The organism is Aquimarina sp. AD10, assembly GCF_003443715.1.
In the GTDB taxonomy this organism is placed as follows: Bacteria; Bacteroidota; Bacteroidia; order Flavobacteriales; family Flavobacteriaceae; genus Aquimarina; species Aquimarina aggregata.
Genome location: NZ_CP031965.1, coordinates 5,016,044 through 5,131,386 on the forward strand (window position 1 = coordinate 5,016,044; position 115,343 = coordinate 5,131,386).

The following is a 115,343-nucleotide window of genomic DNA, read 5'->3' on the forward strand; positions in this document are numbered from 1 at the left end:
GTTTTCAAGGATTTTTGTATTTTCTCTAAGTCTAAATACTCTTGTCCATTCACCATCCAATGCAGATGGTTCGGCAATATCGGTATAAACATCTGTCATTGCTTCATATCGCATTACATCATCTGTATTACGAGCAACAATGACCATGGCATCTTCAAACAAATCTTGAATGCCATTTAATAATAAATTTGGATCAACCAGATCTGGAGAAAGACTGTTGGGATTTTCTTGTAAATCAAAATTTGCAACCTCACATGCTGTAAAAAACAAACTTGATAAAATACTTATAATTATACTTATTTTTTTCATCGGGAGTATATATTTTTTAATTATTAAAAAGAAATTGCTACACCAAAAGCATATCTTTTGGTTGTTGGTACAGTAACGTTTCCTCCGCTAGTATCTAACTCTGGATCTATATTGGTATATTTTGGATAATTCGGAGCAAAATAGAATAGATTTCTTCCACTTAGGGTTAGTCTCATACTCTGAAAAGGCAATTTACTTTTTCCTTTATTTAACGTATAGGAGAATGCAATTTCTCTTATTCTAAACACTGAATTATCAAAAACTAGTAGGTCTCGGGCATCAGCATAATTGGGTACAGTTGCAAAGGCATTTTGTTGTATTGTATTTGGTATCGTTCGCCCATTAGCATCTAATAAGGGTAATCCTGTACCTGGATCTCCTAATACACCTGGTATTACAAAAGAGCCTTCTCGGTTTTCGGTATCTCTAGTTACTCCTCTTTCTAAAAGATCTTTCACGAATTCGGAATAATTTTCTCCTCCGTGGGAATATTCAAGTTGTGCAGAAAGTGCAAAATCTTTATAACGAAAGGTATTAATCGTACTCATTCTCCAATCTGGTGTGGGGTCTGCTATAATACGATCTTCAAGTCCTACTTCATCACTAACAATTAACTCCCCATCATTAGGATTCACTAAAAGATTACCTTCGGCATCTCTTAATGCATAATTCTCTACAATAACCCCTAAAGGTTGTCCCTCTATTGCAAATGAATTATCATTAATCCTAATTCTATTAGAAGGGATATCTACCACTGTGGTTTCAAATGCAGTAAAAACATTTCTGAGATTCCATCTGAAATTTTTGTTTCTAAATAGATTAATTCCTAAGTCTATTTCTATTCCTTCTGTATCAATCCTACCTGCATTTATAAGGGTTTGGTCAAATCCAGTAGAGGGATCTAAATCGGCTTCTAAGATTTGATCTTCTGATATTCGTCTGAAAGCAGAAACCTCGAAACTCACGTTATTATTAAAAAAACTACCTTCCATTCCTACTTCAATTTCTTTATGCAATTCTGGTCGTAAATCTGGATTAGCTAATTCATTATCAACACCAATAACTGCAACATTACCATTCGTATCACTAACAAATTCTAGAGGATCAAGATTTAAAATCGTTCTGGTTCTGAGTGCAGATGGAAAACCAGAAGATGTTGCGTACGCTGCTCTTAATTTTAGATAATTAATACTTCTTGAGTTAAAATCAAATGCTGATGTTGGTATAAAAGAAATTGAAGCTCCGGGATAAAATATAGACCTATTTTCAGGTTCTACAGTAGACCCCCAATCATTTCTACCAGATAGAGTGACATATAAAAATTGATCATAATTAAACTCGAACTGACCAAATACACCTGCGAGATTTTCTTTGATTTCATCAAAATCTGCAACTGTGGTTCTAAAATTATCAGGTCGTAAAAAACCAAATACTATTTGGCTATCAGAATCAGATTCTTGTACTTTAAATGTGTTATAGTTTGAGTTGATTCCTACTTGTCCTTCAAATCCGATTTTTTTAGATAGTTTATAATTTGCATTTAAAATAAGACTTTGATCGACTTCAAACTCTTTATCTGCAGATAGATTTAAAAAACCATTCTGTAAGCTACTACTAAGAGTTCCTCCTTTATTAGAAAAGTCAAATTCGAATTCAGATTCATGATCTAATCCAACACGATAGCTTAGCTTTAAATTATCAGTAAATTTATACGTTGTATTTAAGGTGCCCGAAAATCGTATAATGTCATCAAATCTACCTGTATTGTTTAATACCCATAATGGGTTTTGATCATCACTTCTGTAATATACATTTGCTCCAGTTACGGGATCTTGAAAAGGTAAATTATGGATATCTAAACTTCTGGGAATATAATGTAATCGTTCAAAAATGTTGCTCCCGATTTGAGAGTTTCTTTGCCTTGAACTATAATTAAGAGATGTAGAAACTTTCAATTTATCTGTAACTCGTAATTTACCACCTAAACCTATATTGAATCTTTTAAGATCATTATTGCCTATGATTCCTTCTTCTGATGTGTACCCCACAGAAAGATTGACTGCAGTTGTCTTATTGGTAGATCTTATTCTTAATGATGTTATAGAGCCTCTTCCTGTTCTAAAAAAATCTTTTACATTATTAGGAGCTGCTTTATAGGGTACGGTTGCGTTAGCAAATTCTGGAAAAGAAGGATTACCTGAAAGAGGGTGAGGCACCTCGTCAAAATCAGCAAATGGTGCACCAAAACTTCCTGTGTTTCCTATAGAAATTTGTTGATTGTTTCCAACGCCATAGGTGTTTTGATATTCAGGAAGGTTTGCTACCTCATTGGTATACGTAGTTTGAGAAACAGAAGCTTTAAAGCTTTTTTTTCCAAGTTTGCCACTACCGCTTATAGTTTCTATCAAAATAACACCATTTCGTCCTTCGCTTCCATACAATACAGATGCATTTAAACCTTTAAGAATGTTAACACTTTTAATATCATTTGGGTCGATATCAATAAGGCTGGCATTAGAAGGAACATTATTAATAACAATCAAAGGACCATTACTTTGCGTAAGCGATAAAGAGGATCGTATCCTAATTAATGGCGCATTACCTGTACTTCCGCTACTTGCGGTAATTTGAACTCCTGCTATCTTTCCTTGCAAAGTTCTAGAAACATCAGCTTCAGGGCGCTGTTCTATTTCTTCAGAAGCCACTTTAGAAATTGCGTACCCTAATGATTTCTTAGATTTTGATATACCTTGCGCAGTTACAATAACTTCATCAAGTGTGTTTTCATCCTCAACTAAAGTGATAGTAAGAGGCGAACTACTAGCGCTAGCCTCCTGATCTTTAAACCCTAAATAAGAAATTACTAGAATAGCACCTCGTTTAGTATTTATTGTAAAGTTCCCATCAAAGTCTGTTTGTGTGCCTGTCGAAGTATCTTTTACAACAATAGTAGCTCCTGGTAATGGAAGACCATCTTCTGAAGATACTGTACCGCTGACCTCAATTTCTTGAGCAAAGGATATTGTATTTAGAAAAAGAAACATAAAAAAATAGTAGTAATTGATTTTCATAATTTAAATACTAATTATATAGTTAGACTTTAGGCTCTTAATAGAAAAAGAATTGTTGGGTTATCGTTTTTCTATCTTTAAAGTAGTGGGTTAATAAATACTAGTTTCAAACTTAAAGGGATTTGTGCTATTTGTATTATTTTAACATACTATTAAGATACAATAGATTGTGAAATACATCACATAAAGCTACTACAAGGCATGTTTTTTACTATTTTTATTACACAAATCACACACATATCATCTTAAAAGGATATTTTTATTGTTAACAACATGCCAAAAAACTTTTAATTTGAAAAAAACGTTAATTTATCTAATAGGTCTTGTTTTTGGTTTGAATCTAAGTTTAGCACAAACAAAGATTATTTCCGAAGGTGATGAATGGTATTATTATGATGACAAAAGTGCACCTCCCAAAGAATGGATTAATAATAATTATATTTATACTGATTGGAAAAAAGGAATATCCCCTCTTGGATATGGTGATGATAGAATAAAGACGGTAATAAGTTATGGAAACAACAAGTCCAAAAAACACATCACAAAGTATTTTAAAAAAACCTTTAGAATCGATGATCCATACGAATATTTAGTATATGAATTAAAGCTACAAAGAGATGATGGTATAGTTCTTTATTTAAATGGAAGAGAACTCCTAAGAGATAATATGCCAGAAAATGATACGATTACACATAAAACAAAAGCAAATAGTCTTGTTAGGTCTGATCGAGAAGAAGTAATTTATACCGAATTAATATTTCCGGATAATTTAATTGTAGGAAATAATACGATAAGTGCTTCGGTACATCAATCAAGAGTAACATCTTCTGATTGTTTGTTTAATTTAGAACTTATTGGGGATAATAATCCTAATAAGATTCCTATAGTTTTAAAAGAAAGAACAATACAAAATCTTAGTCTAGATTTAAAATTAAAAGAACTCAATCATAAGCTTGAGTTAGAAAAAAAGGACCTCCAATTTGGTTTTTTGCAGAAATCCAATACGAGTCTAAAAATCACAATTTACATTATAATAGCACTATTAGTACTATCAATAATTGGTATAAGTCTTTTATGGAAAAAACATACAACTAAGGAAAAAAAGTTGTCTGAAAATATATTTGGGTTAGAAGAAATTAATCGAAGAAAAGATCAAGAAATGATGAGTAACTCGATAAAACTTCTTGACAATCAACAGTACTTAAAGGAAATTAAAAAGGAGTTAGAAGATACTATTAAGGAAGATACAACTAGTATAAAAAAAGAACTTAAAAAAATTGTTAACCAAATAGAATACAATTTGGAAAATGAAGAAGATTGGGAAAATTTAAAAAAACATTTTAATGTTATTCATACAGGTTTTTTTGATAAATTAATTAAGCAACATCCGTCTTTGTCTGAAATCGAGTTAAGACATTGTATTTTTATTAAGTTATATATGCAGACAAAAGAAATTGCAAGAATTATGCATATAGATCCAAGATCGGTACAAGCATCAAGATATCGAATTAAAAAGAAAATGAATTTAGACGAAAACACAGACTTAAGAGAATATCTACTAAATCTTTAAACTTTTGTAGAGGTCATAATAATGGATGAAAAATTAGATATATAGTTTTTTTAATCGATAATTGTAAGAGATAATTGTTGCCTTATCAAACGATAAATTGAAGTCAAGGTAAAATCTGTTATTTTTTGAGCAGGTGTTCATTAAATTTCAAGAATGTAGCTTACTAAACTTTGTTTATGTTCCAAAGAAAGTTTTTTTCTTAGTCTATATCGTTTAATCTCGACACTGCGGACAGAGATGTTTAGTAAAGGAGCAATTTCTTTAGAAGATAAGTTAAGCCTTAAATAAGCACAAAACCGCAGATCATGTGGAGTTAATTTTGAATGTTTGGATTTTAGCTTTTTCAAGAAATTTTTATCCACATTATTAAAGGCTTCTTCAAAATATTTCCAATCATCTTTATTGTTGAGGTGTTTGTCAATGATTTTTTCTACATTTTTAAAATTTCCATCTTCAAGTGTAAACTTTTTGAGTTCTTTTTTTATAGTATTTAAAATTTCATTTTTCTTAATAATACTCATTGTAGATGTTGCAAGTTCACGATTTTTACTTTCTAAATCTTGGATCAATTTTTCATTATTCAGTTTCATGATCTCTCTTTCATTTTCTAGTTCTTTAAGTGCAAATTGTTTTTTATTTTCGGTAACCAATTTTAACTTTTGTTTTGTATAATATCGTTTGTATAAATCATGAACTAATAGCAACAAAATAAGAAATGATAAAATATAGATAGCAATAGCTAACTTCGTAAAATACCATGGTCTATCGATCCTAAACTTATATTCTAAGATATTTTTGCTTAAGGTATTACCTGTTTTAGATCTAACCATAAAGTTATATTCTCCAAAAGGTAGGTTTTCAAAAATAACTTTTGAATCAGTGGTCCAGTTGCTCCAATTATTGTAGAATCCATCTAGCTTATATTGAAATTTAGAGATAACATATTTATTATACTCAGGAATTGTATATGAGAAAGCGATTGTATTTAGCTTATACTTAAACTGAGGTGATTTTTGTGACAATGATATGGCCTTAAAAGAAGTGTCTTTGCTTTTTATAGTTATTTTATCCAGTAAAATGGTATATGCTTTAGTGTTGATCTCAGATAGATTCAATGTCATGTATCCATTAGTTCGTCCTAGTAAGTACTTGGTGTCATAAATGTGTGCTACATTTTCAAAACCAACAGTTTCTTTTCTTAAAAATCTAGGAATAGGTATTTTAATGATTTTTAATTCACCAGAAAATTGACTTTGTCTGATATGACTTATATTTTCTTTAGAAAAACCCCATAACCCATCGGTATTGTCTTTTATTAGTTTACCAATCTTATAGTTTTTACCATCCAGAACTTTATTTATAGGGTTTTCTTCTACAAAGGTTTTATTTTTTTTATCATAAAATGTTAATTGTTGTTGGTTAGAATAGATGATATTTTCTTTGTACTTGGTGATGCTAGAATTTAGTCCTCTTTCTATCAAAAAATCATTAGTTACTTCTTGTAGTTCGGTGAATTGTTCGTTAATATTGGCTTTAAAGAGACCTTTATGTTCGTGATTAATCCAAACAGTATTTTTAGAAATTTCTAAATATCTTGAGGAGTAATCAATTCCTTTAATTTTCTGTTTCAGTTTCCATGTTTTGTTTTTCTTTTCCAACAGATAAAGTCCAGTATATGTACCTTGCATTAAATATTGAGGAAACTCTTGGATAGTTTTGAAATTCCATCCTCCCGAAACTGGAGAAATCAATTCTGAAGTATTGTTATGGATAAGAAAAGTACCTGAATCATGACCACAAAATAATTTGTCATCATACACAAAAAGAGACCAAACTTGACCATTTGTACCTTCTACAAACTTAAATTGCTCTTCTTTGTCTATTTTTTTGTAAAAAACACCTTGATTAGTTCCTAAGTAAAGAAAATTTTTAAAAACACTCGAAACATACACTGTTCCAATAGTACCTTTATCATTATTAAAAAGACGAATTGGGGAATTAATATTTATACAATTAATACCATTATCAAGACCTAGCCAAATGTTATTTTCAACATCTTCAAAAATTGATAATATTGTATTGTTATTTAGACCTTTACTTTGATCAATTTGGTATATTAAATCTCCTTTTTCAGAAATATGAATAATTCCTTTGGCTATTGTACCAATAATAAAACTTTTATCTTTTAACTGTATACTGCTATATATTTTACTTTTTTTTAGTAAACTGTCTACAGGAGTTTTCCATTTTTTGATGACCTTATCTGAATACTTGTAAAATCCATGAAGACTAGTAAGTATAAGAACTCCATCATTAGTATTAGCGATATGGATTACTTTATCATTTTTAATTGGCGAAAATTTTGTTAAGAGTTTAGCCTTTCCTTTTTCTATTTTAAAGATTCCCTGATTTTTATCTTGATAATAGATTGCACCACTAACATTAAAAATACCTAGAATACCAGTTTCAGAAGAGATGATGTTAGTTTTTTTAGTATCGATATTATATATATAGATGCTATGAAGGGATTGAAATAGAACCCAATTTTCCTTATGAACTATATGCCAAAACTCTTCATCTTCAATTAACTTTTCTTTTATAGGATCACTTAAAGAGGTGTATTCTAATGTTCCTAAATCGTTTTTTTTCCAAAAACCAAAATTCATATAACAACCTGTATATATACGATCATTAACTGCATTTACAGATCTCATTGCGGTTTTATTTGGCGTAGGGTATACATTCCAATGAAATCCATTAAATTCTAATAATCCAATAGTATTGGCAACATAGATAAATTTATTACTTGTTTGAGAGATAGACCAGTTTTGGGCTTCTGCACCATAATTTTCTGGTAAATAATGTGCTATTGGCGGCAATTCTTGAGATGACGCAATTGTTGAAAGTAGTAGTAAATAGAATAGGTGTATCTTTTTTTGGTAGCTCAAGGTTTTAAAATACATATGAGTAGATATTAGGGTTAAGTATAACAACCAAAAGAATTAGTTTAGTATATCGAGTAAAAATCGATATACTATCGTGATGGCTTTAATATCAGAATTACAAAACAATATAGATTATAAAATTAGCTGAACAACTTAATATTGATGATAAAAGCCAAAATTTAGAAATAAATTAAGTTGGAAAATTTTATGATACAGCAAGTAAATTATAAAATGCAAAAATTACTACAACATTACCTATACAAATGTAATGTCAACCAATACAGTCTATTATCTTAAGAATGGATTAATTGTTTGATTATCATTTTTTTAATGCTTGTTTTTGAAAACGATTTAGATATACATTTTTCTTTTCTTGTTTTGTATATTTTTTGTTGTGGTAGGTTTTAATGTAGGCATATTCTTCTTCCCTAAATTTGTTAAAACCCTTAATTAAGAGATTTAAATGCTGAATAATTTGAGAAAAAGATCAACATCTCAAGAAAGAATTATTCAACATCTTTTTTTGATATAAAGAGAGAATCAAAACGATCTTAATTCATTTTTTTTAAGAACTCTGGATGCAAAAGTACAATTTGACACCAGACAATAATACCCTTAACGTAACTAACTTAATCACACAATTTATATGAAAGCAATTAAAATTTTATTCTTTATTAGTTTTTTTTTAACACTACATTCTAATGTTAGATCTCAAAATTGGGATCTGGTTTGGCAAGATGAATTTACTAATGGAATCAGTCAAGATTGGGTCTTTGAGACCGGAAATGGTTCATCCGGATGGGGTAATAATGAATTACAATATTATCGAAGAGAAAATGCAACTGTAGAGAATGGTAATCTTATCATTACCGCTAAAAAAGAAAATTTTGGTGGATATAAATATACTTCTGCCAGAATGAAAACGCAGGGTAAAAAAAGGTTTAGATATGGTAAAATAGAAGCAAGAATAGCTTTGCCATCAGGACAAGGCTTATGGCCCGCGTTTTGGATGCTTGGTAGTAATATTTCATCTGTAGGTTGGCCAGCTTGTGGAGAAATAGATGTAATGGAACACATAAATAACTCACCCGATGTTCATGGTACAATACATTGGCAGGATAATAATGGTAATTATGCTAATTATGGAGGACATACTGCTGTGAACGTAAATAATTATCATGTATATGCTATAGAGTGGAACGAAAATGAGATTAAATGGTTTATTGATGGAAATCAATATCATGAAGTTAATATCAGTAATGGTATTAATGGGACAAGTGAATTTCAGAATGAATATTTTTTATTACTCAATTTAGCAGTTGGTGGTAACTGGCCTGGATTTTCGATTGATGATGGCAAATTACCTGCTCGCATGGCAGTAGATTATGTACGCGTTTATCAAGTTAAAGATAACCCTCCTTCAACAGGAGCAGCTACTATTTACCAACATTGCTCGTATGGAGGATATGCTGTAAGTTTAGAAAAAGGCAACTATACAAGAGATCAATTAATTGGGTTAGGAGCAATAGATAATGATATTTCTTCAGTAAAAGTGAAATCGGGATATCAAGCTACGTTATACTTTGATGATAATTTTTCGGGAAAGTCAATTATAAAAACAGGTAATACTAATTGTCTTGTGAACGACGGGTTTAATGATCAAGTTACTTCTATTATTGTTTCTAAATTGGGAGATAATGGGTCTAGCCAAGTAATCGAAGCAGAAAATTATACCTCTATGTCCGGTGTTCAAAACGAAAATTGCTCAGAGGGCGGTCAAAATGTTGGGTATATTGATACTGGAGATTGGATGGCATATAACGACATTAATTTCCCTACTTCTGGAAGTTATAATATTGAGTATCGCGTGGCAAGTGCTATCAATGGAGGGAGATTATCAACTGATATTAATGCAGGAACAACTGTTTTGGGACAACTCAATATTCCAAATACGGGAGGATGGCAAAATTGGATAACGATTTCTCATTCAGTTATGATAAATGCTGGTACCTATCCTTTGGGGATATATGCAGTTTCTGGAGGGTTTAATGTGAATTGGATAAAAATAACAAAAGAAACCAATAAGAAAACTTTTGATTCAATTTCAATCCACAATCAAAAATTAACTCAAGAAGAAAAGAAACTAAGTACTACTTCGGTATACCCAAATCCTTTTACAGATGTGATTCAATTAGACTTTAATGCAAATACGGCAAATATTGTTATTCATGATAACTTGGGCCATACTATGATTCCTTCAAAAAATATTGCATCTGGAAAAACAATTAACCTTTCTAGTCTTAAAAAAGGAGTGTATCTAATTACGATAGAAATAGATGGACTTAAAGAAATAAAGAGAATAGTTAAGAAATAATTTCTATTTGTAATAAAAATCTCTCATTTATTCTATTAATAAGTGCAGACACTTAGATCTTAAAACCAATCAACATAAATTTAAAATGCAAGAAAATGAAAACCAATTATAATACCATTAACAAGAATACTATTATTATAGTATTAATCGGATTACTGATTTCATTTGGGACCGTACTTCAGGCACAAACTTTACCTTATGAAATTATTAATAATTCAGAATACTCAGATGACGAACTGTATGTCGCTATTGTGGGAATAACAGACGGTCACGTGTGGGTTGATGCCGCTACTGGGCAAGTAAATCGAATGGATAGATCTGATAATACTGTTCAGGGACCTGTAATTGATGGTAATCAAGGTCCAGGAGAGAATGGAAAATATGCCAATTGTTTTCGTCGATTAAGTGATATTCCAAATAAAACAGTCCAGATTCCTAAGATTGCAGGGTGTCGAATTATGATTTCATTTAAAGACCAATTATATCTTTACTTTTTTGGACATTCAGGCGCTCCTAGTGGATATTCTGCTCCTAATCTTGCAAATCCAACAGATCCGAATCAAGGAATCAAATTCGAATTAATCGAGCTTACGTATAATGATATAGGTCTTTGGTGTAATACATCTAGAGTAGATTCTTATCAATATCCTATGGGGCTTGAAGTTTGGGGAGATAATTTTTATAAAAAAGTAGGAGAGTTAAAGAAACACAATGACATTTTAAATCAGTGGCAAGAATCTGCCCCTAGTGATTTTAAAAGCCTATTAAATCCGTCAGAAAGCATAATTCATTTTCCAACAAAAGTAGAAACGTTTCCTAAAAACTTTATGGATGGTTATATTAATGATATTTGGTCTAAGTATTCAAATCAAGAACTTGCTTTTACATCAGATGCTGGTATTTGGAGAGGAAAAGTAGAAGGAGGCAATCGATTTGTGTTTAGACGGGATAGTGATGGTCAGATCGGTACTATTTCAGGAAAACCAACGACAATAGAGGCAATGGAAGGAAGCGGGGTAATGGCCTCAGGACAACGATGGGATTTGGTAGTACAATCACAAATGGTAGCGGCGATCACGCGACATGCAGTTGATCTTAATGTACCATCTGGAGTATTGCAAGATTTTGGGGATACGTCCAAATATTATCAAACATGGCCATACAATTGGTATTCTAAATTTTTTCATCAAACCGATATTAGTTTTGAAAGTCAAACATATACATTTGCCTATGATGATGTGTATAATCAATCAGCAACGATACATACGCCAAAGCCTGAGAATATAAAAATAACTATAGGTGGTCTTATTGGAAGTACAGATCCTAACCCCCCGACAGGAGTAGCTACGATATATCAAGATTGCTCGTATGGTGGATATGCTGTAGGATTAGGTGAGGGTAGGTATACAAGAAGTCAGTTACTAGCATTAGGGGTGAGAGATGATGATATATCTTCAGTAAAAGTACAAGTCGGGTATCAAGCTATACTATGTTTCGATGATAACTTTACAGGCACTTCAATTGTAAAAACAGGTGATACAAATTGTCTTGTTGCCGATGGCTTTAATGATCAAGTAACTTCTATTATCATTTCTAAAACCAGCACGGGAGGATATAGTCAGGTAATTGAAGCAGAAAACTATCTTTATATGTCTGGTGTCCAGAATGAAAATTGTTCAGAAGGAGGACAAAACGTTGGATATATTGATAAAGACGATTGGTTAGTTTGGGATATCAATATTCCTGTACGTGGATCATATACTGTTGAATATCGGGTTGCAAGTCCAAATAGTACTGGAATGATCCAATTAGAACAAGCGGGGGGAGCTTCAGTTTTTGGAACACGTACAGTGCCTAATACCGGAGGGTGGCAGAACTGGACTACAGTTGTACATGTGGTTACATTAGATGCAGGACAGCAAGAGATCGCAATCAAGGCATTAACTGGAGGTTGGAATATTAATTGGCTCAAAGTTAGTAGCAGTGCTAAGATGTTGAATGAGATTGATGCCAATAAGGCTAAAAAACAAGAATGGGTAATTTACCCTAACCCTTTTACAAATGAGATTAGCTTAGATTTTGTAGGTAAAGATGCAAGTATTACCATTTTTGACACTTTGGGACATGAGATAGTACCTGCTACTATAATTAATAGAAATAAGCCTGTAATACTTTCTAATCTTAGTAAAGGAGTATATATTGTTAGAATCAATATTGATGGCAAAGTTTCAACAAAGCAGTTAATTAAGACAAATTAAAAACATACTAAAAATACAAGGTTCTCAAGAAATAGAGAACCTTGTATGATTTTTAACTCAACATTATTATTTACATGGTTTGCCATAGGCACGATATTTCCATAGTAAAAAGTCTGTACCATCGGTATAAAAGTAATAGCCTTTATCTTTAGCTTTAGACCATTTTCTATACTTCCACCCATATTTTTGCCGTGCTTTCTTTGACCAAGACATTCTAGCTCTGGATCTACCAAGTGCCTTAATTCTTGAATGCGTTAATCGGCTTACGACATTAGATTTACAGTTGCTTCCTGCTTTTGCATAATCATCTTCGAAATTTGTTTTTGGGTCAATACCTCTTAAGCCTTCTTTTATTTCTTCTTCAAGTAAAGCTCTCTCTCTATCATTAGTATTTCTAAGACTTTTTTCAAATTCTGAGTAACTCATGATATCAGGATCTTCAATATCTCTTAAAACCGTAACAAAATTAGCATACAAAGCAGATACAGAAGCTTTGTTTTGATCAGTTAACTCTTGGGTTACTGGTGATTGCTCCTCTAAGGTAGCATCATGTTCGCAGGCATAAAAGATGAATGAAGCTAGAAATACAAAGAAGTATTTTTTTAAGTTGATTGGTGTTCTCATGTTTTTATTTTTTTAGAATTGGCTCAAAAGTATATGCAGGTACATTTTAAAAGTCCGAAATCTTTGAGTTTCAAAGATTTCGGACTTTATATCAGGTTTTTACCCCTAATAAAAATGAACAAATAGAGATTTGTTCTTAATTGTTTTTAAAAAAAGATGATTTATAATTTTTAGTATAAGAAACTCCTAAATTCATTTCTACGTCATTTTTTATCCTAGATACGTCATCATTTTATTTTTATAAGGTTCTATTTTCGCAAAGCTTATTTAGATCAAATAAAAATAAAAATATGCTCCTAGAAACTCAAACTGACTTAATATCCAATGTTGACATTGATCACTTTTTCGATGCGCATTCCAAATACACCTATGAAGAATATGCTCAGAAGGCAATTCAGTATGTATCTTCTTTTTTGAATACTGATAAATTCTTTAGTGGTGAATCACCAAGTAATTTAAGGTCTAAAGTAGATTTAATTAAGGCAGATGCTAACATTAAGTTATCAATAGATGAAGCACTTTTAGAAATTAAAGAACTGTATCTTGATCATACAATCGCTTTTCATCATCCAAATTATGTTGCACACCTAAATTGTCCAGTTCTTCTTCCTGCGTTAATAGGAGATTTTATAGCATCTTCGGTTAACACAGCTGTTGAAACGTGGGATCAAAGTACCTCGGCCACATTAATTGAACAGGAAATGATTAGGTGGATTACTTCTAAAATGGGATTACCTTCTTCATCAGATGGAGTATTTACCAGTGGCGGAACCCAATCGAACTTTATGGCATTGCTCATGGCAAGAGATCACTACGCTTTTAAGCATTATGGACTAAACCTTAAAGAAAACGGATGGTCAGATGTTGTCGGTAAATTTCGATTCTTTTGCTCAGAAAAATCACATTTTAGTATTAAAAAAAATGCAGCCCTTATGGGGATGGGGTATGATGCTGTAATTCCTATTGCAACCGATGAACGAATGAAAATGAAGCCCAATGCTTTAGTACAGGCAATAGAAAAAGAAAAACAATTAGGTAATATTCCAATTGCAATTATAGGTACAGCAGGAACAACAGATTTTGGAAGCTTTGACCCCTTATCTACTATTTCGAAAATTGCAAAAGAATACGACATCTGGTTTCATGTAGATGGTGCTTATGGTGGCTGTTATGTACTTACCGATACTCATAAGCATCTATTTAATGGAATTGAATTGGCAGACTCCATTACGATTGATTTTCATAAAACAATGTTTCAACCCGTTTGTTCTAGTGCTTTTTTAACAAGAGATACTAAACACTTTAAGTACATATCCTATTATGCCGATTATCTAAATCCTTTAGAACATAGAGATGAAGAGTGCCCAAACCTAATCGAAAAATCAATTCAGACTACCCGTAGATTTGATGCACTAAAATTATGGTTTACGTTAAAGATGACGACCGAAAAAACTATTGGTTCTTTTCTTGAAAAAGTACATTGGCTCGCATTAGATCTATACCATAGTATTAAAGATGACGATAACTTTGAAATCGCTCATAAACCAGAACTAAGCACACTAGTTTTTCGATATAAAGCAAATGGAGTAGACGAAGATACAATTCATAATACGATAAATCTATACATCAAAAATACATTGTTTAAATCAGGTCAAGCCTCTATTGCAAGTACAAAATTAAATGATAAAACTTACTTGAAATTTACATTACTCAACCCTAAGAGTACTATAAATGACTTATTAAGCATCATTGCAATGATTAAGGAAACCGGGAATAATTATAAATCAAGTAACTAATTGGATTATGAAACTGAAAAAAGAAACAATATTAGACTTTATAGCTATTGGAGTAGGACCTTTTAATTTAGGTTTAGCATGTTTAACAGATACAATTACCGATGTAAACGGGATTTTTCTAGATAAAAAAGAAAAATTTGATTGGCATCCTGGCATGTTACTAGAAGATACCACCTTGCAAATCCCATTTATGGCAGATTTAGTTACTCTCGCCGATCCAACAAATCCATATAGTTTTCTAAATTATAGTAAAGAACAAGGACGAATTTACTCCTTTTACATACGAGAAAACTTCTTATTACTTCGAAATGAATATAATCATTACTGTCAATGGGCAATCCAGAAATTATCTAATGTTTATTTTCAGACAGAAGTCACAGAAATAGTATATAATGAAGAAGAAGAGTATTACGTGGTGTTTTCAAGATGTACAAAAACTAATGAACAAAAAGTATATAAAACACGTAAGTTAGTATTAGGGACAGGAACGCAGCCCATAGTGCCAAGTTGTTGTAGGGATTTAAAAGGAAAAGCAATTCATTCTTCATCTTACCTTAATCATAAAGCAAGCCTACAGTCTAAAAAATCAATTACTGTTATGGGCAGCGGCCAAAGTGCTGCTGAGATATTTTATGACTTGCTTCAAGATATTGATAATAAAGGGTACGAATTAAATTGGATCACACGATCTCCTCGGTTTTTTCCTTTAGAATATGCAAAACTGACTTTAGAGATGACATCTCCTGAGTATGTGGATTACTTCTATAGTTTACCTGCTGAAAAACGTGATGGCCTTATAAAAAATCAAAAACATTTGTATAAAGGCATAAATCAGGATTTAATTGCTAATATTTTTGATTTGATATACACCAAGCAGCTTATGACTAAGGTAAACATTAACCTTAGAACGAATTCTGAATTGCAAAAAGCTACATATGATGATACTTCAGAGAATTTTCATTTAGAAATACATCAACATGAAGAAGACAAATATTACCGTCATGAAACCGAAAGTCTCGTATTAGCCACAGGATATCAATATCAAGAACCTCAGTTTACTCAAGGAATAACAAATCGTATTGCCAGGGATAAAAAAGGAAGATTTGATGTACATCGTAACTATGCGATTGATCATAAGGGTACGGATATTTTTGTGCAAAACGTAGAACTACACACCCACGGATTTGTTACTCCTGATTTAGGAATGGCTTGTTATCGTAATTCATATATCATTAAAGAACTTACAGGAAAAGAATATTATCCAATCGAAAAACGAATTGCTTTTCAACAATTTGAAGTTACAAAAGAGGAAGAAATAAAGGTAGAACACGCTGTTGTATGAAACGATTTCTAATCATTATGACATTAGTAGCAGTAGTAAGTGATTATTTACTTCATCCTTTCTATCCAGAATTTTTTGAAACTCGTTTTGGTGTTTCAAACCCTAAGTATGTGGGGTATTATTTTGCAGCCATTTGTTTTATGGTAATGATTGCATTTCCGATTTGGGCCTACATTTCTAAAAGGATAGAAGAACTAAGGATCTTAGTATATACGCAATGCATTGCAGGAATGTTAGCACTCTGTTGTTATTGGACAACTTCATACATCAACTTTTGGATCATATCCTTAGTTATGATTTTATTTAAAGGCAGCTATTTGTTAGTGTATCCATATATCTTAAAAATTATCACCAAAAAAGAACATCCAGATACAATTGGATTATTGTCTGTTGTGGTGCATTTAGGGGGTATTTTGGGTGCAGTTATTGGGGGGTTAACGGTGGATTTAGTAAATGCTAGTTATATTTTTTTAATTATGGCAGCGGGTGACTTTATCCAAATGGGGATGAGTTATTATATGTTAACTAGTAAAGAGTATCATACTGCAAAACCTATTCCTGTACATGAAGATCATGCTCCGCATAAGACAAGAAAAATACCAAAAGGATTCATACTTAAAATAGGTGTTATAACCATGATTCTCTATTTCAGTGATTTTCTAATTCGTCCTTTTTTTGCAAGCTATTGGGAGCATATTTCAGGATACGATTCAAAATTTCTTTCAGGAACAATGTATGCAATTCCAGGATTTGTAGCACTTATAGCCCTGTGGGTAAATTCGAAAAAAAAATCAGGAGATAATGGATTTCAAGGTGTTATTTCCATATTACTACTAGGTGTTTTGGGATTGTTATTGCAGGGTACACCTGTTTTAAGTGTTGTAATTATAGGTAGGATTATATATGGCTGGGCCATTTTTCAAGGGGTAGTAAAATTTGATGTTTTGCTATTTAAATTTAGTACCCCAGAATCATACGCAATTGACTATAGTAAAGTTCATTTTTTCCAAAACTTTGGAGTCCTAGTATCATCCTTTTTTGTTGGAATAGTAGTCGAAAACCAAGGATTAAAGATTCCATTTTTTATTGCTTTAGCTGGTTTTGTTGTCACTTTGGTACTTTACTATTTGCTCTTCAATTTAGAAATGAAACTAGCCGTAAAAAGATTGGTAAAAACATGAGATTCATGACAGACTTTAACCACAAAAATATAACTACTAACAAACAGTATTTGTTTTCTAAATCTATTGAAGGTTTAGGAGAAATAAAAATAAGACGGTTTAGGATAACTGATGATAGTAGTTTATTACACCAATGGGTTAATATGGATTATGCCATTTTTTGGGGAATGCAAGGTTTTTCATTACAAGAAGTAGAACTTGAGTATGCCAAGTTAATGCAACCTGACCATTATGATGTATTTATAGGAGTTTATAAAGATCAACCCGTTTTTTTATTAGAACGATACGATCCACAACAAGATGATATCAAAAACTTCTATAAACCTCAAAATGATGATTGTGGAGTTCATATTATAGTAGCCCCTCCAGTAGTTCAAATACCAAATTTTACTTGGTATTTATTTAATACAATAATGGATTTTGTGTTTAAAGATTTAAATATAAATAGAATATTAATTGAGCCCGATATAAGAAACAAAAAGATGTTTGCCTTATGCCAACGAATAGGATTTCGGTTAGATAAAATAGTCGAGTTACCACATAAAACTGCACAATTGGCTTTTTTGTCAAGAGAGCAATATAAAAAACACATAGTAGTACCACAAATCAATAAAAGAAGTGCAATGAATACCTTAGATAATTCAGTTTCTCCTCAACAATCTATTGCCCATTTGCAACCAGAAGTATGGGTAAAAGTAAATACATTATTTATCACTAAAGCAATTTGTGAATTCAATCATGAATTGCTTATCAAACCTGAGATTTTAGATACACTAGAAGGAGGTTGGAATAGTTATGTTTTAAAATCTGATGTTCCTACAATACACTATCAATTTCTTGGAAAACCATTGGCATTAAATCACCTATGGATAGATCAATCATCAATTAAAAAATATGAACAAAGTGAATCTGTAAAGCTAGATGGAGTTTTATTTATAAAAGAATTCAGGAAACAACTTGGTATTAAGAATGATCAAATGCCGGTGTATTTAGAGGAGGTTATAAGTACATTATATGGTAGTGCTTTTAAGTATTTAAAAGGAAACCCAAAAGTAAACGAATTAGTTAATGCAGATTTTCAAACTATTGAACAATCTATGACCGAGGGGCATCCTGGATTTGTTGCTAATAATGGCCGTATTGGATTTGATAGTAGTGACTATAGAGCTTATGCTCCAGAGGCAGGAAATTCCTTTTCTATCGTATGGTTAGCAGGGCATAAAAATTGTACCGTTTATTCTGCAACCAAAGATTTACCATATCAAAAATTAATTGAACAAGAATTAGATAGTGATTCCATTAATACATTTCAGAATATTATAAAGAAAAGAGGTTTAAACCCGGATGATTATTTTTTGATTCCAATGCACCCTTGGCAATGGTTTAATAAATTAGCAAATATATTTTCTCCAGAAATAGCGACAGAAAACCTTATTTGTTTGGGGTATGGTCCGGATCAGTATTTCGCACAGCAATCAATAAGAACTTTATTTAATAGTACAAACCCACATAAGTTTTATACCAAGACTGCATTATCAATTTTAAACATGGGATTTATGAGAGGCTTGCCATTGTATTATTTAGGCACAGCACCCAAGATGGCTATTTGGTTAAATGAGTTGTTATATAATGATCCGTTTATTGAGGAAACAGGATTTAAAATGCTTGGTGAGATTGCATCAATTAGTTATGTAAATCCTTATTTCGAAGAGTTTGGTGGGCATAATGATTATAATAAAATGTTAGCATCATTATGGAGAGAAAGCCCAGTAAATTTTATTAAAGATGAACAACAATTAATGACAATGGCAGCCTTTTTACATATAGATCATTGTGGAGAAGCATTATTGCCAAAAATAATTAAGAAGTCTGGATTATCTACAAAAAGGTGGTTAAGCAAATACTTTAAAGCTTATTTAAGTCCCTTACTACATTGCTTTTATCATTTTGACTTAGTGTTTATGCCACATGGCGAAAACCTAATCATGGTATTAGAAAATCATGTTCCGGTAAAAGCATTATTAAAGGATATTACTGAAGAGGCCTGTATCCTTAACCCTGAAGTTGTTTTACCAAAATCTTTAAAAAGAATGTATGCATCTGTGCCCGAAGATGTAAAACTACTTTCAATATTCACAGATATTTTTGACGGCTTCTTTAGGTTCATGTCTCATATTTTAGTTGAGCATGCAAACTTTACAGAAATACAGTTTTGGGAGACAGTAGCCGAAAATATTTATGAGTATCAAGATCGTTACCCTGAACAGGAAGAAAAATTTAAGCGCTATGATCTATTTGCTCCTGATTTTCATTTGTCTTGTTTAAATAGGCTTCAATTAAACAACAATAAACAAATGATAGACCTTGACGACCCAGTAGCTTTATTGCAGTTTATGGGCAAATTAAAAAACCCTATTGCCGCATATAAAAGAGACAAAACAAAGGTGATATCTTAATCAAGATTGTGTAAAAATGAAAGATACTTTAAATATATCAAATGCGGTTTACTCTAGATCAATAGACAATTTTGGCACTATTTATTTAAGACATCTTGATTTTGAAAGAGATCTTAAAATCATTCATGATTGGGTAACAAGGCCATATGCTTCCTATTGGGGAATGCAAAACAAATCTCTTGAAGATGTTCAGACAGAATATGCAAAATTAGTTTCCATTAAAAATTATGATGTTTTTATCGGAACCTGGAACGACGAACCTATTTTCTTGATGGAAAAATATAAAGCTTCTAATGATCGAATATCTCAATATTATGATGTAGAAGATACAGACTACGGCATGCACATTCTGGTAGCTCCTCCTAAACATAAAATCTCTGGTTTTACATGGAATGTGTTTAGTACAGTAATAGAATACTTTTTCTCTCAACCTTATATCAATAGAATAGTTGTAGAACCTGATACTGCGAATAAAAAAATTCATGTTTTAAATAAAAAAGCAGGTTTCTCATACCATAAAGAAATTGAATTACCCGAAAAGCGAGCAGCGTTAGCATTTTGCGATAGAAAACAATTCAATGAAGCTAAAAGATATTTACGCACAAAACTATTACCAACCAACTTAAACACCAATACCGATACCCTATCTGCCATGACCCATCTAAATCCCCAAATATGGAAAAAAGCCAACATAGCCTTAGTCTGTAAAGCTATTGGCGAATTTGCCCATGAACTTATATTGGTTCCTCAAAAAATTAATAGGGGAGAGCACTTTAATACCTATCGTTTGGTTGCCGATATCCCCGAAATATACTATGAATTTAATGCAAAGATAAGATCTCTAGATCATTGGGATATTCAAGAAGGTTCAATTACAAAATATAACAATGGTAAGTCAAAAAAAATAGATGCTTTTGAATTTATTGTAGAGTTCAGAAATACACTAAAAATATCCGAGCATTTATTGCCAAATTATTTGGAAGAAATTTCAAGTACACTTTTTAGTGCTGCATATAAATTAGAAAATCAAGAATTTTCATCTAAAGAATTAGTAAAGTGTTCTTTTCAGGTAATAGAACATGCAATGACAGAGGGACACCCATGTTTTGTTGCTAATAATGGTCGGATCGGATTTACCGGCGGAGACTATATGAAATATGCCCCAGAAACTAATCAACCATTTAAATTAATATGGCTTGCTGGACATAAAAGTAAAACAACATATACAGCCACAAAAAAATATGAATATAAATCACTAATGCATAAAGAACTTGGTGTGAGTACTATCGCAAGATTTAATTCAAAATTAGAAGCAAAAGGATTAGATTTTGAATCGTATATATTTATTCCGGTGCATCCCTGGCAATGGAATAACAAAATTCTGCAAATTTTTTCTGCAGATATAGCAGATCAAAATCTTGTTTTTTTAGGAGAGAGTGAAGATAAGTACACCGCTCAACAGTCGATACGAACATTGTATAATGTGAGTAACCCTAAGAAGATGTACACAAAAACCGCGCTATCCATTCTCAATATGGGTTTTATGAGAGGTCTTTCTCCTTATTATATGAAAAGTACTCCGCATATAACCGACTGGATTACCAAGCTGTTGGCAAATGATAATTACTTGATTGAAAATGGTTTTTGCATGTTAGGTGAGGTCGCAACTGTAGGTTTTCAAAATACCTATTATGAAGTACTTGGTAAAACAAATGCGCATAACAAAATGTTGTCGGCTTTATGGAGAGAGAGCCCACATTGTAAAGTTACAAATAGTCAACAGTTAATGACTATGGCTGCTTTGTTGCACACTGATAAAAATGAAGATTCTTTACTGGTAGCATTTATAAACTCATCACCTTTTAATACAACAATGTGGTTACAAAAATACTTGGATGCATATCTAAGTCCATTATTACATTGTTTTTACGCATACGGGTTTGTTTTTATGCCTCATGGCGAAAATATAATCATGGTCTTAGAAAATAACACTCCAGTTAAAATTCTTATGAAAGATATAACCGAAGAAGTTATTGTTTTTAATCCCGAACTAGACCTACCGGCAAAGGTAAAACGACTGTATACCGAAACTTCAGACAGAATGAAAACTCTTACGATTTTTACAGATGTATTTGATTGTTTTTTCAGATTTATGAGTTCGATTTTAGAAAAAAACTTAGACTATTCAGAAGACTTATTTTGGGAGCAAGTGGCAAAATGTATTCATACATATCAAGCCCGTTATCCGCAATTGCAATCAAGCTTTGAGAGATATGATCTTTTTGTTTCTGAGTTTGATAGGTGTTGTCTTAATAGATTACAATTAAAGAATACTAAACAAATGCTAGATCTTAGTGATCCTATCGAAAGCCTTGAATTAGTGGGGGCATTAAAGAATCCAATTGCAAAGTTTAGAAATAAATTATCAAATAATGTTGAAAAAGAATTTCAAAAGCTCTAAAGGTAGAGATAATCAGAATTTAAAGCAGCAAATTGATAAAGGCAAAAAACTAAACTAAAAAAACTAATTACCAAAGCTTTAAAGGAACATGAAAAGACAATCCGAACGGTCACTAACGAGAGAAATTAAAAATTTAGAAAAACAAAACGATAATAGATATGAATGACTGGATTCAGCTACTGTTCTCTAAGTTTCAAAGTGTTTCAGGGGTTCTTATTATAATATTAGTTATTGTAGAATGGAGTATTCTTTTTTTTACCAGAAAAATAGAAAGTAATAAAGAAGGTTTTGTAAATATTTTGTCATACGTATTACAGACTATACCGTATGTTTTTTTTGGTAAAGTCCTAATTTTAGGAACAATGATGTGGGTATATGAATATCGTCTATTTACATTAGGATATAACTGGTATATATGGGTTTTAGCTTATTTTGTATATGATTTTATGTTTTATGTACTGCATTATATAGGACATAAAGTTCGTTTTTTTTGGTGCATACATGGTGTACATCATACCGCAGAAGAGATGAAGTTAACCGTGGCTGTAAGAGGATCTTTTCTTATTTTCTTACATATGCCGCATACCGTTTTATGGCTTCCAATTTTTGGTTTTGATCCTTTTATGATTTTTATTATCGAATTAATCGCCGCTTTATATGGTTTATATGGACATGCAAGCGAAAAATTGGTTGGTAGACATGTTTGGTTAGAGCATATTTTGATTACTCCTTCTCTACATAGAGTACATCATGCAAAAAATCACAAATATCTTGACACAAATTACGGAGAAACATTTTCTATTTGGGATAGGATGTTCGGTACTCTTCAAAAAGAATTAGATAGTGATAAACCAATATACGGACTTATGGGAGATAGTATAGACAGTAAAAGTATATGGCAAATACAAGTAGTATTATGGACAGAACTTTGGAGAGATATTAATAATGCTTCAAAATGGACTGATAAAGTTAAGTACATTTTTATGCATCCTGGATGGAATCACATTGACGGAGGGAAAAAAGCAACAGAGTATAGGCTAGAGGCCTTATTAAAAGATGCTGTTAACAAAAAACAGAACGTTACAAATTAATAATAATGGATAAAACAACAAATCGAATATTAGCAATAGACCTAGCACGTGGGATAAGTGTATTAATGGTAGTTATAGTACATACACTTTGGATTTATGGAGATATACACACGCAATCCGAGACATGGTTGGGGTCCATTATTCATCTTATAGGAAAAGGAACTCCTATGTTTTTAATAGCAATGGGGGTGTCATTTACCTTATCGCGAAATCAAAGCATAATACTTTCTATAAAAAGGGCCTTGTATATTTTGGGGATAGGGTATTTTATGAATTTCATGAAATTTATTTTACCTGTTTTGGTGGATACTGTACCCGATAATTTTATTGCGGCCTATGGCTGGACAAAACCAGTGACTCTAGATAATATGTTATATATGCTAGGAACAGGTGATATTTTACAATTAGCAGGGGTTTCTTTGCTATTTATGGGAATCATTAATCGATTTTCAAAAAACAAATTTGTACCCGTTGTACTGGCATTAATTATAGCAGTATTTTCAAAAGAAATACATGGTTTTCGATTAGGGATAAAAGGCGTTGATTACATTTTAGATTTATTATGGGGTGCAGAGTGGAATGTTTATTTTGCTTTATTTCCTTGGTTTTCTTTTATCCTTATAGGTATGTTCTTTGGGATGTGGTACAAAGAGCAAAATAGGAGCAATAAATATTTATTTAACAGAATGGGAATTGCAGGGATTGTATTAATGCTCTTAGGAGGAGGGCTGTGTATCTATAATTTTACATATCATTTCGGAGATTATTTTCATTTAGGACCTGGCGGGACAATTTATTTAGCCGGTTTTAATTTAACGTTACTATGGCTAACCAATCTCTTGGTTACTAGAATAAAAAAAAATAAGGTTTTTGAGTTTTTTTATTATTGCAGTAAACGCGTGACCACTATTTATGTGATCCAATGGGTTATTATTTGTTGGGGGATGGGATTTTTAGGATATCAACAGTTCGGTGTGACCGGTGTATTGGTACTTATTCCTATTAGTATATTGGTAACATTAGGTATTCAAAAAATAGTGCTTGATAGTTGGCTAATGTCAAAAGGTTCTAAAAGACAAAGCATCAAAAATTCTAAAAAAGAAGCAATAGTTCAAAAAACATGATTATGCGAGAATTTGATTGTATTACAGTAGATTATTTTAAACATGAAGAGCTTTTGTTATGGAAAATAAAAGATACAGGAATGCCAAACTTTTGTTTAAAAGGACTTCAAGAGTTTAAAGAATTTAGTGAATGGGTGCAAGATTTTTTTTCTCATCCAAATCGTCCTTTGAAATTTATAGTATCAGCCTCTGAGCATAAAGGAGTCTATAATATGGGAGGTGATTTACCATTTTTTTTGAATAATATTAAAAATAAGAATATTAGTAAATTACAAGAATATGCGCATTTATGTATCGATGCGATGTATACCATGTACACCTCTTTTAATTTACCAGTGATTACAGTTGCTCTATTAGAAGGCAATGCCTACGGAGGAGGGTTTGAATTTGCGCTTGCTCATGACTTTATGATAGCGACAGAAGGAGTTAAATTAGGATTACCTGAAAATAAATTTAATTTATTTCCAGGAATGGGAGCTTACAGTCTGCTATTTCGTAAATTAAATACCGTAGATGCTGATAGAATTATCCGCAGTGGAAAAGTATTTAATGCTAGATATTTTGAATCCTTGGGGCTTATCAATACAATAGCAGAAAAAGAATCGGCTATGGTGGGACTACATAGTTTGGCAAAAAAACTTAATGAAAGATTTAATTTTGAATATTACCATAGTATTTGTAAGAAAAAGGTTTTTCCCTTAAAAAAAGAAGAACTAATCGAGATTACCGATGTTTGGGTGGATGCATGTATGAAAATTAGTAATTTAGACCTTCGCAGAATGGAGATTTTAGCCAAAGCACAATTTCGAAAGTCAAAAGTTTTAATCAATTAATTTTTTTCAGAAATACCCTTGTCTCTGTATTTTTTTGGAGTAATACCCGCTATTTTTTTAAATGCAGCCGTAAAGTGTGTAGAATTTTTATATCCTACATGTTCTGAAATTTCATAAATAGGTTTCGAACTGTGATGTAAAAGCTCTTTGGCTTTATTCATACGTTGTTCGGTAGCATATTCAAAAATTGTTTGACCAAAAACTCTTTTAAATTCCTTTTTTAATACAAAATCATTTAATCCAATTTTTCTAGCTAATAATGGTATCGAATATTGTATAGAAAGATCTGACGAAATTAAAAATTGTGTTTGATATAGTTTTTTAACGAGGTGATCTGTTTGAATTGAAACTTTTGGATTAGAGACTTTTTTTGAGTCAAGTTTTAATGCGATTAATTCTAAGGTTTTAGATTCTAAAAATAAACGTTTTAATAATCCTTTACGTTGGTCTAGTAAAATTTGAGTTAATATTTCCTGAGTTTTTGTACACAAAGGCATTGTAAAACCATTTTGTAGATTTTTTAATGCGAATCGTTCAAGAATATTATAAGATTCATTAAGACGATGCCTTTGGATAAATGTCGTATCCATTCTAATTTTTATCTCTTTTAAACGTTTGCGTTTATGATAAGCAATAGAGCCACTTACCTCAGGAACATATATAAGATAACATTCTTGACTTTCATAAATGATGTCATTAGTATTGTTATCAATAGAGATGATCTGTTCTCCTTCTATTAAAAAAGAAAGTTCTAAGAATTGTTTAGATAAATAACCATGAATTACAAAGTCTTTTTTTAAAATAGCATCAAATAGACTTATATGTAACCCATCAAATTGATGATATTCAAAATATCCAACTCCATAGGTATCTAAAAATTTAAATTTTTTTGAAATAAGCCCACACTCTTCTTGAGTTGTTAATAATTGAGAGATAGCGTATAGACTACATTTGTTTTTCAGGTTTTTGGTTTCGGTTTTAAGCGACGTTTTTTTACGTCTTTTTTTATCCATAATACGTCATTTTTCTCTTTCTGTAGACAGTAATTTTGCAACTAAGTTTATTTAGACCAAATATAAATAATAATTATAAAGTCTAACTAAATAGTTTAAAAAAAATTGTAATCGTCAGTGAATATTTTAGAAAAAAAATGGAGTGTCTTTTTTCTGTTTTTTGTAGCAATATCATGTGTTGCTCAGAGCAGCATTAAAGGAAAAATTGTAGACCATAATTCTGATCCAATAGTGGGAGCTTCAATTCAAATACTTGAATTAAAAGGAGTAGGAGCAATTAGTGATTTTGAAGGAAAATTTACTATTCCCATTACGCAAGGAACCTATGTTTTAGAGACCAGTTATATAGGATTTAAAAAGAATACACAAAAAGTTGTAATAACTTCTGAAACGGTATCCCTAACCATCATTTTACAAGAAGATATAGAGCAATTAAACGATGTTGTAATAAAAAGTAAAACAGAAAATGAAAAAAAACGCAATAAGGGCTATAATCTCAATATTGTAGAGGCAAAAAACCTTAAAAATTCAAGTACCGATATTAACCAAGTGATCAAAAGCATACCAGGAGTTAATATAAGAGAGGTAGGAGGGTTAGGTTCTAATTTTAAATTAGCACTAAATGGACTTACAGGAAATCAAATCAGATACTTTATTGATGGTGTTCCTATGGAAAATTTTGGTTCTACATTAACCCTCAATAATTTCCCTATTAACCTCGTGGAATCTATAGAAGTTTATAAGGGAGTGGTTCCTATTTCTTTAGGGTCCGATGCACTTGGAGGGGCTATTAATATTAACACAGGATATAAAAATAAAAACTATTTAGACGCAAGCTACAGTGTGGGGTCATTTAATACGCATAGAGTAGCACTAAATACTCAATTAATAGGTAAAAGGAATTACTATTTCAGGTTTACGTCTTTTTTTAATTATTCAGACAATGATTACATAATGAAAGATGTCCCTGTTTTTGATTTAGAATTGGGTAATTTTTTAGGCAATATTGATGCTAAGAGATTTAATGACGAATATACTTCAGCAATGTTGTCTGCAGAATTTGGAGTTTTTGATAAGGCGTATGCAGATAAATGGTATTTCCGATTGCTCAATACTTTCAATAAAAATAATTACCAGCATCCTGATAATAATATTTTTAGAGCTTTAGGTGATTTTAATACAGAAGGGCAAACGTATTTAATATCAACTGTTTATCAAAAAACGATTAGTAATTTAGAACTTCGCGCATCTGGTCTAGTAGGTAACGTCAAAGAAACTTATGATGATACCAGCACTCGAAAGTATAATTGGACAGGTAATTTTATCGAAAGAGATGAATCTGATCAATTAGGAGAATTAGGGGTAGCCAGATCATTATTTCGTCTTACTGATCTGGTAGCAAATAGTCAATTTAATATAAAGTACTCTTTAAATGATAACCATACTATAGAGGGTAATCATGCTTTTAATTTTTTAAAACGAAAAGGTAAAGACGATGTAAACCTTAACAATACTTCTTTTAGAGCTCCAAGTTCACTAAAAAAGAATGTATTTGGACTTTCATACACGCTAAAAAATTCTCAAAATATTTATGATGTTACTTTCTTCGGTAAGCATTATTTATTTTCAGCCGACCAAGAAAACAGCAATGGAGCTATAGCCCAAACTATTGATTTTTCTACTACAGGTTACGGTCTCTCTTTGGCAATAAGGCCGATAAGAGATTTAACACTAAAAGCATCATATGAAAAAGCCTATAGAATTCCTGAAAGTTATGAGTTACTCGGAAACGGATTGTTTATAACCCCCAACTTTGATTTACAACCTGAAGAAAGCGATAATATTAATTTGGGAGGGCGCTTAAATACTACTTTTTCTACTTTTAAAATAGCATATGATATTAATCTGTTTTACCGACAATCAAATAATTTTATCCGTTTAAAAAGACCTGAAGGGATTTTTAGCGAGTTTGATAATCTTACTGATGTTACTACAAAAGGTATAGAATCTGGAATCAAAGCATTGTTCATAAATCGATTTGAAGCACAGTTTAATTTTACATATCAAGATATCATTGATAAAGACAGGTTTGATGAAGGTTTTGAGAATGCTGCTTTTAATAGTAGAGTGCCTAATATCCCTTATTTTTTCTGGAATACCAGACTTGGAGCTAAGTTTTTAAAGGATAGATTAGCAATATATTGGAATTATTCGTTCACAGAATCTTTTTTCCTGAAAACAGAAAATAACGGTAACCCTTTAGATAAGAATGATATACCTGCACAAAATATACATGGATTAGATATAGATTATAGTTGGAAAGAGGGTAGATATAACCTTTCTGCTTCAGTGACTAATTTAATGGATGACTTGGTCTTTGATAACTTCAGAATTCAAAAACCAGGAAGAGCAATTTATCTGAAATTCAGATATTTTTTACAATAAATAATAAGTATTCACAATTAAAATTAAGTATAAAATGAAACAATTAAAAATAACTACTTTATCAATAGCTATTCTGGGCTTGCTTGGTTTAACAGCCTGTAGTAGTGATGATGATGTTCCTACTGGAGGAGGCGTAACAGAGCCAGCAGTAACTGGTCAATCTTCTAAAGGTTTTGTTATGGCGTTACGAACAACCGGTGATAATGAAACCGACTATATAGTAAGTAAAGAAGATATCATGTCTGGAGAAATTTCAGCAGTAGGAACAGGTATCGAACTTACAAGCTGGAGATTTTTCTATCCAGTAGGTAAAACACTTTTTTCTACGGGATATAGTGAAGATAATCAAGGTACTGCCTATGCCGATAATGGAGAAGGATTTATAGAAAAAAGAGGAGGTTTTATTTTTGAAAACGCCTTAGAGATGTTTGGAGCTAGTGATGATGGCAATACACTTTTAGCTATGGAAATAGCGAGAGATTTACCAACTAGAAGATTACATGTTATCGATGCACAGACTGGCTTAGTAAAACAAATTTCTAACATTCAAATTTTTGTAGAACCTAATGCTGATCCTCGAAATTCTAAAATTTCATGGCCTACTGCCTTGCAGATAAGAGGAGATAAACTATTTATTCCGTTTCAAAAAATAAAAAATGAATTTAATGATGAAGGAGCGGCTGTTGATCTTAGTACAACTGACCCTGATGAAGCTTTTGTAGCTGTGTATTCATACCCCAATATAGGAACGACTCCAGAAAAAATTATTGCAGATAGTAGGACTAGTAATATTGGAGTTAATGGTACGACTACAGGTTTGATAGAGGCAGATAACGGAGATTTATATTCTTTTTCTTGTGGTGCTGTTATGGCTGGTTTCTCTGAAGCATCAACAAAACCATCAGGGATTTTAAGAATCAAAAATAATGAAACAGAGTTTGATACTGATTACTTCTTTAATGTAGAAGAAGTAACAAGTGGTGGTAAGTTATTTTCGTTAGATTATGCAGGTGGTAATAAAGCGATTGCTCGTATACTAACCAATGATACAGGTAATAAATGGGAGGCTTTTGGAAGAACTGTATTTAATCAAAAATTAGTGATCATCGATTTGGTTGAAAAAACTGTTACCGATGTAGCTAATATACCACTGCATGCAAAACGATATTCGTCACCAATTTTAGTTGAAAATGGTAAAGCGTATGTAAGTATTGAAACTGCAACAGATGCGTATGTATATCAAGTTGATATAGCAAGTGCTACTGGAACTAAAGGAGCAAAAATTATTGGTAAAACAATAAAGGGGTTCTTTAGGCTACAATAGAGTCTACAAGATTAATAAATAACAATTTTTTCGGATAGATATTTGCGTTCAGCAAGACTTTTCTGGGCGCAAATACTTTTATACCAATAGATAAATGAAAACTATAAAAAAGAATAAAAAAGCAAACAGACGTAAAACAATTTTACAACTTCATAAAATATTAGGGTTGATTACGGGAGTTGTACTTTTTATAGTTTCAATAACAGGATGTTTGTGGGTTTTTAAAGACGAAATAGAAAGTTTTTATGATGACTATAAATATGTAACGCCTAGACATGAAGATTTTATTACAGCTTCTAACATAAAAAAAATCGCAGAAGAAATTATCCCAAATAAAACCATTCATGGCGTGATTTACGGTCAATCCAATGAAGCCATAGAAGTTGTATTTTATGAAGCAGAACCTGAGATTTTTTATCACAGTGTTTTTTTAGACCCTTATTCTGGGGATTTTATAAAAAGAGTAAATAACAATTCTGGTTTTTTTGGTTTTATATTAAAAGGACACCTTCGTTTGTGGTTGCCTGATGCAATAGGATCAAGAGTAGTATCATACTCGGTTTTAATGTTTTTAATCATAATGATTAGCGGATTATTTTTGTGGTGGCCCAGAAATAAAAAGAATTGGCGGCAGCGTTTAAAATTTGATTGGAACTCTAAAACACGTTGGAAACGAAAAAACTTTGACCTTCATACAGTAACTGGTTTCTATGTCTCTTCATTAGGATTGTTACTAGCTTTTACAGGATGTGTAATGGCGTTTAATTGGTTTTATTTTATAGCGTATAAAGTATCTGGAGGTGATAAAGCTCCTCAATTTATTATACCTAACAGTACGCAATCTTATGTTATCGAATCAGAAGATGAACCAGCTTACAATAAACTTGTGCCTCTTTTACAACAAAAATATACAAATGCTGTTAGTTACGAATTGCATTATCCCGAAAATGATACGACCTCTATTTTAGTCGAAGTAAGCAATTCTAAGGGATTATATTATAATATGGATTACCTCTTCTTTGATCAAAACACATTACAAGAACTAGAAACAACTAGTATTTACGGCAAGTATAAAGACGCTAAATTTGCAGATAAAGTGATCCGGATGAATTATGATATCCATATTGGTGCTATTGGCGGGATAGTCGGTAAAATAATTGCTTTTTTAGTAAGCTTGTTATGCGCATCATTGCCTGTAAGTGGTGTTTTACTTTGGTATGGACGTACATATAAAAAGCATAAAAAAACTTCTCAACAAGGTGTTTTGGTTTAGAAAAATCTTTGGTAAATTTTAAGAATATGAATTTTAGTAAGTTTTATAAAGGATATTTTTGTCCGTTATAAAATAATTAGTTAGTTTTGTGCTCTAATATTTTATATATGTTTTCAAAGTCTTGTGAATATGGTCTTAGAGCAGTAATTTTTATTGCACAACAAACCACTAAAAATAATATGGTTAGTCTAAGTACTATTTCAGAAGAAATAAACTCGCCACAAGCATTTACGGCTAAAGTTTTACAACAACTTACTCGCAGTAACATCGTAAAATCAGTAAAAGGTCCTTATGGCGGTTTTACAATAGAAGACAATAAAATGAACACAAAACTTAGTGAGGTCGTGAGTGTTTTAGATGGGGATGCTATTTATACAGGATGTGGTTTAGGATTAAAACAATGTGATGCTAACTCTCCTTGCCCACTTCATTTTAAGTTTGTAGAGATAAGAGATGGCTTAAGAAATATGTTAGAAAATACATCCTTACTATCCATTGCAGAAGATATGAATACAGATTTTACCATTTTAAAGCGATAAAAAAAATTTAAACATAAAAAGGATAAAAAGATCTTTTAATCTTTTATGAAAAAAGAATATCAATATATCAAATACGTCATAGCAATCAATTTTATCTGGTTGGGATTTGTAGGCGCCATTAGCTTTATGGAAGCTTGGTTGAAGTTTCAAGCTCCTGGTATTACTACCGAGATAGGTTTAGGAATTGGACAATTAGTTTTTAATGCCCTAAACAAAGTTGAGATTACTTGTGCATTAGCAATATTTGTAGTTATGATCTATTCAAAACCAATGTATAAGCAGATAAAAAGAAAATACTTTTTAGGCATCTCATTACTAATCTTAGGCTTACAAACTATTTGGTTATTACCAGCATTAGATCATCGTGCAGATTTGATTATTCAAGGAGTAGATGTTCCCAAAAGCAGATTGCATTTATGGTATGTATTGTTCGAAATACTAAAAGTAATAAGTCTTTTCGCCTACGGAATGATGCTTTTTAAAATATATCTGGAAAAGAGTAGCACTAAAAAGATATGACTTATGAAAACAATGACAAGGTTGAGCGTAACCATTATTGATGCTTTTAATGAGATTCATAAAATTGATTTTAAACGATACGAATATCCCAATTTGATGGAATTGATTATTGATAATTATTATGAAGAGATAGGGGATTGTGGTGGTAAAGGATTATGCGGAACATGCCATATTAAACCTCTTTCGATCTTAATTGATGATAAAGATATTACAGAAATACAAACCCTAAATAAATTACAAAATAGCACAAAGATGAGTCGTTTGTCTTGCCAAATACTAGTAAACGAAAAGATTAACGGAATGTCTTTTAAACTGATAAATGAAAATTAAGAAAATTATGAAAACAGGATCTTTAACAGAAAACCTAGTATACAAAAAGGACAAACCGGCGATTACAGTTTTACTAAAAACAGAAACTTCTAAAGAGATTAGGATTGTTATGAAAAGTAAGCAAGTAATGAAAGAGCATAAAGCTCCTTTTCCTATAGTCATTGAAATATTCGAAGGAGCAATTGATTTTGGAGTTAATGGCAATAAACAATTCCTTAAAAAGGGGGATCTAATAGCGTTAGATGCTAATGTACCACATGATCTAAAATGTATAGATGATGCTATTGTGCGATTATCAATTTCAAGTTTGGATACAACAGGCAGAGTTAAAAATATAATCTAAAACAACCCTATAAATTAAAAATATAGAAATGAGAAAAATTTGGATTGGATTTTCCAGTGTAGTTATACTGTCATTCATTGCTTTAATATGGGTTGGAACAGAAATTTATCAAACACAACCCCCAATACCGGATTTGGTAATTGTATCAGAAACCGGAGCAGTCGTATTTACAAAAAATGATATTCAAACAGGACAAAACGTTTGGGAATCAATAGGAGGGATGGAGGTTGGCTCTATCTGGGGACACGGTAGCTATGTAGCTCCGGATTGGACTGCAGATTGGATACATAAAGAAGCTGTGTTTATGTTAGATGCATGGGCTCGTAAAGATTACAATGACAATTACGATAATCTGGGTGTAGAAGAAAAAGCCGCATTAAAGGCACGTTTGATTAAAAATGTTAAAACAAACACATATAACCATACTACTAAAAGTATTACAATATCTAAAGCTAGATATGATGCGATCAAACAAAACTCAGGCTATTATGCGACTATATTCTCTGAAGGACATGAGCAATATGCTATTCAAAAAGGAGCATTAGTAGATACCGAGAAATTAGCTCAGTTAAATGCATTCTTGTTTTGGACTTCTTGGGCGGCTAGTACAAATAGACCTAATGAAACCTATACATATACTTCGAACTGGCCGCATGAACCTTTAATAGATAATACAATTACACCAGATTCTCAGATTTGGTCTGGGTTTTCGGTAGTCTTACTACTATTGTTTATTGGGGTACTTACCTATTATTATATCAGAAATCATGAGAAAGGAGAGGCGGTTGTTCAACCAAATGAAGATCCTCTTACGGATATACTACTTACAAGATCCCAAAAATCGGTATTAAAATATTTTATAGTAATTTCTTTATTAATAGGATTACAGATTATTCTTGGAATTTTAACGGTGCATTATACTGTAGAGGGGCAAGCATTTTTTGGCTTCGATTTAGCCAGTATCTTGCCATATGCTATTACTCGAACATGGCATACACAATTAGCCGTGTTTTGGATTGCTGCCACTTGGTTAGCTACAGGCTTATTTTTAGCCCCGATGATTAGTGGCAAAGAAATGAAGTATCAGGTTTTCGGGATTAATTTTCTCTTTTCGGCCTTACTAGTTATCGTATTAGGGTCGTTGCTTGGTGAATGGTTGGGAGTACATCAATTTTTGGACTTAACAACAAACTTTTTCTTTGGACATCAAGGGTATGAGTATATGGATTTGGGGCGTTTTTGGCAGATTTTTCTTGCAGTTGGTTTAGTGTTATGGGTGATCATGGTAGGAAGACATGTACTCTATGGTATTAGAAAAAATGACGATACCAAACACTTATTGATTATACTTTTAATATCAGTAATAGCCATAGGAATGTTCTTTTTCTCTGGATTGATGTATGGTGAAAATAGTAGTTTGCCTGTGATAAACTATTGGAGGTGGTGGTTGGTGCATTTATGGGTTGAAGGTTTCTTTGAAGTTTTTGCAACAGTAGTCATTGCTTTTATATTCTTAAGAATGAAGATCTTATCTGCAAAAACAGCAGGTAAAGCATCTATAGCTTCGGCTACAATCTTTTTAGCAGGAGGAATTATAGGTACGTTACACCATTTATACTATTCAGGTACTCCCGTACAAGCAATAGCGCTTGGAGCAACATTTAGTGCTTTAGAAGTCGTACCTCTTACTTTAATGGGGTTTGAAATAAGAGAAAACTGGAACCTCTTAAAGTCAAATCAATGGATACAAAATTATAAATGGCCAATATTTTTCTTTATAGCGGTTGCGTTTTGGAATATGGTAGGAGCAGGTGTATTTGGTTTCCTAATTAATCCACCAATTGCTTTATACTATATACAAGGATTAAATACGACTGCTGTGCATGCTCATACAGCGCTATTTGGAGTATATGGTATGCTCGGTATGGGATTTATTATTATATGTCTTCGATTTTATTCAGATAGAAAATGGAATAATCAAAAATTAAAAAGAGCATTTTGGTTCTTAAATATTGGGTTAAGTGCCATGGTGATTCTAAGCCTCCTTCCTGTTGGTATTATCCAGGCGTATACCTCGATAACAAAGGGATATTCTTTTGCGAGAGATGCAGAATTACTGTACTCACCAGTCGTGCAAACTTTAAAATGGTTGCGTATGATAGGTGATATTATATTCTCGGTAGGAATATTCTATTTCTGTTGGTTCGCTATTCAAGAAACGATCTATTGTCTAAAAAAAAGAAACTAAACTAATACGCCAGTACATATCAATATTTGCTTGATGCGTACTGGTATAAAATAAAAAGATGGAAGAAATACGTAATCGAGATGATGTTTTTGTTCTGGTATCAACTTTTTATAGAACCATTCAAAAAGATGAATTACTGGGACCAATATTTAATAGCCATATTCCCGAAAATAACTGGCCAATGCATTTAGAAAAACTCACAGATTTTTGGGTCACGGCATTATTTGGACAAGCTTGTTTTAAAGGAAACCCAGGGCAGGTACATAAAAATGTGGATAAAAATTTAAACCACAGTATTACTCAAGTTCATTTTGGGAAATGGTTAGAGTTATGGTTTACTACAATAGATGCATTGTATGAAGGCGAATTGGCGCAAAGAGCAAAAGATGCAGCAAGAAAAATGGCAACAAGCCAATATTTAACGATTTGGAAAAGCAGACCCTAATGATAAAGTGACTCAATGTTTAATCGAAACCAGTATTGTATTCTTGGTTTCATAAAAAAAGAAAAATGAAAATTTATCAAAGTTATTTAAAAGAGTATTCAAAAGGAATAATAGGATATTCTCCTATTGCAATTATAGGACAAAGTTGTTTAGGGTCAGTAGCCGCTATGTTTATATTAATGAACGGGAACTCTGCAATACAAATGATTCAATTATTTATAATAACCATCATGTGTATGTTTTATAATGCGGCTATTTTATCTCAGCAAAAACCCAAAATAAGTTTTAATTTACTTGTTATGAGTGTAGCATTCAGTATTTCCTTTACGATTATTAATTTGATTTAAATCATTTTTATAGATGATCCTATTTTAAAATTCAGATCTTCTTCATATGCCGTAGCATTTGTAGGTAGACTCCAAGAAAATAAGCAAAGTAACAAGTACTCAGAATAAACTTAATTAAGATTATTATAATATGGAAAAAAAAGAAATATGGTTAGAAAGCCTAATTACGAAGAACCCACAAGAAGGATATGAATTAGCGATAAAACTATCAAGAATGGGAGTGAAGTCTACACAACCAGATATAGAAGTTTTAAAAAAATTGAGGAAGGAGTATGCAAATAGCGCTTCTGGTCTTACTGCAGCATCGCATGTGATTGCTGTGAATTTTCAAACAATTTCTGCAGCGAATAAGTATTGGAAATAGCGATAAGATAAAATTAAATGTTCGTTTTAATAAGAATATAAGTTTATAAAAAAAGGTACTTTGTTTTAAAGTACCTTTTTTTATAATTTTTTTGAAGATTTTACTTCAAAAACCGCTCTTTTATATCTTGAATGAGTTTGGTGCCATCTGGATCTGCCTGCGTTTTAAGCAATGTGAAATCTTCGGCCCATTGCGAAGTTCGTATTCGTAAAGGAGGGTTTTTAGATTGAATTACTTTTAAAATAACATGAGCAACTTCTTCAGGAGTTTGATATACTTGATCTGCACTTTCTTGGGCTCTTTTTTGAACCCCACTCATATACTTTTCTAATATGGGCATATAATCGGGATGTGCCATTTGCCCATCTGTAATGGTTTTTTCCATCGCAGATTTCATAAATTCAGAAACAATACCTCCAGGTTCTACTAAAGAAAACTTTATTCCAAATGGATCGGTGATGTATGAGGCCAAAGCTTCTGTAAATCCTTCTACAGCAAACTTAGCACCACAGTAAAGTTCATTAAATGGTTGTCCAACTAAACCGCCAACAGAAGTAATATTTATAATATGACCTTTCATTTTTTCTCGCATACTAGGAAGTACCGCTTTGGTACATCGTACAACTCCGAGGTAGTTGACATCTGTAACCCATTTTAATTCTTCTTCAGTAGTTTGTTCAGTAGTTTTGGCAAAACCAGCCCCTGCATTATTAATCAGTAAATCTATTTGTCCTTCTTTGGCTAATATGAGTTTTATACATGAATCGATAGATTCTTGATCAGTAACATCTAGTTGTAAAACCTCTAGATGTATAGATGCTGTTTTGGCACTTTGCATAAGAGCTTCTTGTTTTTTTAAGTTACGCATAGTAGCATAGACTTTAAAACCGTTTTGCGCGAGTATAATAGATGTTTCGAGACCCAATCCAGATGATGTTCCGGTAACAATGGCTATTTTTTTCATTGATTAATTTTTTAAGGTTTATATAAGATTATAAGATGTTTGATTTATGTAGATATAGGTTTGAAATAAGTACTAATGCTATAAACAGTAGGTTAAGGAGTGATATAAAAATAGAATCTTTATGAGCTGTATGTGCTACGATTGATGTTATAAAGAAGAAGGTAACTCCTGCATATGCCCACTCTTTTATCTGTAAAGGAATTTGGGGAACAAGTAAAATAATAACAGCAATAATTTTTAAAACAGCTAGCTGTATCCTAAAATGATCAGGAAACCCTAATGCGCGTATTCCCGTAATAGTTGCTTGACTAAAAATATAGGAGTATGAACTCCATAATAGTAAAATTGATAGTAAACCTGTAGAGGTCCAATAAATAGTTTTCATATGAGTATAGTTTGGAGTGAATGTTCATTCCATTTTTGATTAAAAAAATTATAACTTCAAGGCGTCCCAAACCAATTTTAATTGATTCGAAGTCGATATTGTTTTTAGATTGGTAGTATGAAATAACCATCTTAAATTAGAGAAAATGGCTCCTCCTAAAAATTGTAAAAGTTCCTCTATATCGATATCTTTTATGACACCCTCTTTTTGACCTTTTTTGAGTAAAGTTATTACAGGTTCAATAGCTTTATATCCTTCTCTTTTACTTTCTTCTGAGATAATAGGAGAGCTATTTAGTTGTTCTAAAAACTGAAAATAAACGGGGTTTTTTAAGAAAAAATTAATCACCACAATATAGTAGTGTTCAAATTCTTCTTTAATAGTTTCTTTAGAAATTGGTGATAATAGTAATGCTTTTTCCTTTTGTTTAATATCAATATAAATGGCATTTATTAATATTTCCTTTGTAGGGAAATAATTATAAATAGTACCCATGCCAGTATTTGCTGCTTTTGCTATTGCAGACATAGGAGTAGCATGTATGCCATTTACAACTAATAACTCTAAGGCAGCTTTAAGAATGCTTTCTTTTTTATTCACATAGCAAAACTAGAAAGATGGAATGAATATTCCAAAAATAGAGAAGGTGTTTTTCGTTATAGGTTTTTAATACACTTTAAAAGAATAATGTCAAAGAATCCAAAAAGAAAAACCTGTCTACTTGTTTTATTACTTATCCAAAATTAAAACAAGTTTGACAGGTTTTCGCCTACAGTCACCTTAAATTATTAAGCTGCTAAAGCTGTATTGGGCATACCGAATATCTCTATACTCGGTTCAATGATTTCTTCAATATTGGTGTAACTTAAATTTTGAAGAATAGTATAATTAAACCAGATGGATAACAATCGATAAGGGATTTCTAGAGAATCTCTTAACCCTAATTTAGAATCCTCCATATGCACCCATCGCTGTAGGGGTTGTTCATAGATTTTACTTAAAATTTTGACTTTTCCAAAGTGTTCCTTCATTCTTAAAAACATCTCCACATCAAATAACCATCTACTAAAGAAATTTTTCTTAAATAATACAGGAACAAGTTTAGTCCTAAAGATTTTTGCACCACATTGTGTATCTTCTATAGGTAATTTCAAAATAAAGTATACAAGGATTTTAATGATTTTTGAAAATAATCCTCTAATTGCGTTTTTTTCGATAGTTGCAGAGGTATCTTTTGCCCTTGAGCCAAATACCATATCTAAATCATTATTACTTTTTAGCGTATGCAATAGTCCGTTAAAATCGTTAAAATCTGTGGATAGATCGGCATCTATAAAACCTATAAATTCTATATCGCCTCTAGTATATAAATAATTTGCACCTGTTCTTACAGCAGAAGCTTTTCCTGCGTTTTTCTTTATATCAATTACACTAATTCTAAAAGGGTTAGATTGTTGTAACTCTTTTAATACATCTATAGTATTATCGTTACTTCCATCGTTTACGAAACATAGGTGGAAATTGTTATTTGTTCGTATACAGTTTAAAAATGCAATTGTATTTAATCTTTTTTCTTCGTTATAACAGGGTATAATAATTCCAGTTTTCATAATGTAGCATTAGGGGTTCTTTTTTAAAATTAATTATCATTGATATCGAGATCTGCCACAATTCGGTGAGAAGAGAATTGCTGTAGATGAATGGTTTTTTTCAGAAGGTGTGCTATTCGTCGAAACTGAAACCTTTGTTGTATATTTAAATCATAAACTATGGCGAGTCTATATGGATAAATCCACAAATAAGTATTTAATTAGTGCATTGCTGATAGGTGTCATGTTCCATGGAACAGCAATTTTTTTTACACTAGAGTCTACTTACGATGCATTAATTCATCTTTTTTTTGGGAATCACTATGCCAATAACTGGTTTGATCCTTGGAGTTATAGTTGGTATACCGGTTTTACAGTTATGGGGTACCCACCTCTTGTACATCAAAGTATTGGTTTGTTATCATACATCGGTGGAGTAAAATTTGGGCTGTTTACTGTGGCTATTATAGGTATTATTCTTTTTATAACTGGGATATATCGATTTGCATTAGTACTTACCTCGAATAGAAACGTAGCCGGATATACAGCAATATTTGCAGTGTTCTCGTCTACATTTATAGAGACATTACATATTTTTGGACAACTACCTAGTATTGTAGGGCTCTCTATTTTACTTCATGCACTGCCCGAAATCTACCTTTGGATTAAAATAGGAAAATATAAGTATTTGGTAAATGCCTTAAGTCTTCTGGCAGTTACAGTTACCTCACATCATGTAACTCCTATTTTTGGAATGGTCTTTTTTATCTTTCCATTAATTGGTATGATAATTATGGATGCATCGAGAGAAAAAGTAAATAACTACAAAGAGGTTAGGTTTTTTCTATTTTTCAAAACTTTTTTGTCGCTTTTTAAAAGAATAGTGGTTTTTGGTTTTGGATCATTATTGCTCATTATATTTTGTATTTTACCTTATTGGGTGAATACCAAAAATAACCCAATTACTCAAGTTCCAATTCCGCATGGTTCTAGAGATAATTTTTTTGAAGTTACTTCTTCTGGTTTGGTGTTCTTTTTGATTCCTTGGGGAATCTTATTGTTTATACTTCCTTATATCTGGTTTCGGTTTTACAGTAAACGATATCTGTTTTTTGGATTATCTTTTACGCTTTTAACAATTTTAGGAACAGGGGGGACTACTCCCATTCCCAGAATGATGCTTGGGGATAATGCATTTAATATTCTTACATTAGATAGATTTACATTATGGGCTTCAATAATGGCATTGCCAATTTTTGGGGAGTTTGGTTACCGTTTTGTTGAAGGTGACTTAAGACAGAAAATTCAAGAAAAATATGGCGGAGTGTATCGAAGAGTTTTAGGAGGCTTGTTTGTATCTACTTTTGTTTTTATAGTATTCTTTACTATGAGTTTAGGGTATTTTAGACCTTTTCAGCCTCAGAAAATAAAAATGCTTCCTATTCTTAATTTTTTACAACAAGATCAACACGATCATTGGCGATTTTTACCACTTGGTTTTGGAGATCAAATGGCTTGGCTTTCTGCGCAGACAAATGCAATGACTGTTGATGGAAATTATCACTCTGCAAGAAGACTACCAGAATTGACGACTAGAGCAGTAGAACGTCTTGAAAATTCAAAATTTAGAGGTGTAGAAGGCATAGGTTCATTACAACAATTCCTTACCGTTCCCGAAAAATACAATTTAAAATATGTCTTTTCTAATGATAAGTTTTATGACCCTATTTTATATTTCTGTGGTTGGCAAAGATTAAGACAATTAGAAAACGGAATTATGGTTTGGGAGAAACTAAACATTCCCCCGCTATCCAGTATTTTACCAAAAGAAGACGTACCAACTTTTTTAAAGTTAATGTGGGGTTTGATACCTGTTGGTACTGTTTTATTGGCGTTTATTATTAATATACAATTGATTTGGATCCATGGTTTAAAATCTAAACATAAGAGCTTTCCTGTGTATTTTAAATTTGCAGTAGCCTATGATGGTTTTAAAAGTTCAGTAATTAAAATTAGTCATATATGGGGTGTACTCATGATTATTGTTTTTGGAATTGGTTTTTACTTATTGTATATAAAAAATGCAAAACAAATTAGCCCGATAAATGTAACCGAATCATATTATGACGCCTTGGATTTTAAAGAATTTGAGCGAGCATATTCTTATTTAGATCCAAATAGTACTAAAACCAAAGATCAGTATATGTTAGAGATTGCAGTAACAGATGGGCTTTTAAGTTCTTACGCAAAATTAGATGAGATAAGAGTCGACATAATTGCTCAAACCGATAGTACAGCCAAAGTAAAAGCATTTACAAAATGGGTTACGCCTTTGGAGAAAATTGATAAAACGTTTTTTCATGAATTGATAAAAGAAGATAAAAAATGGTTTGTTAAAGCGTCTAGTTATGATCTAGATATTCCACCAGATCAATTGTTTGTAGAAAACACTCCAAATTACTTTAACCACGGAAGACGTAGAATTACTTCAGAACAAACTTATCATGAAGATGTCTTAAAACAACCTGTTTTAGAAGTACTCTCGGCAAAAATTATATCGAATAATGGACAATACGCTATTATTGGTGAAATACAGAATATAGATAATGTTCCTGCAGATGTTGTTATTGCAGGAACATTATATAACGAAGCAAATAAAAAATTGGCAATGTTTAATGTGAAACATCAAATGAAACATAAGTTAATGCCTAAAGAAATAACTAGTTTTCGCGTTAATTTTGAAGGTATTGCTTGGTCCAACCATGAAGAGCGCAAACCAGAAACATTTGATCCTGATCAATTTACTCCGGTTAATTTAGAGGAGCAGCCTACTAATTTTGATTTGCAATGTGCAGGAAACGTCGCCACAGTGGATTTGTATAAAGGAGTAACGATTAATGAACTTTCTATTCAAAAAGATCATATTGAGGGCGTATTGTTTAATTCTGGTCTCCAAGAGGTAACAATACCGTTGTTATTAGTTTCATATTACGATGAGAATAGTGAACTGATATGGGTCGATCATCAATATTTACCAGAAGGTATTAGACCACAACGCAAACAATATTTTGACTACAAGTTATTAGATATTTCGACAGTTAGTAAAGGAGAAAATAACCTGGAAAACGTTTTTATTAATGGTTTGTTGAATAAAGAAATAAGCAATAAAGTTGTACCAGAAAGAAAATATGAACACCAGTTAATTCCTCTAATACCAATAAGTGGAAAAGGCTTTAGTTATGTCAAGTTAGAAGTGAATACCTATATAGGAAACCCGAATTAATGAAATTAAATAAAAGAAAACGATATATCATTTTGTTACTGTTTCCGATAGTAATAGCTATCAGTATTGCCTTTACAAATAGTACAACACAAAAAAGAAATATTACAGCTACTTTGTTAACCAAGTCAACAACTTTTGAAGCAGGGCAAAATATACAACTTGACTTTAAACTTAGTGATTCTGTGGTAACAGAACTTTTTCTGCATTCGTCCTATGGTACAACTGTCATAACACCTAATCTGTCTGATAATACTCAATTTGACATTCCAGATTTTATGGCCAACAAAAAAGGAAGAATAACGTATACATTGGTATATAAATCTAAAGGTATTGCCAGCGGAGAAATAAAGATCATAGCTACCACAGAACAAAAAGTGTTTCTTGAATCTTATATCGGTCCTCCTAGTATTATTGCTGGGGGTAGAGATTATACAATGCAGACAGTTCTTGCCAATGATTCTTATGATAACCCTATTGCCGATAGTACTAAGGTTATAATGAAACATCAGTTTTTGGATAGAATAGAAGAACGAGAATTGTATAGTAAAGATATGATAACATGGACAAATATATTTTCTTATAAAAAATCAGGTAGAATGCTATTATTCTCAAAAGTGCATGCTACAGTATCTAAAGAGTTTTCTGTAGAAGTTTACCCTTCGTTACCAGAAAATTTTGAAATTACCAGTAAGCGAGAACATATCTATGCCGACGGTAATCAAATTACAGAGTTTATAACCTCTATAATTAGAGATGAGAATGGTAATATAGTTAGTGATGGTACCATGGTTGATTTTTCAATTAAAGATAAAAGTGGATTATTATTACACACCCAAGGAAAAACTATTGAAGGTAAAGCTGTTGCTAAAATGTTACACCCTAGTCATCATGAAATTTGGCAAATTAAAGGCTATGTACATGGTATGGCAGAAAGTAATACGCTGTTATTAGAATATGAAGCAGTATTAGACGATTTTAATGTTCAGTTTACGAATCATAATAGAGAAATTAAAGTAGGACCTTTAATAAGCTTTATGGAACAATTAATTCCAGATGGTGCTATCGTTAAAATGAATATCATAAAAAATGGAGTAAAAATAGACACTAAGATAGAATCATCAAGCCAGGGTTTGGTACGATTCATTTTGCAAGAAGGTTTTTATGATACTGGTGAGTATACTATTGTAATATCGGCACTGGGAGTAGAAAAAAAATATAACGATATAAGACTAAAATGATAAGCTGGAACAGATACATATACAGAATATTTATTATTATTTCTTTTGTCGGAGTAATAGTATTAGTACTTTTTGGGATTAGCCAAACCTTATCATATCTAAATACCGGAGCCGATAGGAGTTCAATGTTGCATCTAGCATTAAATAAAGAACAAATATACTTGCCTAAAATAGTGTGGAAAGATACCACAAATCCAGGGCGACCTATGGAAAAACAAACGCTTTTTGATATTGAACAAGATTACCTTAATGCCTGGTATATTCGTAATGCTGCATACCAAACTAATAAAAATGAAGGAATAGAAGACTATTATACCAAGAGTGCAAGAAAGAATATTGATAGCACATTGCAATTTAATAAAGAGCAGGGAATCGCTATACATAGCACCACTACAAACCATACCATAGATTTAGATTTTTATAGTGCAGATGGGCAATTAGCCGTGTTAACCGATAGTAATGTAAAAGAATACCAAAGAGTTTATAGAAATGAAACGATGATACTTGAGACCGAAATAAAGTCAGATTATCAAGTACTATTAATGTTAGAAGATGGTTTCTGGCGCGTAAGACATATAGTAAAAGAAGAAAGTAAAAAGCAAGACACCATTATTGAATCTAACGGTTTTGCAAAAACGATAGATGATATAATCTATGTCGAGAATAAAGAATACCAAATTAAAGGCATTAATTATTATCCGCAAAAAACACCATGGGATATGTTTGGAGACAGTTTTGATATCGAAGCAATACGAAAGGATTTTGATATTTTGCTAGATGGAGGCTTAAATACAATACGGATTTTTGTGCCTTATGAGGTGTTTGGAAAGGCAAACGTTGAGGTAGAAAAAATTGAAAAATTAAAACAGGTTCTTGATAATGCAGAAAATAAAGAGCTTATGGTTATTGTAACCTTATTTGATTTTTATGGTGATTATTCTGTATTAGATTGGACCTTAACACACCGCCATGCAGAGCAAATTGTAAGTGCTTTTAAAGAACACAAAGCAATCTTAGCATGGGATATAAAGAATGAACCTAATTTGGATTTTGATACTAGAGGAAAAGAAAATGTATTAGCGTGGTTAAAAGAAATGAAACATCAAATAAAACAATACGATCCAAATCACTTGATTACCATAGGCTGGTCTGATATAGAATCTGCAAGTCTTTTACAAGATGAAATGGATATCATATCTTTTCACTATTATCTTGATCAAAATAGTTTTACAGATTCGTATTCAGAATTAAAAACAAATATTCAAAAACCTCTTGTGTTACAAGAGTTTGGACTATCGTCTAATCGAGGACTTTGGAGCCCTTTTGGGGCTTCACAAAAAAAACAAGCCGACTACCATCAGCAATTTCAGGAAATTATAAAGCAAGAAAATTTGCATTACATGTCTTGGACACTCTATGATTTTGAAGAAGTGCCTAGTGCCGTTGTTGGAAAATTACCTTGGCGTAAACACAAACAAAAGCATTTTGGTTTTATTGATCGTGAAGGAAACAAAAAACCAGCTTTCAAATTTATAGGAAATTAACAACAGGAACTCTTAAAAATAAGAACACCTGCAGTATGGTGCAGGTGTAGCATATTTTTGACGAAAATGTTAAATCGAAGGCTATCAGATTCTATAAACATCTTTTTATTATTAGATGGTCGGTATTGATCTAATTTCCAGATTTAGTATTGTATATATTTTTATTCAAGTAGTAAAGAAGTCGAAACTTTAATTTTATCCTTACTAAATCGAATTTTATATTTTAATTCTGAATTTGTTTTTTTAAGACCGTATCAACATTATTATTCTTTTTTTTAATAATGTTTCTTTGTTACACTACAAATATGGGCCTAATTGATAGCTTTTGAGCCTTATTTTCGATGAGCAGTTAGTATGTGTCGATGATTGTAATGTTATTGACTTTTAACGTTTTACAGTAAATGATCAATAGTCTGATTATCTTGAAAGATTGTTGAAAATGAGGATAAAAAAATAGTAGAACTAATTTAATACTACCCGTTAATGATATAGAAATAGTAAGAAGTGGGAGATAAGGCTGAGTTTATTGTGTATTAGAAGTAAGAATTGTACACATAGATAATTGTTAATCTATGAAAGGAGGGGGCTTTTACAGTGTTGTTTTAAGTTTTAAAGCTATTTTTTCTTTGCTTTTATTGCCTTGAACTGCTCTATATACATTGATGTAATTTTACTCATAGGAAACGCTGTAGCTGCCTTGTAATTAGCTTTTTCCAAAGTATTTCGGTATACAGGATCTAATACAATTTTTTCTATAGCATCAGCAAGGCTGTCAATACTTTCAGGGTCAAAAAATTCACCTTTATACCCTTCATCTTTTACCAACAAGCTTAGGTCTCCTAAATCTGGCATTACAACCGCTTTACCATAGCTTCCGGCTTGATGAAGTACACCAGAACTTCCGGTTGTTGAGGTATACGGAAATACTACCATAGCACTATCTGCAAAGATTCTAGGAACATCTACTTCTTCTACATAACCCGTAAACCTTAGTTGCGGTACATGAGCATATTTTGTCTTCATAGATTCAAGGTATCCAGGAACATTCGGGTTATCGGTTCCTGCTATTACAATCTCTAGATCTGCATCTGTTCTTAAACGCACTTTTTCTACCGCTTCAATCATAATTTCTACTTTTTTATACGTGCCAAATTTTCCAAACGTCATTATTTGCAAAGGCCCTTCGGGTAGTTGATAATTAGGTTCTACTGGCAATTCAAAAGTGCCATGAGGAATTTGAACTATATCTTCGGTCTTATATTTTGCTTTTAAGATGTGTACGTATTTATCGATAGTAACGGCAACAATATCCGCACCCAAAATAAAGCGTGTTAGCATCGTGCCAATGCCAGTATAAATTTTTTGCAGTAATTTGTTTTTAGTAAACCCAGAGCTTTCTAAATCTACCTGTTCCATAATATTATGTAGCAAAACTATGGTAGGTATATTATTCATAACGCATCGCTTTGGCAATAATAGACCAAGGGCTGCAGCTATCTTTTTATCTCCAAATTTCATGAATTGAAGGTTAAACAATATAGCATCGGGTTTTGTTTGCTTAACTGCTTTCATTACCGAAAAAAGAATGCTATAACTGTTAAAAGACCAACATTGTTTTACTATAATATTACAACCGTCTTCTTCAAAATTGATATCAGCTTCTTTGTCTGAAACATCTGTTAGTAATATAAGTTCAGAAACTTCTTGATGTTGTCTAAAATATTTTACTAAATGGTATGCGTATTCATTTAAGGTTACTTTACTTGGAGGGTAAGCGGTTACAATAGCTAATCTCATTTATATTTCTATTTTATTAGGAAAGAGACAGAAACGTATTAAAATCCAAAAGAGGTATTAGGTTTTAAGATTTTAGGACGAGTGGGGTACGTCTTTTTATGTTATACACTAAGTTATAACAACCTTATTTAAAAAACAACTCAAAAAGGATAAGAATCTATAGTATCTTAGTGAATTACGTTTTTTAAGTGATAAAGATTTAGTAACTATCTCTAAAAATATAGTTTACTTGGTTTTCTTTGAATGCATTTGAAACTACCTCATTTTCTTTTCCTAGAACAAATAACACTTTACTTCTTTTATTTGCTTTGGCATAGGTTTCTTTAAGTACTGCAATTCCTTTTTTATCTATTTTTTTAACTTTGTTAAGACACATAACGACTTCTTCGTAATGATCTAATAAGTAGTTAAAATGTTCTTTTACGATTACAGTATTATCTAGGGTTAAATTTCCTATAATTTCAAAGGTTCCTGCGATGTTTATAATTTGTAGTTTCATAATGGTAGTATTTTGGGGTTTGGGGGTTAGACAAAATCACTTCTTAAAATGTAGTTGACATTGCCAAATGCCTGCCGTACGATCTTATTTTCTTTACCGATAATAAAGAAGATTTTATTGTTTTTTACTGCATTTTTAAACAATCGAGTAAGTACATTAACTCCAAAAGCATCTATTTTTTTTACTTTATCGAGACACACTACTACTTTTTCAGAATGAAATAATAACTTCTCAAAATGGTGTTGTACAGAACGGGCATTTTCTGCTACAATGTTTCCTTTAATTTCAAAAACTTCTTGGTTTTTAGTAATTCGTAACGCCATAACTATTTTGTTTTTAAGGGTTATTGTTTTATAAATATGGTACAATTATTGGGCATTTCAACACGAATTATGTTGAGATGCTAATCTCTTTCGACGAATGGGTCTACCGGTACGTTAAGCTTTTTTAGATAGCTTTAGGTAACCGATAAAAAAGAATAACTGAAATGTGAGAAGAATAGCCATTGCTACTATTTGCATAATAACAACTTCTGATAACGTGTTGTGAAAAAAGACGATGAGTGCTACTTGTGATATACCTAATAAGGCTGATAGTACAACTGGTATATATTGATCTAATGACAAAAAATAATAAGCAAAAATATTAGATATAGCAAAAAGAGAGGTAGCAATAGCATATTTCCATAGTAATGGCGCAATGCTGATATATTCTGAACCAAACATCATCTGGATTACTAATTCTGGAAATAAATAACAACCCAAAACGATGGTTGCCGATAATAGAGTAATGTAGAATACATATTTAAATAAGATAGGCGCATGGGCTTCTCCATCTTTTTGCTTTTCAACAACCTTAGGTAGCAGTAACATCACAAACATCCATGCTACAAAATATACTACTCTGCCAATTAGTGCCAATGATGCATATAAACCCGCTTCATAAGTTTCAAAATAATGTTTAACCATTAAAATGTCACTGTTGTTAATTATAATTTGAGTAAGTTCATAGAATGCTGTTAAAATAAAGAACTTAGTGATATACTTAGATTCTGCTTTAGGGAGACTATGTTTTGTTGTGATTTCTATATCTTTTGTACGAAATGGTATTAGTCCAAAAAAGAAAGAGACGGCAATACCTATTGCAACTAAAATTGAAGACTGTAGACCAATAGTATATATTAAAACTAGTGTAATAGCTAATCTACTTATCATTTCACTTTGATAAGTAATTGCTAGACTATCAAATTTTTTACTTCCTTGATAAATCCCCCTATTAACACTCATAATAAAATAAATGGGTATACCAATCCCAAATATGACAAACATATATGAAGATTGCGCATTAAAAAGAGATTGCAATGGTTTTGAAAAAACAATCATTAAGATACCTAGAATAACACCCGTTATCGTTGAATATTTATAAGTGATATTGATAAAACTTTTAAATATTTCGTTTTCAAAAATGACAGAAAATTTTGCAGTGGATAACTGAAATGTCATGGCAACAAAAGAGAGTACTAAAAGAAATGTAATCAATAATGCTGCATCTGCAAATTCTTCGGGTCCCAGAATTCTTCCTAAAAGTAAATTGTAAAGATAATTTCCTCCGTTAACTATAATTACGCTGGCCATGAACTTCTGTTCAGCATTTAATTTCTTTAATACAGAAATATGAATGGCCATTATTATTTGTTGTTTTGTTTTAAAGTTTTGGTCGTTATATCTCTAAAGATAAGACCTTTTTTAAAACAACTATATCTTATTTAAATAAGATATAGTTGTTTTGTTAGATTTCTATTTTATTAGAAAACTTCCTTCATATCTCTTCTTAAAGTCATCTCCTCTAATAATATATTTATATACACCTTGCTGTAAATTCTTAGCAGTAAAAGTAAAGGTTTGCGTAGGTGTTCCTATACCTCCTAATTCTTCTTTTTGTACTATTCTACCCAACATATCAATTACAGAAATTGTAATTTTTTGATTATCGGTTGGCATTTTTATAGTGGTTTGTGACCTAAATGGGTTAGGAGAATTAGTTATCGTAGTAGTATCATTATCTACAATTATGTTTCCATTTGTTTCTTCTACCATTGTAAAGGCAAGTTTCGAAATATCTAAAGTAAAAGTGGTATTGTTTTTATAATCTCCTTGGATAGAGAATACCACACTTCTTAGATTATCCATAACTCTGTTTTGTTTTGTTTTACTCGAGAAATCTGAAAAGGGAATTGTATACAGCTGTTTTTTATCATTGGCTTTTATAGTATATCTAAGTCTTTGGTTCCAATCTACCAGATCTTTAGTTACTAAAATTACTTCTACATCTTTATCACTAAATAATTCAAATGCTAGAGCTTCATAATTAGAGACATCTAGAGTCAAGTCACCTCCAAGTATATTTCTAAATACATTTAGAGTTTCTTTAAGCTCACCATTTACTTTAATATCTCGTTCTACTGTATATTGATCTTCTTGATCTTCAGTTTTTTCACTTTTAACAATTTCAAAATTAGCTACTGTTGCGCCGTCTTCTAGATAATCAATTCCCCATGGGCCATCTGCTAGGTATAATGCATCTGCTTTATTAGGATCTTCACCAGTAATCGCAAAACCAATATCAAACAGGTGTCCTGTTTCTATAGTGACCGTTTCGTTATATTCACCCGAAAGACCTACAGTTTTTATCATTAATTCTTCTTCAGATAGTTCTGTAATTCTTTTATTTCCTCTAAAGTTAAATTGACTTATTTCAGATTTATTTACAATGTCTAAGACAAGTTTTCCGTCTTTATAAAATCCTTTTTGTACAAATACAGGAGGAATATTATCAGGAATAAAGGTTTTTCCCAGAGATTTTTGATCAATCAATTTATCAATAATGTTATTAGCCATGGTAGCCACTTGTGGTATTGACCCTCCCCAGATTTGGAAATTAAGGTAATCTCCCGCTGGATATTGATCAATATTCCATAAACTATACAGCTCATTTTGATATTCATCTATTCTTACCGAAAAATGTAAAGCTTGTTCAACTTCACCGGTTACTCTTCTTATTCTGGTGTTAACTAGTGTATGGTTTCTAATGGTAAGTGTTCTAATATCTTCTAAAACAGAACCATTAAGCCTGTCGCAAATGGTTTTTGAATGGTCGTAAACAGACCCTTCTGTAGCCATTGCTAATGCTGCTCCGACACGTTGTTCTTTATTGTAATAATCAATAGAGAATACAGAGGTAGCATTTGTAATACCAAGTAAATCATCAGGGCTAGAAACAAAAGATGTTTCTGTACCAGAAGCACCAGTATCAGAGAAATAGATACTTAGATCAATCTTTCCTGATTTATTTGATTTTTTACCAGGGATAAAGCGTTTTTGTAATTTCTTTTGATTGTTAACTTTATTAGTTTTTGATCTTAAGAAATTTCTTTTGGCAATAAGACTTGCCAAATCACCATTACTCTCTAATCCTCCATCATTTCCTGATGTAACTATACCTTCTTCGGTAAGCTCTGGAATGTTTGTCGTTTTTAACGAGCTGTATTGATCAGCCCTAATGTGAAACAGAATATCATTAAAATCATGATCTGCTCCTGGGTAATCTCTTCTTATATCTTCAAAACCTAATACTATTGTTTCATTTGCAGGATCTGCCAAAAGAATATTATGAGGTCTTAACGTTTCATCACATTCTGGGTTATATTCAGGGTTGGTATATACTTGCCATAAACCTTCGTCTACAGATGTACTGTTCCAACCGTCAACTAGTAATACCCATCCTATACCTGTATTTGCAGGAAAACTACCTATATTCATCGTATTTCCGGCATTTAATTCACCATCACTACCTGTTCCTGAAGCATTGGCAAAAACAAGAGTTATATCCTCTGGTTTAGGTACGGTTGTAGAAGGGTTATTAAGATCATATGTATAGTATCCTAGTGCATTTTTGTAAGTAGTGTTTTCGCTTATAAAAGTTACCGAGATATCTGCGGTATTTTCTATCGAAATATTGGTATCGTATCCTGCATAGATAAAATTAGGATTAAGATTAGGAACAGAACTTCCTTCTGGTAAAGCGTCGTTGATACGTGTAAGATAATCAGAAGACAATGTTTCGTCTGTGCCCAAATTATTTGGAGTACCATTGGCATTAAACGTACTTACATATTGATATCGTTCACCTATACTAGCAACAGGAAAACTACTAGGATTTTGATCTCCGTTATCAGAGTCAAAAACAGTTTCTTTTAAATCAAAACTGTCATCCATACCATCCTGATCAAAATCGTTTCCAGATGGGACTGTATTTGCAATACCATCACCTGTTGTATCATATGCATCAACGGTATCTAAGATCCCGTCATTATTAGAATCTGTATCTAAAAAATCTGGATTATCTGTACCATCTGTATTGATATACCCTTGAGGTGTACCCCCGTTATCCGGATCAAAATTGTCATCCATACCGTCACGATCTTGATCTGATCCCGAAAGTGCTACAAAGTTTAAGCTAAGTTGTCCTTCGATAAGGTCGGTAATACCATCTTGGTCAGAATCGATATCGTAAGGGTCATAAATTAAATCATTATCGGTATCTGCTGGATAGAATATAACTCCAGTTTGATCAACATCTACTATATCGGCAATACCATCTAAGTCAGAATCTACGAAGTTGTCGTCTTCAGAATTAAAAAAGCCATCACCATTGGTATCATAACTTCCCAGACCAGCTTCAACAATATCAAATATACCGTCGTTATCACTATCAAGATCTAATACATTGGGTACTCCGTCTCGGTCTGTGTCAAATGCAAGAGACACACCACTGTTACATGTGTTTCCAAAATCAGCATCTAAATAATTAAAAATCCCATCAGAGTCATCATCACCATAAGGATCTATTCCACCGCCTTCTACAAGATCAGGAATCCCGTCACCATCGGTATCTTTATCAAAAGGATCTAGAACTTCATCTTTATCCGCATCTATCGGGGAGACCCCAATAGCACATTTAAAGCCATCATTAGAGTTGGTAACCTCTGTATTATTTAGTAATGTAGCATATGGAGTTGCCGATTCATAATCATTAACTAGATATAAACCACCATTATTACTAGATACATACAGTCGATTGCTAGTATCTGTATAAGAGGCTCCAAAAGTATGATTTGGTAAATCTGTTACAGATTTACTACTAAATGCCGGTGTGGCAGTAGTAAGGTCCCATTTGTATACGTTACCTCTACTACCACCATATAAATTACCATTTATAAATACGATATCTGCACAAGAACTTGGTGATGCTTGATCAGATACTATAATTTCAAAAACAGGAGAAGACGATCCGTCATAATCTTGCAAGTTTGTAATTTTATGAAAAGAACGTTTATCAAGAGAGTTCTGAAAAACCCACAGATTTCCCTCACTGTCGACATCTGCAGCATAACCACCACCAAATGTTACGCCTCCGTTATTTGCTACTGCACCAAGATCTACAATTAAATCTGAGCCGATACGCAATAAGTGCTTATCACTGTTTCTGATGGCGTATAAAAAATTATCTACAGGATTATATCCACCTGCATTATAGGCAGTATGGGTGTGTAACGGATCTGAGTATGTACCTGTTATAGGATCATACGATCGCAAAGCTCCAGAGATGACTTGGTAAAATTTACCGTCATTACAATCAAAAGGTTGTTGAGCATAGATAGAGCTGGCTATAAGAATAACCAATAGAGTAAAGGTTTTTTTCATAGTGTTTTTATTGTTGTCTGCTAGAGCTATAATGTGCTAGCAGTTATTTTATAATTAAAAAATATGTTGAATGTAAAGGGTATAGAAAAGAAAGTAATTATTTAACCATAGTATAGTTTACTTTAAGTTGATCTACTGCTATTGTGTTTTTGCTAGGTGTATTTACCTTTAAGTAGCTAAACCAGATAATTAAAAGATTAATCGGGATAAGAAATGAATCTTTTAATGTTATTTTTGATCCGTCTACTTCGATCCAGCTATCAAGAGGTTCTTCACTAATATGATTTAAAAGATCTTTTAAACCAATATGTTTCTTAAGACGTAGAAAAATCTCGATGTCAAATAACCATCTACTGATAAACCTTTGGCTATAAACATTCTCAATTATACTTTTTCTGAATACTTTTGCACCGCATTGCGTATCTTTAATAGGAAGTTGTAGAATAAAACGAATAAAGAACCCTACAAAATTTGATAAAAACTTTCTTACTATATTTCTATCTATATTATTTGATTCTTCAGCTTTTCTAGATCCAAAAACCATGGCTAGTTTTGGATTGTTATTTAGTTTTTGTACTAGATTATCCATCTCTTCTAAAGATGTAGAAAGATCCGCATCTAAAAATGCAATATTTTCTATAAAATCTAATTCGGCAAGATAATTGGCTCCTGTTTGTACTGCAGTAGCTTTACCTTGATTAGTTTCTAGATTAAGTACAGATATATTTTTAGGGTTGATCTGTTTAAGTTCATTTAACATCTCTAATGTATTGTCTGAACTGCCATCATTTACAAAGCATAAATGGTATAAGGGGTTGTTACCTAAGAAGGTTAAAAATTTTTCTTTTTCTAATCTGTAATACTCGTTGTAACAAGGGATAATAATACCAGTAATTTTCGTCATGTTTTTATTATTTTGGGGATACTTCGTTTTTAATGAAGTATTTTTTAAAAGTGACTTGTTGTTTTTAGTCTTTATTCTTTTAAATTATGTTAAACATTCTTCTGGGGATTTTTGAAGCCTATATTAACATTTTGACGAACTTAAATTGATGCTAAATATCTAGTGATCAATCTGATGTAAAACTAATAAGTGTTTTAGAAAGTTGGTTACGGTAAAACCACAAATTTAATACGCTAACACCAAAAACAGTGTATTTTGTCGATAATCGTGCATTTTTCATTGAAATTTTAACATTTGTTCAGTTAAAATGTAAAGATAAATCCTACAAGTGTTAAAGAAAAAGATGATTTTTTTACTGTTTTAGTGTTAAAATAGGGGGGTATTTTCCCCCTAAATGGAGGTGAAAGTTTTAATTTTATGTTAAAATGGATTAAAATTCTTTTACTGCTGACTTCTAATGCGTTACGATTTTTGTAAAACTTATTCGGTTTTTAATGAATCTTCTGGATGTTATTCTTAACTTAACAATATCAATCAACGAGATACATATTCATGTCCTTAAAACCATTTTTTTTTATCCTTTTGTTTTTGTTGTCATTTTCATCGGTATTTGCTCAAGAAATGCAAGAAGGTTTTACCTATTTAGAAACTGGTAAATATATTGAAGCAAAAGACTTCTTTGAAAACATTTTAAAATCATATCCAGAAAATCAAACAGCAAGACTATGCTACGGAAGAGCTGTTGGTTTATCTGGAGACTCCGAAAAAGCAGTTGCTATTTTTACTGCTTTAAAAGCAGACTATCCTGATAATTTTGAAGTTAAATTAAATTATGCAGAATCACTATTATGGAATAGTCAGTTTTCTAACGCAGAGTCATACTACGAAAACCTTATTAAAGAGAACGATACTAGTTTTCCTGCAGTTTTGGGATATGCTAATACGCTTTCAAACTTAAAGAAATATAGTAAAGCACTAGAGGTAGTTAATAAAGCGCTAACATTACAACCTGGAAACGCAAATGCTTTGACGTCTAGAAAATATGTTCGATTGGGATACGCCAATGCTCTATCTCAAGATAAAAAGTATGATAAAGCTCTTGCATTGTTAGACCAAAACCTAGTTGATTTTCCTAATGATAAGGATACACAGCTTAATAAAGCGAATATATATTTAGTTCAAGAAGATCTGGTAAATGCAAAGAAAACATACGAGGCATTAGCTACAACACCAAAAGATAGTATCGTTTCATTAAACGGTTTAGCTTTGGTTGCGCATAAGTTATCAAAAGAAAAAAAAGCACTTGATATAACGCTAATAGCAAAATCAAAAGTAGAGCAATTTAAAAGTGACAAAGATTTATATTTAGCAACCCAAGAACGACATATCCAAGCCTTACTTTGGAATAAAAAATTTACATCTGCAAAAGAAGCTACAGATCAATTAGCACTGGATTACCCAGATAACCCAAGAATTCTAAGTTTAAAGGCAACCCGTGGTATGTATACGAGTAATTTTAAGACAAGTCTGGATAGTTATAAAAGTATTTTGAATAAAAATTTGGGAGCTTTTGATGGTAATTTGGGGATTGCAAATGCATATAGGGCAGTGGGGGATGATATGAAATCGTATGAATATGCCTTTAAGACATTAAATTATTATCCTAAACAACCAGATGCAGAGAAATTAATAAAGACGCTCAAGAAATCGCACACACCTTTTATAGAAGAAAAAACAACATTTACTTTTGATAATGGTGATAATGAGGCAGTGAGTTTGGGTGTGAATGCAGAGATTCCTTTTTCAACAAGATTTAAAACGACATTTTTATACAATTATAGAACTACTAAGAATACAGTTATAAATAACGAAGCAACTTCTCATAACTTTAAAGCAGGATTTTTATACAATATTCGTCAGGGGATCTCCTTAAAATCTGATGTTGGAATAACAAGTGCCAGTGGTTCTACAAGCGATTATACCCAATGGATTGCAGAAGTTATGTTGCAAACCAAACTGTTTAGACTTCAAAATTTAGATTTTGGATATAAGAGAGAGTTACAAAACTTTAATGCTGATTTATTAAATAGAGAGATTGTGATGAATAACTATATAGTAAACTACAATCTTGGTACTAATTTTAATTTAGGTTGGTATACACAATATATCTATACTTCTCAAACCGATAGCAATACCAGAAATTTATTATTTACATCATTATATTATTCTATTTTAAACAAACCCGTTTTAAAGGCGGGTCTTAACTATCAATATATAACATTTAAGAATCAGGTACCTGCTATATATTTTAGTCCAGGAGAGTTTAATCTTGGAGAAGTATTTATTGAAATCGTTAGTGATGCACAAAAAAAATGGTTTTACAATGCCAGTGCTGCATTTGGTCAACAATTTGTAGAAGAAGATCCCAGTTCTTCAACCTTTAGAGCTGAAGCAAAGTTCGGGCATCGATTTTCAGATCGATTTATAGCTAATATATACGGTAAGTATAGTAATATTGCTTCTGCAACTGCAGCTGGTTTTGAATTTGTAGAATTTGGATTTAAATTGAAATGGTACTTTCTAAAAAAACCAATTTTTAATAATAGAATTATGGCATTAAAAGAAAAGGTCACTCAGTAATGCAGTAAATGATTTTAATTTTGGAGTAAACTTAGTAATGGATAAACAAAATAATACTAAAAAACAGCAACCCAATAATCCTTTACATGGGGTCAAATTAGCGTATATCGTTGAAACTTTATTTAATCATTATGGTTGGGAAGGGTTAGCAGCAAAAGTGAATATCAATTGTTTTAAAATTGATCCTTCTATAAAGTCTAGTCTTAAGTTTTTAAGAAAAACCCAATGGGCTAGAGATAAAGTAGAACAGCTTTACTTAGAACTAGATAAAAAGAAATAGTAGGAGATATAGTGTATCAACTTAGGTTGATCTTTCTTTTAAAAAGAAGTATGCTAAAGATTAATATAAAAAATAGCGAGAACAAATTGTTGTTTTGTTCTCGCCATTTACCCAAATCATGAAACTCAACCTTTACTTTTTTTATTGTTGTATTAGAAAACGACCTTTATATTGTTCTTTATTCTGACCTCTTAGGATATAGTAATAGATGCCAGGAATAAGGTTTTTACTTTCAAAATTAATTGTGTTGTTATTTACATTTGTAATTTCTTTTCTTACCGTTCTGCCAAGAAGATCGATTACTGTAATGCTTAACATTTTATGTGTTCCAGGCACTTGTATTGTTGTTTGAGTGCTAAAAGGGTTAGGATAATTTTTTAGGGTAAAGTTCTTAAGCTCGTCTATCGTTTCTACTTCTGCGATGATATCATCTTCTTCTATATCGTCTTCTTCAACAACATCATCATCTGTCTCTACATCTGTTACATTAGCTTTTGTGAACGCCATGTCAGAAACTTCTAGATAGAATGGCTCAAAGCTTTGGTAATTGCCTTGTACCGAAAACACTACGCTTTTAATTCTTCCGATAGTATCATTAGCTTTGTTACCGTTTGTGAAATCAGAAAATGAGATCGTATGTGTTTTTGTTTCTCCAGCCATTACTTTGTATCTAAGTCTGTTGTTCCAGTCTGTTAAACCTTCTGTGACTAGAATAACTTCAACATCTTTACTGTTTTGCATTTCAAACTGTATTGCATCATATTGCGTTACATCTAATGTAAGCTCACCAGCTAATATATTTCTAAATAAGTTTAAAGTTTCTTTTACTTCTCCTTCTACTATAGTATTACGTTCTATACTATACATGTTTTCTTCTTGCTCAGTATCTTGCTCTTGTACTTCAAAACTTTCGATAACTACACCTTCTTTTTGGAAATCTATTCCCCATGGTCCATCAGCTAAGTATAAAGCGTCTGATTGTGTTGCGTCGTCTGCTGTGATAGAAAATCCGATATCAAATAAGTACCCTGCATCTATAGTTACTTGCTCATTATATGAACCTGATAAGGCAATTTCTTTGATCATATTTTCTTCATCAGAAAGTTCTGTTTTTCTAATATTTCCATTAAAGTTCATTTGGGTTGCTCCAAATTTATTAACGATGTTTAATGTTAATTTACCATGAGCATAAGATCCTTGTTGTACAAATACAGTAGGTACTCTATGATTTACTTTATGGCTTCTTAGTGGCTTATCTGCAGTAAACGTATCAATAATATGATTTGCTAAGTTTGCCACTTGAGATACAGACCCTCCCCATACTTGGAAATTTGAATAATCACCTTCAGGATAGTTACCGATATTCCATAAGCTATAGATTTCATTTTCGAATTGTGTTTTCTTGATAGAAAATGTCAAGGCATACTCTATTTCGCCAGTAGCTCTTTCAATTTTAGTACTTACTATAGTTTGATTTCTGATATTTACTGTACGAACGTCTAATAATTTAGATCCGTTTAATCGATCACAAATCGTTTTAGAGTGATCATAAATACTTCCTTTAGTTGCAGTGGCTAGTGCAGCAGCTACTCTTTCATCTCCGTTATAATAATCAACAGAGAATACCGCTTCGGCATTGGTTATTCCTAATAGATCTTCAGGACTTGATACATATGTTGATTCTGTTCCTAGTAATCCTGTTTTAGGAAAATATACACTTAAATCAATACCATTTGCTGATTTGTATGATTTCTTACCAGGCTGAAAACGTTTTTGTGATTTCTTAGTATTAAAAATTGAATTTGTTTTTGTTCTGTTAAAGTTTCGCTTTGCAATTAAGCTTGCTAAATCTCCGTTACTTTCTAAACCACCGTCATTAGCAGAAGTAACGTCTGTAGCACTATCTATACTAGCATAATTATCTGTTTTGATTGCGGTATAAGGACTTGCTGTGATATAAAATAAGGCATCATTAAAATCTTGATCACAAGAGGCATAATCTCTTCTTATATCTTCGAATCCAAGAATAACTCTTTCGTTGTCAGGATCTGATAATAATACATTATGATATCTTAATGAAGAATCACTTTCTGGATTGTAATCTGGATTAGAATGTAACTGCCAGTTACCAGTTCCTACGCAACCTTCTGACCATGCGTTTGCAAGTAATACCCACCCTATACCTGTGTTAGGTGGAAAACTACCGATGTTTACTTTGTCACCTATTTGTAATCCGCCTCCGCTATACAAAGCTGATACATTAGGAAAAACTATGGTGATATCTTCTGGAGCAGGCATTGTAGGTGATGGATTATTAATGTCATAGGTATAAAACCCTAATGTATTTTTGTAACCAGCACCTTCGCCAACAAACGTTACCCAGATATCAGCTTGTTCTTGTAAAACCACATCAGTATCATATCCTGATGAAATATAATGTGGATTAAAATCAGGTACGGGATATCCTTCAGGTAGTGCATCATTAACCATGTCTATAGTTTCTTGGCTTACCACATCTCTTTCGTCTAAATATAATGGCGTACCGTCTGAAGAAAAGTCACCTAGATAGTTATATCTATCACATATCTCCGGAATAGGAAAACTATCAGGTGTCTGACCACCATTTTCAGGGTCAAAACTAGTTTTTCTTTGATCAAAGTTATCATCTAATCCATCCTGATCAGCATCATTTCCTGAATTTGTAGTTTCTGATACACCATCGCCATCGCTGTCATATGCTTCGATAGTATCCGAAATACCATCATTATCAGAATCGGTATCTAAATGATCATAATTATCGGTGCCATCAGTATTTATGGTTCCGTTTGTTGTTCCATTATAATCAGGATCAAATGCATCATCTAAACCATCATTATCTTCATCAACATTAGATAACCCTATGTATGCCGTACTTAATTGCCCTTCAATAATATCAACAATTCCGTCATTATCAGAATCAGTATCATAGCAATCAAATATGCCATCATTATCAGTGTCTAATAACACTAGGGCATTTCCTGTTTGATCTTGATCAAATGCATCGGCAATACCATCGTAATCGGTATCTTGAAAATCAGTGTCTAAACCATTACAAATTCCGTCATTATTCGTGTCTTTATCTCCTTGTCCAGCTTCAACGATATCATAAATACCATCGTTATCAGAATCGATATCTAAGAAATCTGGATTACCATCACCATCTCTATCAAAAGCATCTTGTACAACATTATCACCATTACCACTAAAATCATCATCAAGATAGTTAAACAAGTCATCGCCATCATCATCGCCAAAAGGATCTAAACCGTTGCATTCTGCAATATTTGATATTCCATCACCGTCACAATCGGCATCCATAGAATCTAAAATACCATCTTGATCTCTATCTAAGGGAGATACAGTAGTAGCGCTTTTAAAACCATCATTAGAATTTGTAGTTTCTGTTAAATTAAGAAGTGTAGCCGTTGGTGTTGCACTTTCATAGTCATTAATCAAATATAAACCTCCATTATTGTCTGATAAATATAGACGTTTATTAGAGTCTGAGTAAGCAGCGCCAAATGTACTTTTAGGTAAGTTGGTTACTGTTTTACTTGAAAATACAGGAGTACCAGTAGAAAGGTCCCATTTATATAGCTTTCCTCTACTACCACCATAAATGGCGTTATCTATAAACGCAATGTCTGCACATGTAGATGGAGAAGTTACATCTGTTGGGACAACCTCAAAAACAGGAGAAGAAGATCCGTCATAATCTTTTAAGTTCGTAATTTTATGAAAAGCATTTTTTGTGTTATTTTGATATACCCAAAGGTTACCTTCTGCATCTACATCTGCAGCATAACCACCGCCAAAAACCGTTGTTCCTGATGGCGCTACAGCGCCTAGATCTACAATCATATCTTTACCAATTCTTAGTAAATGCTTATCCTTATTTTTTATAGCATAAAGGTAATTGTCCGCCTCATTATATCCTCCGGCGTTGTACGAAGAATAGGTGTGCAAACCTTCAGAATATGATCCTGTTACAGGGTCATATGCCTTTAAAACTCCAGATATTACTTGGTAAAAATCACCTTCTGATCCAACAAAATTTTGTTGACCACTAAGGTTTAAAGTGATTAAGATGATTACAAGAGTAGTTATTTTTTTCATAATGGTATAGATTTCGGTTTCTGTGAGATAAAACTAATCTATACCTATGATTTTTAAGGGGATAATTCGTTTATGGGTAGTTTGCTGTAGACGAACGGTTTTTAATTCGGGATGAATTTTAAAGCATGTTTAACCTTTTCATTAATTCTGGGCGATTTGATCTGCTTACTGGGATAACATCCTTGTCAATCAAAACGCTATTGTCCTCTATATCAATAATTCGTTTGATATTAATCACATAGGATCTGTGTATTTTTAAGAACGTATCTTCTGGGAGCTTCTCTTCGATTTTTTTGAGTGTCGAATGTACGGTATAATTTTTTTCTTGGGTTTTAATTAAAATGTAATCACCTTTGGCTTCTATCACATTAATAGTAGGAATATCTATTTTTATAAGTCTTCGATCAATATTAATGTAGAGGTCATTTTCTCCTGATGATATGCCAGACGATGAATCTTCTGTCTTGTCTTTGACTTCAGGAGTTTTGGTACTTTCTGCTTTCTGAATGGCCTTTAGAAACCTGGGTAATGCAATTGGTTTTAATAAATAATCTACAACGCATTCATACTCAAAAGCCTCTAACGCAAAGTTTTTGTCTGATGTTGTTAGTATTATTTTTGGAGGATTCTTTAAGGTTTGAATAAAATCAAAACCTGTAAAATCCGGCATATGAATATCTAAAAATATTAAATCAATATGATGTTGATTTAAAAACTTTATAGCTTGAATTGCATTCGGAAACTCTTCAATAACATTAAGTTGCTCAACCTGTGAGCAAAGTTGTTGAATAATCAATCTAGCTGTTTCTTCATCGTCTATAATAATGCAATTCATAATGGTAAATGATAGGTTATTTTTTTATAATGTCTTAAGAAAATCTTCTATGGTATCTAAAATTAGTATAAATTTTGGATATAGAGAGAGATTATTTTTCTTTAATCCATTTTCAAAATCAGCTGTAGTTTGATATCCATCTTCAAAACCCAGCATACCTATTTTATGTTTTAGTTTATGCACATTCTCTGATGCTTTGATAAATGCCTTTAAGCTATAATTATCACTAAATTGCGTTTTTTCTTCGTAAAACTCTCGTTTTAAAATTGTAATAATTTTGTTTTCGAACTCTTCTGAACCTGCAGCAAGTTCTTTAATATATGTTAGATTAGGGGCTTCTGTCATAATTATTCTTTTTTTAGTGTAAAATTAAAAGTAGTACCAACTCCTTCTTTAGATTCGATCCATATTTTACCATCATAAAACTCTACTATTTTTTTTACAATAGATAATCCGATACCTGTGGATATCTTTTTATCGTCTAGTGTTTGAAAAATTTCGAATATCTTGTTATGATATTTTTTCGAAATTCCTTTTCCATTGTCTTGAACGGCAAACTGCCAGAAGTTATCTGTTTCTTGAAAGAGAATATATATTTCTCCTCTTTCTTTATCCATAGCTTTAATAGCATTTGTAATTAAGTTCTGGAACAGTTGTTTTATCCTAGATGGATCGGCATAAATGACGGGTAGTGTGTTTTTAGTACTAATATGTATATGATCTGGGATTTGGGTTAAATGAATAATCTCTTTAATAAGATCATTCAAGTCAATATTATATTCTAATGTTCTTGTTTTATCATCTACTACAGAATATTCTAGAATTCCATTAATAAGATTATCCATTTTTTCGATATTCTGATCAATTAAATCCAGGTTGTCTTTTGTAGTAGCTTCAAGGTTATCCTGGTTATCTTCTTTTATCCAATTAATTAATGTATTTATAGTTCTTAAGGGTGATTTTAAGTCATGAGAAACTACATGAGCATAATCATTGAGATCTCTATTACTTTTTTCTAAGTCTTTAAGTAATACTTCTCGTTGTCTTTCTATTTCAGAAATTTGAAAAGCTTGTTTTTCAATTAAGTTAGCAAGTTCTATTCCTGTTAGTTCTTTTCCTTGTTGATTACCTTTTTCGTTTTTGAAAGTAATGGATTGTAGCATTTTAGTAGCATCGGTTAGACTAGCAATAACCTTTTTTTGTTGTTCTGCTTCTTGCTGAAGTCTCTGGTTAGCATCAAATAATTCTTGAGAGCTGATAGACATTGCTCTTTGTAACATGCTAAATTGATCTTCATAATTTTGATAAGATTTATTGATCGCCATGAAGAATGTATTCATTTCTTCAGAGGATTTACTATCTTGATCTAAGAACTTCCTTATTTGTCGAGCTAATAACGAATGCATATTATTCACTAAATAATGTTAATGTCATGGTTTGATTATGTAGTTCGCAATTTATATTACCCTCAAAAGGAGCTAATTCTCCATAAGAATAAAAACCGCTTACAATAGTTTGTTGTCCAATAGATTCTATAACTTCTTCAATCTCTTCTTCTACACGCTGATCCATTACTAATTTTCTACCAATACAACTTATCAAAATAGCTAATTCTGGTTTATTTGCTCGATTTTTCATGCCTAGTTCTGCTGCTTGTAATGCACCATCTACGATATGATCAATGTTGGCCATCATTAATTGTACAGTTGACCCTTCAGGAACATCTCCTGCAAGAATCATGGCATTAGTTTCCTCATCGATCGTTAAAATAGTTCGTACGATAGATTCTTTTTTATCTTTAGATTTAACGCTTAAAGGATATAATAATGCCGATTGCGGAAGCTCTGAAGCTTTATCTCCTAAGTATTTTTTATATAGATCTAATGCGGGTTGATTGTCTAATTCATACAAAATATTATTGTCAGATTTTGTAATGATTCGTTCTGGCCCAAAAGGCGTCCAACCTCCATATTGAGCAAAACTTATTTCGAGAGAATCTCCGTAAAAAGCAATCAAAATGACTTCTCCTTCTTTTGGGTTTTCATTATAGCCCGAAATGGTTTTTTCAAATCTTGAATCATCACCGCATAAACCACCTGTTATAGCAGCGTTATCAATCATGGTTTCTAAACCTTGAATTAGTGCTGATCCATTTACAAAACTGCCTTCTGAGACAATAAATACATGTTTCAACCCTTCTTTTGGAACTTTTTGAATAAGTTTCTCCCCCAGGGCAACAGCATCTTTACTGTTGTCAATACTATTTTCTCTAAAGATTGAGTACCTGCTTTTTTCAAATTCTATAGCCGTTAATGTGATAGAATCTTCAAGTACTTTATCGCCAATAATTTCACCAGCAGTAGAGCCAAAAACGATTTCCCCATCGGGAAACAACTGTTTTACTTCTTCATAAATATTTTCAGCTTCTAACGCATATCGATTACCAAAAACCAGTACTAAAGGCTTTTTTAGAGGTGTCTCGGTGCTAACTTTTTTAGTCCAATCTTGATTTTTTTTCTTTTCGAGTTGTTGAAATCTCATAGTGTCTATTTTTTAAGAGTAAAATAAAATGTTGTTCCTTTATCTAGACTGCTTTCTAACCATATTTTTCCTTCATAAAGCTCTACTATTTTCTTAACAATTGCCAATCCGATACCGGTAGAGTTTTTATGATTACCCACAGATTCGAACATTTTAAATATTTTTTTATGATATTCCTCTTTTATTCCGGGACCATTGTCTTTTATGATAAATAAATGATGTGTTTTTTGATCTGTGTAATCAATTTCAATAATACCCTTTTCTTTATCCATATACATTACTGCATTACCTATTAGGTTTTGAAACAATTGTTGTATTCGGGTTTTATCTCCATGGATCACCGGTAACTCTTGTTTACTATATACCTTTGTGTTATCAGGTATTAGTATTATGTTTTTGATATCAGAGATCAGTGTATTAAGATCTATTTGTTTGGTTTCTAGATTGTCTTTGTTTCCTGCTCTAGAATAACTTAGGATATCATTGATAAGTGTTTCCATTTTCTCTAATGTCTTTTCGATCATAGAGAGGTGGCCAAGTCCAATTTTATCAAAAGCGCTACTGTAGTCTTCTTTTATCCAATTTACTAGTGCATAAATACTTCTTAATGGGGATTTTAAATCATGAGAGACAATGTGAGCATAGTCACTAAGTTCTTGATTCATTTTTTCTAGATCTATGACAAGTTTTTCTCGTTGTTGCTCTAATTCTAGTTGCGCTGTAATATCTCTAACAATACCCTGTGCAGCTACAGGTTGATGGTTTTTGTTGCGAATAAGACTTGCATTGATATGTACTGTTCTTACACCCTTGTCTTTGGTGTATACTCTTGCTTGATAGTCAGAAAAAGAACCTTTTGTTACTAATTCCTGAAACGAAGTCATGGCATATTGATAGTCTTCTTTATAAATCAAAGTGACTATGTTCAGTTTTTCTTGATCAATATCATAACCGAATAAATTTTTGGCAGAATTATTCATTTTGACAACATTTCCAGAAATATCCATAAGAACATAAGCGTCTACAAGATTATCAAAAACACCTTGAAGTTCTGATGTTTTTTTAGTTAACCCATCCTCTAACTGTTCATTAAACTGTTTAAGTTCTTGAGTAAGATCATAGAGCTCTCTGGATTTTCCTTCAAGAATTTGTTCTGCTTGTTTTCTTGCGGCTTTTTCTCTTTTTAGGGCTCTTTTTAGTATGTCTAATTCTTCACTCATTAATTTTTAGTGATACTAAATTTAACTTCTGTGCCGTCTTCTTTTATTTTTTCTAATAGGATAGTTGCAGTGCTATTGTAATGGGCAAATGTCATATTCATTAATCCCAAACCAAAATTGTACATAGCTCTGCTGGATTTATAGATCATAACCAATGATGTCGAAGTTTTTTCTAGAATTTCGAAAGTAGGCAGTTCTGCATCGGGATATATTTTTCTTACTTCTATATGAATATGATTTTCGATAGATGAAAGTAGCTCGATAGGATCTTCGTACTTATCAATTAATCCGGGATAACTGCTGGCAAGTACTCCAAAAAAATGTTCAGCATAGGTAAGTAAGAGATCGTCGATACTTATTTTAGTATGTGCACTTAAATGTGTGAGTAGGCTAAGCATCTCTGAGAAATCATAAGTCCCTACGGCTGTGTATATACCTCCAGAGGCAAGTGCAGATTCTTCTACAATTTTATCTACTACAGCTAGACCAAACTTATCTTCAACCAGTTCTAAAAATTCTGTAAATACAATTCCCTTCATCTATATTAATTTAAGTCTTAATAAATTCATTCACACTCCAATACTCAACAAGACACTTTATTTTGTGTGCATAGTCGTCATATTTTAGAGGTTTTACGATATAGCCAGCGATTCCAATTTCATAACTTTCTTTTAAATCGTTATGATTATTAGATGTACTGAGTATGACTACAGGGGTATATTTTAACGATGAATTGGATTTCAAAAGTTTTAAGAATTCCAGGCCGTTCATTTTCGGCATATTCAAATCTAAAAAAATTATATCAGGTAATTGCTCTTTACTCTCTAGAAATTTTAAAGCTTCTTCACCATTTTCTTTTTCTATGAGATTATGGTTATACCCATTTTTTTGCAAAACTCTTGCAAATTTTAAGCGCTCTATTTCATCATCTTCGATTAATAAAAAATTTAGACTCATGTTTTTAATTTAAGTTACACATAATGTTTTGGATGTGATAAAGATGTTACTTTTAAAAACCTTATTGTTATCTATTTCGGCGAAAAGCATTTTTAGTATCGACGAATGGTAGTTTTATATAGTTAAGTAGATTTTACACTATTCTTTTTTGTCAAATTCAGAAGATTTAGAACAAATAATGCATTAATTGTATGTTTTTTACAAGAAATCGTAAAAATCAGGGCTAAAAGTAGTTAATGTTGTTTAAACCCTTTTTATAGTTCTTAAACATTACGTAGCTTTGGCAAAAAAATATAAATGACACTAATCGAGAAAGCTCTGGAATTCGAAAGCAGAACGATGAGTAATATGAGTACAAGTGATAGAGTAGAAGCTTCAAGAGAAGCCAAATCACTAATCTTAAGTCTAAATGAGATTTTTAAAGAATCTAAAGACCCTGAGATAATGGATCTTATGAAACGTCTTACTGCAAAAAAACGTAAAATAGAAAAACGTTTAAAAGGACTTCCAACGGAGTAAAACTAAAGGACTATGTTTGGATTATTTAAACAAAAATCAGCAGTAGGAATACTACAGAGTAAATATGAAAAACTAAATAGTCAATCGCATCGGTTATCTAATAATAACCATGTAGAAAGTAATAAAAAAAATGCAGAAGCAATTTATTTTAAAATAGAAATGCTTCAGGGAAATTAGTACTAATATTTGACGGTATGGATATTGGCACTATAAGACTATTATTTGACTTTGGACTTTTAATCCTTATTTGGCATGTTCAAATCTTAATCTACCCGAGCTTTAGTTATTACAAAGCAGAAGGGTTGCGACAGTGGCATAAGAAATATGTTTTAAGGATAACATATATTGTTATGCCTTTAATGATAGGCCAATTAAGTTTGGCCATCGTTCAGAGTTTTCATAAACTTGGTAGTTATGAAATAGGAAGTCTTACCATAATTTCTATTATTTGGTTATCTACTTTTTTGCAGTTTGTCCCAATGCACAGTAAAATTTCATTTGGCGATACTGACCACCAAATGTTAAGTACTTTAATACGTAAAAACTGGTTACGTACAGTTTTGCTGTCTATTATGTTTACATGGAGCTTTATTCATTTGTGTTTGCAATAGTCATTTGTTAGCATTTGTAAAATGTGATTTGAGTATCATTTTTACAATATTTCTAATATCTTTAGGAGAAAAATGCAAACTCCGCTACTTGTGTTTAACGAAAACGGAATTTATTGTAAAGCGGCAGATGTGTATATAGACCCATGGCGGCCTGTAAATAAAGCAATTATTAGTCATGGCCATGCAGATCATAGTCGTTGGGGGCATAAACAATATATAACGCATCATACCAATATCCCAATTATTAAACATCGATTAGGCGAGATTAATGTGAGTGGGAAATCGTATGATGAAACGTTTACAATTAATAATGTAAAATTCTCTTTACATCCCGCAGGTCATATTATTGGCAGTTCACAAATTCGTGTAGAGCATAAAGGAGAAGTATGGGTATTTACAGGAGATTATAAAATCGAAGACGATGGGATATCACAAGTTTTTGAACCTGTAAGATGTCACACTTTTATTACAGAATGCACGTTTGGGTTACCTCCTTTTAAATGGGAGCCTCAAGAACTAGTATTTAATAATATCAATACATGGTGGGATACAAATAAATCAGAAGGAAAAACATCTGTACTTTTTGGATATTCTTTAGGAAAAGCACAACGCCTGTTAAAACATCTCGATTCTTCAATAGGAAAAATATATACACATGGTGCTATAGAAAACATGACAGAAGTTATAAGACCTATGATTGATCTTCCAGATACAACATTAATAACAAAAGAAACCAAGAAGACCGATTTACTAGGACATATCGTATTAGCTCCACCGAGTGCTCATGGTAGTACTTGGATTCGAAAAATGGTCCCATATGTAACCGCCTCAGCAAGTGGTTGGATGACTTTTAGAGGTGCGCGTCGTCGTAGAGCTATTGATAAAGGTTTTGTGCTGTCTGATCATTGCGATTGGCAAGGGTTACTTACTGCTATAAAAGCTACAGAAGCACATAAAATCATATGTACTCATGGATATACAGATATTTTTTCAAGATACTTGAGAGAACAAGGATATGATGCAAGAACAGAGAAAACTCAGTATGAAGGAGAACTTACCGATAGTGAGGTTGATAAAGCAGATGGGGGTAAATCATGAAATTATTTGCCGAATTAATAAAAACATTAGATAGTACCAATAAGACAAATCTTAAGGTAGAGGCCTTAGCGTCATATTTTAAAAAAGCAGAAAATGTAGACAAGGTTTGGACTATCGCGATACTATCTCATCGTCGCCCCCCTCGTCCTATAAATACTACAGTTTTACGATCATGGGCAGCAGAACTTGCAAATATACCTTTATGGCTTTTTGAAGAATCCTATCATATTGTGGGAGATTTAGCAGAGACGATTGCTCTAGTCGTTCCTGCATCTAATGAAAGTACTCAAAAACCATTAAGTCAATTTTTGAAAGAGTTTATAACACTTAAAAAGAAAGATGATCAAGAAAAGAAATCTTATGTTTTAGAGAATTGGTCAAAGCTTAATTATTATGAACGTTTTGTGTTTACCAAGCTCATTACAGGAGGGTTTAGAATTGGAGTTAGTCAAAAACTAATGACAAGAGCCTTATCAAAAGCAACAGAAATAGATGAGGATATTTTAGCATATAAGCTTATGGGTAATTGGGATCCAGATACCATTACTTTTGAAGATCTTATTCTAAGAGAAAGACCCGAAGATTTTTTATCTAAACCTTATCCGTTTTATTTAGCTTATGCTATAGAAGAAGAGGTTTCTGGTCTTGGAAATGTTAAAGAATGGAGTATAGAGTATAAGTGGGACGGGATTAGAGCTCAGGTTATTATTCGAAATAAAGAATTGTTTGTTTGGAGTAGAGGTGAGGAATTGGTAACCGATAAGTATCCCGAATTTCGTCAATTTGTCGAAGAAATACCCAACGGAACCGTTCTTGATGGTGAAATACTACCGTTTCCTGAAGGTGCAATCGGAACGTTTAACGATTTACAAACCCGTATCGGAAGGAAAACCATATCTAAAACCTTACTAGCTAAGACTCCTGTAATTCTAAAAGTGTATGATATACTTGAATGGGAAGAAAAAGATATAAGGACATCAACATATTTAGAAAGAAGAAAAATCTTAGAGAAATTATTCTTACAATATAACAATCACAACACAGGATCAAATAAAAATACATTGCAATTATCAGAAAGAATTAGCTTAGAAACGTGGAAAGATGTAGCAGAAGAAAGAGCAAAATCTCGAGAAATTTGTAGTGAAGGTTTAATGCTTAAACGTAATGATGCAATATATAAAGTAGGGAGAAAAAAAGGGGATTGGTGGAAATGGAAAGTAGATCCTTTAACAATAGATGCGGTACTTACTTATGCAATGAGAGGACATGGACGAAGATCTAATCTTTTTACAGATTATACATTTGCACTCTGGAATCGGGAAAATACAGAATTAGTAACTTTTGCAAAAGCATATTCAGGCTTAACAGATGCAGAATTTAAACAAGTTGATAGTTGGATTAAGAAAAATACTTTAGAGAGGTTTGGTCCCGTTAGAAGTGTTACCCCAGAATTAGTGTTTGAAATAGCGTTTGAAGGAATTGCATTTTCCAAAAGGCATAAAAGCGGTATTGCCACGAGATTTCCACGTATTTTGAGATGGAGACAAGATAAAAAAATAGAAGAAGCAAATACGCTTGAAGATCTTAAAGCGATGATTCCTTCTTCGAAATAATTGTATGAATAAAAAAGAACTTGATAAAATTGCCGAGGAGTGGTTTACAGCACGATCCTGGAAACCATTTCCTTTTCAGAAGCAAACCTGGAATGCTTTTTATCAAGGCAAAAATGGACTGCTTAATGCTCCAACGGGCAGTGGTAAAACATATGCACTATGGATTCCTATAGTTTTGGATTACATCAAGAAAAATCCAAATTATAAAACGAAACATCGTAAAGGAGTAAAAGCATTATGGATAACTCCTCTTCGAGCACTTTCTGTAGAGATTAAACAAGCCGCAGAACGTTTTGTCAATGAAATAGGAGTGCCTTTTACTGTTGGTATTCGAACAGGTGATACTTCACAGAAAGAACGTGCGGCTCAAAAAAGATCTATGCCGGATTTGTTAATTACAACTCCAGAAAGCTTACAATTGTTATTGGCGTCTAAAGGGTATGATAAGACATTTAAGGATTTGACTGCAGTCATTATTGATGAATGGCATGAGCTTTTGGGAAGTAAGCGAGGAGTACAAATGGAACTTGGACTGTCGAGACTTAAAAATATAGCTCCAGAACTTAGAATTTGGGGTATATCTGCGACAATAGGAAATTTAGAACAAGCTAAAGAGGTTCTCCTTGGTCATGAATCTAATGCAGGGAAAAACTCGATACTGATAAAGGCAAATATCAATAAAAAGATAAAAGTGCAATCTATAATACCTTCTCAAATGGAAACTTTTCCCTGGAGAGGGCATTTGGGTTTGCATTTGTTAGAAGAAGTAATTCCGATTATAGAACAAAGTAAAACCACATTGTTATTTACAAATACCAGAGCACAATGTGAAATTTGGTTTCAGAAATTATTAGAAAAACACCCTGAACTTGCTGGAGAAATAGCAATGCACCATGGAAGTATAAACAAGGAGACTCGTCTTTGGGTCGAACATGCTATTAGAGAAGGAACACTTAAAGCTGTAGTGTGTACCTCTAGCCTTGATTTAGGTGTAGATTTTGCTCCGGTAGAAACGATAATTCAAATCGGTGGACCCAAGGGTGTAGCTCGATTTTTACAACGTGCAGGTCGCAGTGGTCACCAACCAGGAAAACAAAGTGTGATTTATTTCCTGCCAACACATGCGATGGAATTAATTGAAGCTTCTGCATTACAAAAAGCTGTAAAAAAACAAAGTATAGAAGATAGAATACCGTACTTAAACAGTTTTGATGTATTGGTGCAGTATTTAATAAGTCTTGCTGTGTCTAATGGGTTTTATCCGGATCAGATTTTTCCAGAAATTAAAAGAACATTCTGTTTTCAATCCATTACAAAAGAACAATTTCGATGGATTTTAAATTTTATCACTTTTGGAAGTCAAAGTCTACAAACGTATGATGAATATAAAAAAGTAGAAATCGAAAGTGATGGCAGATTTAAAGTAAATAGTAGAGCAGTTGCAATGCGGCATCGATTACAAATAGGTACAATTGTAAGCGATGCAGTATTATCTGTAAAATATGTAACAGGAGGTTATTTAGGTTCTATTGAAGAATGGTTTGTATCTAAATTAAAGCCAGGAGATGTATTTACTTTTGCAGGTAGAAACCTTGCTCTTTTTAGAATCAAAAATATGCAGGTTTTAGTTAAGAAATCTAAACAAAAAACCTCTAAAATTCCTAGTTGGATGGGGGGTCGCATGAGTTTTTCTTCTGAAATGAGTGAGCTGTTAAGAGATGAACTTTATTTAGCAGGGACTACAACAGTAAAGAAATCCAAAGAACTTAAGGCGCTATCACATATTTTTGAAAGACAAGAACGGGAAAGTGTTGTCCCTTCGTCTAATGAATTTTTGATAGAAACCTTTAAAACAAGAGAAGGATATCACGCTATCTTTTATCCTTTTGAAGGTAGATTTGTTCATGAGGCTATGGCAAGTTTAATAGCGTATCGCATAAGCTTACTAGATCCTATTACATTTTCTATTGCCTATAATGATTATGGTTTTGAACTACTATCTGATCAAGAAATAGATATACAACAGGTTTTAGATAATGATTTGTTTACGACCCGGTTTTTAAAAAATGATTTACAGAAAAGCTTAAACGCAACCGAAATGGCAAGAAGAAAATTTAGAGATATAGCCGTTATTGCTGGACTGGTGTTTACAGGCTATCCTGATAAGTTAATAAAGAGTAAGCACCTACAATCTAGTTCTCAATTACTTTTTAATGTTTTTAAAGACTATGAACCTGATAATCTATTATTTCAACAAGCATTTACAGAAACATTTGAACATCAATTAGAAGAAGGAAGATTGCAATTAGCTTTAGAGCGTATAAATTCACAAAATATAACATGGAGACCTTGTAAAAAACCGACACCTTTTTCTTTTCCGATTATTACAGATCGACTTCGAGAAAAACTCTCATCAGAAAAGTTAGCAGATCGTATCAAAAAAATGACAGCGCAATTAGAAAAATCTTGATTTTCTTAGAGTAACAACTATGAAAACCCAAACAATACATATAAATAATCAAACATTTATACTTCATCCTAGTGGGGTCATATATTGGCGAGAAAAAGATATGGTATTAGTTGCAGATGTGCATCTAGGAAAAGTTACACACTTTAGAAAACATGGCAGTGCAGTTCCGCACGGTGCAATTGATGATAATTTTATACAATTAGATGCTGTACTAGAATATTTTAACCCAAAAACACTCTGTTTTTTAGGCGATTTGTTTCATAGTTATCTAAATACAGAATGGATATTATTTGAGCAATGGATTGGCAAAATAGATGCAAAAGTAGTATTGGTGGCAGGAAATCATGATATAATTTCTCCGTTAAAGTTTGAAGAATTAGATATTCATGTTACAAATGAATGGTTAATAGATGAAGTACTTCTTACACATCATCCCGAAAGTAGATCGGGTTTTTTTAATTTCTCGGGACATATACACCCTGGAGTGCAATTAAAAGGGATGGGAAAGCAAACGCTCACAGTTCCCTGCTTTTTTAAAAAGAAAGATCAATTAATATTACCTGCCTTTGGAACTTTTACAGGTAAGCACACAATTAAACCGCAAAAAGAAGATCAGGTTTTTGCAATTACTCCTGAGGAAGTTATACCACTTTTATTCAATTAGAAGCTATGTAAATAGTGTATATATTCTGTTAAAGCTCTTTTATATTTTTTTATTTGTTTAATGATTTCGTAAATTCGTTAAACAAATTGATTAATGAAAAAATCAAACCTTCCAATTAAAACATGTGTAGTCTGTAATAGGCCCTTTGCTTGGCGTAAAAAATGGGAGAAAGTATGGGATGAGGTTCGTTATTGTAGTGAACGTTGTAGAAGAAATAAGAATAAGTAGATGAGTGGTACAGGATTAGTTTGGTTTAGAAACGATTTGCGCGTAAATGATAATGCTTCATTATTATCGGCAATAACAGAAAATGAGAACATCATAGGTATTTATTTTTTTGACCCAAGACATTTTGAAGTGAGTTCTTTTGGTTTTAAAAAAACTGAACAATATCGAGCGAAATTTTTGATAGAATCAATTACCGAATTACGGAATAATTTAGAAAAACTAAATATCCCTTTGTTTATTTATAAGCAATACCCAGAAGATGTTTTTCCTCAATTCTTAGAAGATAGAAATATTACAAATCTCTATATGCAAAAAGAATGGACAGAAGAAGAGGTTAAAGTTACTAATGCTGTAAAAAAAGGGACCAAACGATATGCTATGCAATGGAAAGAGAGTTATGATCAATTTCTATTTCATCCCGATGATATTCCTTTCCAACTTAAAGATATACCAGACGTATTTACTAATTTCCGTAAGAAGTGCGAAAAATTTGTACCAGTGAGAAAAGAGTGCACTGTCGCAAAAGTTTCATTAGGAAATAAGATCGAAAATAATTCAATAATACCAACATTAGCATCTTTAGGTTTTAACGAATTTACCACAGATTCCAGATCAGCTTTTCCATTTACTGGGGGAGAATCCCAAGCTCTTCAGCGTATTCAAGAATACTTTTGGGAAACAAAAAAACTATCATATTACAAAAAAACGCGTAATGGATTAATGGGTGAAAATTACAGTTCTAAACTTTCTGCTTGGCTTGCAAATGGTAGTATCTCTCCAAGAACTATATATTTTGAAATTAAACGATATGAACAAGAGATAGGTGCCAATGAATCTACATATTGGTTGATTTTTGAACTCATTTGGAGAGATTTCTTTAAATATATTTCTTTAAAACATGGCAATGCTATCTTTAAGTTAACAGGGATTCAAAACAAAGAATATCTATGGAACAAAGATCAAGAATTAGTAAAAAAATGGATCTACGGAGAAACGAATGAGCCTTTTGTAAATGCAAACATGATTGAGCTTAAATACACTGGGTGGATGAGTAATCGAGGTCGACAAAATGTAGCTTCTTTTTTTGCGAAAAATCAAGAATTAGACTGGAGAATTGGAGCAGCTTATTTTGAAGCTATGCTTATCGATTATGATGTGCATAGTAACTATGGTAATTGGCTTTATGTTTCTGGAGTTGGTAATGATCCAAGAGATCGCAAATTTAATAATAGACTCCAAGCGCAACGATATGATCCTAAGCAAAAATTTCAACAACTATGGCTTCAACCTACAATATTTTAAACTATGATATTAAGACTTATTCTTGGTGATCAGTTAAACTATAATCATTCATGGTATGATGAAACAGATACTAATGTATGTTATTTTATGGCAGAGATGCGTCAGGAAACAGACTATGTTAAACATCATATTCAAAAAGTAGTTGCATTCTTCATAAGTATGCAAAATTTTGCGCAACATTTAAAAGATCAAGGAAAAAATGTTGTGTACTATGCTTTGGATCATAAAGATAATCAACAGGATTTAGTTTTAAATCTTAAAAAAATAATAGAGGATAAAAAGGTTACCAAATTTGAATATCAACTCCCAGATGAGTATCGTTTGGATGAACAATTAAAAGGATTCTGTACTACTCTTACTATAAAATCTAAAGTGTACGATACCGAACATTTTTTAACTTCTAGAACAGATCTTGAAGTTTTCTTTAAAGGAAAAAAGCAATTCATGATGGAATATTTCTATCGCTATATGCGCAAACGATATGACATTATGATGCTAAGTAAAACTGAACCAGAAGGTGGAAAATGGAATTTTGACCAAAGTAATCGAAAAAAATGGACAGGAAAACCCATCATTCCACAAGAAAAAAGATTTCATAAAAATGTTGAAACTGTTTTAGAGTATATTAAAAGTAATGACGTGGCCACGATAGGTACTATTGATCCTAAAAACTTTGATTGGCCAATTTGTAGAGAAGATTGCCTTAATCTGTTACATTACTTTTGTGAAAATTTATTGGTTTATTTCGGAGACTATCAGGATGCGATGCATCCAGATGAAAAATTTCTATTTCATAGTCGGTTATCCTTTGCAATGAATAGTAAAATGTTACATCCAACAGAGGTTATTAATACTGTGGTTGAGTATTGGAGAGTACATCAAAATGCTATCGATATATCTCAGGTAGAGGGATTTGTAAGGCAAATTTTAGGATGGCGAGAATACATGCGTGGTATTTATTGGATGAAAATGCCTGAATATCAAAATCTCAACCTTTTAGAAAACTATAATGCATTACCTAATTTTTATTGGACCGGAGATACAAAAATGAATTGTCTTAGTCATGCTATCAAACAAAGCTTGGATAATGCTTATGCTCATCATATACAGAGATTAATGATAACGGGTAATTATGCATTACTTACCCAAACAGATCCATCTGCAGTTGATCAGTGGTATTTAGGGATCTATATAGATGCAATTGAATGGGTAGAGATCACAAATACCAGAGGTATGAGCCAGTTTGCAGATGGTGGTATTGTAGCGACCAAACCCTATGTGTCTAGTGGTAGTTATATTAATAAAATGAGTAATTACTGTAAAAGTTGTAGCTATAATGTCACCAAAAAAGTCGAAGACGATGCGTGTCCTTTTAACGCATTGTATTGGAATTTTTTAGATGATAAACGAGATCATTTTAAAAATAATCAGCGTATGAAAATGATGATGAGTTTACTTAATAAAATGGATAAAGACAAGTTAACCGCACTGAAAAATAGAGCAAGCGCAATAATATCAAATCCTGATGCATATTAATCCTAAAGAACATATCAATATTGTTTGGTTAAAAAGAGACCTTAGGCTTCATGATAATGAAGCTGTTTTTAATGCTTTACAATCTAAAAACCCAGTGCTTTTAGTATATGTCTTTGAAAACTCTCTTAAAGAGGACGATCATTATAGTGAGCGACATTGGAATTTTATAAAACAATCACTAAACGATATTAATAAGCAACTTGCAATATTTAATACAAAAGTACTAGCAGTATCATCAGAAGTAATAAAGACGTTTAGTACATTACAACAATTTTGGAAAATCGATACTGTTTTTTCTCATCAAGAAACCGGGATTAAAATCACATATGATAGAGATAGAGCATTTAAAGTCTTTTGTAAAAATAATTTGATCTCATGGAAAGAAAATAGCAATAATGGGATATTTAGAGGATTAAAAAATAGAGATTCATGGCGAGAAGATTGTGAGTCTTATATGAATGGAACTCAATTTAAATTTAATCCGGATAGTAACGACTTTATTTCATTGACGACCATTTCTGAGGTTGAGAAGGTTTTTACTTTAGAGTCTTTAGAAACAGAAAAGAATACAAATTTTCAAGAAGGAGGTAGTATAATAGCAGAAAAGTATTTACATTCTTTTTTCTATCAAGGAAGGTATAAAAATTATAGTTTTCATATTTCAAAACCAGAATTAGCAAGGAAAGGCTGTAGTCGATTATCTCCATATTTGGCATGGGGGAATTTATCTGTTAGACAAGTGTGGCAATATGCTATAGCATTTAGGGCAAACTCAGATAATAAAAAGCAAATAGACGCTTTTACCTCTAGATTAAATTGGCAAGTACATTTCGTGCAAAAATTCGAAATGGAAGAGATTATGGAATTTGAAAGTATTAATAAAGGCTATCATATTCTTAAAAAGAAAATTTCTTTGGGATATCAAGATGCCTGGAAAGACGGAAAAACTGGATACCCATTGGTAGACGCCTGTATGCGTTGCCTGAAAGAAACAGGATATATTAATTTTAGAATGCGCGCTATGGTAGTTTCTTTTTTTACGCATAACCTTTGGCAACCTTGGCAAGCTGCTAGTGCATATTTATCAAGTCTATTTTTAGATTTTGAACCAGGGATACATTTTCCGCAATTACAAATGCAAGCAGGAGAAACGGGTATAAATATGCTTAGAATTTATAACCCAATTAAGAATAGTATGCTTCATGATCCAGAAGGTGTATTTATAAAGAAATGGGTTCCAGAATTACAAAATGTTCCAGTGCCATTTATACACGAGCCTTATAAAATGACAACACTAGATCAAAAATTTAATAATGTCGTTCTTGGAGAGGATTATCCTTTTCCTATAGTTGATATGCAAGTCACACGTAAAAAAGCAAGCGATGCACTTTGGAAGATGAAAGATGATGCGCTTGTTAAAAAAGAAAGTTATCGAATTTTAAAAACACATACGCTTCCAAATCGTAAAAAATTAGAATAAAATGAAAGAAAAATTATCAATACGAAATATTGATCGAATTATAGAAATGGCCTGGGAAGATAGAACCCCTTTTGATGCTATTTTGTTTCAATTTGGTTTAAAAGAGCAAGAAGTTATTAATTTGATGCGTCGAGAGATGAAACCTTCAAGTTTTAAAATGTGGAGAAAAAGAGTACAAGGAAGAAAAACAAAACATTTAAAGAAACGTATTTTTGAAGAAGGACGTTTTAAATGTACAATGCAGCGACAAATTACGCATAATAAAATCTCAAAACGATGAAAAAGAAAAAACCAGATCAGGTAGTATATAATGAAAAAGAAGGACGATATGATGCAGCGCTAAAACCATATGCAACAGACACTGGTGCACCCGTTATTACAACTCCAGATACCGTAGCATGGAAAAACTCGAATATATATAAAGTTAATAAACAAGTAAAGGCAAAATATGATGAGTTAAAAGCTCAATATGATGACTTAATAGCTACATATGAGTATAACAATTTAGTATATAATGCTAAGTTTAATTTTGAACCAGTAGTTGGTGAAATTTACCATCTGTATAAAAATCGAGAAGAACGTCCCTTTTTATCAATAATCTCGCCTAACGAATGTAATTTTGATCATCTAGGAAGTTTTAGGTTAAATGCAGATAAAATGTGGGAAGCAGTTTAGTAGATGTTCCTAATGGAGAGTTCTTTTTTTTAGAAATTAGATATATTTGTTCGAAAAAATAACAATGGAAATGTTTGAATATCTAACGGGTCGAGGAGGTTTATTAGTTCTCGGTTTAGTTGTAGTGATTGTAGTTTTGTATAATAAAATCAAAGCACGAAGAGATTTTAAAATTTCTTCTAAGAAAAAGAAATAGTTTCTTATTCCAAGTAAAATGTTAAAATACGCTATAATAGGCTTTAAAACCTATCTTTTTTAAGTGTTTGTTATACGTTTAAATACCTATTTTATCGTTAAAAAATCAAAACCATTAAATGGTTAAGTGCATAAATACCCTTTATAAATTACTGGTATTCCTTTTATTCATCTAGTTAACAAAGAGTTGTATAAAATAATTAAATATTTTTAACATAAAAATTAGATGTTAAAGAAATCTTAAATTATATTTGTTCGTAATAAGACTTTAGAAACCCAAATCTAATCCCTTACGATGAACTTAAAAAGAATTTTATTTTTAACAATATCTGTGATAATAACTTCCTGTTCTGGAGATGATTATACTGATGTTTCTAACGAAAACCCTGGAACGTCTACTGATGTATCGGTATTGCAAGATATTTTTGGTCAAAATATAGATTTAGATAATTTATTAAATTATGCAGATCAAGGCATTCCTAACTATATTACGCAGGATAACACTTTAGAGAATGATATTACAGATGCAAAAGCAACTTTAGGACGTGTACTTTTTTATGATAAAAATTTATCTACAGATAATACAATAGCTTGTGCTAGTTGTCATCAACAAGCTTTTGCTTTTAGTGATCAAAACGATGTAAGCACAGGTGTGAATGGTGTTACAGGTAGACATAGTATGCGATTGATTAATGCTAGATTTGCACGAGAATCACGTTTTTTTTGGGATGAACGCGCTAATACATTAGAAGAACAAACTACCCAGCCTATTCAAGATCATGCAGAGATGGGATTTAGCGGCGAAAATGGAGCTCCAACATTGCAAGACCTTTTAACAAAACTAGAAGGTTTAAATTATTATCAAGAATTATTTCAGTCTGTATATGGTAATACTACAATTACAGAAACAAGATTACAAGAAAGTTTAGCTCAGTTCATAAGAAGTATACAATCTTTTGATTCTAAATATGATTCGGGTAGAGCTACTGTTCAAAACGATAATCAACAGTTTCCTAATTTCACTGATCTTGAAAATACAGGAAAAGATTTATTTTTTAGACCACCAAATCAAAATGGTGCAGGCTGCATTACTTGTCATGCAGCACCAGAATTTGATATTGATCCAAACAGTTTAAATAATGGCGTTATCGGTGTTTTTGGTAATGCCACCGCTATAGATATAACAATTACCAGAGCACCTACACTTAGAGATATATTTAATGACCAAGGTGTTCTTAATGGAGCATTAATGCATGATGCAAGTCTAACTTCTCTTACGGCTGTATTAGAACATTATAATGATATTGATGCTACAGGAAACGCAAATCTCGATAATCGTCTAAAAGGTGGACCAGCAGGGAACGGCCAAAACCTTAATTTAAGTGCTGAGGATATCGAAGCTTTAGAAGCATTTATAAAAACATTATCTGGTACAAATGTATATACCGATACCAAATGGAGTAATCCGTTTATCGATTAAGAATTATCAATTAGGAATACAATTTGTGATTGCTGTACTATAATAGGTTAGTACTAATCATTTTAATGGACCACTTATGGGAAAGTGGTCCTTTTTTTATCTTTTACTGGCTATTAATTGAAATTATTTGAAAGAAAATAATAAGAACAGTGATACCTTTATTTTATTCCCTAATTTTTTTCTTAGCGTTGTAAAGGCTTTGGTTATTTGAGCTTCTACCGTTTTAATAGAAATATTAAGGTATTCCGAAATTTCTGCATTTGTTAATCCTTCTTTTTTACTTAATGAAAATACCTCTTTGCATTTTGGAGGTAGCTTTTCTATTTCTTTAGAAACTAAAGTTATTATTCTTTCGAGTGATTTCTCATCTGTTTTTTCAACTTCCTCATACATAACTTCATAATATTTCATTTGCAAAAGCATAGTGGCCTTATTTTTAGTGTATGTGTTTATAAATTGATTATATACAGATTTATACAAAAAACTCTTGATTACGTATTTAGCGTTAAGTTTTTTTCGGTATTGCCAAGTATTTAAAAAAACATTTTGAACAATATCTTCGGCTATAACAGGATCATCTATTAATGTTAATGCATAGGCATACAGTTTTCTATGGTAAGTATCTAACAAGAATATATAGGCTTTTTCTTCCCCTTTTTTTAGGCTATCTACTAAAATCGCATTATCACTAAAGTCTTTTTTATAGCTTGATGAATTCATAATTTCTTGTTAAAAACATTACGAATGTAAAAAAAAAATTAATAAAATATTAGGGTTGTGACAATCGGTCTTGTATTACTATTAATTAAATGAATTTGAATGGATACTCCAGAAATAGATATTATTCTTATTAAGTTTCTTAACAAATCAGCTAACTCAGAAGAGTTAGATAAACTAGATATTTGGATCCAAGATCCAGAAAATGAGTTGATTTTTAGAGATTTTGTAAAAACACATTTCGCAATAATAGTTGCTATGAATGATCCAGATTCAAGTAAAATAAGAGAACAACTACTTAATGAAATACAGAAGGAAAAGAATTTTCTTTATCGCATTAAGTATAGATCGATGCTCAAGTATGCTGCCGTAGCGATTATTTTTATAGGAATAGGTTATTATTTTCAAAATGATTTTTTTACTAAGAGTACAAATAATATAGTTGTAGAGCCTAAGGTAGAACTTATTACACTAGAGCTTGAGAATGGTAATATTCAAGTGATTTCTGAAGATGGTACCTCGACAGTTGTAGATGCTAAAGGAAATTTGGTAGGATCTCAGAACAGAGGTAAATTAGTTTATAATGATGTCACACATACAGAAAAACTTACATATAATACCTTAACGGTGCCGTACGGAAAGAGATTTGATATTGTATTATCAGATGGAACAAGTATATTCTTAAATTCTGGTAGTTCCATAAAATATCCAGTTCAGTTTATTAAAGGGCAAAATAGACAGGTGTTTTTAAACGGTGAAGCCTTTTTTGACGTTGCAGAAGACAAATTACACCCTTTTATTATAGATGCTCAAGAACTTAATGTAGAAGTATTGGGCACAAAATTTAATGTATCTACGTACAAAGAAGATTCTCAGATAGAAGTGGTGCTCGTAGAAGGTTCTGTAGAATTGGATAAGCAATCATATAAAGGAAACAAGGAAAAATCGGTTATTCTAAAACCTGGTTTTAACGGAGTTTTTAACAAAAAAGAAAATTCTATTTCTACATCAAAAGTTAATACATCTCTGTATACATCTTGGATGACAGGCAATGTTGTTTTTAGAAATGCCCCTTTCAGGGAAATTGCAAAAAAATTAGAACGGGTATATAATGTTTCCATTATTATTAACAATGAAGAACTTGCAAACGAAAATTTTAATGCAAGTATCGAAGTCGATAATGAAACAATTGAAGAAGTTTTGAATTATTTTAATAAATTTTTTGACATAGAATTTGAAATTATAAATAATAAAATTCTAATTAATTAAGATCACCAAACACACCTACAATTATTAAATGCTAAGGTCTTATATGAATTAAAAAAATCGGGAAATGCGGCAACATTCCCCGATGAGTTGTAGCAATTAATTAAAAATAACTAATTACAATTAAACACACAAAAGTATGAAAAAACTCAGAAATTCCAGGGCAGATAATGCCAAGTGGAAGTTTAAACTAGATTTAAAAATGAAATTATCCCTTCTTTTTATTCTGATTTCAATAGTTGCACTGCAGGCAAATACTTCATATTCTCAAAAAGCAAAAATGACTTTGAATCTTGATGATACAAGTGTTTCTCGGGTTATTGATGAAATAGAAGCGAATTCAGAATTCAAATTTATTTTTAAGACAAATGCGGTTGACCTAAGTCGCAAGGTTTCAATAAATGTAAAAAATGCGAATATTAAAAACGTATTGAGTATTCTTTTTGATAACACAAATACTCTTTATGAAATTGATAATCGCAAAATTCTACTACGTAAAGTTACAACAACAGAGAATTCTGGGGATAGATCAGAAATAAATAATGATGAAGATCAACAAATAGAAGTAAGTGGTATTGTCTCTGATGACAAAGGACAGCCTTTACCGGGGGCTAATATTCTTGAGAAAGATACCGACAATGGGGTGCAAACAGATTTTGATGGTAATTTTTCTATTACCTTAAAAGGAGATACACCAACCTTAGTCATCTCTTTTCTTGGTTTTACCACTCAAGAAGTAGTAGTTAATGATCAAACTACCTTAAACATAGTTTTAAAAGAGGATGCAGCAGGATTAGATGAAATTGTTCTTGTGGGATATGGCTCTTCCAGAAAAAGAGATGTTACTGGTGCAGTATCCACTATAAAATCAGAAGTTTTCAATAGAGGACAAATTTCATCTCCAGAGCAATTGATTCAAGGCAAAACTGCGGGTGTTCAAATTTCTACAGATGGTGGAGAACCAGGAGGAAATGTAAATGTAAGAATAAGAGGAACATCCTCTGTTAGAAGTGGTAATGGGCCTTTATATGTGCTTAATGGAGTTCCTTTAAGTGGTTCGCCAATAGCCCCATCAGGTGCTAATGTTGGAGGTAATGATGCTGGTAATGGTAATACTACTCCTAAGAACCCTCTTAGTTTTCTTAACCCAAACGATATCACAAGTATCGATATTCTAAAAGATGCTTCTGCAACAGCAATTTATGGGTCCAGAGGAGCAAATGGTGTGATTTTAATTACAACAAAAAATGGTAAGTCAGGTAAAAGTTCGTTAGTTTATAACACTTCGGTAGCTGTAAGTACTATTACAAATAGATTGCCATTACTATCAGCTCAGGAATTTGTAGCAGAAGGAGGCACCGATTTAGGAGGAAATACAGATTGGCAAGATGTAGTATATAGATCAGCGTATTCTAACAATCATCATTTTAGTTATGGTGGTGGTAATGAGGATGGTTCTTCGGTGTATGCTTTGTCTTTTGGAGTACAAGATCAAGAAGGTATTGTAAGAGGAAGTGGTACCAAAGTGTATTCCGGTACTATTAATACTACGTATAAATTGTTTGATGATAGATTAAAGATAAATGCTTTTGTAGCCGGCACAAATATTCTTGATGATAATCCACAAATTTCTAATGATGCTGGTGTGCCAGGTGATTTATTAGGTGCGGCAAATAGGGCAAATCCAACACAACCAATTTTTAACCCTGATGGCAGTTTTAATCAACCAGGAGTTTCTGAACTTAACCCTGCAGCTATTTTGGCATTTTCTAGTGACAAAACGGATACGTTTAGACTTTTAGGTAATATCTCTGCTAACTATCGATTTAATGATAATTTTAGTTATAAGTTTAATTTTGCTATTGATCGTTCTAGTTCTGAGCGTAAAAGTGCAATCTCAAGTAATCTTATTGCCGCAATCTCTTCAAGAGGGGGTATCGTAACTGTTGCCGATGTTTTTCAATCTAATCTACTCGCAGAACATACCCTTAACTATACAAAAGAAATAAGCGAAAAAAGTAGACTAAACGCTTTAGTAGGGTATTCGTTTCAAGATTTTGCGTTAAGAACTTCAGTATTCACAGTAGAAAACTTTCAAACAACAGATATTAATGTGATGCTAAATAATTTAGAATCTGCTACCACCGCTATCGGTAGGGCTGGAGAAGCAGGAAGTTTTGCATCTAAAGATGAACTTCAATCTTTCTTTGGAAGGTTGACTTATTCGTTTGACGATAAGTATATCTTTACAGGTACTTTGCGAGCTGATGGCTCAAGTAAATTTGGAGAAAACAATCGATATGGTTATTTCCCATCGGTAGCCTTTGCCTGGCGAATATCTGATGAAGACTTTATTCCTGATTCAATCGATGATTTAAAACTTAGAGTAGGATATGGTATTACAGGTAATCAGGAATTTCCAGGAGGAGCAGCCCTTACTATACAAAGATATGATAGTAATAATAATTTATCCGCTCCGAGATTTTCTAATCCGAATTTAAAATGGGAAACCACGACTCAATTAAACGCTGGTATTGATTTTGCATTTATGAATAGTAGAGTAAGAGGCTCATTTGATGTGTATAAAAAAACAACTACAGATTTATTACTTCAATTAGATAGTGCCGTTCCTGCACCTGCACCTTTCTTTTTTGATAATCTGGATGCAGAGGTAGTTAATCAAGGTTTTGAAATGGGCGTAGAAGTATCTATTATCGATACAGAAAAGACAAATTGGACATCTTCTTTCAATGTTGGTTTCAATAAAAATGAAGTAACTAAAATAGATAGAACTATACAAACGGGTGCTATTAGTGGTCCTGGCTTAACTGGAGCATTTGCACAGGTTATTACTCAAGGTCAACCATTATACGCATATTTTATACCTGAGTTTGGTGGTTTTGATGAAAATGGTTTTAGTATAGAAAGTGAGGCAAAATTAATAGGTAAATCACCTCTGCCAGATTATACTTTTGGTTTTTCTAATGATATAACATATAAAAATTTTGATATGAATGTATTTTTCTCCGGTTCTGTTGGAGCATACATTTATAACAATAATGCCAATGCACAATTTTATAGATCAGCACTTGTGGGTGGTCATAATGTAACACAAGATGTGATAGGTACAAACGAGGCTGACACCAATGGTAATGGGGTTTCTACTCGGTTTTTAGAGGATGGATCATTCATAAGGTTGCAAAACTTATCTATCGGCTATACATTCAATACAGATAAAATTAAGTTTGTCCAGAGCTTAAGAATAAGTGCAACAGGTCAAAATCTATTTACTATTACAGGCTATTCTGGTCAAGATCCAGAAGTAAATGTTGACAAAAATATCAATGGCGTACCTTCTTTTGGGATTGATTATTCTGCATATCCAAGAGCTCGTAATTTGGTGGTTGGACTTTCAGTTTCTTTTTAATTAGGACATCAGAGTTAGTTTTAGAATAGGTGTCTTGAAAAATAATTATTAAAATTCACAGAAATGAAAATAAAAAATAAATTAAAATTAATGATAGGTTTTATAGGCTTTCTTTTGGTAGCATCTTGTACCGATTTAGAGTTTGAGAACCTTGGTGGTATAGAACCCGAAGGAGTAGGAGAATCTAGTGATTTGTTAGCATCTGCTTATGGTCAACTTAGAGAGTTTGCTAATGAGCGTACAATTTTTGGATTGTCAGAACATTCTTCTGATGTACTCATGGGACCAACCAGAGGAGGAGACTGGTTTGATAACGGAGTTTTTCAACAAATGCATTTACACTCTTGGGCTCCTGATCACTTATTTATTAGAACTGTATGGAGCGATTTGCATGAAGGGGTTTTTAGAGCTACACAGGCAATCGAGGGTAATGGTGCAACATCACAAATAATAGCAGAAGCCAAGGTGGTAAGAGCATATTATATGTTTCATATTTTAGATTTTTGGGGGATTACAACATTTAGGGGGGCTACAGAAGGTTTAGAAGTAGATCCGTTGGTTCGTGATGGAGCTGAGTCTGTTCAGTTTCTTATCGATGACTTAGAATCTGCATTATCAGATTTGCCAGACACTTCCAATCCAAATTTGGCAAATAAGAATACGGCAAGAGCTTTATTATGTAAACTTTACCTTAATAAAGCAGTGTATGAGGCAGATGATAGAAGTTCGGGAACATTTACGTTTGGTTCAGAGGATATGAATCAAGTAGTAACCTACGCTAATGATATCATAAATTCAGGGGTATATTCATTATCACCTGGTGTAGAGGGTTATTTTAATACGTTTGCCGAACTAAATGATGTACAAAGTACTGAGTTGATTTTTTCTGTGCCGGGATCGCAAATACCTCAATTTAAAGCAAAATGGAATTGTTCTTTACATTGGAATCAAAAACCTAATGGATGGAGTGGTTATGCTACACTTTCAGATTTTTATGACACCTTTGAAGAAGGTGATAGTCGTTTAGGAGGCCCCTATAATAGCGCTACAAACCCTTATACAAATAGTTCAGGGGTGAGTGCAGGGTTTTTAATTGGTCAACAGTTTGATGACGAAGGAAATATGGTGTTTGCACGAGATGGGGTGACTCCTGTTAATTTTACAAGAGAAGTTACTCTTAAAGTAAATGGAGAAGTAGAAGGAATTAGAGTGTTAAAATATATTCCTGATTTCACAGGGGGGATTGATAATGCAGATAACCCAAACAACAGTATGGTGTTATTGAGATATGGAGATGTACTAATGAATAAAGCAGAAGCACTTTTTAGAGGTGGAACTGATCCAATGGGGCAGACTGCTTTAACGATCATTAATGATGTGAGATCCGTAAGGTTTGAAACTCCTTCACCTTTTACAGCAGTAACTGCTGATAATCTATTGCAAGAAAGAGGAAGAGAATTGTATTGGGAAGGTTGGAGAAGAAATGACCTAATCAGGTTTGGTAAGTTTTTAGATGCATGGCAAGAAAAACCAGCAACTACTTCTGAAAGAGTTTTATACCCAATACCGCCAACGGCGTTACTCGCAAACCCAAGTTTAAATCAAAATCCAGGATATTAATTTAACGATATGTCTGATCTTTGAAAATAAGATCAGGCATATCATATATGATATGTTACTATAACTTAAGATTTAAAAATTTGGTTTTTAAAAATAGACTTACGGTATTAATATTACTACTAATTAGTAGTGCATCTTGCGATGTAGATAAGAATTTTCAGAAGTTTAAAGCCCCTCCTCTTTTTACTAAGCTATCTTCAGAAAAAACAAATATCTCATTTGAAAATTCAATTACAAATACACAAGATTTAAATATATTTAATTACCGGAATTTCTATAATGGAGGCGGAGTTGCTATAGGAGATATCAATAATGATGGTTTTTCAGATATTGTACTAACAGCAAACCAAGGTAGTAACAAAATATACTTAAATCAAAAGGGTTTTGAGTTTAAAGATATTACTGAGTCCTCTGGAATGTCTGGCAAAAATACATGGTCTACAGGAGTTGTTATGGTAGATATTAACGCCGATGGATGGTTGGATATCTATATTTGTAATGCAGGTAACGTCGATGGTGATAACCAGAAAAACGAGCTCTATATTAATAATAAAGACCTCACTTTTACCGAAAAAGCAGAGGCTTATAATCTAGCCGATACCGGGTTTACTACTCATGCTGCCTTTGTTGATTATGATAAAGATGGTGATTTAGATGTGTATCTATTAAATAACAGTTTTGTTCCTGTAAACAGTTTGAGTTATTCTAATAAGAGAGAGCTTAGAAGTAAGGATTGGAATGTAAAAGACATACTAAAAGGAGGAGGAGATAAATTACTGCGTAATGATAATGATTTATTTGTAGATGTAAGCGAAAGTGCTGGTATTTATGGCAGTCTTATAGGTTTTGGATTAGGAATTACTATAGGGGATATTAATAATGACTTATGGCCCGATATTTATGTTTCTAATGATTTTTATGAGCAAGATTATCTCTATATAAATAACAAAAACGGAACATTTTCTGAAGAAATAAAAGCCTGGACTCCTCATATTAGTTTATCCTCGATGGGAACCGATTTAGCTGATATTAATAATGATGGGCATCCTGATATTTTTGTTACAGATATGCTGCCAGAGGCAAATCAACGCCTTAAAGAAACTACAGAATTTGAGGGATATGATATATTCGAACTTAAACAGCGTAAAAATTTCCATAAACAATACATGCAAAACACCTTGCAGCTTAATAATGGAAATCAAAGTTTTTCTGAAATAGCATTCTATTCAGGAATAGCAATGACGGATTGGAGTTGGGGTGCAGTTTTATTTGATATGGATAATGATGGATTCAAAGATGTTTTTGTATCTAATGGTATTTCTCATGATCTTACAAATCAAGATTTCATGGATTTTTTTGCAGATGATATTCTAAAAAAAATGATACGAACAGGTAAAAAAATAGGCATGGATACTATTGTTAAAAGAATGCCGAGTACGCCAATTCCTAATTTCGCATTCAAAAATAATAAGGATTTAACCTTTTCGAATGTTGTAAAGCCATGGGGTTTTGAGGAAAATAGCTTCTCTAATGGTTCCTCATACGGAGATTTAGACAATGATGGTGATCTTGACTTGGTCGTAAATAACGTGAACCAACCTGTATTCGTGTATAGAAATGAAACGAATCATCAAACAACAAATACTCATATTCGGTTAAAGTTATTAGGAAAAGATAGAAATACCTTTGGTATAGGAAGTATTGTCAACATGTATATACAAGATGAAATTATACATCAACAAGTGCAACCTTCTAGAGGTTTTCAATCTTCTGTGGATTATGTAATGACGATTGGTACTGGACAATATAAAAAAATAGATTCATTAATAATCACATGGCCCGATAACAGCAGACAGGTCATGAAAAATATAGTTACCAATCAACTAGTAACTCTCGATCAAAAAGAAGCAGGAATTACATCATCAAATAAATTAATTAATGAAAATAATATCTTTCTGACAGAAGTGAAAAATGCAAGCTTACTAAAACATGAAGAGAACCATTATATTGATTTTAATTATGAAGGGTTGATCTATAAAATGCTTTCAAAAGAAGGTCCAGTTATTAGTGTTAGTGATGTAGATAATGATGGAGTCGAAGATTTTTTTATTGGGGGTTCCAAAGGCCAATCCGGACAAATATATTTGCAAAAAGAAAAAGGGTTTCTTAAAAAAAGACCTATAGACCTCTCTAAAGATTCTGATTTTGAAGATACTGCTGCTGCTTTTCTGGATGCCAATGGAGATGGTCATGTAGATCTTCTTGTTGGTTCTGGAGGCAATCAAATTGACGGTATGAAAAGTAATTTTGATTTGAGATTATACCTTAATAATGGTAAAGGAGATTTTACAAAAAGTACCCTTAAAATCCCCAGTAATTTTTATAATACTTCGATAATAGCGCCTTATGATTATGATTCAGACGGTGATATAGATGTGTTTGTAGGAAGCAGAAGTGTTCCTGGAGTTTATGGAATGAATCCTTCTCATTTTTTATTGGAAAATGATGGAAAAGGAAATTTCACAAACCAATTAAAAGAGAAGGCCGTTGATCTAAAACAATTAGGGATGATTACCGATGCTACTTGGGCCGATATGAATACAGATGGTATAAAAGACCTTGTCGTAACAGAGGATTGGGGTGGAGTCCATATCTATCTAACAAAAGATGCAAAATTAACACGATTACGCACTAATCTAACTGCATTGACGGGATGGTGGAAAACTTGTGCAACCAAAGATATTGATAATGATGGGGATATCGATATCGTTTTAGGAAATAGTGGTACGAATTCTATATATAAACCGGATAGTACCAATGTCCTAAAAATGTATATTAATGATTTTGATAACAATGGAGCTATTGAACAGATTTTTACAACATCAGTGAACGGAGAAGATGTACCTGTACATTTAAAAAGAGAACTGACAAATCAAGTACCCATTTTAAAAAAGAAAAATCTAAGATTTGCAGCTTACGCAAAAAAGACAATACACGAACTGTTTCCTGCAAAAAAGATAGAGAGAACTATCAAAAAATCTGTTGGCATTTCTGAGAGTGTGGTTGCTATTAATAATGGAGAAAGTAGTTTTGTGATAAAGAAGTTACCACCGCAAGCACAATTTTCATGTATAAATGATATTGCATTATTAGACCTTAATAATGATGGAAACCTTGATATCATTTTTGGAGGTAATAATTATTCGTTAAAACCTCAATTTTCGCAATTAGATGCCAGTTTTGGCGGTGTTTTGTTAGGAGATGGTAAAGCTAATTTTAATTGGGTCAACTATGCAGATTCTGGTTTTTTTATCGATGGAGTTATCAATTCCATAAAAACATTCAATTCTCCAAAGAAAGATACACGCCTTATAATAGGTATTAACGATGAGATTCCATTAATATATGAGGTACAACAACATGAATAATATGTTATCCAAATGGTTGTATGTAGTGGTCATTGTGATACTCAGTATAGGGTGTCAACAAAAGCAGAACAAATTATTTCATTTAGTACCTAGTAAGAAAAGTAATATATCGTTCCAGAATACCTTACAGCCGACTCAAAAACTTACTATTCTGGATTACCTTTACTATTATAATGGCGGCGGAATAGCTATTGGCGATATTAATAATGATGACCTACCCGATCTTTTTTTTACAGGTAATCAAGTTCAGAATAAACTATATTTAAATAAAGAAGGTTTCCAGTTTGAAGACATAACGGATAATTCAGGTATAGGAGGAAACTCTCATTGGAATACAGGAGTCACTATGATTGATGTCAATTGAGATGGGTGCAAAAATATATATTTTGGTCATGGTACATAATGCTCCTGTAGAAATTTATGAATTGAATATGGCAATGAAAAATGAATCCCTAAAAACAAAATAACATTATGATGCATATAAAAAGAATAGCATTTGGATGCCTTATTTCGTTACTAGTATTTTTTGCTTGGTACTTATTCATAAAAACATATGACTTTGAGGTTGTTATACAGGCAGAAACATCGCCAGGTACTGTTTATCATAATGTTCTGGGATGGAACGCTAGTCTTAATAAAGGGAATACAAAAACTGTATTTAGTAAAAAGAAACCATTCGAAAATTTAATCCATACCTATGATTTTGAATCTTATAAATTAGAATTTGATTGGAAAATGCACAAAATCAATGATTCCATCACCAAAGTCTTTATAGGAGTAAATGATTTGGACAAACCTATACGAACTCGTATTAAAAAATTACTTGGTATTTCACCCATCCAAACATTAATCCATCAGGAATTTACAGGTTTTAATGCGACCTTATTATCGCATTTGGATCAGTTTAAAGTTGTAATAGATGGCGAACAAAAAAGTCCTGAATCCTTTGTGGCATACGTGAATATTTCTTGTAACCAAAATGCAAAGGCAGTCAATATGATTAATAACAGCACTTATATTAATACTTTTTTAAAAAGCCATAATTTAGCACTAAAATCAAACCCATTTATCGAAATATTAGACTGGAATAAAAATACAGGAGAATTGAATTTTAATTTCTGTTTCCCTATTGAAAAACTTGATGATTTTCCTGTACATAGTGAGATAAAATATAAAAAAGTAGTCGCTAAAAAATCTTTGAAAGCTACCTTTCAAGGTAACTATAGTTATATAGATAGGGCATGGTATGCTTTATGTCAATATACTTTAGATAAACAAATTAAACCTCTGAAAACTATTATAGAGGTTTATCACAATAATCCTCATACTGATGTAAAGGATGTTAAATGGACGGCAGAAGTTTATATGGAAATTGAATGATGGTTTTTTATGGAGTTATGAAATAAAGGCAAAATAGAATCATACAATGTTAAATTTAGAAAAAGTTTATTGTTATTTTGGAACTATAAAACCAAATACTTAGTGTTAAGTTTAAACTAAAGCGGTATTGATTTCTCTGTTCCTCTTTTTCTAATTGTCTTATTGTATTACCTATGAAGTTGGTCTAAAATCTCCATTACTTCATTTTTCTTTCTTACAGATACAGGTATGTTTTCTCCGTTTTTTAACATAAGATACCCTCCATCGGTTTTGATAAAAGCACTAATGCATTGTAAATTGACTAAATGACTTTGATGAACTCTTAAAAACTGATAGTTTTTGAGCATATCTGCAAAGTACTTTAATGTTTTTGTTACAAATATTTTTTGTCCATCCTGAAGATAAAAGATAGTATTATTACTATCTGATTCACACCTAATGATATCATCAAGACTCACAATAATAATTTTATCTAGTGTATGAAGTGATATTTTATCAGGTTTTTGCTCTGGAGCAGATAAAGTATCTTTTAAAATGTTTAAGCGTTCTTTGTTTGGTTGTATTTGTTTTTTTGCTTTAGCAATAGCTTGCGCTAATTCTTCATTAGAATATGGTTTTAAAACATAGTCTATAGCGGCAAATTTAAAAGCTCGGATTGCATACTCATCACTAGCGGTAACAAAAATAATTTTTGATTTTAGTTCTGGAAATATTTCTAATACATCAAAACCAGTTCCGTCACCTAACATAATATCTAAAAAAAGAATATCAGGTTCTGTATTACGTAAAGATTTTGCTGCTTCAACAACGCTCTGCGCGGTATCAACGATTTTTATTTCTGGATGGTTAGCCTGTAAGTCACTTTTTAAAAGTTGAAGTGCATCGGGCATGTCTTCTACAATGATTGCTGTAAGCATAGTTTTTTCTAATAGTCGGTTTCTAAAGGAATTTTAAATGCAATTTGGGTGCCGGCAACAGTTTTGCCATTATTCATAATCTCTTCTATTTGTAAAGAATCTTCTCCTGAAATAGATTCTAGTCTTTCACGAGTAACTGTCAATGCCATTGATTGATGATCTGTATTCGTTTTGGCCTTTTGTGATTGAAAAATCCCTTGTCCGTTATCTTTTACAGTACAATGTAAGAAATCTTCTGTAGTGTGAAAGAGGACTTTTAATTCGCCATCTCTACTTCCTTTTAAAATACCATGTCTTACAGCATTTTCTACAAAAGGCTGAATTAACATTGGAGGAATCAGAATTTCTTCTGGATCAAAATCTGTGTCAATAGAAATCTCATAGGTAAAGGGTTTGCTAGCCATTAACTTTTCGATTTCTATATAATGTTTAAGTGTTTGTATTTCTTGATCCAAAGTAATATAATCTTTTCTTGAATTATATAAAGTTTCTCTTAATAAAGTAGCAAAGGTATTAATGGTATTATTCATCTTAAGAGGATTGCTAGTCCCCATAGCTTTTATTCCGTTTAAAACATTAAAAATAAAGTGAGGATTCATTTGTAGTCTTAAAGCCTTCTGTTCTAGTGACAACAAATGATTTTGCATTTGTAAGCGTTCTTGCTCTACTTTATTTTTTTGTTTTACCCTACGAATATAAGATAAAGCATAACCACCTACAAGTAATAGTATAGCTGCAAGTACGGCTAATTGAAACCATGCTTTTTCGTATATAGGGCTATCTATAAAGAAACGAAATGTAGTTAGATCACTTTCTTCCCATCTATAATTTCTAGATTGCGCAGAAAAATAATGCGATCCATACGCTAAACCAGCAAGATTTTGTTTGCTTTCTGATGACCAAGGACTCCATTCGGAGTTATTAAGTCTAAAACGATATTGGATATCATTAGGGTGATCTAGATCTATAGTTTTATAACTAAAGGATAGTTCTGTTTGATTTGGTTTTAATCGCAAAACATGGTCGCTATTTGCCCATGAATTAAGATTGATAGAATCAACGCTTCTGTAAGCAACTTCTACATCTTCAAAGAATAGTTTAGGTTTTATGGTGGTTTTAGTAGTGACAGTAGGTTTATATTCTGTTAACCCGTAAATAGCACCAAACCATAAATTTCCCTCCTGATCTTTGGTAACTGCATTAAGGTGAGTTTCAATGCCTAGAAAGCCATCATTTCTTCCGTAATGATATATGTCAACAATATCATTAAATTGATTAAGCTCAATTTTATCGACACCTCGTTCGCTACCTGCCCATAAATTACCCTGGTCGTCAAAGATCATTTGGTAAATATTATCCGAATATGGTTTTTTTCTTCCTTTTAGTTTTTTTATTACTATTTTATCTAGGTCAGACCACCAAATTCCTCTTCCTGCGGTTCCAATAAAGATTTTATCGTCATGAAACAGTATTGTACTTATAGCAGTTTTTTGATTTAAAATATTTCCAAGATGTTTTACTCTATTATTTTTTATATATCCCAAATGACCATTTTGAGTTGCGTACCAAATTTTACCTTTGGGACCTTTAGTCATATGTCTAATTTGCAAATCTTTTATTCCGCTTTTGCGATTAAATTTTTTTGATGATAAGAGTCGCTTTCGTGCTGGATCATATTTAAAACGAATAATACCGCTAGAATACGACGCAGCCCAAATAAGACTTTTGTCAACTAATATTGTTCTAATCCAGTCTGAAGGAAGTCCATCATCACTATCTAAAATATGATTTGTATATACTGTTTTAGGAATAGTATCAAATTTTAGAATAATAGAATCTTTTTTTTGTCTTTTTATAATAGTACTGTCAACAATAATGGTATCAATTTGCTTACGTTGTTTAAAAAGTATGCCTTTACCTTCAGTACCTGCCCAGATATTTCCAGAATTATCACTGGTTATTGTTCTTATTTTTACTTCGGCTAAACGATCATCCTGAGGGATATGATGTATTCCTGTCGAATCTATTTTAATAAGTCCAGTTTCAGAATTTGAAGCCCATATGCCATCTCTAGCAGTGTGTATTGCATATACTCGATTACCTTTTAGCCCAGTATTCTGGTCATAGTGCATAAAGTTATTCTGAAAATATTTATAAAAACCACCTCCAGAAGTAGCGATCCAAATATTTGATTGCTGATCTACGATACTTTTTCTTACGTGCGAAACCGTTAAACCATTCTTTCGGTTAATTTTTTTCTTATGTAACCGAGTGTCCCCGTCGATAATTGTTATACCTTCATTATCTGTTGAAAACCAAAGTTCATTTAAATTATGAATAGAAATATTATTTACTCTCAAAGGTTGCGAAAGCCACTTGTTCCCATAAGATCTTGCATTGGTATTTAAAACAAGAATACCTTCTTCACGGGCAGCTGCAAAAATTTTATTTCTATAAAAAACGGCTGCGGTAAAATGGTGAGCACTATGTCTTTCTTTGATACTGGCACTTTTCTTAATTGCATTTAATTTCCATAACCCTTTACTTGTGGCTACCCAAAACAATTTGCCATCAAAAGCAATATCATTAATAATACTGGTATTGATTTTAGGATTTAATTTAACCTTACTTAAACCAAGTTCTTTTGTGTACTGATATATACCGACATTAGTGGCTAAGTAAGTTTTATTTTCAAAACGATATATTTTATTAATCCGAGGACCTTCAAGGTTTATGAATTTATTTTTTGTTTTTATAGAAAGCCCTCTTTTTGTTCCGATAAACAAACTATCGTTTACAAAATTAAGAGCATGAATATAATTTGACTGTAATCCATCACTTTCATTCCAGATTTTGAATTCTTCACCATTAAATCGACACAAGCCTCCTCCTTGTGTTCCTAACCATAAGTAACCCATTTCATCTTGAACCATATCGTATACCTGAGATTGTGGTAAACCATCTTCAAGAGTAAAAGCCCAAAGTCTATTGTTTTGCGCATTTATTGAGTAAATGGTGCAACATAGCAAGAAAGAGAAAATATAAATTTGGCGGTTTAAATTCATAAAAGATTAATGAGGTTAAGAACAAATATAATCAAACTGATTTTTAGTTGTAGATAACTAAACCCTTAACCTTAATAACAAACAAAACCGACAATACCTTAAATAGGATTGTCGGTATAATAAACAAAAGTTTCCCCCTTTTTGTTTATCAGATTGAGTTTGTTGTTAAGGTGTTTTAATACCCTGTTATAGCAGTTGTGGTAGGATCGTCAACGATCCCATCATTCCATGCATAGCTTTGTTTAAGGTTTACATACCTTACATCTGATGTGTTTTTATAAAAAGTCTGTGTTTGTAAAATATTTCCTATGATTCCATATTCCTGAGTAGGAAATATATACTGGGAATCAGTATCTGAATTTTCACAATACACATTATTGATTTCTGGTAATTCGATTATGTTGTTATCTTCTCCAATCATAAAATAATAGGATTCTACATGTGCACAACATGCTAAATATTCAATTTCCATCTTAATTACCTCAGAGATTCCTTCTAAACCAGGATTCTCTAAGGTAGTGATAAAGATGTCCTCAAAAAGTTCTGTGTCGTCAATAGTAAGTGTAGATATTTTTTCGGAGCTATCTTTTGCACTTACCAAATTAACAATGTAAGAAGGGTATTCTTGTCCCTCCTGATCTGTGATTTCAGTGGTAACTAAATACTTGTCGCTTTTCGTAAATGTATTTTGGGCATACAGATACTGAAAACTTTGAAATAGAATAATGATTATGGCTACATTTTTCATAACAGCGTATTTTGAGGTTAGCTATTTAATGTAAATGTAAGACCCTAATACTTCCTAAAGGTGGTGGTTTTAGAATTCGTTATGATCTAATTAGAATTCGTAAAAGAGTGTTTAAATTTTTAGAATAACCTTGATTTATAGTATGTAACCCCCTTTGAACGCTCAAAAAACATTCTGTAGAGTGGGGGAATTATCACCAATTCAGGGTGGTGTAAAAAAAACAGTAAACAATACTAAAGGATGAGTTTTTATGTTTAAATTAAAAACCCTTAAAAACACACAAAAATGAAAACAATAAGATATCGATCAAGAGGAGAAGAAGTTCATTATTTAGAAGAAATTTTGACTAAACTAGGGTATACGGTTTATGTATCTAATTTTTTTGGACGAGATACCGATGCTGCAGTCAAAGATTTTCAAAGTAAAAACAACTTAGTAGTAGATGGTATCGTTGGTTTAAAATCTTGGATGAAACTCATAGAAGCTGAAAAAAACTTAGTAGCTTTTAATGATAAGTTTTTATCCGAAAAAGATGTGAAAGATTTTGCAAATCAATTTGGATTGGAAATAGCTATGGTAAAGGCTGTTAATGAAATAGAAAGTCGAGGTAAAGGTTTTTTGGTATACGGTCGTCCTGTCATATTGTTTGAAGGCCATATATTTTGGAGAGAACTTAAGTCTAAAGGTATAAATCCAGAGAAATATGTTTCTAACCGAACCAAAGATGTTTTGTATAAGAAATGGACCAGATCACATTATAGAGGTGGAGCAGGTGAGTATGATCGTTTAGAAAAAGCTGCGGGAATATCAGATTTACCGGCATTTCATGAAGCCGCATATAACGCTGCTTCCTGGGGAGCATTTCAGATTATGGGCTTTCATTATAAAAACCTTGGATATGCATCGATTGATCATTTTGTTTCAGAAATGTATGAACACGAACGTGAACACCTCAAAGCTTTTGGGAAATTTGTAGAAAACACCTCCTTTAAGGGTAAAAAGTTGCTGGATTGGATTAAAGAGAAAAATTGGGCCAAATTCGCTGAAGGATATAATGGGCCAGGATACAAAAAAAATAAATATGATACTAAATTAGAAAAAGCGTATCAAAAGTATAGTTGATTTTAGTTTGAATATAGTTGGATAATTTTTAAAAGGAAACTCCATCGATAATGTAATAAGAGTTATTTTTATATCCATGATAAATAACTTTGAAAACGAATTTTTTGGTATTGGTATTCAAAATGGGAAAACTCCGGAAAACCTTGGTGTTTTATGGCGTTCTGCCCAGAATATGGAGGCAAGTTTTATTTTTACTATTGGTAATAGATATGCTAAACAAGCAAGCGATACACATAATGCGGTAAAAGCAATGCCTTACTTTCATTATGATACTTTTGAAGATTTTTATCATCACTTACCAAAAGGAGCAATGCTTGTAGGGGTAGAACTTACAGATAGGGCTGTCTCATTAGAAACATTTAATCATCCAAAACGTTGCGTGTATCTTTTAGGAGCTGAAGATCATGGTCTATCTAAAATGGCTATAGAGAAATCTCAATTTGTCGTAAAATTTAAATCAGAGTTAAGTTTAAATGTTGCTGTTGCAGGAAGTATAATTATGTATGATAGAGGTATTGATAAACCAAGATTTATCAAGGGCTTAAATTCATAGTTTAATATTTAGAATAAAGTATTACATCGATATATGTTTGAAAAAATAGAAGGTTTTATAGCTTTTTTTAGTCCTTGGATTTGGGATTGGCCACTGTTAATACTGCTTATTGGAGGTGGACTTTTTTTTCTGATTTATTCTAGGTTTACTCCGTTTTTTTATTTCAGACATGCTATTCAAGTACTTGGAGGTAAATATGATAATGAAGAAGCGCCAGGGCAACTTAGCCATTTTCAGGCTTTGTCTTCTGCGATAGCAGCTACAGTCGGAATGGGTAATATTAGCGGAGTAGCTATAGCCATTGTTACAGGAGGGCCAGGAGCAATCTTTTGGATGTGGATAAGCGCTTTAATAGGTATGGCTACTAAGTTTTATACCTGTTCCTTATCAGTAATGTATCGATCAAAAGATGAAGATGGAAAATTGCTTAGCGGTCCAATGTATGTTATAATGAATGGTTTGGGTGAAAAATGGAAACCTCTTGCAGTTTTTTTTGCTCTTGCTGGCCTAGTAGGAACTTTACCGGCATTTACTGCTAATCAACTAACACAAACGTTGGTAGATGTAATGAATTGGGGAGATGGTAGTAAATTATATATTGGTCTTGTACTAGCTGTAATTGCATCTATGGTAATTTTAGGTGGCATTAAAAGAATAGGATTGGTAGCAAGTAAATTGGTGCCTTCTATGGTAATTCTTTATTTTGTAACAGTATTTACAATTTTGATTATACAAATTGATGTAGTGCCGCAAATGTTTATGTTGATTTTCTCAGATGCCTTTTCTGGCGAAGCTGCTGCGGGGGGAGCATTAGGATATTTAGTAAAAACAGGAATAAAGAGAGCAGCTTTTTCTAATGAAGCAGGTATAGGAACGGCTCCAATGATGCATGGAACCGCAAAAACTAATGAGCCTATTCGTGAAGGGTTAGTAGCGATGATAGGTCCGGCAATTGATACGTTATTGGTATGTACATTAACAGCTTTAGCCATTTTGTCGACAGGTGTTTGGCAATATACTGATGGAAATGGGATTTCATTAACCCTAGAAGCTTTTAATAGTGTTTTGCCTTATGGTTTAGGAGATATTGTTGTGGTTATCATGGTTTTGGTGTTTGCTTTTTCTACACTATTTTCTCATTCCTATTACGGAACAGTTTGCTTAGGGTTTTTAACAAAACCTAAATATGGGAAGTATTACAATTATGTTTATATAATTTTTATTGTAATAGCTGCTGTAGTCAAAATTGATTTTGCAATTAACCTTATTGATAGTGCTTTTGCACTAATGGCAATTCCCACCGTAGTTTCAGGGTTAATTTTAGCTCCAAAAGTAAATGCGTTTGCCAAAGAGTATTTCAAAAAAGTATAACTACAGTTGGTAGATGTATTGTGAAATGAATGCCATTTTGTTTATTTACGTACAATAAATTCACTCCTTCTATTTTCTTGGTGTTCTTCCTCAGTACAGGGAACATCATCAACGCAATGATTAATTAGTCGTCTTTCACCATATGCTTTACCGCGGATTCTTCGCCAATTAATATTTCCTTCTTGTATGATGTATTTAACGGTTGCACGCATTCGTTTTACACTTAACCTTTTATTATACCAATAACTTGACCTGCTATCTGTATGTGATCTTACCTCAATTTTTAATTCTGGATATAAGTTCATAGCCGAAATAATCTTTTGTAATTCTACCTCTGCATTTTTAGTAATGGATGAATCATCTAAACCAAAATGAATAGGGTTGAGTTGTAATGTTTTGGATAAATCATCACCAATGTTTACAGGAACTAATGTCAATAAACTTTTGACACTGCCTAATGCAGCTAATGGGAACGATACATCATGTATAAATTCAAAAGTGTCATTGGCAGCGATTGTTAATTCTTCTGGGATGAATTGATCTAAAGTGACTTTTACTGTATATTCAGTATTACATTCTACCTCAAATCTATAATTACCTAAGCTGTTAGAAATGATTTCTGTAATCAAATTTTGATTAACATCTAGTAATTCCAAGCGTGCGTTGGGTAGACTTTGGTTTGTAATTTTGTTGTATACTGTGCCTTCTATGTATTGTTTGCACGAAGTGATCAGCTCTTTGGTCTGTTTAAAGCTATAAATATCATCATTTCCTTTTCCTCCTTTTCGATTACTCGCAAAGTAGCCAATTCTAGTATCCTCATTAAGTACAAATGTAAAATCGTCTTTAGGACTATTTATGGGTTTACCAACATTAAATGCTTCAGAAAAACCAACCTCTTCAGGTACAGTTACAAAAACGTCTAAACCTCCTAGTCCAACATGTCCATCACTTGAGAAGTATAAATTTCCTGTATTGCTTATATATGGAAATGTTTCTCTTCCTTCGGTATTGATATTTTCTCCAAGGTTTTTTGGTTTCCCAAATTTTCCATTACCTAAAACATCAACAACAAAGAGGTCTGATTTACCTATGGTGCCTGGCATATCACTTGCAAAATAAAGCTTTTTGCCATCTAAACTTAAAGAAGGGTGGGATACAGAATAATTATCACTGCAAAAAGGCAGCTCTTGAATATTGGTCCATTTTCCATCAATAAAATTAGCACTATAAAGTTTTAATAAAACAACCCCTTTTTTACTAGTTCCTATTTTATTATTGGTAAAGTTATTTCTTGAAAAATATACAGTTTTGCCATCTTTGCTAAAACTAGTTGACGATTCATGAAATTTTGTATTGATCTTACCTTTTAATTTAATAGGTTCATCAAGGCTAATTGTATCTTTCTTGATGTTAGAAGAAAACAGATCTAAAAAAGGCATTCTGTTCCATCCATGAATTTTGGAGTTATTTGTTTTTTTGGTTCTAGAAGAAGCAAATACGATTTGATTTTGATTATTAAAACTAGGTGCATACTCAGAATTTTCAGAGTTTATACTTAAAGGAAAAATATCAAATTTACCCGACTGCAATTCTATAAAGTCTAAATAATCTCTCTTGTTAATAAATGATTTGGCTCTTTTATCTGTTCCGGTAAGTAGATAAAACTGATCCATTACTTTATCTGATTCGGCATATTTTTCGACACTTTTAAGACTTTGGGCATACTTAAACAAATATTCAGGGTTTAAATTCTCAGGATAAGTTTGTATTAGTTTTTCATACCACTCCACAGAAGCCTCTAAGTCTCCCGTAAAATAAAACGAATCGGCTAATTTTTGATATAAATCGGGGGCAGAAAATCCCCTTTGAGCAACATCCAGATAAATAGCTCTTGCATCAATATATGCAAATGCTTCAAAGTTTTCGTTTGCTTTGGTTAATTGCTTACTATAATCCTGACCATTAACATCTTTAGGTGAAAAAAGTAAAAGACATAATAATAGTAAGTTATTGAATAAAAAAAATAAGTTACAATTTTTCAAAAGGGCCCAGTATTTTTTTAAAAATATTGTCTTCACAGGGGTTTTGAACACATACTGGAATTAAATTTATGAAAAATCTAAACAAATAGTTAAAATACTAAGGATTACTTACTAACTGTTTTTTGCTTGTAAATGTTAATAAGATACAGGGGTAAATAAGATATCCTAAATAGAATTATTTTGTTGTTTAATATTGATATACCTTTGTGGCAAAATTAAGTATATGAACCATAAAGCAGGTTTTGTAAATATCATTGGAAATCCAAATGTAGGTAAGTCGACTTTGATGAATGCCTTTATTGGCGAGAAACTATCGATTATTACTTCTAAAGCGCAAACTACTAGACATCGTATATTAGGGATAGTAAATGGAGACGATTTTCAGGTTGTTTTATCAGATACGCCAGGGATTATCAAACCGGCTTATGAGCTTCAAGAATCAATGATGGATTTTGTGAAGTCAGCTTTTGAAGATGCAGATGTTCTGGTATATATTATAGAAATAGGAGAGAAAGACTTAAAAGACGAAGCTTTTTTTGCTAAAATAACAAGTGCTAAAATCCCTGTACTTTTATTAATAAATAAAATTGATTTATCTGATCAGACAAAACTAGAAGAGCAAGTTCAATTTTGGGCACAAAAAGTACCAAATGCAGAAATCTATCCAATATCAGCTCTAGAGAAATTTAATGTTAGAGAAGTTTTTGATCGATTAGTAGAACTGTTACCAGACTCCCCGGCATTTTACCCAAAAGACCAGTTGACTGATAAGCCAGAACGGTTTTTTGTTAATGAAGCCATTAGAGAGAAAATATTACTTAATTATAAGAAAGAGATCCCTTATGCAGTAGAGGTAGAGACTGAAGAGTTTATCGAAGACGAAGATATTATAAGGATTCGTTCGGTAATTATGGTGGAGAGAGATTCTCAAAAAGGAATAGTAATAGGGCACAAAGGGGCTGCGTTAAAAAAAGTAGGTGTCGAAGCGCGTAAAGAATTAGAGAAATTTTTCGGTAAGAAAATTCATATTGAACTTTATGTAAAGATTAATAAAAATTGGCGTAGTAATCAACGGCAATTAAAACGTTTTGGTTATAATAGCTAATTTTGTAGGTTTTTAAATGTAGGAATTTTAAAAACAAGGTATAACACGGGTTAAAAAATACACTTAAACGTTTTTGTGTTTTTTTTTAATTGATTTTTACGGCTATTCCATACTTTAGCATTCCAAATCAACATAAACCCAAAATATGAAACACCTATACTTCTTCACACATTCTTAATTTTTAAAAGGATTTTTAAAATAAAATTATATGATCTGATATGAGGGCTTAATTTAACTCATGTCGTATTCATTTTATTTTTTATGCTTAACACCTAAAGTATACTCACCTTAAATATTTTTTTTAATCTCTTTAAAACAAATGACATTATGTCGAAAAACACAACACTCAAAACTAACCTTTCATCTGCGCTTTTTGCTACCGCGATGATAATTTTTCTGGTCAATATTGGTTTTGCTAGATCAAATGATAAAACCAATATTTCAGAAGCAAACCCATCTAACACTTGTTCTAATCCAACAGCAAATGCATTAGGTTACAATGCCTTTGTTCGAAATGAAGCACACCTGGGCTCGGGAGATACCGATGGTCCCGTTGCAATAGGAGGGGATTTGACTTTAGATGGAATTATAACTGTTGCCGGTCAAACAGCCGGAACTAATTACTTTAATGGAGATAGCGAAGCATCTTCATTAGTAGTTAATGGAAAAATAATTTATGATCATGGTCAAGGGATTCAGCTTAATCAAGGGTTTGCAAAAGTAGGAGATCTACAAGGATCGTTTGTATATGACCTAGATAATAATAGAGTTACTACAAATACGAGAGTAACTCCAGGCACATATGATATGATTCCTAGAGTTCAGGTTCATAATAAACAACCTGCAAATAGTGTAAATCATAATAATTTAATTGATTTTGAAGCGGCATTTACAGGGTTTCTAGCTAGATCTAAACAATTTAGCGAATTCGATGCGAATTTAGAAATTGATGCTCATAATAAGATTCGACTTACAGAAAATCAAGTTAATGTAATTAATATTACAGGAAATGAGCTTTTGTCATTACCTTATTTAACATTTGAAAATGCACCAAATATAGATACACCACTTATTATTAATGTTGATGTTTCTGTCGATTTTGAATGGAATATATTTAATATAGCAGGTATAGGAGATCAACAAGGTCGTTTCATTTTATGGAACTTTTATAATGCACCGTCAATTACTCTTAAAGGAGGAGGTACACTTGTAGGTACATTATTTGCTCCGCAATCAAGTGTAACTAAAAATTCCTCAGGTAATGTTAATGGGCAGGTTATTGCTTTGAACTATTACCATAATGGTGGAGAGTTACATCATCATGTTTTTGAGCCTTGTATAGATAACCCTACAGATAATTGTAGTGTAGTAGTAAATGATCAAGAAATTTGTTTAGGTGATAGTACAACTCTAGTAGCAGTTGGAGAAGGAACAGTAGTGTGGTCTACAGGAGAAACTACACCGAGTATAACAGTTGACCCAACAGAAACTACAACCTATTCTGTTACTATTACTAAAGATGGTTGTTCAGCAACAGATGAAGCGGTAGTAACCGTAAAATCCCCAGAGGTTAACATAGGAGAAAACATTATTATTTGCCTAGGAGATGAAGTTACATTAACTTCTACAGAAGCAGATACTTATTTATGGTCTACGGGAGAAACTACACAAAGTATCACAGTAAGCCCTACAGAAAGCATAGCATGGTATAAAATTGAAGTTACTATCGATGGATGTGTAGCAACCGATATGGTTGATGTATTTGTTACATCACCAGAAGTTACTGTAGAGGATCAAGAAATTTGTTTAGGAGATAGCGCAACTTTAACGGCAGTTGGAGAAGGGTCGGTGCTATGGTCTACAGGAGAAACTACGCCAAGTATTACGGTGAGCCCAACAGAAACTACTACCTATTCTGTTACTATTACCAAAGGTGGTTGCACAGCAATAGATGAAGCTGTAGTGACTGTTAAATCCCCAGAGGTTAGTATAGGAGAAAACATTATTATTTGCCTAGGAGATGAGGTTACATTAACCTCTACTAAAGCAGATACTTATTTATGGTCTACGGGAGAAACTACACAAAGTATTACAGTAAGCCCTACAGAAAGTATTGCATGGTATAAAATTGAAGTTACTATTGATGGATGTGTAGCAACCGATATGGTTGATGTGTTTGTAACATCCCCAGAAGTTACCGTAGAGGATCAAGAAGTTTGTTTGGGTGGGAGCGCTACTCTAACAGCAGTTGGAGAAGGATCAGTTCTATGGTCTACAGGAGAAACTACGGCAAGTATTACGGTGAGCCCTATAGAAACTACAACCTATTCTGTTACAATTACCAAGGGAGGGTGTACAGCAACAGATGAAGCTATAGTAACTGTTAAGTCTGCAACAGTTAGTTTGGGTGACGATATCTCTGTTTGTGAAGGAGAAGAAGTAGTTTTAGTAGCTACCGAGGCTGATGAGTACTCTTGGTCTACAGGAGAGACTACTCAATCTATCATAGTAAACCCAAAAGAAACTTCAGAATATACTGTTGTTGTAAAGCAAGGAGACTGTGAAGCTGCAGATACAATACTCGTAAATGTAAATTCTGTAACTGCAGATGCTGGTTCGGATATTACAATTACTAAAGGAGAAACAACTACTCTAACGGCTAGTGGAGGAGATACATATCTTTGGTCTACAGGAGAAACAACAATGTCAATCGAAGTTACCCCAGAAGTAACGACTGAGTATGCAGTTACGGTTCAAAAGAATGGATGTGAAGATATGGATACAGTAGTAGTAACTGTTGATGTAGATATGAATTGTTCTATAGTAGCAAATGCAGGTGACGATGTTACTGTATGTATAGGTGAATTTGTAGAATTAACGGCTAACGGTGGAGATTCATATGTATGGAGTGCACCAACAATAGATGGTGTGATAAGAGATCAAACTATAAGAGTTTCTACTCGTAGAAACGTAGAATATACTGTAAAAGTTTTTAAAGATGGTTGTGATAATTTTGATACAGATAGTGTGATGATACTAGTTGAAACTTGTGATGGAGGAGGAGATGGTACAAATAGAATAGCAGCGGTATATCCTACTCTTGTTAATTCAAGAACTAAAATGTCGTTAGACCTTAAACTAGAGAAAAAACAGAAGGTTACTATTTCTTTACATGACCTTACAGGAGGAAATAAGAGTACTGTGATTAATAGATTTGTTGATCAAGGAGATGAAACCGTTGATATAAATTTTTCAACATTACCACAATTGTCAGAAGGTATATATATGATGAGAATAGTTGGAGATGGTTGGTCTAAAGTAGAAAAAATCGTAGTCGATAATAAAAAGAACTAAGAAATTTATTTTTTTTAATACGTAAAATTCCCTCTAGTTTTTACAATTAATTGTAAAAACTAGAGGGAATTTCTTTATAGTATACTTTTGAAACTTCTAGGGGATAGATAAATTATTTATCCTTAGGATAACATTGAGGATATATTAGATACTCAAATTTGTGTGTTTAATCACACAAATAAAACAACTAATGAAAATTTTTAACAAAACAATTTTTTGTGCAACAGCTCTTTTGGGGATTTTTAGTTCTTGCGAACTTGATGACTATACCGGTGGAGGTGGAAATGATACGCTTACATTTACTAAAATAGGAGGATTCATAAATGGAAATGGAGATGAAGGATTTGCAGAAATTTCTGCATTTGATCCTGAAACTAATAAGCTATTTGTTGTAAATCCAAATGATTCAGAACTCTCTGTTTGGGACTTATCTAACCCTAATACTCCTGTCCAAGGAGTAGATATTGCTTTATCAGGTATTCCAAATAGTGTTGCTGTTAGCAATGGGGTTGTAGCTGTAGCCCTTGAAAACAGTATCGATAAGCAAGCCAATGGTACAATTACTACGTTTGATTCGAATTCTCAAACATTATTAAGCGTATACGAATCGGGAGCTTTACCAGATATGGTGACTTTTAGCCCAAATGGGAAATATATTATTGCTGCTAATGAGGGAGAACCAAATGATGCCTACACCAATGACCCAGAAGGTTCGATAACTATCATTCAGGTCGGGACGAGTGAAGTTTCAAATGTTAGTTTTACAGCATTTAATGGTCAAAACATTGGAAACGATTTTAGAGTATTTGGGCAAGGAGCTTCATTTGCGCAGGATGTAGAGCCCGAATATATTGCCGTTTCAAAAGATTCAAAAACGGCATATGTAGTTTTACAAGAAAATAATGGTATTGCTATCGTTGATCTTAAGACTAAATCAATCAGTAATATTGTAGGGCTTGGCGTAAAAGATCATACATTACTTAGCAATCAATTCGATGCTAGTGATAAAGATGGTATTGTTGGGAATTTTCAAAACTGGCCTGTTTTAGGTTTTTACCAACCAGACGCAATAACATATACTAAAATTAGAGGAGAAGGATATTTAATAACTGCTAATGAAGGCGATGCACGTGATTACGATGGTTTTTCTGAAGAAGTTAGAGTTAAAGATCTTACTTTGGATCCAACCGCGTTTCCAAACGCAACTACTTTGCAATTGGACGAGAATCTTGGAAGATTAAAAACTACAACTGCTAATGGGGATATTGATGGCGATGGCGATCATGATGTTATATATTCTTATGGGGCAAGATCTTTTAGTATATGGTCTACTTCGGGTACTTTGGTTTATGATAGTGGTGATGAGATAGGAAAAACTATTTTCGGAATTGATTCTGGTGCTTTTAATACAAACGAAGGTGGAGCAGCAGATAAAAGATCAGATGATAAAGGAGCAGAACCAGAAGCAGTAGAAACGTTAAGAATAGGAAATAAAACATTGTTATTTGTTGGTCTTGAAAGAACAGGAGGTATTTTGGTATATGATATTTCTAACCCTTCAAGCCCTGTATTTATAGAGTGGCTTAGAGACGCTAATGATATTAGTCCAGAAGGTATGATATCAGTAAAAGCATCAGATAGCCCAACAGGTAATGATTTAATTATAGTAACTCATGAAGTCTCTAATACAGTAGCTATTTACGAGGTAAAATGATCAAAAACTTTGTTGTTTTACAGTAACCTAGTTAGCTATAATACTTGCTATATTTGAAGTAAGTAATTATTTCACTGACTGACTATCAATTATGAAAAGTTCCATAGGCCTTGTTTAGGGCCTTTGGACTTTTTGTTTTTTATGTCAGTTTTTTTCCTTCTATTTTAATCATGTAAAGATATTTAGAACACAAGATGAGTTCTAAAATAAAAAGTCTAATTTTGCACAAAATTAAGAATAGAGTTCAATGAGCAGTATTGTGGCAATTGTAGGGAGACCTAATGTAGGGAAATCAACTTTCTTTAATCGTTTAATTCAGAGAAGAGAAGCTATCGTTGATGCGGTTAGCGGTGTTACTCGTGATAGACATTACGGTAAAAGTGATTGGAATGGCGTAGAATTTTCTTTAATAGATACCGGAGGTTATGTTGTAGGTAGTGACGATATTTTTGAAGCAGAGATTGATAAACAAGTAGAATTGGCAATTGATGAAGCAGATGCTATTATTTTTATGGTAGATGTAGAGTCAGGTGTAACAGGAATGGATGAAGATGTTGCTAATCTGCTACGTAAAGTGGATAAGCCTGTTTTTTTAGCAATCAATAAAGTAGATAACGGAAAAAGAGAAGCTGATGCAGTCGAGTTTTATAATTTGGGACTTGGTGAGTACTACACCATTGCTAGTATAAACGGAAGCGGTACAGGTGAACTTTTAGATGCACTAGTAAAAGCACTACCAGAGCAAGAAGAAGATGATGATGATGAGTTGCCACGATTTGCAGTGGTAGGAAGACCAAATGCAGGAAAATCGTCTTTTATAAACGCATTAATTGGTGAAGATAGATATATAGTAACTGATATTGCTGGAACAACCAGAGATTCGATCGATACAAAATATAATCGTTTTGGTTTCGAATTTAATTTGGTAGATACTGCTGGGATACGAAGAAAATCCAAAGTAAAAGAAGATTTAGAATTTTATTCAGTAATGCGATCCGTTCGAGCAATAGAGCACTCTGATGTTTGTTTGTTAGTATTAGATGCAACCCGAGGGTTTGATGGACAGGTGCAAAACATCTTTTGGTTAGCAGAACGAAACAGAAAAGGAATAGTAATCTTAGTTAATAAGTGGGATCTTATAGAAAATAAGGAGAGTAACACATTAAAAGATTTTGAAAAATATATTCGTAAGCAAATAGAGCCTTTTACAGATGTGCCAATTGTATTTATTTCTGCGCTAACCAAGCAACGTTTGTTTAAAGCAATGGAGACTGCTGTAGAAGTATATAAAAACAGATCCAAAAAAATCAAAACCAGTGAGCTTAATGAGATTTTATTACCAATAATTGAAAGAAATCCGCCTCCTGCGTATAAAGGCAAGTATGTAAAAATAAAATACATTACGCAATTACCTACACCACAACCTCAATTTGCATTTTTTTGTAATTTGCCACAGTATATAAGAGATCCTTATAAAAGGTATATAGAAAATCAACTTCGAAAAGAATTTGACTTTAACGGGGTGCCAGTTTCTGTGTATTTTAGGAAGAAGTAGTTTCTCAGCTCTTGAGTGATACTATTGTTTTTTAGTAAGCGTCACTGTAAGGAGTGTTAAATAGGCTATTTCTTTTAAGGTAAATGGTTTTGTTCTTAAAATCAAAAACGGTATTGAATCTTTTAAGTAATTCATTTCCTAAGATATGAGTTTTAAAACCCGCAGGATTTTCTCTATTTAAAAGCTGTGTCGGTAGTTTGTTTATGGTTTGTCCTGCAAAATTTAGTGTAGGTATTTCAACTACCTTGGTTATAAATATATCGCCAGCACCATTTCTTAATTGATTTGTTTTAATGACACGGAGATCTGCCTTGAATAGTTGTTCTTTTACTGTGATACTATCTAATAGCAAAGATTTCTGATAACCTGTATCGAATAAAAAACGACCTTTAAAATTCTGATTTTGGATTTCAATAGTTCCGTTAAGACATAAAACGGTTTTAACCTGTTCTAGTTCAGATGTAGTGTAATTTGTAAGATCAGGTAATTTTTCATGTACAATCAATAGTTTTTTATCATAGTTTAACGAGACTATTTTGTCTTTAAATAAATCCCATCCAAACCTACCATCTGTCCCTTGTCCAGAATGTCGCACAGGATATATCTCTAAATCATTCCATTTTAATTTCCCTACTTGTAAAGACGCAAGAGACTTAAGCTTTACATAGTTTTTAGTAGGTACGTTTTCTTTCTTGTCATTTAATAAATTGGTTTTTTCCTTTATAGCGTCATGTGTAAGTAAAAGTCCAGTGGTTCCTGAATCAAATTTTAGGTATAATGTATCCACACCGTTAAGAACTGTTTTTATTTTGATGTTATTATACTCGGTCAATTCAAAAGGAATTACTATTTCTTTTGAACTTATCTTCTCTACAATTTTTTTTTCCGATTTTTTACAACTGTAAAGAGTGAAAATAAATAGTGGAAGACATAAAAATACTACTGTTTTATTTTGGAATCCCATAATTCTTTTTAAGGTACGAGTGGTTAAAAATTTACAAACAAAGATGGGGTCTAAATATATTAATTAACCTACTTAATTATATAATTAAGTTGTTATTATTTAATAATGTATAATTATTTAATTCTTAAAGTTATGGGTAGCTAAGTAGGATTTTCTTCAAATAATGTTGAATTAGTGCTTCCTTATCGGTGTTTATTAGATGAAACAAATCATGGTGATTAATAGTGCTTTATTCGAGGGGACTTAACTTTTAATTAATCTAATCTCTTTAGGTGAAATAATATTTTTATTGTAAGTTAGTAGTGGTGATTTTAGATACTACTTTTTTTCCAACTAGAAAAATAGTGTTTAAATTACTGGAAATCAGATAATCTCGTTATTGATTGTTTTACTTGCTTAAAACCTAGGCTTCATGAGAAAAATAATTATAGCATTGATTTTAGTAATAAGTGACTACAGACTTACTTATTATAAATGGGCTATTCAAAAAATTGTACCTATTAAAAAAGATATAGCAACTATTAGGAATATTAAGTTGTTATTAAGATTCTCTGCAAATTTGGGTTTTATCTTATATAAAGAATTTCAATTTTCTTTAACCAAATTTGCTAAAATTACCTACCCCTCTATACTGACCAATTCCAAAATAGGTAATAGGTCAGGAACTAATTTTTTTAATGAATACTATTTGAAAATTTAGTTCATAATTATCTGAAAGAAATTTGTTTTTGGAATACTAAAGATCGTTCAGGAGGATGACACTAGTATTGTAACGTAATTATTACAATACCAAGGTTCATTGTTTATAGTACGCGATATTTTGGAGAAGTCATTTCTTAAAAATATAGCGGATAAGTATGTCCAGGAACATCTTTGTTAGTTGAGAGTATATGAAAATTTAAGTTTTTCATTTAACTATAAAATGAAGGGCAATTGTCATGTCCTGACTGATGACATTTTAATAATTAATTAAATTTTTTCAACAATGAACAAAAAATCTAAAATCGCTTCAAACTCAAAAGAAAAAGAAGTATTAAACAAAGCATTTAATACTTCTGATGAAGACCAGTTAGACCTTTACAAAGCAATTTTTGGAGGTAGAATAAGCTCTTCTTGTTCTGTAGTAGCAGTAAGTAAAAACAGCTTAAGATCATCTGCTTATGACAAAATTGATACGTTTTTGCAAGCGGCATCTTTTTAAGTTATAGTAAAGTACTAACTAGATAACCTCTAAACTAAAGAGGTTATCTGGTTTTTTTAAAATTCAGATTAAATTTTAACTATGTATAAAGTCACTTCTTTTGTTTTAAAAATTGCCAGTAGATGCAATCTCAATTGTTCGTATTGCTATATGTACAATATGGGGGATCAAACATACTTAAAGCAGCCTAAATTTATGGCTTTAGAAACAGTGCAAAATTTTGCTGATAGATTAAAGAGCTATTGCGAAAATGCCGATATTAAATACGTTCAAATAGTATTTCATGGGGGAGAACCTTTACTATTGAAACCTGATTATTTTGAAAAATGTGTTACTATTTTTAAAAATACAGCTCCAGCATTAGAATTTGTTTTTACGGTACAGACAAACGGAGTAACCTTAGATCAAGATTGGTATTCGATATTTAAAAAAAACAATATTTCTGTTGGAATTAGTATTGATGGTCCAAAAAAATACCATGACGAATATCGTGTTTTTCACAACGGAAAAGGATCCTATAATAAAGTAGCAAAAGCCGTTCAATTAGGTAAAAATAACAATTTAGCAGGTTTGTTACTTGTCGTGAATATTAATATTCCGGTAAAAGAATTGTATGCCGAAATAAAACATCTAGATGTTTCAAGTTTAAATTTGCTATTACCAGATGGTCATTATGATCAGGCACCTTTAGGATTAGATGAAAATAGATGGAATGATAAACATTATACGCCATATGCCGATTGGTTTATTGATTTGTACAAACTGTGGAAAAATGACAAAGAGCGATCAAAAATTTACTTCTTTGAAACCTTAATAAAGATGGTAATGGGAGAAGAAGGAATAGGGAATCAATTGATCGGAAGACGTACTAATGGAGTAGTGGTTGTAGAATCTGATGGGAGTATTGAAGTGGTAGACTCATTAAGGGCATGTTTTGAAGGAATTACCCGTAATGAGATTAATGTCTATAAAAACAATCTTGAAGATTTATTCGAAGATAAAACGTTTCAGATCTATTATAGGGCTCATGATAATGTAGCCGAACAATGCTTGAATTGCCCAGTGTTTGATATTTGTGGCGGCGGGTTCTTAGGACATAGATACTCCAATGAAAATGGTTTTGACAATCCTACCATGTATTGTAAAGATATGGTACGATTGATCTCTTTTATCCAAAATGATATTTTGAATTCTTTACCAGAGGATGTTGTCCAACAATTAAACATAGAGGAATTAAAATATGAAGATATCATTAATGGGTTCGAACAAGAAAATAATGTAAAAATTAACCCAGAAGTTCAAGAAGAATTAGCTTCATTTAAAAAGGAAATTCACGTATGAAACTAAAAAAAGGAATGCGCATTTATGGGCATATCGAAGGGATTTTAGAACAAATCTCTGTCAATACAGGTGTGAGAGCTGTAGATGAGCATAATGGCATGAAATATTTTGAGGATTCATATGTGCCATTGCATACCTGGCGATTGTTAACACATCAAGAATCAAAACTGGTAATAGAAGATCAAACAAAATTTTCTGACTACAGTAAAAATTTATATTTAGGAGAAATTTCAAATACATTAAGAGATTTGTTTAAATCACTTAATTTAGGTACTTGCACACACCCAGATCAGGTATATCCAAAATTTCAGGATAACAAGGCACTTGTAGAAAAGATAAATGAAGAATTACATGCATTCCTAAAAGACTGCTCTTCTATAGGGAATTATAAATTTCATCGTATCACCAGAGCAATGCCCAACAGAGAAACGATAACAAGTCATTATATAGATGAAATTTTTATGTATATAGGCTTGCATATTGATCAAAGTAAGCATTTCAAAATTCATACGGCTCATAAATCAGGCAATAGAATCTCTATAAATTTAAGTAATGAGACAAGAACATTAGTCTTTACGAATCTTACCTTAATCCAAGTGTATAATTTACTAAGTCAAAAAATAGATCTAAAAAGAATAAAATTAGATCCTGATAATATAGCTGCATATTTTTTCAAGTACTACCCTGATTATCCAGTTATTAAGCTAGAAATCAAACCGTATCAGTATTATGTAGCACCAACAGATAATTTTTTTCATGATGCGTCTACTATAGGAAATAAAGATATAGATATGACTATCGTCTATACGGGTTTGTTTGATCAACTTCCTTAATTGTAATTACTTAATATATAACAGATGGAAATAATAAATAATGGAATACGATTACATAGTACAGACGAAAACTTCTTTAATGATATTAGTATTAATTCAGGAACAACACATCATTTAAATCAGGAAATAAGCAAAATAGAATATTTAGATTGGTCTTTTGTACCCAAGTATAATGAAGATGCATATGTAGCTAAAAGAGACTGGAGAAAATTATCAAAAAAAGAATTAGAGGCATTAAAAGCTTCTTCTGATAGGAATTATTACAACACGATCTATGTTGGTGATATTCCTAATGAATTAAGAGATATTTTTGAAACCCTAAAATTCAATAAATGTTTACGACCAGAAGATGTGCATGAATGCATGAAAAAAGATCATGATATGACGTTAAAGCTAAGTAATACGATGCAAACATATCTTAGTGGCTTTGCCAATGCGGCTCCATTTCATTTTCATTTTATAGGCGCAAATCTCCCAAATGTAGATATGGTTGCGTGTGATACGACTGTGCTTCCTGCAGACCATACT

General features: G+C 32.2%; 88 protein-coding genes (2 of these 88 running past the window's edge). 59 read left to right on the forward strand and 29 right to left on the reverse strand.

Annotated features, from left to right (window positions below):
- Together D1816_RS20815 and D1816_RS20820 are read right to left on the reverse strand one after the other, a co-directional pair.
- Nucleotides 1–309: the beginning of a SusD/RagB family nutrient-binding outer membrane lipoprotein gene (locus D1816_RS20815; protein ID WP_118505420.1), read on the reverse strand. The gene continues 1,248 nt to the left of window position 1, outside the view; only the first 309 of its 1,557 coding nucleotides appear in the window; the start codon lies at nucleotides 307–309; its stop codon lies beyond the left edge, outside the window.
- A 23-nt stretch (nucleotides 310–332) separates the two neighbouring features.
- A complete protein-coding gene (locus tag D1816_RS20820; protein ID WP_118505422.1) occupies nucleotides 333–3,380 on the reverse strand; it encodes a SusC/RagA family TonB-linked outer membrane protein in 3,048 nt (1,015 codons plus the stop codon).
- A 292-nt stretch (nucleotides 3,381–3,672) separates the two neighbouring features.
- Between D1816_RS20820 and D1816_RS20825 the strand changes: the two genes are divergently transcribed.
- Nucleotides 3,673–4,950, forward strand: a complete 1,278-nt coding sequence (locus D1816_RS20825; RefSeq protein WP_118505425.1) for a LuxR C-terminal-related transcriptional regulator — start codon at nucleotides 3,673–3,675, stop codon at nucleotides 4,948–4,950.
- A 140-nt stretch (nucleotides 4,951–5,090) separates the two neighbouring features.
- On the opposite strand, the gene D1816_RS20830 is transcribed toward D1816_RS20825, so the two are convergent.
- Complete coding sequence (locus tag D1816_RS20830) at nucleotides 5,091–7,913, reverse strand: triple tyrosine motif-containing protein (protein WP_118505427.1); 2,823 nt, start codon at nucleotides 7,911–7,913, stop codon at nucleotides 5,091–5,093.
- A gap of 628 nt (nucleotides 7,914–8,541) precedes the next feature.
- Between D1816_RS20830 and D1816_RS25870 the strand changes: the two genes are divergently transcribed.
- Entirely contained in the window at nucleotides 8,542–10,269 is a 1,728-nt protein-coding gene (locus tag D1816_RS25870; RefSeq protein WP_158597700.1) for a carbohydrate-binding protein, read from the forward strand.
- Nucleotides 10,270–10,364: 95 nt separating this feature from the next.
- The gene (locus D1816_RS20845) at nucleotides 10,365–12,527 is read left to right on the forward strand and encodes a beta-1,3-glucanase family protein (RefSeq protein WP_118505429.1); all 2,163 of its coding nucleotides are present in this window, start codon (nucleotides 10,365–10,367) and stop codon (nucleotides 12,525–12,527) included.
- 66 nt (nucleotides 12,528–12,593) lie between these two features.
- Here D1816_RS20845 and D1816_RS20850 read toward each other — a convergent pair whose 3' ends face one another.
- Nucleotides 12,594–13,151: a hypothetical protein gene (locus D1816_RS20850; RefSeq protein WP_118505431.1), complete on the reverse strand. Its 558-nt coding sequence runs from the start codon at nucleotides 13,149–13,151 to the stop codon at nucleotides 12,594–12,596.
- A 290-nt stretch (nucleotides 13,152–13,441) separates the two neighbouring features.
- Between D1816_RS20850 and D1816_RS20855 the strand changes: the two genes are divergently transcribed.
- From D1816_RS20855 to D1816_RS20890, 8 genes are all read left to right on the forward strand, one after another.
- Nucleotides 13,442–14,947 (forward strand): aspartate aminotransferase family protein, encoded by a 1,506-nt coding sequence (locus tag D1816_RS20855; RefSeq protein ID WP_118505433.1) that lies wholly within the window; start codon nucleotides 13,442–13,444, stop codon nucleotides 14,945–14,947.
- Nucleotides 14,948–14,954: 7 nt separating this feature from the next.
- Nucleotides 14,955–16,289, forward strand: coding sequence for a lysine N(6)-hydroxylase/L-ornithine N(5)-oxygenase family protein (locus tag D1816_RS20860; RefSeq protein ID WP_118505435.1), 1,335 nt, complete (start codon nucleotides 14,955–14,957; stop codon nucleotides 16,287–16,289).
- The gene (locus D1816_RS20865) at nucleotides 16,286–17,470 is read left to right on the forward strand and encodes an MFS transporter (RefSeq protein ID WP_233565215.1); all 1,185 of its coding nucleotides are present in this window, start codon (nucleotides 16,286–16,288) and stop codon (nucleotides 17,468–17,470) included. The genes D1816_RS20860 and D1816_RS20865 overlap by 4 nt, the downstream gene beginning before the upstream one ends.
- Before the next feature lie 5 nt (nucleotides 17,471–17,475).
- Nucleotides 17,476–19,926: a GNAT family N-acetyltransferase gene (locus tag D1816_RS20870; protein WP_118506306.1), complete on the forward strand. Its 2,451-nt coding sequence runs from the start codon at nucleotides 17,476–17,478 to the stop codon at nucleotides 19,924–19,926.
- 16 nt (nucleotides 19,927–19,942) lie between these two features.
- A complete protein-coding gene (locus D1816_RS20875) occupies nucleotides 19,943–22,387 on the forward strand; it encodes a GNAT family N-acetyltransferase (protein WP_118505439.1) in 2,445 nt (814 codons plus the stop codon).
- Nucleotides 22,388–22,545: 158 nt separating this feature from the next.
- A complete protein-coding gene (locus tag D1816_RS20880; RefSeq protein ID WP_118505441.1) occupies nucleotides 22,546–23,478 on the forward strand; it encodes a sterol desaturase family protein in 933 nt (310 codons plus the stop codon).
- A gap of 5 nt (nucleotides 23,479–23,483) precedes the next feature.
- A complete protein-coding gene (locus D1816_RS20885) occupies nucleotides 23,484–24,602 on the forward strand; it encodes a heparan-alpha-glucosaminide N-acetyltransferase domain-containing protein (protein WP_118505443.1) in 1,119 nt (372 codons plus the stop codon).
- Nucleotides 24,603–24,604: 2 nt separating this feature from the next.
- On the forward strand, nucleotides 24,605–25,435 hold the full coding sequence (locus tag D1816_RS20890; protein ID WP_118506307.1) for a crotonase/enoyl-CoA hydratase family protein: 831 nt from the start codon (nucleotides 24,605–24,607) through the stop codon (nucleotides 25,433–25,435).
- Here D1816_RS20890 and D1816_RS20895 read toward each other — a convergent pair.
- Nucleotides 25,432–26,448, reverse strand: coding sequence for a helix-turn-helix transcriptional regulator (locus tag D1816_RS20895; RefSeq protein WP_118505445.1), 1,017 nt, complete (start codon nucleotides 26,446–26,448; stop codon nucleotides 25,432–25,434). The two genes, D1816_RS20890 and D1816_RS20895, sit on opposite strands and share 4 nt — an antisense overlap.
- A gap of 117 nt (nucleotides 26,449–26,565) precedes the next feature.
- On the opposite strand from D1816_RS20895, the gene D1816_RS20900 reads away from it, so the two are divergent.
- From D1816_RS20900 to D1816_RS20950, 11 genes are all read left to right on the forward strand, one after another.
- Complete coding sequence (locus D1816_RS20900) at nucleotides 26,566–28,893, forward strand: TonB-dependent receptor (RefSeq protein ID WP_118505447.1); 2,328 nt, start codon at nucleotides 26,566–26,568, stop codon at nucleotides 28,891–28,893.
- A gap of 34 nt (nucleotides 28,894–28,927) precedes the next feature.
- Complete coding sequence (locus D1816_RS20905; RefSeq protein ID WP_118505449.1) at nucleotides 28,928–30,217, forward strand: DUF4374 domain-containing protein; 1,290 nt, start codon at nucleotides 28,928–28,930, stop codon at nucleotides 30,215–30,217.
- 94 nt (nucleotides 30,218–30,311) lie between these two features.
- On the forward strand, nucleotides 30,312–31,490 hold the full coding sequence (locus tag D1816_RS20910; protein WP_118505451.1) for a PepSY domain-containing protein: 1,179 nt from the start codon (nucleotides 30,312–30,314) through the stop codon (nucleotides 31,488–31,490).
- A gap of 107 nt (nucleotides 31,491–31,597) precedes the next feature.
- Nucleotides 31,598–32,029, forward strand: coding sequence for an Rrf2 family transcriptional regulator (locus D1816_RS20915; protein ID WP_066308135.1), 432 nt, complete (start codon nucleotides 31,598–31,600; stop codon nucleotides 32,027–32,029).
- Between the two features lie 45 nt (nucleotides 32,030–32,074).
- The gene (locus D1816_RS20920; RefSeq protein WP_118505453.1) at nucleotides 32,075–32,548 is read left to right on the forward strand and encodes a hypothetical protein; all 474 of its coding nucleotides are present in this window, start codon (nucleotides 32,075–32,077) and stop codon (nucleotides 32,546–32,548) included.
- Between the two features lie 3 nt (nucleotides 32,549–32,551).
- Complete coding sequence (locus D1816_RS20925) at nucleotides 32,552–32,878, forward strand: 2Fe-2S iron-sulfur cluster-binding protein (RefSeq protein ID WP_066308131.1); 327 nt, start codon at nucleotides 32,552–32,554, stop codon at nucleotides 32,876–32,878.
- A 7-nt stretch (nucleotides 32,879–32,885) separates the two neighbouring features.
- Nucleotides 32,886–33,221 carry a cupin domain-containing protein gene (locus D1816_RS20930; protein WP_118506308.1) on the forward strand — a complete coding sequence of 112 codons (336 nt, stop codon included), beginning with the start codon at nucleotides 32,886–32,888 and terminating at the stop codon, nucleotides 33,219–33,221.
- Nucleotides 33,222–33,249: 28 nt separating this feature from the next.
- Nucleotides 33,250–35,469 (forward strand): nitric-oxide reductase large subunit, encoded by a 2,220-nt coding sequence (locus tag D1816_RS20935; protein WP_118505456.1) that lies wholly within the window; start codon nucleotides 33,250–33,252, stop codon nucleotides 35,467–35,469.
- A gap of 58 nt (nucleotides 35,470–35,527) precedes the next feature.
- Complete coding sequence (locus tag D1816_RS20940; protein ID WP_066308127.1) at nucleotides 35,528–35,914, forward strand: group III truncated hemoglobin; 387 nt, start codon at nucleotides 35,528–35,530, stop codon at nucleotides 35,912–35,914.
- A 65-nt stretch (nucleotides 35,915–35,979) separates the two neighbouring features.
- On the forward strand, nucleotides 35,980–36,261 hold the full coding sequence (locus D1816_RS20945; RefSeq protein WP_118505458.1) for a hypothetical protein: 282 nt from the start codon (nucleotides 35,980–35,982) through the stop codon (nucleotides 36,259–36,261).
- Nucleotides 36,262–36,391: 130 nt separating this feature from the next.
- A complete protein-coding gene (locus D1816_RS20950; RefSeq protein WP_066308123.1) occupies nucleotides 36,392–36,625 on the forward strand; it encodes a hexameric tyrosine-coordinated heme protein in 234 nt (77 codons plus the stop codon).
- 100 nt (nucleotides 36,626–36,725) lie between these two features.
- On the opposite strand, the gene D1816_RS20955 is transcribed toward D1816_RS20950, so the two are convergent.
- The 4 genes from D1816_RS20955 to D1816_RS20970 form a co-directional block, all read right to left on the reverse strand.
- Nucleotides 36,726–37,589, reverse strand: a complete 864-nt coding sequence (locus tag D1816_RS20955) for an SDR family oxidoreductase (RefSeq protein ID WP_118505460.1) — start codon at nucleotides 37,587–37,589, stop codon at nucleotides 36,726–36,728.
- Nucleotides 37,590–37,617: 28 nt separating this feature from the next.
- On the reverse strand, nucleotides 37,618–37,974 hold the full coding sequence (locus D1816_RS20960) for a DoxX family protein (protein WP_118505462.1): 357 nt from the start codon (nucleotides 37,972–37,974) through the stop codon (nucleotides 37,618–37,620).
- Between the two features lie 48 nt (nucleotides 37,975–38,022).
- Complete coding sequence (locus D1816_RS20965) at nucleotides 38,023–38,574, reverse strand: TetR/AcrR family transcriptional regulator (RefSeq protein ID WP_066308115.1); 552 nt, start codon at nucleotides 38,572–38,574, stop codon at nucleotides 38,023–38,025.
- A 188-nt stretch (nucleotides 38,575–38,762) separates the two neighbouring features.
- A complete protein-coding gene (locus D1816_RS20970) occupies nucleotides 38,763–39,584 on the reverse strand; it encodes a dolichyl-phosphate beta-glucosyltransferase (RefSeq protein WP_066308112.1) in 822 nt (273 codons plus the stop codon).
- A 172-nt stretch (nucleotides 39,585–39,756) separates the two neighbouring features.
- On the opposite strand from D1816_RS20970, the gene D1816_RS20975 reads away from it, so the two are divergent.
- Genes D1816_RS20975 through D1816_RS20985 form a run of 3 tightly spaced genes read left to right on the forward strand, consistent with a single transcriptional unit; the run spans nucleotide 39,757 to nucleotide 45,628 of the window.
- A complete protein-coding gene (locus D1816_RS20975) occupies nucleotides 39,757–42,846 on the forward strand; it encodes a hypothetical protein (protein ID WP_118505464.1) in 3,090 nt (1,029 codons plus the stop codon).
- Nucleotides 42,846–44,084, forward strand: coding sequence for a hypothetical protein (locus tag D1816_RS20980; RefSeq protein WP_233565216.1), 1,239 nt, complete (start codon nucleotides 42,846–42,848; stop codon nucleotides 44,082–44,084). The genes D1816_RS20975 and D1816_RS20980 overlap by 1 nt, the downstream gene beginning before the upstream one ends.
- The gene (locus D1816_RS20985) at nucleotides 44,081–45,628 is read left to right on the forward strand and encodes a glycoside hydrolase family 2 TIM barrel-domain containing protein (protein WP_118505466.1); all 1,548 of its coding nucleotides are present in this window, start codon (nucleotides 44,081–44,083) and stop codon (nucleotides 45,626–45,628) included. Before D1816_RS20980 ends, D1816_RS20985 begins: the two co-directional genes overlap by 4 nt.
- 615 nt (nucleotides 45,629–46,243) lie before the next feature.
- Here D1816_RS20985 and D1816_RS20990 read toward each other — a convergent pair.
- The 6 genes from D1816_RS20990 to D1816_RS21015 all read right to left on the reverse strand — a co-directional run bounded on the left by D1816_RS20990 (nucleotide 46,244) and on the right by D1816_RS21015 (nucleotide 54,590).
- Nucleotides 46,244–47,425, reverse strand: coding sequence for a glycosyltransferase (locus D1816_RS20990; protein ID WP_118505469.1), 1,182 nt, complete (start codon nucleotides 47,423–47,425; stop codon nucleotides 46,244–46,246).
- A 199-nt stretch (nucleotides 47,426–47,624) separates the two neighbouring features.
- Nucleotides 47,625–47,924: a hypothetical protein gene (locus D1816_RS20995; protein ID WP_118505471.1), complete on the reverse strand. Its 300-nt coding sequence runs from the start codon at nucleotides 47,922–47,924 to the stop codon at nucleotides 47,625–47,627.
- 26 nt (nucleotides 47,925–47,950) lie between these two features.
- Nucleotides 47,951–48,247, reverse strand: a complete 297-nt coding sequence (locus tag D1816_RS21000) for an STAS domain-containing protein (RefSeq protein WP_066308092.1) — start codon at nucleotides 48,245–48,247, stop codon at nucleotides 47,951–47,953.
- A gap of 114 nt (nucleotides 48,248–48,361) precedes the next feature.
- Nucleotides 48,362–49,609, reverse strand: coding sequence for an oligosaccharide flippase family protein (locus D1816_RS21005; protein ID WP_233565217.1), 1,248 nt, complete (start codon nucleotides 49,607–49,609; stop codon nucleotides 48,362–48,364).
- A gap of 111 nt (nucleotides 49,610–49,720) precedes the next feature.
- Nucleotides 49,721–53,686: a DUF4114 domain-containing protein gene (locus tag D1816_RS21010; RefSeq protein ID WP_118505473.1), complete on the reverse strand. Its 3,966-nt coding sequence runs from the start codon at nucleotides 53,684–53,686 to the stop codon at nucleotides 49,721–49,723.
- Between the two features lie 97 nt (nucleotides 53,687–53,783).
- The gene (locus D1816_RS21015) at nucleotides 53,784–54,590 is read right to left on the reverse strand and encodes a glycosyltransferase (protein ID WP_118505475.1); all 807 of its coding nucleotides are present in this window, start codon (nucleotides 54,588–54,590) and stop codon (nucleotides 53,784–53,786) included.
- Nucleotides 54,591–55,142: 552 nt separating this feature from the next.
- Here D1816_RS21015 and D1816_RS21020 point away from each other — a divergent pair.
- Both D1816_RS21020 and D1816_RS21025 read left to right on the forward strand, forming a co-directional pair.
- Nucleotides 55,143–57,230, forward strand: a complete 2,088-nt coding sequence (locus tag D1816_RS21020; RefSeq protein WP_118505477.1) for a lipopolysaccharide assembly protein LapB — start codon at nucleotides 55,143–55,145, stop codon at nucleotides 57,228–57,230.
- A 37-nt stretch (nucleotides 57,231–57,267) separates the two neighbouring features.
- Nucleotides 57,268–57,510 carry a VF530 family DNA-binding protein gene (locus D1816_RS21025; protein WP_118505479.1) on the forward strand — a complete coding sequence of 81 codons (243 nt, stop codon included), beginning with the start codon at nucleotides 57,268–57,270 and terminating at the stop codon, nucleotides 57,508–57,510.
- Nucleotides 57,511–57,651: 141 nt separating this feature from the next.
- On the opposite strand, the gene D1816_RS21030 is transcribed toward D1816_RS21025, so the two are convergent.
- The 8 genes from D1816_RS21030 to D1816_RS21065 all read right to left on the reverse strand — a co-directional run bounded on the left by D1816_RS21030 (nucleotide 57,652) and on the right by D1816_RS21065 (nucleotide 67,218).
- Nucleotides 57,652–61,665, reverse strand: coding sequence for a DUF4114 domain-containing protein (locus tag D1816_RS21030; RefSeq protein WP_118505481.1), 4,014 nt, complete (start codon nucleotides 61,663–61,665; stop codon nucleotides 57,652–57,654).
- Between the two features lie 118 nt (nucleotides 61,666–61,783).
- Nucleotides 61,784–62,500: a LytTR family DNA-binding domain-containing protein gene (locus D1816_RS21035; protein WP_118505483.1), complete on the reverse strand. Its 717-nt coding sequence runs from the start codon at nucleotides 62,498–62,500 to the stop codon at nucleotides 61,784–61,786.
- Between the two features lie 24 nt (nucleotides 62,501–62,524).
- Complete coding sequence (locus D1816_RS21040) at nucleotides 62,525–62,845, reverse strand: Hpt domain-containing protein (protein WP_118505485.1); 321 nt, start codon at nucleotides 62,843–62,845, stop codon at nucleotides 62,525–62,527.
- Nucleotides 62,846–62,847: 2 nt separating this feature from the next.
- A complete protein-coding gene (locus tag D1816_RS21045; protein ID WP_118505487.1) occupies nucleotides 62,848–63,906 on the reverse strand; it encodes an ATP-binding protein in 1,059 nt (352 codons plus the stop codon).
- A 1-nt stretch (nucleotide 63,907) separates the two neighbouring features.
- Nucleotides 63,908–65,041, reverse strand: a complete 1,134-nt coding sequence (locus tag D1816_RS21050) for an FIST signal transduction protein (RefSeq protein WP_118505489.1) — start codon at nucleotides 65,039–65,041, stop codon at nucleotides 63,908–63,910.
- 5 nt (nucleotides 65,042–65,046) lie between these two features.
- Nucleotides 65,047–66,261, reverse strand: a complete 1,215-nt coding sequence (locus D1816_RS21055; protein WP_118505491.1) for an ATP-binding protein — start codon at nucleotides 66,259–66,261, stop codon at nucleotides 65,047–65,049.
- Entirely contained in the window at nucleotides 66,261–66,800 is a 540-nt protein-coding gene (locus D1816_RS21060; RefSeq protein ID WP_118505493.1) for a heme NO-binding domain-containing protein, read from the reverse strand. Before D1816_RS21060 ends, D1816_RS21055 begins: the two co-directional genes overlap by 1 nt.
- A gap of 10 nt (nucleotides 66,801–66,810) precedes the next feature.
- On the reverse strand, nucleotides 66,811–67,218 hold the full coding sequence (locus D1816_RS21065; RefSeq protein ID WP_118505495.1) for a response regulator: 408 nt from the start codon (nucleotides 67,216–67,218) through the stop codon (nucleotides 66,811–66,813).
- A 297-nt stretch (nucleotides 67,219–67,515) separates the two neighbouring features.
- Here D1816_RS21065 and D1816_RS21070 point away from each other — a divergent pair, with 297 nt between their 5' ends.
- The 14 genes from D1816_RS21070 (at nucleotide 67,516) to D1816_RS21135 (ending at nucleotide 81,089) form a co-directional block, all read left to right on the forward strand.
- Nucleotides 67,516–67,737: a hypothetical protein gene (locus D1816_RS21070; protein ID WP_066308046.1), complete on the forward strand. Its 222-nt coding sequence runs from the start codon at nucleotides 67,516–67,518 to the stop codon at nucleotides 67,735–67,737.
- A gap of 12 nt (nucleotides 67,738–67,749) precedes the next feature.
- Entirely contained in the window at nucleotides 67,750–67,914 is a 165-nt protein-coding gene (locus D1816_RS21075) for a Lacal_2735 family protein (protein ID WP_118505497.1), read from the forward strand.
- A gap of 17 nt (nucleotides 67,915–67,931) precedes the next feature.
- A complete protein-coding gene (locus D1816_RS21080; RefSeq protein WP_118505499.1) occupies nucleotides 67,932–68,348 on the forward strand; it encodes a hypothetical protein in 417 nt (138 codons plus the stop codon).
- Between the two features lie 72 nt (nucleotides 68,349–68,420).
- Nucleotides 68,421–69,446, forward strand: coding sequence for a ligase-associated DNA damage response exonuclease (locus D1816_RS21085; protein ID WP_118505501.1), 1,026 nt, complete (start codon nucleotides 68,421–68,423; stop codon nucleotides 69,444–69,446).
- Nucleotides 69,443–71,059: an ATP-dependent DNA ligase gene (locus D1816_RS21090; RefSeq protein WP_066308038.1), complete on the forward strand. Its 1,617-nt coding sequence runs from the start codon at nucleotides 69,443–69,445 to the stop codon at nucleotides 71,057–71,059. Before D1816_RS21085 ends, D1816_RS21090 begins: the two co-directional genes overlap by 4 nt.
- 4 nt (nucleotides 71,060–71,063) lie before the next feature.
- Nucleotides 71,064–73,529, forward strand: a complete 2,466-nt coding sequence (locus D1816_RS21095; RefSeq protein ID WP_066308036.1) for a ligase-associated DNA damage response DEXH box helicase — start codon at nucleotides 71,064–71,066, stop codon at nucleotides 73,527–73,529.
- Nucleotides 73,530–73,548: 19 nt separating this feature from the next.
- Nucleotides 73,549–74,193, forward strand: a complete 645-nt coding sequence (gene pdeM / locus D1816_RS21100) for a ligase-associated DNA damage response endonuclease PdeM (RefSeq protein ID WP_118505503.1) — start codon at nucleotides 73,549–73,551, stop codon at nucleotides 74,191–74,193.
- Nucleotides 74,194–74,286: 93 nt separating this feature from the next.
- Nucleotides 74,287–74,421, forward strand: a complete 135-nt coding sequence (locus D1816_RS21105; RefSeq protein WP_118505505.1) for a DUF2256 domain-containing protein — start codon at nucleotides 74,287–74,289, stop codon at nucleotides 74,419–74,421.
- Nucleotides 74,422–75,723 (forward strand): DASH family cryptochrome, encoded by a 1,302-nt coding sequence (locus D1816_RS21110; protein ID WP_118505507.1) that lies wholly within the window; start codon nucleotides 74,422–74,424, stop codon nucleotides 75,721–75,723.
- A 3-nt stretch (nucleotides 75,724–75,726) separates the two neighbouring features.
- A complete protein-coding gene (locus D1816_RS21115; RefSeq protein ID WP_118505509.1) occupies nucleotides 75,727–77,259 on the forward strand; it encodes a cryptochrome/photolyase family protein in 1,533 nt (510 codons plus the stop codon).
- Entirely contained in the window at nucleotides 77,249–78,739 is a 1,491-nt protein-coding gene (locus D1816_RS21120) for a cryptochrome/deoxyribodipyrimidine photo-lyase family protein (RefSeq protein ID WP_118505511.1), read from the forward strand. Before D1816_RS21115 ends, D1816_RS21120 begins: the two co-directional genes overlap by 11 nt.
- Before the next feature lies 1 nt (nucleotide 78,740).
- Nucleotides 78,741–79,019, forward strand: coding sequence for a TIGR03643 family protein (locus tag D1816_RS21125; protein ID WP_066308021.1), 279 nt, complete (start codon nucleotides 78,741–78,743; stop codon nucleotides 79,017–79,019).
- Nucleotides 79,016–79,414: a DUF2452 domain-containing protein gene (locus D1816_RS21130; protein WP_118505513.1), complete on the forward strand. Its 399-nt coding sequence runs from the start codon at nucleotides 79,016–79,018 to the stop codon at nucleotides 79,412–79,414. Before D1816_RS21125 ends, D1816_RS21130 begins: the two co-directional genes overlap by 4 nt.
- Nucleotides 79,415–79,904: 490 nt before the next feature.
- Entirely contained in the window at nucleotides 79,905–81,089 is a 1,185-nt protein-coding gene (locus D1816_RS21135) for a cytochrome-c peroxidase (RefSeq protein WP_118505515.1), read from the forward strand.
- A gap of 123 nt (nucleotides 81,090–81,212) precedes the next feature.
- Here D1816_RS21135 and D1816_RS21140 read toward each other — a convergent pair whose 3' ends face one another.
- Nucleotides 81,213–81,809, reverse strand: coding sequence for an RNA polymerase sigma factor (locus D1816_RS21140; protein ID WP_066308013.1), 597 nt, complete (start codon nucleotides 81,807–81,809; stop codon nucleotides 81,213–81,215).
- 99 nt (nucleotides 81,810–81,908) lie between these two features.
- Between D1816_RS21140 and D1816_RS21145 the strand changes: the two genes are divergently transcribed.
- From D1816_RS21145 to D1816_RS21170, 6 genes are all read left to right on the forward strand, one after another.
- On the forward strand, nucleotides 81,909–83,075 hold the full coding sequence (locus tag D1816_RS21145; RefSeq protein ID WP_118505517.1) for a FecR family protein: 1,167 nt from the start codon (nucleotides 81,909–81,911) through the stop codon (nucleotides 83,073–83,075).
- A 136-nt stretch (nucleotides 83,076–83,211) separates the two neighbouring features.
- Entirely contained in the window at nucleotides 83,212–86,499 is a 3,288-nt protein-coding gene (locus tag D1816_RS21150; RefSeq protein WP_118505519.1) for a SusC/RagA family TonB-linked outer membrane protein, read from the forward strand.
- Nucleotides 86,500–86,562: 63 nt separating this feature from the next.
- Nucleotides 86,563–88,119, forward strand: a complete 1,557-nt coding sequence (locus D1816_RS21155) for a RagB/SusD family nutrient uptake outer membrane protein (RefSeq protein ID WP_118505522.1) — start codon at nucleotides 86,563–86,565, stop codon at nucleotides 88,117–88,119.
- An 80-nt stretch (nucleotides 88,120–88,199) separates the two neighbouring features.
- Nucleotides 88,200–91,547 (forward strand): VCBS repeat-containing protein, encoded by a 3,348-nt coding sequence (locus D1816_RS21160; RefSeq protein ID WP_233565219.1) that lies wholly within the window; start codon nucleotides 88,200–88,202, stop codon nucleotides 91,545–91,547.
- Nucleotides 91,525–91,911, forward strand: a complete 387-nt coding sequence (locus D1816_RS21165) for a VCBS repeat-containing protein (protein ID WP_233565220.1) — start codon at nucleotides 91,525–91,527, stop codon at nucleotides 91,909–91,911. Before D1816_RS21160 ends, D1816_RS21165 begins: the two co-directional genes overlap by 23 nt.
- Nucleotides 91,912–92,018: 107 nt before the next feature.
- On the forward strand, nucleotides 92,019–92,927 hold the full coding sequence (locus D1816_RS21170; RefSeq protein ID WP_118505526.1) for a GyrI-like domain-containing protein: 909 nt from the start codon (nucleotides 92,019–92,021) through the stop codon (nucleotides 92,925–92,927).
- A gap of 167 nt (nucleotides 92,928–93,094) precedes the next feature.
- On the opposite strand, the gene D1816_RS21175 is transcribed toward D1816_RS21170, so the two are convergent.
- The 3 genes from D1816_RS21175 to D1816_RS21185 form a co-directional block, all read right to left on the reverse strand.
- Nucleotides 93,095–93,844: a LytTR family DNA-binding domain-containing protein gene (locus tag D1816_RS21175; protein ID WP_066307993.1), complete on the reverse strand. Its 750-nt coding sequence runs from the start codon at nucleotides 93,842–93,844 to the stop codon at nucleotides 93,095–93,097.
- 8 nt (nucleotides 93,845–93,852) lie between these two features.
- Nucleotides 93,853–96,909, reverse strand: a complete 3,057-nt coding sequence (locus tag D1816_RS21180) for a two-component regulator propeller domain-containing protein (RefSeq protein ID WP_066307991.1) — start codon at nucleotides 96,907–96,909, stop codon at nucleotides 93,853–93,855.
- Nucleotides 96,910–97,084: 175 nt separating this feature from the next.
- Nucleotides 97,085–97,657, reverse strand: coding sequence for a hypothetical protein (locus D1816_RS21185; RefSeq protein ID WP_066307989.1), 573 nt, complete (start codon nucleotides 97,655–97,657; stop codon nucleotides 97,085–97,087).
- A 285-nt stretch (nucleotides 97,658–97,942) separates the two neighbouring features.
- On the opposite strand from D1816_RS21185, the gene D1816_RS21190 reads away from it, so the two are divergent.
- The 3 genes from D1816_RS21190 to D1816_RS21200 all read left to right on the forward strand — a co-directional run bounded on the left by D1816_RS21190 (nucleotide 97,943) and on the right by D1816_RS21200 (nucleotide 100,703).
- On the forward strand, nucleotides 97,943–98,779 hold the full coding sequence (locus D1816_RS21190; RefSeq protein ID WP_066307986.1) for an N-acetylmuramidase family protein: 837 nt from the start codon (nucleotides 97,943–97,945) through the stop codon (nucleotides 98,777–98,779).
- A gap of 76 nt (nucleotides 98,780–98,855) precedes the next feature.
- The gene (locus tag D1816_RS21195; RefSeq protein WP_118505528.1) at nucleotides 98,856–99,332 is read left to right on the forward strand and encodes an RNA methyltransferase; all 477 of its coding nucleotides are present in this window, start codon (nucleotides 98,856–98,858) and stop codon (nucleotides 99,330–99,332) included.
- 33 nt (nucleotides 99,333–99,365) lie between these two features.
- Nucleotides 99,366–100,703 (forward strand): sodium:alanine symporter family protein, encoded by a 1,338-nt coding sequence (locus D1816_RS21200; RefSeq protein WP_118505530.1) that lies wholly within the window; start codon nucleotides 99,366–99,368, stop codon nucleotides 100,701–100,703.
- Nucleotides 100,704–100,744: 41 nt separating this feature from the next.
- Here D1816_RS21200 and D1816_RS21205 read toward each other — a convergent pair whose 3' ends face one another.
- The gene (locus D1816_RS21205; protein ID WP_118506312.1) at nucleotides 100,745–102,748 is read right to left on the reverse strand and encodes an OmpA family protein; all 2,004 of its coding nucleotides are present in this window, start codon (nucleotides 102,746–102,748) and stop codon (nucleotides 100,745–100,747) included.
- Nucleotides 102,749–102,971: 223 nt separating this feature from the next.
- Here D1816_RS21205 and era point away from each other — a divergent pair, with 223 nt between their 5' ends.
- From era to der, 4 genes are all read left to right on the forward strand, one after another.
- Nucleotides 102,972–103,853, forward strand: a complete 882-nt coding sequence (gene era / locus D1816_RS21210) for a GTPase Era (protein WP_118505532.1) — start codon at nucleotides 102,972–102,974, stop codon at nucleotides 103,851–103,853.
- Between the two features lie 327 nt (nucleotides 103,854–104,180).
- Nucleotides 104,181–107,207 carry a collagen-binding domain-containing protein gene (locus D1816_RS21215; protein WP_118505534.1) on the forward strand — a complete coding sequence of 1,009 codons (3,027 nt, stop codon included), beginning with the start codon at nucleotides 104,181–104,183 and terminating at the stop codon, nucleotides 107,205–107,207.
- 190 nt (nucleotides 107,208–107,397) lie between these two features.
- The gene (locus D1816_RS21220; RefSeq protein ID WP_118505537.1) at nucleotides 107,398–108,921 is read left to right on the forward strand and encodes a choice-of-anchor I family protein; all 1,524 of its coding nucleotides are present in this window, start codon (nucleotides 107,398–107,400) and stop codon (nucleotides 108,919–108,921) included.
- A 247-nt stretch (nucleotides 108,922–109,168) separates the two neighbouring features.
- On the forward strand, nucleotides 109,169–110,476 hold the full coding sequence (der, locus tag D1816_RS21225) for a ribosome biogenesis GTPase Der (protein WP_118505540.1): 1,308 nt from the start codon (nucleotides 109,169–109,171) through the stop codon (nucleotides 110,474–110,476).
- 31 nt (nucleotides 110,477–110,507) lie between these two features.
- Here the strand turns inward: der and D1816_RS21230 are convergent, their stop codons facing one another.
- Nucleotides 110,508–111,440: a hypothetical protein gene (locus D1816_RS21230; RefSeq protein WP_118505542.1), complete on the reverse strand. Its 933-nt coding sequence runs from the start codon at nucleotides 111,438–111,440 to the stop codon at nucleotides 110,508–110,510.
- Between the two features lie 412 nt (nucleotides 111,441–111,852).
- On the opposite strand from D1816_RS21230, the gene D1816_RS21235 reads away from it, so the two are divergent.
- The 5 genes from D1816_RS21235 to D1816_RS21255 form a co-directional block, all read left to right on the forward strand.
- On the forward strand, nucleotides 111,853–112,140 hold the full coding sequence (locus tag D1816_RS21235; protein ID WP_118505544.1) for a hypothetical protein: 288 nt from the start codon (nucleotides 111,853–111,855) through the stop codon (nucleotides 112,138–112,140).
- A gap of 285 nt (nucleotides 112,141–112,425) precedes the next feature.
- On the forward strand, nucleotides 112,426–112,641 hold the full coding sequence (locus tag D1816_RS21240) for a hypothetical protein (RefSeq protein WP_066307968.1): 216 nt from the start codon (nucleotides 112,426–112,428) through the stop codon (nucleotides 112,639–112,641).
- Between the two features lie 159 nt (nucleotides 112,642–112,800).
- Nucleotides 112,801–113,982 carry a radical SAM protein gene (locus D1816_RS21245; RefSeq protein ID WP_233565221.1) on the forward strand — a complete coding sequence of 394 codons (1,182 nt, stop codon included), beginning with the start codon at nucleotides 112,801–112,803 and terminating at the stop codon, nucleotides 113,980–113,982.
- On the forward strand, nucleotides 113,979–114,815 hold the full coding sequence (locus D1816_RS21250; RefSeq protein WP_066307960.1) for a hypothetical protein: 837 nt from the start codon (nucleotides 113,979–113,981) through the stop codon (nucleotides 114,813–114,815). The genes D1816_RS21245 and D1816_RS21250 overlap by 4 nt, the downstream gene beginning before the upstream one ends.
- Before the next feature lie 24 nt (nucleotides 114,816–114,839).
- On the forward strand, nucleotides 114,840–115,343 hold the 5' portion of the coding sequence (locus D1816_RS21255) for a hypothetical protein (RefSeq protein ID WP_066307957.1). 378 nt of this gene lie beyond the right edge of the window; only the first 504 of its 882 coding nucleotides appear in the window; its start codon is at nucleotides 114,840–114,842; its stop codon lies beyond the right edge, outside the window.

Bases quoted from the DNA above. Each gene is read 5' to 3' on its own strand.
- D1816_RS21055 (WP_118505491.1), bottom strand. From the start codon at position 66,261: ATGAGTGAAGAATTAGACATACTAAAAAGAGCCCTAAAAAGAGAAAAA.
- D1816_RS20865 (WP_233565215.1), top strand. From the start codon at position 16,286: ATGAAACGATTTCTAATCATTATGACATTAGTAGCAGTAGTAAGTGAT.
- D1816_RS20960 (WP_118505462.1), bottom strand. From the start codon at position 37,974: ATGAAAACTATTTATTGGACCTCTACAGGTTTACTATCAATTTTACTA.
- D1816_RS20940 (WP_066308127.1), top strand. From the start codon at position 35,528: ATGGAAGAAATACGTAATCGAGATGATGTTTTTGTTCTGGTATCAACT.
- D1816_RS21185 (WP_066307989.1), bottom strand. From the start codon at position 97,657: ATGAAAAATGTAGCCATAATCATTATTCTATTTCAAAGTTTTCAGTAT.
- D1816_RS21190 (WP_066307986.1), top strand. From the start codon at position 97,943: ATGAAAACAATAAGATATCGATCAAGAGGAGAAGAAGTTCATTATTTA.
- D1816_RS21085 (WP_118505501.1), top strand. From the start codon at position 68,421: ATGCAAACTCCGCTACTTGTGTTTAACGAAAACGGAATTTATTGTAAA.
- D1816_RS21135 (WP_118505515.1), top strand. From the start codon at position 79,905: ATGAACTTAAAAAGAATTTTATTTTTAACAATATCTGTGATAATAACT.
- D1816_RS21010 (WP_118505473.1), bottom strand. From the start codon at position 53,686: ATGAAAAAAACCTTTACTCTATTGGTTATTCTTATAGCCAGCTCTATC.
- D1816_RS21005 (WP_233565217.1), bottom strand. From the start codon at position 49,609: ATGGCCATTCATATTTCTGTATTAAAGAAATTAAATGCTGAACAGAAG.
- D1816_RS20920 (WP_118505453.1), top strand. From the start codon at position 32,075: ATGAAAAAAGAATATCAATATATCAAATACGTCATAGCAATCAATTTT.
- D1816_RS21200 (WP_118505530.1), top strand. From the start codon at position 99,366: ATGTTTGAAAAAATAGAAGGTTTTATAGCTTTTTTTAGTCCTTGGATT.
- D1816_RS20875 (WP_118505439.1), top strand. From the start codon at position 19,943: ATGAAAGATACTTTAAATATATCAAATGCGGTTTACTCTAGATCAATA.
- D1816_RS21050 (WP_118505489.1), bottom strand. From the start codon at position 65,041: ATGAGATTTCAACAACTCGAAAAGAAAAAAAATCAAGATTGGACTAAA.
- D1816_RS21060 (WP_118505493.1), bottom strand. From the start codon at position 66,800: ATGAAGGGAATTGTATTTACAGAATTTTTAGAACTGGTTGAAGATAAG.
- D1816_RS20935 (WP_118505456.1), top strand. From the start codon at position 33,250: ATGAGAAAAATTTGGATTGGATTTTCCAGTGTAGTTATACTGTCATTC.
- D1816_RS21095 (WP_066308036.1), top strand. From the start codon at position 71,064: ATGAATAAAAAAGAACTTGATAAAATTGCCGAGGAGTGGTTTACAGCA.
- D1816_RS21245 (WP_233565221.1), top strand. From the start codon at position 112,801: ATGGGGGATCAAACATACTTAAAGCAGCCTAAATTTATGGCTTTAGAA.
- D1816_RS21150 (WP_118505519.1), top strand. From the start codon at position 83,212: ATGAAAAAACTCAGAAATTCCAGGGCAGATAATGCCAAGTGGAAGTTT.
- D1816_RS21130 (WP_118505513.1), top strand. From the start codon at position 79,016: ATGAAAAAGAAAAAACCAGATCAGGTAGTATATAATGAAAAAGAAGGA.
- D1816_RS21155 (WP_118505522.1), top strand. From the start codon at position 86,563: ATGAAAATAAAAAATAAATTAAAATTAATGATAGGTTTTATAGGCTTT.
- D1816_RS21120 (WP_118505511.1), top strand. From the start codon at position 77,249: ATGCATATTAATCCTAAAGAACATATCAATATTGTTTGGTTAAAAAGA.
- D1816_RS20955 (WP_118505460.1), bottom strand. From the start codon at position 37,589: ATGAAAAAAATAGCCATTGTTACCGGAACATCATCTGGATTGGGTCTC.
- D1816_RS20910 (WP_118505451.1), top strand. From the start codon at position 30,312: ATGAAAACTATAAAAAAGAATAAAAAAGCAAACAGACGTAAAACAATT.
- D1816_RS21145 (WP_118505517.1), top strand. From the start codon at position 81,909: ATGGATACTCCAGAAATAGATATTATTCTTATTAAGTTTCTTAACAAA.
- D1816_RS20950 (WP_066308123.1), top strand. From the start codon at position 36,392: ATGGAAAAAAAAGAAATATGGTTAGAAAGCCTAATTACGAAGAACCCA.
- D1816_RS20995 (WP_118505471.1), bottom strand. From the start codon at position 47,924: ATGAAACTACAAATTATAAACATCGCAGGAACCTTTGAAATTATAGGA.
- D1816_RS21250 (WP_066307960.1), top strand. From the start codon at position 113,979: ATGAAACTAAAAAAAGGAATGCGCATTTATGGGCATATCGAAGGGATT.
- D1816_RS21045 (WP_118505487.1), bottom strand. From the start codon at position 63,906: ATGCATTCGTTATTAGCTCGACAAATAAGGAAGTTCTTAGATCAAGAT.
- D1816_RS21230 (WP_118505542.1), bottom strand. From the start codon at position 111,440: ATGGGATTCCAAAATAAAACAGTAGTATTTTTATGTCTTCCACTATTT.
- D1816_RS21025 (WP_118505479.1), top strand. From the start codon at position 57,268: ATGGATAAACAAAATAATACTAAAAAACAGCAACCCAATAATCCTTTA.
- D1816_RS20855 (WP_118505433.1), top strand. From the start codon at position 13,442: ATGCTCCTAGAAACTCAAACTGACTTAATATCCAATGTTGACATTGAT.
- D1816_RS21165 (WP_233565220.1), top strand. From the start codon at position 91,525: ATGAGGTACAACAACATGAATAATATGTTATCCAAATGGTTGTATGTA.
- der (WP_118505540.1), top strand. From the start codon at position 109,169: ATGAGCAGTATTGTGGCAATTGTAGGGAGACCTAATGTAGGGAAATCA.
- D1816_RS21235 (WP_118505544.1), top strand. From the start codon at position 111,853: ATGAGAAAAATAATTATAGCATTGATTTTAGTAATAAGTGACTACAGA.
- D1816_RS21075 (WP_118505497.1), top strand. From the start codon at position 67,750: ATGTTTGGATTATTTAAACAAAAATCAGCAGTAGGAATACTACAGAGT.
- D1816_RS21105 (WP_118505505.1), top strand. From the start codon at position 74,287: ATGAAAAAATCAAACCTTCCAATTAAAACATGTGTAGTCTGTAATAGG.
- era (WP_118505532.1), top strand. From the start codon at position 102,972: ATGAACCATAAAGCAGGTTTTGTAAATATCATTGGAAATCCAAATGTA.
- D1816_RS21180 (WP_066307991.1), bottom strand. From the start codon at position 96,909: ATGAATTTAAACCGCCAAATTTATATTTTCTCTTTCTTGCTATGTTGC.
- D1816_RS20990 (WP_118505469.1), bottom strand. From the start codon at position 47,425: ATGAGATTAGCTATTGTAACCGCTTACCCTCCAAGTAAAGTAACCTTA.
- D1816_RS21175 (WP_066307993.1), bottom strand. From the start codon at position 93,844: ATGCTTACAGCAATCATTGTAGAAGACATGCCCGATGCACTTCAACTT.
- D1816_RS20945 (WP_118505458.1), top strand. From the start codon at position 35,980: ATGAAAATTTATCAAAGTTATTTAAAAGAGTATTCAAAAGGAATAATA.
- D1816_RS21020 (WP_118505477.1), top strand. From the start codon at position 55,143: ATGTCCTTAAAACCATTTTTTTTTATCCTTTTGTTTTTGTTGTCATTT.
- D1816_RS21215 (WP_118505534.1), top strand. From the start codon at position 104,181: ATGTCGAAAAACACAACACTCAAAACTAACCTTTCATCTGCGCTTTTT.
- D1816_RS21195 (WP_118505528.1), top strand. From the start codon at position 98,856: ATGATAAATAACTTTGAAAACGAATTTTTTGGTATTGGTATTCAAAAT.
- D1816_RS20985 (WP_118505466.1), top strand. From the start codon at position 44,081: ATGATAAGCTGGAACAGATACATATACAGAATATTTATTATTATTTCT.
- D1816_RS21000 (WP_066308092.1), bottom strand. From the start codon at position 48,247: ATGGCGTTACGAATTACTAAAAACCAAGAAGTTTTTGAAATTAAAGGA.
- D1816_RS21030 (WP_118505481.1), bottom strand. From the start codon at position 61,665: ATGAAAAAAATAACTACTCTTGTAATCATCTTAATCACTTTAAACCTT.
- D1816_RS21140 (WP_066308013.1), bottom strand. From the start codon at position 81,809: ATGAATTCATCAAGCTATAAAAAAGACTTTAGTGATAATGCGATTTTA.
- D1816_RS20885 (WP_118505443.1), top strand. From the start codon at position 23,484: ATGGATAAAACAACAAATCGAATATTAGCAATAGACCTAGCACGTGGG.
- D1816_RS25870 (WP_158597700.1), top strand. From the start codon at position 8,542: ATGAAAGCAATTAAAATTTTATTCTTTATTAGTTTTTTTTTAACACTA.
- D1816_RS21125 (WP_066308021.1), top strand. From the start codon at position 78,741: ATGAAAGAAAAATTATCAATACGAAATATTGATCGAATTATAGAAATG.
- D1816_RS20850 (WP_118505431.1), bottom strand. From the start codon at position 13,151: ATGAGAACACCAATCAACTTAAAAAAATACTTCTTTGTATTTCTAGCT.
- D1816_RS21090 (WP_066308038.1), top strand. From the start codon at position 69,443: ATGAAATTATTTGCCGAATTAATAAAAACATTAGATAGTACCAATAAG.
- D1816_RS21240 (WP_066307968.1), top strand. From the start codon at position 112,426: ATGAACAAAAAATCTAAAATCGCTTCAAACTCAAAAGAAAAAGAAGTA.
- D1816_RS20925 (WP_066308131.1), top strand. From the start codon at position 32,552: ATGAAAACAATGACAAGGTTGAGCGTAACCATTATTGATGCTTTTAAT.
- D1816_RS20870 (WP_118506306.1), top strand. From the start codon at position 17,476: ATGACAGACTTTAACCACAAAAATATAACTACTAACAAACAGTATTTG.
- D1816_RS20890 (WP_118506307.1), top strand. From the start codon at position 24,605: ATGCGAGAATTTGATTGTATTACAGTAGATTATTTTAAACATGAAGAG.
- D1816_RS20895 (WP_118505445.1), bottom strand. From the start codon at position 26,448: ATGGATAAAAAAAGACGTAAAAAAACGTCGCTTAAAACCGAAACCAAA.
- D1816_RS20970 (WP_066308112.1), bottom strand. From the start codon at position 39,584: ATGAAAACTGGAATTATTATACCCTGTTATAACGAAGAAAAAAGATTA.
- D1816_RS20820 (WP_118505422.1), bottom strand. From the start codon at position 3,380: ATGAAAATCAATTACTACTATTTTTTTATGTTTCTTTTTCTAAATACA.
- D1816_RS21110 (WP_118505507.1), top strand. From the start codon at position 74,422: ATGAGTGGTACAGGATTAGTTTGGTTTAGAAACGATTTGCGCGTAAAT.
- D1816_RS20830 (WP_118505427.1), bottom strand. From the start codon at position 7,913: ATGTATTTTAAAACCTTGAGCTACCAAAAAAAGATACACCTATTCTAT.
- D1816_RS21015 (WP_118505475.1), bottom strand. From the start codon at position 54,590: ATGACGAAAATTACTGGTATTATTATCCCTTGTTACAACGAGTATTAC.
- D1816_RS20905 (WP_118505449.1), top strand. From the start codon at position 28,928: ATGAAACAATTAAAAATAACTACTTTATCAATAGCTATTCTGGGCTTG.
- D1816_RS21065 (WP_118505495.1), bottom strand. From the start codon at position 67,218: ATGAGTCTAAATTTTTTATTAATCGAAGATGATGAAATAGAGCGCTTA.
- D1816_RS21170 (WP_118505526.1), top strand. From the start codon at position 92,019: ATGATGCATATAAAAAGAATAGCATTTGGATGCCTTATTTCGTTACTA.
- D1816_RS21040 (WP_118505485.1), bottom strand. From the start codon at position 62,845: ATGACAGAAGCCCCTAATCTAACATATATTAAAGAACTTGCTGCAGGT.
- D1816_RS20845 (WP_118505429.1), top strand. From the start codon at position 10,365: ATGAAAACCAATTATAATACCATTAACAAGAATACTATTATTATAGTA.
- D1816_RS20975 (WP_118505464.1), top strand. From the start codon at position 39,757: ATGGATAAATCCACAAATAAGTATTTAATTAGTGCATTGCTGATAGGT.
- D1816_RS21035 (WP_118505483.1), bottom strand. From the start codon at position 62,500: ATGAATTGCATTATTATAGACGATGAAGAAACAGCTAGATTGATTATT.
- D1816_RS20860 (WP_118505435.1), top strand. From the start codon at position 14,955: ATGAAACTGAAAAAAGAAACAATATTAGACTTTATAGCTATTGGAGTA.
- D1816_RS20915 (WP_066308135.1), top strand. From the start codon at position 31,598: ATGTTTTCAAAGTCTTGTGAATATGGTCTTAGAGCAGTAATTTTTATT.
- D1816_RS21220 (WP_118505537.1), top strand. From the start codon at position 107,398: ATGAAAATTTTTAACAAAACAATTTTTTGTGCAACAGCTCTTTTGGGG.
- D1816_RS20930 (WP_118506308.1), top strand. From the start codon at position 32,886: ATGAAAACAGGATCTTTAACAGAAAACCTAGTATACAAAAAGGACAAA.
- D1816_RS21080 (WP_118505499.1), top strand. From the start codon at position 67,932: ATGGATATTGGCACTATAAGACTATTATTTGACTTTGGACTTTTAATC.
- D1816_RS20880 (WP_118505441.1), top strand. From the start codon at position 22,546: ATGAATGACTGGATTCAGCTACTGTTCTCTAAGTTTCAAAGTGTTTCA.
- pdeM (WP_118505503.1), top strand. From the start codon at position 73,549: ATGAAAACCCAAACAATACATATAAATAATCAAACATTTATACTTCAT.
- D1816_RS21115 (WP_118505509.1), top strand. From the start codon at position 75,727: ATGATATTAAGACTTATTCTTGGTGATCAGTTAAACTATAATCATTCA.
- D1816_RS20980 (WP_233565216.1), top strand. From the start codon at position 42,846: ATGAAATTAAATAAAAGAAAACGATATATCATTTTGTTACTGTTTCCG.
- D1816_RS21070 (WP_066308046.1), top strand. From the start codon at position 67,516: ATGACACTAATCGAGAAAGCTCTGGAATTCGAAAGCAGAACGATGAGT.